The organism is Nonomuraea solani, assembly GCF_900108335.1.
GTDB classification, from domain to species: Bacteria; Actinomycetota; Actinomycetes; order Streptosporangiales; family Streptosporangiaceae; genus Nonomuraea; species Nonomuraea solani.
Map to the genome: position 1 here is coordinate 1 of NZ_FNVT01000012.1, position 113,484 is coordinate 113,484.

Annotated in this window: 108 protein-coding genes (1 of these 108 only partly in view); 57 read left to right on the forward strand and 51 right to left on the reverse strand. The window is 70.1% G+C overall.

From position 1 onward, the window contains the following. Positions 1 to 164 precede the first annotated feature (164 nt). Positions 165 to 476, reverse strand: coding sequence for a hypothetical protein (locus C4V41_RS62180; RefSeq protein ID WP_160150499.1), 312 nt, complete (start codon positions 474 to 476; stop codon positions 165 to 167). A 347-nt stretch (positions 477 to 823) separates the two neighbouring features. Next, a complete protein-coding gene (locus tag C4V41_RS35085; RefSeq protein WP_103960294.1) occupies positions 824 to 1,099 on the reverse strand; it encodes a hypothetical protein in 276 nt (91 codons plus the stop codon). 1,053 nt (positions 1,100 to 2,152) lie between these two features. On the opposite strand from C4V41_RS35085, the gene C4V41_RS35090 reads away from it, so the two are divergent. Beyond that, the gene (locus C4V41_RS35090; RefSeq protein WP_103960295.1) at positions 2,153 to 2,737 is read left to right on the forward strand and encodes a hypothetical protein; all 585 of its coding nucleotides are present in this window, start codon (positions 2,153 to 2,155) and stop codon (positions 2,735 to 2,737) included. Between the two features lie 198 nt (positions 2,738 to 2,935). Here C4V41_RS35090 and ku read toward each other — a convergent pair whose 3' ends face one another. Continuing rightward, positions 2,936 to 3,826, reverse strand: a complete 891-nt coding sequence (gene ku, locus C4V41_RS35095) for a non-homologous end joining protein Ku (protein ID WP_103960296.1) — start codon at positions 3,824 to 3,826, stop codon at positions 2,936 to 2,938. Positions 3,827 to 3,908: 82 nt separating this feature from the next. Here ku and ligD (C4V41_RS35100) point away from each other — a divergent pair, with 82 nt between their 5' ends. The 5 genes from ligD (C4V41_RS35100) (at position 3,909) to C4V41_RS35120 (ending at position 6,965) form a co-directional block, all read left to right on the forward strand. Beyond that, a complete protein-coding gene (gene ligD / locus C4V41_RS35100; RefSeq protein WP_200824442.1) occupies positions 3,909 to 4,790 on the forward strand; it encodes a non-homologous end-joining DNA ligase in 882 nt (293 codons plus the stop codon). After that, the gene (gene ligD, locus C4V41_RS35105; RefSeq protein WP_103960298.1) at positions 4,787 to 5,659 is read left to right on the forward strand and encodes a non-homologous end-joining DNA ligase; all 873 of its coding nucleotides are present in this window, start codon (positions 4,787 to 4,789) and stop codon (positions 5,657 to 5,659) included. Before ligD (C4V41_RS35100) ends, ligD (C4V41_RS35105) begins: the two co-directional genes overlap by 4 nt. Positions 5,660 to 5,691: 32 nt before the next feature. Next, the gene (locus C4V41_RS35110; protein WP_235030562.1) at positions 5,692 to 5,961 is read left to right on the forward strand and encodes a hypothetical protein; all 270 of its coding nucleotides are present in this window, start codon (positions 5,692 to 5,694) and stop codon (positions 5,959 to 5,961) included. Between the two features lie 62 nt (positions 5,962 to 6,023). Next, positions 6,024 to 6,644: a TetR/AcrR family transcriptional regulator gene (locus C4V41_RS35115; protein ID WP_235030563.1), complete on the forward strand. Its 621-nt coding sequence runs from the start codon at positions 6,024 to 6,026 to the stop codon at positions 6,642 to 6,644. An 87-nt stretch (positions 6,645 to 6,731) separates the two neighbouring features. Next, on the forward strand, positions 6,732 to 6,965 hold the full coding sequence (locus C4V41_RS35120; RefSeq protein ID WP_103960300.1) for a DUF3107 domain-containing protein: 234 nt from the start codon (positions 6,732 to 6,734) through the stop codon (positions 6,963 to 6,965). Positions 6,966 to 7,349: 384 nt separating this feature from the next. On the opposite strand, the gene C4V41_RS35125 is transcribed toward C4V41_RS35120, so the two are convergent. After that, positions 7,350 to 7,994 (reverse strand): ferritin-like fold-containing protein, encoded by a 645-nt coding sequence (locus C4V41_RS35125; protein WP_103960301.1) that lies wholly within the window; start codon positions 7,992 to 7,994, stop codon positions 7,350 to 7,352. A 349-nt stretch (positions 7,995 to 8,343) separates the two neighbouring features. Here C4V41_RS35125 and C4V41_RS35130 point away from each other — a divergent pair, with 349 nt between their 5' ends. The 3 genes from C4V41_RS35130 to C4V41_RS35140 all read left to right on the forward strand — a co-directional run bounded on the left by C4V41_RS35130 (position 8,344) and on the right by C4V41_RS35140 (position 12,549). Further along, positions 8,344 to 10,245 (forward strand): DEAD/DEAH box helicase, encoded by a 1,902-nt coding sequence (locus tag C4V41_RS35130; RefSeq protein ID WP_235030564.1) that lies wholly within the window; start codon positions 8,344 to 8,346, stop codon positions 10,243 to 10,245. A gap of 494 nt (positions 10,246 to 10,739) precedes the next feature. Further along, entirely contained in the window at positions 10,740 to 11,630 is an 891-nt protein-coding gene (locus tag C4V41_RS35135) for an alpha/beta fold hydrolase (RefSeq protein WP_103960303.1), read from the forward strand. 13 nt (positions 11,631 to 11,643) lie between these two features. After that, positions 11,644 to 12,549, forward strand: a complete 906-nt coding sequence (locus C4V41_RS35140; RefSeq protein WP_103960304.1) for an oxygenase MpaB family protein — start codon at positions 11,644 to 11,646, stop codon at positions 12,547 to 12,549. Here the strand turns inward: C4V41_RS35140 and C4V41_RS35145 are convergent. Genes C4V41_RS35145 through C4V41_RS35160 form a run of 4 tightly spaced genes read right to left on the reverse strand, consistent with a single transcriptional unit; the run spans position 12,506 to position 16,018 of the window. Then, positions 12,506 to 13,687: an MFS transporter gene (locus C4V41_RS35145; protein WP_146103908.1), complete on the reverse strand. Its 1,182-nt coding sequence runs from the start codon at positions 13,685 to 13,687 to the stop codon at positions 12,506 to 12,508. The genes C4V41_RS35140 and C4V41_RS35145 overlap by 44 nt on opposite strands. Continuing rightward, positions 13,687 to 14,577, reverse strand: coding sequence for a RecB family exonuclease (locus C4V41_RS35150; RefSeq protein ID WP_327537488.1), 891 nt, complete (start codon positions 14,575 to 14,577; stop codon positions 13,687 to 13,689). Before C4V41_RS35150 ends, C4V41_RS35145 begins: the two co-directional genes overlap by 1 nt. A gap of 9 nt (positions 14,578 to 14,586) precedes the next feature. Further along, on the reverse strand, positions 14,587 to 15,306 hold the full coding sequence (locus C4V41_RS35155; protein ID WP_235030566.1) for an MBL fold metallo-hydrolase: 720 nt from the start codon (positions 15,304 to 15,306) through the stop codon (positions 14,587 to 14,589). Positions 15,307 to 15,358: 52 nt separating this feature from the next. After that, a complete protein-coding gene (locus C4V41_RS35160) occupies positions 15,359 to 16,018 on the reverse strand; it encodes a DUF6758 family protein (RefSeq protein ID WP_327537489.1) in 660 nt (219 codons plus the stop codon). Positions 16,019 to 16,059: 41 nt separating this feature from the next. Between C4V41_RS35160 and C4V41_RS35165 the strand changes: the two genes are divergently transcribed. Further along, entirely contained in the window at positions 16,060 to 16,455 is a 396-nt protein-coding gene (locus tag C4V41_RS35165; protein WP_103960307.1) for an NUDIX hydrolase, read from the forward strand. Here the strand turns inward: C4V41_RS35165 and C4V41_RS35170 are convergent, their stop codons facing one another. Then, the gene (locus tag C4V41_RS35170; RefSeq protein ID WP_103960308.1) at positions 16,456 to 19,182 is read right to left on the reverse strand and encodes a sialidase family protein; all 2,727 of its coding nucleotides are present in this window, start codon (positions 19,180 to 19,182) and stop codon (positions 16,456 to 16,458) included. A 402-nt stretch (positions 19,183 to 19,584) separates the two neighbouring features. Next, positions 19,585 to 20,568 (reverse strand): CPBP family intramembrane glutamic endopeptidase, encoded by a 984-nt coding sequence (locus C4V41_RS35175; RefSeq protein ID WP_103960309.1) that lies wholly within the window; start codon positions 20,566 to 20,568, stop codon positions 19,585 to 19,587. Positions 20,569 to 20,667: 99 nt separating this feature from the next. Between C4V41_RS35175 and C4V41_RS35180 the strand changes: the two genes are divergently transcribed. Continuing rightward, positions 20,668 to 21,366 carry a hypothetical protein gene (locus C4V41_RS35180; protein WP_146103909.1) on the forward strand — a complete coding sequence of 233 codons (699 nt, stop codon included), beginning with the start codon at positions 20,668 to 20,670 and terminating at the stop codon, positions 21,364 to 21,366. Continuing rightward, on the forward strand, positions 21,363 to 21,908 hold the full coding sequence (locus C4V41_RS35185; RefSeq protein WP_103960311.1) for a DUF6529 family protein: 546 nt from the start codon (positions 21,363 to 21,365) through the stop codon (positions 21,906 to 21,908). The genes C4V41_RS35180 and C4V41_RS35185 overlap by 4 nt, the downstream gene beginning before the upstream one ends. Here C4V41_RS35185 and C4V41_RS35190 read toward each other — a convergent pair. Then, a complete protein-coding gene (locus C4V41_RS35190; RefSeq protein WP_103960312.1) occupies positions 21,898 to 22,830 on the reverse strand; it encodes an HpcH/HpaI aldolase/citrate lyase family protein in 933 nt (310 codons plus the stop codon). The two genes, C4V41_RS35185 and C4V41_RS35190, sit on opposite strands and share 11 nt — an antisense overlap. A gap of 76 nt (positions 22,831 to 22,906) precedes the next feature. Here C4V41_RS35190 and C4V41_RS35195 point away from each other — a divergent pair, with 76 nt between their 5' ends. Next, positions 22,907 to 23,275: a hypothetical protein gene (locus C4V41_RS35195; RefSeq protein ID WP_103960313.1), complete on the forward strand. Its 369-nt coding sequence runs from the start codon at positions 22,907 to 22,909 to the stop codon at positions 23,273 to 23,275. Here the strand turns inward: C4V41_RS35195 and C4V41_RS35200 are convergent. Further along, positions 23,259 to 24,206, reverse strand: coding sequence for an EamA family transporter (locus C4V41_RS35200; RefSeq protein WP_103960314.1), 948 nt, complete (start codon positions 24,204 to 24,206; stop codon positions 23,259 to 23,261). The genes C4V41_RS35195 and C4V41_RS35200 overlap by 17 nt on opposite strands. Positions 24,207 to 24,302: 96 nt before the next feature. Here C4V41_RS35200 and C4V41_RS35205 point away from each other — a divergent pair, with 96 nt between their 5' ends. Both C4V41_RS35205 and C4V41_RS35210 read left to right on the forward strand, forming a co-directional pair. Next, complete coding sequence (locus C4V41_RS35205) at positions 24,303 to 25,514, forward strand: magnesium transporter MgtE N-terminal domain-containing protein (protein WP_235030567.1); 1,212 nt, start codon at positions 24,303 to 24,305, stop codon at positions 25,512 to 25,514. Continuing rightward, on the forward strand, positions 25,504 to 25,971 hold the full coding sequence (locus tag C4V41_RS35210) for a DUF1003 domain-containing protein (RefSeq protein WP_103960315.1): 468 nt from the start codon (positions 25,504 to 25,506) through the stop codon (positions 25,969 to 25,971). Before C4V41_RS35205 ends, C4V41_RS35210 begins: the two co-directional genes overlap by 11 nt. Here the strand turns inward: C4V41_RS35210 and C4V41_RS35215 are convergent. Further along, positions 25,955 to 26,416, reverse strand: a complete 462-nt coding sequence (locus C4V41_RS35215) for a MarR family winged helix-turn-helix transcriptional regulator (RefSeq protein ID WP_103960316.1) — start codon at positions 26,414 to 26,416, stop codon at positions 25,955 to 25,957. The genes C4V41_RS35210 and C4V41_RS35215 overlap by 17 nt on opposite strands. Before the next feature lie 158 nt (positions 26,417 to 26,574). Here C4V41_RS35215 and C4V41_RS35220 point away from each other — a divergent pair, with 158 nt between their 5' ends. Next, positions 26,575 to 27,711: an Mrp/NBP35 family ATP-binding protein gene (locus C4V41_RS35220; protein ID WP_103960317.1), complete on the forward strand. Its 1,137-nt coding sequence runs from the start codon at positions 26,575 to 26,577 to the stop codon at positions 27,709 to 27,711. A gap of 155 nt (positions 27,712 to 27,866) precedes the next feature. Further along, entirely contained in the window at positions 27,867 to 29,039 is a 1,173-nt protein-coding gene (locus C4V41_RS35225; RefSeq protein ID WP_103960584.1) for an alpha/beta hydrolase family protein, read from the forward strand. An 18-nt stretch (positions 29,040 to 29,057) separates the two neighbouring features. Here the strand turns inward: C4V41_RS35225 and C4V41_RS35230 are convergent, their stop codons facing one another. The 4 genes from C4V41_RS35230 to sigE all read right to left on the reverse strand — a co-directional run bounded on the left by C4V41_RS35230 (position 29,058) and on the right by sigE (position 32,865). Next, on the reverse strand, positions 29,058 to 29,426 hold the full coding sequence (locus C4V41_RS35230; RefSeq protein ID WP_103960318.1) for a sec-independent translocase: 369 nt from the start codon (positions 29,424 to 29,426) through the stop codon (positions 29,058 to 29,060). A 320-nt stretch (positions 29,427 to 29,746) separates the two neighbouring features. Continuing rightward, entirely contained in the window at positions 29,747 to 31,534 is a 1,788-nt protein-coding gene (locus C4V41_RS60980) for a S1C family serine protease (protein ID WP_146103910.1), read from the reverse strand. 166 nt (positions 31,535 to 31,700) lie between these two features. Continuing rightward, positions 31,701 to 32,231: an anti-sigma factor family protein gene (locus tag C4V41_RS35245; RefSeq protein ID WP_103960320.1), complete on the reverse strand. Its 531-nt coding sequence runs from the start codon at positions 32,229 to 32,231 to the stop codon at positions 31,701 to 31,703. 1 nt (position 32,232) lies between these two features. Then, entirely contained in the window at positions 32,233 to 32,865 is a 633-nt protein-coding gene (gene sigE / locus C4V41_RS35250; RefSeq protein WP_235030568.1) for an RNA polymerase sigma factor SigE, read from the reverse strand. Between the two features lie 203 nt (positions 32,866 to 33,068). On the opposite strand from sigE, the gene C4V41_RS35255 reads away from it, so the two are divergent. Beyond that, positions 33,069 to 33,707, forward strand: coding sequence for an O-methyltransferase (locus C4V41_RS35255; protein ID WP_103960321.1), 639 nt, complete (start codon positions 33,069 to 33,071; stop codon positions 33,705 to 33,707). Between the two features lie 105 nt (positions 33,708 to 33,812). Here the strand turns inward: C4V41_RS35255 and C4V41_RS35260 are convergent, their stop codons facing one another. Both C4V41_RS35260 and C4V41_RS35265 read right to left on the reverse strand, forming a co-directional pair. Further along, entirely contained in the window at positions 33,813 to 35,225 is a 1,413-nt protein-coding gene (locus C4V41_RS35260; protein WP_103960322.1) for a leucyl aminopeptidase, read from the reverse strand. Between the two features lie 78 nt (positions 35,226 to 35,303). Beyond that, the gene (locus C4V41_RS35265; RefSeq protein ID WP_020545024.1) at positions 35,304 to 35,471 is read right to left on the reverse strand and encodes a DUF3117 domain-containing protein; all 168 of its coding nucleotides are present in this window, start codon (positions 35,469 to 35,471) and stop codon (positions 35,304 to 35,306) included. A gap of 160 nt (positions 35,472 to 35,631) precedes the next feature. Here C4V41_RS35265 and C4V41_RS35270 point away from each other — a divergent pair, with 160 nt between their 5' ends. The 3 genes from C4V41_RS35270 to C4V41_RS35280 are packed head-to-tail and all read left to right on the forward strand — an operon-like array spanning position 35,632 to position 39,497. Beyond that, a complete protein-coding gene (locus tag C4V41_RS35270) occupies positions 35,632 to 36,429 on the forward strand; it encodes a PaaX family transcriptional regulator (protein ID WP_235030569.1) in 798 nt (265 codons plus the stop codon). An 11-nt stretch (positions 36,430 to 36,440) separates the two neighbouring features. Next, positions 36,441 to 37,202 carry an enoyl-CoA hydratase-related protein gene (locus C4V41_RS35275; RefSeq protein ID WP_103960586.1) on the forward strand — a complete coding sequence of 254 codons (762 nt, stop codon included), beginning with the start codon at positions 36,441 to 36,443 and terminating at the stop codon, positions 37,200 to 37,202. An 18-nt stretch (positions 37,203 to 37,220) separates the two neighbouring features. Beyond that, positions 37,221 to 39,497: a polysaccharide lyase 8 family protein gene (locus tag C4V41_RS35280; protein ID WP_103960323.1), complete on the forward strand. Its 2,277-nt coding sequence runs from the start codon at positions 37,221 to 37,223 to the stop codon at positions 39,495 to 39,497. Here the strand turns inward: C4V41_RS35280 and C4V41_RS35285 are convergent. The 6 genes from C4V41_RS35285 to C4V41_RS35310 all read right to left on the reverse strand — a co-directional run bounded on the left by C4V41_RS35285 (position 39,457) and on the right by C4V41_RS35310 (position 44,467). Beyond that, positions 39,457 to 39,975 carry a DNA-3-methyladenine glycosylase I gene (locus tag C4V41_RS35285; protein ID WP_235030602.1) on the reverse strand — a complete coding sequence of 173 codons (519 nt, stop codon included), beginning with the start codon at positions 39,973 to 39,975 and terminating at the stop codon, positions 39,457 to 39,459. The two genes, C4V41_RS35280 and C4V41_RS35285, sit on opposite strands and share 41 nt — an antisense overlap. 29 nt (positions 39,976 to 40,004) lie before the next feature. Next, entirely contained in the window at positions 40,005 to 40,856 is an 852-nt protein-coding gene (locus C4V41_RS35290) for a hypothetical protein (protein ID WP_103960325.1), read from the reverse strand. A gap of 101 nt (positions 40,857 to 40,957) precedes the next feature. Then, a complete protein-coding gene (locus tag C4V41_RS35295) occupies positions 40,958 to 41,542 on the reverse strand; it encodes an LOG family protein (RefSeq protein ID WP_103960326.1) in 585 nt (194 codons plus the stop codon). 11 nt (positions 41,543 to 41,553) lie between these two features. Next, positions 41,554 to 42,351 (reverse strand): LOG family protein, encoded by a 798-nt coding sequence (locus tag C4V41_RS35300; protein ID WP_103960588.1) that lies wholly within the window; start codon positions 42,349 to 42,351, stop codon positions 41,554 to 41,556. A gap of 227 nt (positions 42,352 to 42,578) precedes the next feature. Continuing rightward, the gene (gene dapE / locus C4V41_RS35305) at positions 42,579 to 43,634 is read right to left on the reverse strand and encodes a succinyl-diaminopimelate desuccinylase (RefSeq protein WP_103960327.1); all 1,056 of its coding nucleotides are present in this window, start codon (positions 43,632 to 43,634) and stop codon (positions 42,579 to 42,581) included. Then, positions 43,634 to 44,467, reverse strand: a complete 834-nt coding sequence (locus C4V41_RS35310) for a 2,3,4,5-tetrahydropyridine-2,6-dicarboxylate N-succinyltransferase (protein WP_103960589.1) — start codon at positions 44,465 to 44,467, stop codon at positions 43,634 to 43,636. The genes dapE and C4V41_RS35310 overlap by 1 nt, the downstream gene beginning before the upstream one ends. A gap of 37 nt (positions 44,468 to 44,504) precedes the next feature. Between C4V41_RS35310 and C4V41_RS35315 the strand changes: the two genes are divergently transcribed. Next, on the forward strand, positions 44,505 to 45,320 hold the full coding sequence (locus C4V41_RS35315; RefSeq protein ID WP_235030570.1) for a hypothetical protein: 816 nt from the start codon (positions 44,505 to 44,507) through the stop codon (positions 45,318 to 45,320). 25 nt (positions 45,321 to 45,345) lie between these two features. Here the strand turns inward: C4V41_RS35315 and C4V41_RS35320 are convergent, their stop codons facing one another. From C4V41_RS35320 to fdxA, 3 genes are all read right to left on the reverse strand, one after another. Continuing rightward, positions 45,346 to 46,002: a DUF4178 domain-containing protein gene (locus C4V41_RS35320; RefSeq protein ID WP_235030571.1), complete on the reverse strand. Its 657-nt coding sequence runs from the start codon at positions 46,000 to 46,002 to the stop codon at positions 45,346 to 45,348. Positions 46,003 to 46,095: 93 nt separating this feature from the next. Next, complete coding sequence (gene dapC, locus C4V41_RS35325; protein ID WP_103960330.1) at positions 46,096 to 47,166, reverse strand: succinyldiaminopimelate transaminase; 1,071 nt, start codon at positions 47,164 to 47,166, stop codon at positions 46,096 to 46,098. Positions 47,167 to 47,273: 107 nt separating this feature from the next. Beyond that, complete coding sequence (gene fdxA / locus C4V41_RS35330; protein ID WP_103960331.1) at positions 47,274 to 47,600, reverse strand: ferredoxin; 327 nt, start codon at positions 47,598 to 47,600, stop codon at positions 47,274 to 47,276. A gap of 105 nt (positions 47,601 to 47,705) precedes the next feature. On the opposite strand from fdxA, the gene C4V41_RS35335 reads away from it, so the two are divergent. The 9 genes from C4V41_RS35335 to C4V41_RS35375 all read left to right on the forward strand — a co-directional run bounded on the left by C4V41_RS35335 (position 47,706) and on the right by C4V41_RS35375 (position 61,238). Further along, a complete protein-coding gene (locus C4V41_RS35335) occupies positions 47,706 to 47,936 on the forward strand; it encodes a putative acetyltransferase (protein ID WP_103960332.1) in 231 nt (76 codons plus the stop codon). A 17-nt stretch (positions 47,937 to 47,953) separates the two neighbouring features. Further along, on the forward strand, positions 47,954 to 49,024 hold the full coding sequence (locus tag C4V41_RS35340; RefSeq protein WP_235030572.1) for an ABC transporter substrate-binding protein: 1,071 nt from the start codon (positions 47,954 to 47,956) through the stop codon (positions 49,022 to 49,024). Between the two features lie 101 nt (positions 49,025 to 49,125). After that, complete coding sequence (locus C4V41_RS35345; protein ID WP_103960333.1) at positions 49,126 to 49,902, forward strand: class I SAM-dependent methyltransferase; 777 nt, start codon at positions 49,126 to 49,128, stop codon at positions 49,900 to 49,902. 226 nt (positions 49,903 to 50,128) lie between these two features. Beyond that, entirely contained in the window at positions 50,129 to 52,408 is a 2,280-nt protein-coding gene (locus C4V41_RS35350; protein ID WP_146103911.1) for a hypothetical protein, read from the forward strand. A gap of 4 nt (positions 52,409 to 52,412) precedes the next feature. Beyond that, entirely contained in the window at positions 52,413 to 54,233 is a 1,821-nt protein-coding gene (locus tag C4V41_RS35355) for a UvrD-helicase domain-containing protein (protein WP_103960335.1), read from the forward strand. 48 nt (positions 54,234 to 54,281) lie between these two features. Further along, the gene (locus C4V41_RS35360) at positions 54,282 to 56,126 is read left to right on the forward strand and encodes a sigma factor-like helix-turn-helix DNA-binding protein (protein WP_103960336.1); all 1,845 of its coding nucleotides are present in this window, start codon (positions 54,282 to 54,284) and stop codon (positions 56,124 to 56,126) included. Positions 56,127 to 56,143: 17 nt separating this feature from the next. Beyond that, positions 56,144 to 57,514, forward strand: coding sequence for a cysteine--tRNA ligase (gene cysS / locus C4V41_RS35365; RefSeq protein WP_103960337.1), 1,371 nt, complete (start codon positions 56,144 to 56,146; stop codon positions 57,512 to 57,514). A 178-nt stretch (positions 57,515 to 57,692) separates the two neighbouring features. Further along, positions 57,693 to 60,179, forward strand: a complete 2,487-nt coding sequence (locus C4V41_RS35370; protein WP_103960591.1) for a penicillin acylase family protein — start codon at positions 57,693 to 57,695, stop codon at positions 60,177 to 60,179. A 120-nt stretch (positions 60,180 to 60,299) separates the two neighbouring features. Further along, complete coding sequence (locus C4V41_RS35375; protein WP_103960338.1) at positions 60,300 to 61,238, forward strand: hypothetical protein; 939 nt, start codon at positions 60,300 to 60,302, stop codon at positions 61,236 to 61,238. A 115-nt stretch (positions 61,239 to 61,353) separates the two neighbouring features. Here the strand turns inward: C4V41_RS35375 and C4V41_RS35380 are convergent, their stop codons facing one another. Further along, positions 61,354 to 61,776 carry a hypothetical protein gene (locus tag C4V41_RS35380; RefSeq protein ID WP_103960339.1) on the reverse strand — a complete coding sequence of 141 codons (423 nt, stop codon included), beginning with the start codon at positions 61,774 to 61,776 and terminating at the stop codon, positions 61,354 to 61,356. Positions 61,777 to 62,097: 321 nt separating this feature from the next. On the opposite strand from C4V41_RS35380, the gene C4V41_RS60985 reads away from it, so the two are divergent. Beyond that, on the forward strand, positions 62,098 to 62,775 hold the full coding sequence (locus C4V41_RS60985) for a hypothetical protein (protein ID WP_146103912.1): 678 nt from the start codon (positions 62,098 to 62,100) through the stop codon (positions 62,773 to 62,775). A gap of 70 nt (positions 62,776 to 62,845) precedes the next feature. Here the strand turns inward: C4V41_RS60985 and C4V41_RS35395 are convergent, their stop codons facing one another. From C4V41_RS35395 to mshB, 3 genes are read right to left on the reverse strand one after another with little or no spacing between them, the layout of a single operon-like run. Continuing rightward, positions 62,846 to 63,340 (reverse strand): flavin reductase family protein, encoded by a 495-nt coding sequence (locus C4V41_RS35395; RefSeq protein ID WP_235030573.1) that lies wholly within the window; start codon positions 63,338 to 63,340, stop codon positions 62,846 to 62,848. An 18-nt stretch (positions 63,341 to 63,358) separates the two neighbouring features. Next, positions 63,359 to 63,772 carry a DUF6113 family protein gene (locus C4V41_RS35400; RefSeq protein WP_103960343.1) on the reverse strand — a complete coding sequence of 138 codons (414 nt, stop codon included), beginning with the start codon at positions 63,770 to 63,772 and terminating at the stop codon, positions 63,359 to 63,361. Between the two features lie 11 nt (positions 63,773 to 63,783). Continuing rightward, complete coding sequence (gene mshB, locus C4V41_RS35405) at positions 63,784 to 64,689, reverse strand: N-acetyl-1-D-myo-inositol-2-amino-2-deoxy-alpha-D-glucopyranoside deacetylase (RefSeq protein ID WP_103960344.1); 906 nt, start codon at positions 64,687 to 64,689, stop codon at positions 63,784 to 63,786. 44 nt (positions 64,690 to 64,733) lie between these two features. On the opposite strand from mshB, the gene C4V41_RS35410 reads away from it, so the two are divergent. Beyond that, positions 64,734 to 66,800 carry a S9 family peptidase gene (locus C4V41_RS35410; RefSeq protein WP_103960345.1) on the forward strand — a complete coding sequence of 689 codons (2,067 nt, stop codon included), beginning with the start codon at positions 64,734 to 64,736 and terminating at the stop codon, positions 66,798 to 66,800. Between the two features lie 210 nt (positions 66,801 to 67,010). Next, positions 67,011 to 68,402: an alpha/beta fold hydrolase gene (locus C4V41_RS35415; protein WP_103960346.1), complete on the forward strand. Its 1,392-nt coding sequence runs from the start codon at positions 67,011 to 67,013 to the stop codon at positions 68,400 to 68,402. 290 nt (positions 68,403 to 68,692) lie between these two features. Here the strand turns inward: C4V41_RS35415 and C4V41_RS35420 are convergent, their stop codons facing one another. The 3 genes from C4V41_RS35420 to C4V41_RS35430 form a co-directional block, all read right to left on the reverse strand. After that, positions 68,693 to 70,444, reverse strand: a complete 1,752-nt coding sequence (locus C4V41_RS35420; RefSeq protein WP_103960347.1) for an ABC transporter ATP-binding protein — start codon at positions 70,442 to 70,444, stop codon at positions 68,693 to 68,695. A 231-nt stretch (positions 70,445 to 70,675) separates the two neighbouring features. After that, positions 70,676 to 72,364, reverse strand: a complete 1,689-nt coding sequence (locus C4V41_RS35425) for an ABC transporter ATP-binding protein (RefSeq protein WP_103960348.1) — start codon at positions 72,362 to 72,364, stop codon at positions 70,676 to 70,678. Positions 72,365 to 72,418: 54 nt separating this feature from the next. Next, positions 72,419 to 73,669: an MFS transporter gene (locus tag C4V41_RS35430; RefSeq protein ID WP_103960349.1), complete on the reverse strand. Its 1,251-nt coding sequence runs from the start codon at positions 73,667 to 73,669 to the stop codon at positions 72,419 to 72,421. 46 nt (positions 73,670 to 73,715) lie between these two features. Here C4V41_RS35430 and C4V41_RS35435 point away from each other — a divergent pair, with 46 nt between their 5' ends. From C4V41_RS35435 to C4V41_RS35465, 7 genes are read left to right on the forward strand one after another with little or no spacing between them, the layout of a single operon-like run. Beyond that, a complete protein-coding gene (locus C4V41_RS35435) occupies positions 73,716 to 77,252 on the forward strand; it encodes a nitrate reductase subunit alpha (protein ID WP_103960350.1) in 3,537 nt (1,178 codons plus the stop codon). Positions 77,253 to 77,257: 5 nt separating this feature from the next. Beyond that, positions 77,258 to 78,841 (forward strand): nitrate reductase subunit beta, encoded by a 1,584-nt coding sequence (narH, locus tag C4V41_RS35440; protein ID WP_103960592.1) that lies wholly within the window; start codon positions 77,258 to 77,260, stop codon positions 78,839 to 78,841. Then, entirely contained in the window at positions 78,838 to 79,395 is a 558-nt protein-coding gene (narJ, locus tag C4V41_RS35445; RefSeq protein WP_235030574.1) for a nitrate reductase molybdenum cofactor assembly chaperone, read from the forward strand. Before narH ends, narJ begins: the two co-directional genes overlap by 4 nt. After that, positions 79,392 to 80,123 carry a respiratory nitrate reductase subunit gamma gene (gene narI, locus C4V41_RS35450; RefSeq protein ID WP_103960352.1) on the forward strand — a complete coding sequence of 244 codons (732 nt, stop codon included), beginning with the start codon at positions 79,392 to 79,394 and terminating at the stop codon, positions 80,121 to 80,123. Before narJ ends, narI begins: the two co-directional genes overlap by 4 nt. Beyond that, the gene (locus tag C4V41_RS35455) at positions 80,120 to 80,740 is read left to right on the forward strand and encodes a phosphotransferase (protein WP_103960353.1); all 621 of its coding nucleotides are present in this window, start codon (positions 80,120 to 80,122) and stop codon (positions 80,738 to 80,740) included. The genes narI and C4V41_RS35455 overlap by 4 nt, the downstream gene beginning before the upstream one ends. A 22-nt stretch (positions 80,741 to 80,762) precedes the next feature. Further along, positions 80,763 to 81,680 carry a hypothetical protein gene (locus tag C4V41_RS35460; protein WP_103960354.1) on the forward strand — a complete coding sequence of 306 codons (918 nt, stop codon included), beginning with the start codon at positions 80,763 to 80,765 and terminating at the stop codon, positions 81,678 to 81,680. 34 nt (positions 81,681 to 81,714) lie between these two features. Further along, positions 81,715 to 82,521: an SDR family oxidoreductase gene (locus C4V41_RS35465; RefSeq protein ID WP_103960355.1), complete on the forward strand. Its 807-nt coding sequence runs from the start codon at positions 81,715 to 81,717 to the stop codon at positions 82,519 to 82,521. On the opposite strand, the gene C4V41_RS62185 is transcribed toward C4V41_RS35465, so the two are convergent. Then, the gene (locus C4V41_RS62185; protein WP_160150501.1) at positions 82,479 to 82,649 is read right to left on the reverse strand and encodes a hypothetical protein; all 171 of its coding nucleotides are present in this window, start codon (positions 82,647 to 82,649) and stop codon (positions 82,479 to 82,481) included. The two genes, C4V41_RS35465 and C4V41_RS62185, sit on opposite strands and share 43 nt — an antisense overlap. Next, positions 82,646 to 83,317 (reverse strand): phosphotransferase, encoded by a 672-nt coding sequence (locus C4V41_RS35470; protein ID WP_103960356.1) that lies wholly within the window; start codon positions 83,315 to 83,317, stop codon positions 82,646 to 82,648. The genes C4V41_RS62185 and C4V41_RS35470 overlap by 4 nt, the downstream gene beginning before the upstream one ends. A gap of 204 nt (positions 83,318 to 83,521) precedes the next feature. Here C4V41_RS35470 and C4V41_RS35475 point away from each other — a divergent pair, with 204 nt between their 5' ends. The 4 genes from C4V41_RS35475 (at position 83,522) to C4V41_RS35490 (ending at position 89,725) form a co-directional block, all read left to right on the forward strand. After that, on the forward strand, positions 83,522 to 83,986 hold the full coding sequence (locus C4V41_RS35475) for a hypothetical protein (RefSeq protein ID WP_103960357.1): 465 nt from the start codon (positions 83,522 to 83,524) through the stop codon (positions 83,984 to 83,986). 50 nt (positions 83,987 to 84,036) lie between these two features. Next, complete coding sequence (locus C4V41_RS35480) at positions 84,037 to 87,180, forward strand: BTAD domain-containing putative transcriptional regulator (RefSeq protein WP_103960358.1); 3,144 nt, start codon at positions 84,037 to 84,039, stop codon at positions 87,178 to 87,180. Between the two features lie 98 nt (positions 87,181 to 87,278). Next, complete coding sequence (locus tag C4V41_RS35485; protein ID WP_103960359.1) at positions 87,279 to 88,433, forward strand: serine hydrolase domain-containing protein; 1,155 nt, start codon at positions 87,279 to 87,281, stop codon at positions 88,431 to 88,433. 8 nt (positions 88,434 to 88,441) lie between these two features. Next, a complete protein-coding gene (locus C4V41_RS35490; RefSeq protein WP_103960593.1) occupies positions 88,442 to 89,725 on the forward strand; it encodes a serine hydrolase domain-containing protein in 1,284 nt (427 codons plus the stop codon). On the opposite strand, the gene C4V41_RS35495 is transcribed toward C4V41_RS35490, so the two are convergent. Genes C4V41_RS35495 through C4V41_RS35505 form a run of 3 tightly spaced genes read right to left on the reverse strand, consistent with a single transcriptional unit; the run spans position 89,701 to position 93,088 of the window. Continuing rightward, on the reverse strand, positions 89,701 to 90,888 hold the full coding sequence (locus tag C4V41_RS35495; protein WP_103960360.1) for an RtcB family protein: 1,188 nt from the start codon (positions 90,886 to 90,888) through the stop codon (positions 89,701 to 89,703). The genes C4V41_RS35490 and C4V41_RS35495 overlap by 25 nt on opposite strands. Positions 90,889 to 90,929: 41 nt before the next feature. Further along, positions 90,930 to 91,718 carry an SDR family NAD(P)-dependent oxidoreductase gene (locus C4V41_RS35500; protein WP_103960361.1) on the reverse strand — a complete coding sequence of 263 codons (789 nt, stop codon included), beginning with the start codon at positions 91,716 to 91,718 and terminating at the stop codon, positions 90,930 to 90,932. After that, positions 91,715 to 93,088 carry a DHA2 family efflux MFS transporter permease subunit gene (locus C4V41_RS35505; protein ID WP_103960362.1) on the reverse strand — a complete coding sequence of 458 codons (1,374 nt, stop codon included), beginning with the start codon at positions 93,086 to 93,088 and terminating at the stop codon, positions 91,715 to 91,717. The genes C4V41_RS35500 and C4V41_RS35505 overlap by 4 nt, the downstream gene beginning before the upstream one ends. A 79-nt stretch (positions 93,089 to 93,167) precedes the next feature. Here C4V41_RS35505 and C4V41_RS35510 point away from each other — a divergent pair, with 79 nt between their 5' ends. From C4V41_RS35510 to C4V41_RS35520, 3 genes are all read left to right on the forward strand, one after another. Then, on the forward strand, positions 93,168 to 93,788 hold the full coding sequence (locus C4V41_RS35510; protein ID WP_103960363.1) for a TetR/AcrR family transcriptional regulator: 621 nt from the start codon (positions 93,168 to 93,170) through the stop codon (positions 93,786 to 93,788). Between the two features lie 72 nt (positions 93,789 to 93,860). After that, on the forward strand, positions 93,861 to 94,106 hold the full coding sequence (locus C4V41_RS35515) for a hypothetical protein (protein ID WP_103960364.1): 246 nt from the start codon (positions 93,861 to 93,863) through the stop codon (positions 94,104 to 94,106). A gap of 12 nt (positions 94,107 to 94,118) precedes the next feature. Then, on the forward strand, positions 94,119 to 94,526 hold the full coding sequence (locus C4V41_RS35520; protein ID WP_103960365.1) for a hypothetical protein: 408 nt from the start codon (positions 94,119 to 94,121) through the stop codon (positions 94,524 to 94,526). 2 nt (positions 94,527 to 94,528) lie between these two features. Here the strand turns inward: C4V41_RS35520 and C4V41_RS35525 are convergent, their stop codons facing one another. The 5 genes from C4V41_RS35525 to C4V41_RS35545 form a co-directional block, all read right to left on the reverse strand. Beyond that, complete coding sequence (locus tag C4V41_RS35525) at positions 94,529 to 95,686, reverse strand: CU044_5270 family protein (protein WP_103960366.1); 1,158 nt, start codon at positions 95,684 to 95,686, stop codon at positions 94,529 to 94,531. Further along, positions 95,683 to 96,261, reverse strand: a complete 579-nt coding sequence (locus tag C4V41_RS35530; RefSeq protein WP_235030575.1) for an RNA polymerase sigma factor — start codon at positions 96,259 to 96,261, stop codon at positions 95,683 to 95,685. Before C4V41_RS35530 ends, C4V41_RS35525 begins: the two co-directional genes overlap by 4 nt. Before the next feature lie 235 nt (positions 96,262 to 96,496). Continuing rightward, complete coding sequence (locus C4V41_RS35535; RefSeq protein ID WP_103960367.1) at positions 96,497 to 97,441, reverse strand: hypothetical protein; 945 nt, start codon at positions 97,439 to 97,441, stop codon at positions 96,497 to 96,499. A gap of 9 nt (positions 97,442 to 97,450) precedes the next feature. Beyond that, on the reverse strand, positions 97,451 to 97,987 hold the full coding sequence (locus tag C4V41_RS35540) for a GNAT family N-acetyltransferase (protein WP_235030576.1): 537 nt from the start codon (positions 97,985 to 97,987) through the stop codon (positions 97,451 to 97,453). A 69-nt stretch (positions 97,988 to 98,056) separates the two neighbouring features. Continuing rightward, positions 98,057 to 98,578, reverse strand: a complete 522-nt coding sequence (locus tag C4V41_RS35545) for a hypothetical protein (RefSeq protein ID WP_103960369.1) — start codon at positions 98,576 to 98,578, stop codon at positions 98,057 to 98,059. A gap of 228 nt (positions 98,579 to 98,806) precedes the next feature. Here C4V41_RS35545 and C4V41_RS35550 point away from each other — a divergent pair, with 228 nt between their 5' ends. Next, complete coding sequence (locus C4V41_RS35550) at positions 98,807 to 99,370, forward strand: dihydrofolate reductase family protein (RefSeq protein ID WP_103960370.1); 564 nt, start codon at positions 98,807 to 98,809, stop codon at positions 99,368 to 99,370. Here C4V41_RS35550 and C4V41_RS35555 read toward each other — a convergent pair whose 3' ends face one another. Further along, a complete protein-coding gene (locus tag C4V41_RS35555) occupies positions 99,371 to 99,757 on the reverse strand; it encodes a tautomerase family protein (RefSeq protein ID WP_103960371.1) in 387 nt (128 codons plus the stop codon). 62 nt (positions 99,758 to 99,819) lie between these two features. Here C4V41_RS35555 and C4V41_RS35560 point away from each other — a divergent pair, with 62 nt between their 5' ends. Further along, complete coding sequence (locus C4V41_RS35560) at positions 99,820 to 100,287, forward strand: MarR family winged helix-turn-helix transcriptional regulator (protein WP_200824447.1); 468 nt, start codon at positions 99,820 to 99,822, stop codon at positions 100,285 to 100,287. Positions 100,288 to 100,388: 101 nt separating this feature from the next. On the opposite strand, the gene C4V41_RS35565 is transcribed toward C4V41_RS35560, so the two are convergent. From C4V41_RS35565 to C4V41_RS35580, 4 genes are all read right to left on the reverse strand, one after another. After that, positions 100,389 to 101,231, reverse strand: coding sequence for a glycosyltransferase family 2 protein (locus C4V41_RS35565; RefSeq protein WP_200824448.1), 843 nt, complete (start codon positions 101,229 to 101,231; stop codon positions 100,389 to 100,391). Positions 101,232 to 101,687: 456 nt separating this feature from the next. Then, positions 101,688 to 102,428, reverse strand: coding sequence for a succinate dehydrogenase/fumarate reductase iron-sulfur subunit (locus tag C4V41_RS35570; protein ID WP_103960372.1), 741 nt, complete (start codon positions 102,426 to 102,428; stop codon positions 101,688 to 101,690). Next, positions 102,425 to 104,347 (reverse strand): fumarate reductase/succinate dehydrogenase flavoprotein subunit, encoded by a 1,923-nt coding sequence (locus tag C4V41_RS35575; protein ID WP_103960373.1) that lies wholly within the window; start codon positions 104,345 to 104,347, stop codon positions 102,425 to 102,427. Before C4V41_RS35575 ends, C4V41_RS35570 begins: the two co-directional genes overlap by 4 nt. Then, positions 104,344 to 105,108: a succinate dehydrogenase cytochrome b subunit gene (locus C4V41_RS35580; RefSeq protein ID WP_103960374.1), complete on the reverse strand. Its 765-nt coding sequence runs from the start codon at positions 105,106 to 105,108 to the stop codon at positions 104,344 to 104,346. The genes C4V41_RS35575 and C4V41_RS35580 overlap by 4 nt, the downstream gene beginning before the upstream one ends. Positions 105,109 to 105,241: 133 nt before the next feature. Here C4V41_RS35580 and C4V41_RS35585 point away from each other — a divergent pair, with 133 nt between their 5' ends. The 7 genes from C4V41_RS35585 to C4V41_RS35615 all read left to right on the forward strand — a co-directional run bounded on the left by C4V41_RS35585 (position 105,242) and on the right by C4V41_RS35615 (position 112,566). Further along, positions 105,242 to 106,171, forward strand: a complete 930-nt coding sequence (locus tag C4V41_RS35585) for a LysR family transcriptional regulator (RefSeq protein ID WP_103960375.1) — start codon at positions 105,242 to 105,244, stop codon at positions 106,169 to 106,171. A 34-nt stretch (positions 106,172 to 106,205) separates the two neighbouring features. Beyond that, on the forward strand, positions 106,206 to 107,339 hold the full coding sequence (locus tag C4V41_RS35590) for a PP2C family protein-serine/threonine phosphatase (RefSeq protein WP_103960376.1): 1,134 nt from the start codon (positions 106,206 to 106,208) through the stop codon (positions 107,337 to 107,339). Continuing rightward, entirely contained in the window at positions 107,336 to 108,478 is a 1,143-nt protein-coding gene (locus tag C4V41_RS35595) for a sensor histidine kinase (RefSeq protein ID WP_103960377.1), read from the forward strand. The genes C4V41_RS35590 and C4V41_RS35595 overlap by 4 nt, the downstream gene beginning before the upstream one ends. Beyond that, positions 108,475 to 108,936, forward strand: a complete 462-nt coding sequence (locus C4V41_RS35600) for a response regulator (protein ID WP_103960378.1) — start codon at positions 108,475 to 108,477, stop codon at positions 108,934 to 108,936. The genes C4V41_RS35595 and C4V41_RS35600 overlap by 4 nt, the downstream gene beginning before the upstream one ends. Positions 108,937 to 109,114: 178 nt before the next feature. Continuing rightward, entirely contained in the window at positions 109,115 to 109,900 is a 786-nt protein-coding gene (locus tag C4V41_RS35605; protein ID WP_103960379.1) for a hypothetical protein, read from the forward strand. Positions 109,901 to 109,912: 12 nt separating this feature from the next. Beyond that, entirely contained in the window at positions 109,913 to 111,814 is a 1,902-nt protein-coding gene (locus C4V41_RS35610; RefSeq protein ID WP_103960380.1) for a fumarate reductase/succinate dehydrogenase flavoprotein subunit, read from the forward strand. Next, positions 111,811 to 112,566: a succinate dehydrogenase/fumarate reductase iron-sulfur subunit gene (locus C4V41_RS35615; protein WP_103960381.1), complete on the forward strand. Its 756-nt coding sequence runs from the start codon at positions 111,811 to 111,813 to the stop codon at positions 112,564 to 112,566. Before C4V41_RS35610 ends, C4V41_RS35615 begins: the two co-directional genes overlap by 4 nt. Positions 112,567 to 112,614: 48 nt before the next feature. On the opposite strand, the gene C4V41_RS35620 is transcribed toward C4V41_RS35615, so the two are convergent. Then, a protein-coding gene (locus tag C4V41_RS35620) for a hypothetical protein (RefSeq protein ID WP_103960382.1) crosses the window boundary here: on the reverse strand, positions 112,615 to 113,484 show its 3' portion. It continues 426 nt past the right edge of the window; 870 of the gene's 1,296 nt are visible here — the last part of the coding sequence; its start codon lies off the right edge, out of view — the gene reads right to left on this strand; its stop codon occupies positions 112,615 to 112,617.

Sequence of the window (113,484 nt, forward strand, 5' to 3'; positions counted from 1 at the left end):
CAGGCGTAGTGCCCGTATTCGGTGGGTGGACGTCGTGCCGTGTGGTCGAGGTCGCTTCCGGTGAATACGGGCACTGATGGGCGTGTCGGAGTTCATCGTGTGGGGGGACTCCTGCGGCGTTGGTTAGTGCGCCGTGGGTTCAGCCCGTGTCTGCCTGGGGTCGCTCACTTGCCCCAGCCGTGGTGGTTGTGGTTGCGGTTGACGATGACGATGCGGATCCGGCCCACGCCGTGGTGACGGCGCCAGCCGCCCCAGCCGTGGTTGCGGCGCCAGCCGCCCCAGCCGCGGCCCCAGCCCCAGCCGCAGCGGCGCCGGGCCTGGCAGCCCCATCCGGTCAGGACCGAGGTCTGCGTGCCGGCCTGCGTACCGCTCTGGACCGCGCTGGCCGAGGCGGTGGTCGCACCCGCGGCCACCACACCCCCGCTCAACGCCGTGCCGATGGCCAGACCCGCGAGAACACTCTTGAACTTGGGCATTTGAGATTCCCCCCTAAAGGTTCGATTGCCCTGTTGCCCGCAGCCGCCACCGAAACCCTGCCAAGCGAAACGCGAGGACGGCGGACCCGGTAGCGGATGCCGCGGACACCCGGAAGAAAAACCGGGATCCGCACTCCTGCATATAACCGGGCGAAACACCAACAAACCGGCATTGTCTTCTTTTGCCCGATAACAGAAGAAACCACAACCACCCCCCTGCCCGGCAACACGAAGAGGGCCCCCCGGCAGATGCCAGTGGAGCCCTCAATAAGAATTGCCGTGAAGACGAGGAGAAGAGGCCCGCGAGCAACGGGCATTCATCCCGCCACGACCATCACGAAAACACGTCAGCTCGTGGTCTCGTGACGGTCCCTGTGGTGGTTACGGTTGTAGTTGTAGTTGTGGATCTTGATGCGGAGGCGCAGCTTGGGGTGGTGGTTGCGGCGCCAGCCGCAGCGGTTCCAGCGGTAGCAGCTGTTCCCGGCCACAATGGACGTCCCCGTGCTGATCTGGGTGGCAGCATTGGCGCTGACCGCGGAGGTGGCGGCACCCGTGACCACCGCTCCACCGGCCAACGCCGTACTGATGGCGAGGCCCGCGAGAACACTCTTGAGCTTGGGCATTGCATTTCCCCCTAAAAGGTTCGATTGCCCCGTAGTCGACTCTTCCGAATTTCCCGGAAAGAAGTACTGGAAGGCCATCAAACTGGCCATCCGGTAAATGTCATTTCCGGAGCTAGGGGCGGACAAACGGGGATCTCCCTACTTTGCTATGCATTAACAGTCTTATTGCTTGGATTGCACAGTTATAAGATGAGATAGTGCGAATTGCCCGAAATGTCCTTTTGGGATGCATATCGGCAACTTGCCAGTGCTGCGCTGCCGCGTCGATTTGTTGAGAGGCCGCCTGCGGAAAATGGCGCAGGCATCCCTTTCACCGACGTGGTCGCCATGACGCGGTACCCGGGCTGGGTGAGGATCCGGCTACCTCTGGCAACGTCGAGTGCGGCGGCGACCTAAAGGCGGTGACGTGCCGGGCTCACTCGAACTTCAGGCGTGGAGCGGTGTGGTGAGCGGGGTGTTCACGTGAGCGGGCGGCGATGGTGAACGTCCCGACGAGCGATTAGCACCGCGCCGGGGGGCTCAGGTACAGGCGGCACATGCCGGGACGGCGCGTTCCCAGAAGCCGGGCCAGAAGCCGGGGATGTCGCGGCTGGTCAGGCTGCCGCTTCCCCGCTGTGGTCCGAGCGCGGTCGGTCAGGATATGACCGGCCGTGGGGGCGGGATCGGTCAGGATGTGACCGGCCGTGCGGGCGGGATCGGCGGAGCATCGGGCAGGGGCGGGGCCGGTGCTTCCGGATCGCTTCGGGGTAAGGCGAGAGGTCTGTCGTTTCGGGGAAGACGGGGCTTGGTGGTGGCCATAATGCTCGCCCCTCGCCCTCGCCCCTCGCCCCTCGTGCAGAGTTGGTCACCGCGAGGGCTCCGGATACTCCGGAGCCCTCGCTCCCCAGTGTCGCTCCCCAGTGCTGTGTCGGGCCGCCGTGTCGGGCCGCCGTGTCGGGCCTTGTTCCGCTAAGCCGTGTCCCCGCATTCGGTCAGAGCACTGAGCGGCGTGTCTCTGTTTCCGGCCAGAAATGCGATGCAAAGGAGTAGTTCACGGACAAGGAGCTGCTTCTCATGGCATTCACCCGCCTCGCCGCCCTGCTGGTGGCGACCTCGATCTCCGGGACCGTCCTGACGGTCTCTCCCGTCTCCGCCGACCCCGGCCCCGACTCCGCGCACCGGTCCGATCACCGGTCCGATCACCGATTCAACCAGCGGTTCGATCACCGGTTCGACCAGCGGTTCGACCAGCGGCTGGACAATCGGCCCGGCCAGCGCCACGACGAGCGGTCCGATCGGCTGGCGGGCGTGCGCGAACCGGCCGGGCACGAGCCGCGGCGCGCGGATCGTCCCCGCGACGGGCGGAAGGCGCGCGACCGCGACGCGATGGGGCCCCGCCGCGACAACCAGCGGGACCGGGTCCAGACGAAGTCGACCTGCGCCTACCGGGTGACCGCGGCGATCGAGATCCTGGAGCAGCCGCGGCGGGCCGCGATGCTGGTGGGCCGGTTGAAGGAGCGGGCGCGCACGCTGGGCGCCTGCCGGCCGACGCAGAACAAACAATGGACCAAGGTCCTGGCGCCCAGGGAACGCCGGATCGGCTTCGCCCAAACCAAAGACCTGAAGAACCTCGGCCCGGCCAAGTACCTCAGCCTCTGACGGAGACATGCGGAAGGGCCTCCATGCCGATGGAGGCCCTTCCGATCACTACGCGGGGCTCACCGCCCTACGCGGGGCTCACCGCCCTACGCGGGGCTCACCGCCCTACGCGGGGCTCACCGCCCTTCGCTGGCTCACCGCCATGCTCGGAACTCGCCGCCCTGCTCGGGGCTCGCCGCCCTGGACGGCGCTGGATGCCTACGCGGATTTACGCGCCTTGCGTTTGGGTGGAGCCTTCTCGGCGTCCTTGTCGTTCTTCTCCTTGGCCTTGCCCGACGCGGCGGCCTTCCTGGACTTGGCCGGCTCGCCGCCCTCGCGCTCGCGCTTGGCCGCCTCCACGCTCGCCCGCAGCGCCGCCATGAGGTCCACCGCCGGGCCCGCTTCCTCCTCCTCGCGGGCGGGGATGACCTCCTTGCCGGCCACCTTCGCCTCGATCACCTGCTGCAACGCCTCGCGGTAGGTGTCGTGGTATTCGCTCGGGTCGAAGTCCGCCTCCATCGTGGTGATGAGGGACTCGGCCATCTTGAGCTCCTGGGCGCGTACTTCGATGTCCTCCTCCAGGAAGCCGAACTCAGGCGCGCGGATCTCGTCCGGCCAGAGCATCGTCTCCAGGACGAACACGCCGTCCCTGACCCTCAGCGTGGCCAGCGACTCGCGCTGGCGCAGGGCCACCTTGACCACCGCGACCTGCCCCGAGCTCTCCAGGGCGTTGCGCAGCAGCACGTACGACTTCGCCCCCTGGGCGTCGGGCTCCAGGTAGTACGACTTGGCGAAGTAGATGGGGTCGATCTGCTCGGACGGCGTGAACTGCAGGACGTCGATCCTGCGTGACGTGGTCAGCGGCAGGTCCTCGAAGTCCTCGTCCGTGAGCACCACCATCTCGCCCGTCGCCAGCTCGTAGCCCTTGGCGATGTCGGCGTACGGCACCTCTTCGCCGTCCTGCGTGCACACGCGCTTGTAGCGGATCCTGCCGCCGTCCTCGCGATGGACCTGGTGGAACGTGACGTCCTTCTGCTCGGTCGCGGAGTAGAGCTTGACCGGGATCGTCACCAGACCAAAGGAGATCGCACCCTTCCAGATGCTGCGCATAGGCACACTCCTCAGCTCTCAATGGCCCATCAATGGGCACATACCCGTCATGGGGCAACCAATGCCATTCCCAATCGAACCAATGCTGGCCGTACCTGGGGAACTACCCTCCGATCGTGACCTGTTCGGGCTGGAGGTCAAGTGGGACGGCATCCGGGCCCTGCTCCATCTCAACGGCGGGCTGCGGGTGATGGGGCGGCACGGGGTGGAGTACACACACCGGTATCCCGAAATATCGGGGTTCGGGGTTAAGAATGCGATCATCGACGGCGAGCTCGTGGCGCTCGACCCCCACGGGCGGCCCAGTTTCGCGCGGCTGCAGCGGCGGATGCACCTGACCGATCCCGAGCCGGTCATGCTGGAGCTGTACCCGATCACGTACATACCCTTCGACCTGCTCTACCTCGACGGCCTGCCGCTGTTCGACCTGTCCTACCGCGACCGCCGCGCCCTGCTCGACGAGCTGGACATCGGCGCGCCCCCGTACTTTCCGGGCGCCTCCGACCTGCTCGACGCCACGTACCAGCAGGGCCTGGAGGGCGTCGTCGCCAAGCGGCTGGACTCTCCCTACCGGGCCGGCACGCGGTCGCCCTGGTGGATCAAGGTGAAGAACCTGACCACGCGCGAGGTCGTCATCGGCGGCTGGAAACCCGGCAAGGGCCGACGATCCGGCGGGGTGGGCTCGCTGGTCATGGGGGTGTTCACGGACGCGGGGCTGACGTACGCCGGGCACGTCGGCACGGGGTTCACCGACGCCGTACTCGACGACCTGTTCCAGGCGCTGCGGCCGCTGGAGATCGCGCGCAGCCCGTTCAGCAACGACGTGCCCTGGCGAAATCGGTGGGTTAGGCCTGATCTCGTCGGGGAGGTGGCCTACACGATGTGGACCGACGAACAGCGGCTGCGGCACCCCGTGTGGCGCGGGCTGCGCCCCGACAAGCTCCCCGCGGAGGTGACGCGATGAAGGTGCCGGTCAAGGTGGACGGGCGCGAGCTGACGCTCACCAACCTGGACAAGGTCCTCTATCCGGACTACGGCTTCACGAAGTCCGAGATCATCGACTACTACAGCCGCGTCGCTCCCGTCCTGCTGCCGCACCTCGCCGGGCGGCCCCTGACCGTCAAGCGCTACCCGAACGGCGTCACCGGCCCGTTCTTCTTCGAGAAGAACGCCCCCGAGCACACGCACTCCTGGGTCAGGCGGGTCACCCTGCCGGTCCCCGGCAGCACCAAGGACCGCGAGAGCATCGACTTCGCCGTCGTGGACGACCTGCCCACGCTCGTCTACTACGCCAATCTGGCGGCGCTGGAGCTGCACGTGCCGCAGTGGCGGGTGGACGAGGAGGGCGCCGCGCTGCCGCCGGACACGCTGGTGTTCGACCTCGACCCGGGGGCGCCCGCGACGATCGTGGAGTGCTGCCGGGTGGCGCTCATGCTGCGCGAGGTGCTGAAGGCCGAGGGGCTCGCCGCGCGGCCGAAGACCAGCGGCAACAAGGGCATGCAGCTGTACGCGGACTGGGACTGCCGCGAGGAGCCCTCCGCGTACGCCAAGAGGCTGGCCCAGCTTTTGGAGAAGGAGCACCCTGACCAGGTCGTCAGTGTGATGACGAAGAAGGCGCGGCCTGGCAAGGTGTTCATCGACTGGAGCCAGAACAACCCGGCCAAGACCACCGTGGCGCCCTATTCGCTGCGGGCCAGGGAGCGGCCGACAGTGTCGACGCCGCTGATGTGGAAAGAGGTCGAGGGCTGCGAACACCCTGATGAGCTGGTGTTCACCGCTCCCGACGTACTCACCAGAGTGGACGAGCACGGCGACCTTTTCGGCCGGGCGTAGGCTGGTTCCGTCCACACCGAGAGGGGGACGAAATGTCGGAGATGGACATTCGCGGGGATGAGTCGCCGATCGAGGCGGCGGAGGCGGACGCCGCCGAGCGGCACACGGAGACGCGGCGGCGCGGCGACGGGCACCGCGGCGAGCTGCCACTGGAGGTGGACGCGGGCGACGCCGTCGAGCAGGAGCTCGACGCGCGCCAGAACGACGACTACATCCGCCGCGAGCTGCCGCTCGAAGTCGACCCGGCCGACGCGGCCGAGCAGGACCGCGTGGTCGAGCTGGATGACGACGACTATCGCTGAGACGGTGGCGGCGCGCACGTAGGATGTCCGCACTGCCCGCTGAGAGACCTATGGAGAAGCGCGTGACAGCAACCCCGGACGCAAAACCCCGGGGCACCCGGCTGCCCCGACTCGCCCGCCGCCGGCAGTTGCTGAGCGCCGCGCAGGAAGTGTTCGTCGAGAACGGCTATCACGCGGCCGCCATGGACGAGATCGCCGAGCGGGCGGGCGTCAGCAAGCCGGTGCTCTACCAGCACTTCCCCGGCAAGCTGGAGCTCTACCTGGCGCTGCTCGACCTGCACGTCGACGACATGGTCAACCGGTGCAGGGAGGCGCTGGCCTCCACGCACGAGAACAAGCTGCGGGTGCAGGCCACGTTCAGCGCGTTCTTCGACTTCGTCTCCTCGCAGGGCGAGGCGTTCCGGCTCGTCTTCGAATCCGACCTGCGCAACGTGGCGCCCGTGCGGCAGCGGGTCGAACGTTCGCTGCAGGAGTGCGCGGAGATGGTCAGCGAGCTCATCCAGGAGGACACCGGGTGCACCAGTGACGAGGCGCACCTCCTCGGCGTCGGCCTGGTGGGCATGGCCGAGGTGAGCGCCCGTTACTGGGTCACCACGCACGGCTCCATCCCGAAGGACGCGGCCGAGCAGTTGATGGCGCGGCTGGCCTGGCGGGGCATCAGCGGTTTTCCGCGTACGGCATAACTCGTTCGCTGGGCGCGATCATTCATGTTTTCGCGGGTGCCAGCGGCCACGATGGGATGGAGCCAGCCCAACGACTAGGGAGCCACCATGGAAGTCAAGATCGGCGTACGCTCCGTACACCGCGAACTCGTCGTTGAGACCGACCTCTCCTCCGAACAGGTCGAACAAGAGATCAGAAACGCCCTGTCCGCCGATCGCGGCGGGGTGTTCGCCATCACCGACACCAAGGGGCGGAGGGTCGTGGTGCCGGTGGCCTCGCTCGGGTTCGTCGAGATCGGCGAGGACGAGTCCAGGCCGGTCGGCTTCGGCGGCACGCTCTAGGAAGCTCGAACCGGAGGGTACGGCTCACGTGTGCCGTACCCTCCCGTGTCTGTCCGGGGCAGGGGTGTGGTGTGCCCGCCCATGCCGCGCGGGCACTGGTCGGGACGCCGGGGTTCAGCCCCGGGCGGGTGGCTTGCCGAGCTGGCAGCCGCGGGGCCGCCGCTGCCGGGGGGTGCACTCCCGCCCCGGCTCGGCGGTCGGACAGTCCGCGCTCTCCCTTCGCAACACGGCGCGTGGAGTCCAGCGATTCGGCCTACATCTCGTCGTCAAGGAACTGCCGTAGCGGTGCGAGGCCCTCATGTCCGCACGGTACAACCCTTTCGTGCCCGCGCGCCGCCCGATGCGCACACCCGGCCGTATCGTCGCAGGTGAGAGGGCCTGACATCAGATTCCCATGGCCGCCATGCGCTTGTTGTGCGCCTCCGTCAGTTTCGCAAAAAGTCGTGAAATATCAGTCTGGCCCTCGCCGAGCGACTCCATCAGCAGCAACGCCAGCTCAGGCCGCGCCGAGGCCACCTGCTGCCCCTGGCTGAGCGCCTCCCCGACCAGCCGCCGCGCCCACAGCGCCAGCCGCCCGCTCGCCGCCGGCTCCGCCTCGATCCCGGCCCTGACCCGCTCGACCGCGAACTCCGACCGCCCTCCGTCCACCAGGACCTCGTCGACCAGCCCGGTGATCGAGGGATCGAGGTGCCTGGCCGCCTCGCGGTAGAAGTCGAGAGCGATCCCGTCCCCCACGTACGTCTTGACGAGCGCCTGCAGCCAGTCGGCCGGCCTGGTCTGGGCGTGCCAGGCGTCCAGCGCGCCCACGAACGGTGACATCGACGCGTCGGGATCGGCCCCGAGCTCGGACAGCCGGTCGCGCAGAAGACGGAAGTGGGCGTATTCGGTCACGGCCAGCTCGCTCAGCGCCGCCCGGTCGGCCAGGGAGGGCGCCAGCGTGGCCGCGTCCTCGGTCATCCGCGCGTACGCGCTGAGCTCCGCATAGGCCAGCACACCGAGCAGATCGACGACTCCAGGAGACTCCTTCATGAAAGGCAGCGTACTTCGGCGAATCTACGGGAACATACGCAAGCTCGGTCAGCGTTGTGGTATCGAGTACACTGCTCTGTGAAAGTGCGACCGCACTGTGTTAATTCGGGGGAATCCCCCGATTACCCCCCGATTCCCCGGGTGCGCGGTCGCGATGACGCGAGAGGGCTGGCTCTACCGCGAGGACCCACATACGAGGGCGTTTACCGCCCGTCGGTCCCGGCAGGCCCGCCTTCATTTGAGACTGAGGCAGGCCACGCTGACGACTTTCCGAGACCTCGGAGTCACACCAGAGATCGCCGATGCCCTCGAGACCGAGGGCATCGTCACACCGTTCCCCATCCAGGAGATGGCGCTCCCGCTCGCCCTGAGCGGCCAGGACCTCATCGGCCAGGCGCGCACCGGCACGGGAAAGACCCTAGCGTTCGGCATCGCCATGCTGCAGAGCATCGGCAAGCCGCGCAAGAACCGCAAGAAGCCCCGCGGGCTGGTCGTCGTACCGACCCGTGAGCTGGCCACACAGGTCAGCGAAGACCTCGTGACCGCCGCCGGCAAGCTCGGATCCCGAGTCTTGACCGTCTACGGCGGCCGGGCCTACGAGCCGCAGATCGAGGCGCTCAAGGCCGGGGTCGACGTCATCGTCGGCACCCCGGGCCGTCTGCTCGACCTGGTCAAGCAGAAGCACCTCGACCTGAGCCAGGTCACCACCCTCGTGCTCGACGAGGCCGACCGGATGCTCGACCTGGGCTTCCTGCCCGACATCGAGCGGATCTTCAAACTGATCCCCGAGCAGCGTCAGACGATGCTGTTCTCGGCGACCATGCCCGGCGAGATCGTCGGGTTGTCGCGGAAATACCTCAACCGTCCGACGCACGTACGCGCCGAGCACGAGAGCGGCGAGGGCGAGACCACCCCGCAGGTGCGTCAGCTCGTGTGGCGTGCCCACCGGATGGACAAGATCGAGATCGTCGGCCGGCTGCTGCAGGCCGACGGTCGCGGGCTCACCATGGTCTTCTGTGAGACCAAGCGGGCCTGCGACATGGTCGCCGAGCAGCTCGACACGCGAGGCTTCGCGGTCGCGGCCGTCCACGGCGACCTTGGGCAGGGCCAGCGCGAGCAGGCGCTGCGCGCGTTCCGCAACGGCAAGATCGACGTGCTGGTGGCCACCGACGTGGCGGCCCGCGGCATCGACATCGACGACGTCACCCACGTGGTCAACTACGACTGCCCCACCGACGACAAGACTTACGTGCACCGCATCGGCCGTACCGGCCGGGCCGGGCGCACGGGCATCTCGGTCACGTTCGTGGAGTGGGAGGAGCTGACCCGCTGGAAGATGATCAACCAGATGCTCGGGCTCGACTTCGCCGAACCGGAGGAGACCTACTCCACCTCGCCGCACGTCTACTCGGAACTGAACATCCCCGAGGGCACCAAGGGCGTCCTGCCGCACGCGAGCCGTTCGCGTGCGGGGCTGTCCGCGGAGCGCATCGAGGACCTCGGGGAGACCGGCAGGATTCGCGGTCGCGGCGCACGCCGCCGTGACGAACGCGAGGAGCGCGAGGAGCGCCCTGCCCGCACCACACAGCGCCAGCGCCGCCGCACCCGCGGCGGCAGGGAGCTGGCGGACACCGCACCCGTCGAGACGCCGGAGGTCGAGCTCGTGGATGCCAGGACTGAGGAGACTCCAGCGATCTTCACTACGGATGAGATCCAGACGGCGGGCGAGCAGAAGCGCGCCCGCACCCGGCGTGGGGCGGCTTCGTCCGCCATCGAGCAGGCGCTCGCCGAGGCCCCCGAGGCCCCGGTGAAGAGCACCAGCTCACGCCGGACCGAGGCTCCCCTTGAGGAGACCGAGGAGGCTCCGGTCAAGCGCACCCGTTCGCGCCGGGCCGAGGCTCCCGTCGCGGAGGCCGAGGAGGCTCCGGTGAAGCGCACGCGCACCCGCCGGGCCCCCGCCGCCGAGCAGGAGGTCGTCGCTCAGCCCGAGCCGGCCGTCCAGCCCGAGCCGGTCTTCGAGCCGGAGCCCGTCTCCGAGCCGAGCTTCCTGAGCACGCCGCCTCCGCCGGTGCGCCAGGAGCCGGAGCGGATCATCCCGCCGAGCCCGTTCGCGGTGATCTTCCAGTCACCCGACCTGGCCACGGACGACGACGACATCGCGCCGTCGGCCGCGACCGAGCGCAAGCAGCAGCGCCGCCAGCCCCGTGGCGGCGGGAGCGGTGGCGGCGGCAACCGCCGCCGCGCCGGCTAGAACACAACGAAGGCGCGCACCCTGGTCGGGTGCGCGCCTTTGGCATGTCCAGGGGGTGCGGTTTGCGAGAGAGCGACACGGCCCCCCTCCAGCAGCACCGCGAGTGACGTGGAAGCACGTCCCCGGCCGGGCGATCCGGGAGCGGACGAGCCGTGTCCGCTCCTCACGCGGCCACACGGCGCACCATGCCACCGGCATGCCACCGACGCCCCTTCGAGGCACGCCGGCACCCCAGGCGCCCGCTCAGAGCCTTCTACGAGGGTCTGGAGAGCGCCGCGGCGCCCATAGCGCCGAAATTCGGCCCCGGAGACCCGGACCACATGTGCCAGCTCCCAGAAGCGGCCCCGTCGGGCCCGAAGACCGTCTGGGCGTCGTCCCACGACGTGGCGGGCCGAATCTCGAGATCGCGCATACGTCACAACTCCTCAGAACTCGCACCAGCGTAACGGCCATGCCGGTGTCGAGGCGCTGACCTCTGGGTATTGTTGCCCCACGTGAGTACGCCGCGTTTCCTCGACCTGCCTCCTGGCGTCACACCACAGAAGATCGAAACGCCACAGGGCACGTTCGCGGTCCTGGAGGCCCTGCCGGTCAGTGGTGTGGTGGAGCGCTGGCCCGCGCTCCTGACCCCCGGCCTGACGGGGAGCAAGGAGGACTTCATCGCGGTCCTCATGACCCTGGCCCAGTCGGGCCGCCGCGTGGTGGCCATCGACCTGCGCGGGCAATACGAGACGCCGGGCCCCGACGACCCCGGCGCCTACACCTGCGCCGCCCTGGGCGCCGACGTCGACCTGCTGGCCCAGGGCATCGGCGAGGGCGATCCGGTCCACCTGGTGGGCCACTCGTTCGGCGGGCTGGTGGCCAGGGAGGCGGTCATCGACGGGCGCACGAGGTTCGCCTCGTTCACGCTGATGGGCTCGGGCCCCGGGGCCATCGAGGGCCGGCGCGCCCGCAACGGCAGGAAGATCATGGAGGAGATCCCCGCGCTGGGTCTCGAACACGTGTGGCACAGCAGGTTCGAGCCCGAGGCGCTGGCCGGCGACGTGTCCGACGAGATCCTCGCGTTCCTGCACAAGCGCCTGCTCACCAACTCACCGACCGGCCTGTCCTGCATGGCCGAGCAGGTGCTCACCATGCACGACCGCACCGACGAGCTGCGCCAGATCGAGGTGCCGACGCTGGTCCTGTACGGCGAGCACGACGACGGCTGGCCGCCCGAGGCGCAGTCGGAGATGGCGGCCAGGCTCGGCGCCGAGTGCGTCGTCGTGCCGGGCGCCGCCCACTCCCCCGCCGTCGAGGCCCCGGAGACCACCGCGGCGGCCCTCGTCAGGTTCTGGAACGCGGCCGAAACGCATTACTTGGACACTCGGTCCAATACCATGTAATCATCTACTTACTATGACGGGCATCGAAGACATCGTCGTCCAGCCGCCGCAGAGCGCGACCTGGCAGGTGCACCTCGACCGGTCGATGTGGGTGGGCGGCGTGCGCGGCCTCATGCTGCAGGCGCTGCACCCGCTGGCCATGCGCGGCGTCTGGCAGAACTCCAACTTCCAGGACGACCCGTTCGGGCGGCTGCGCCGTACCGCGGACTTCGTGGGGCGGGTGACGTTCGGCAGCCCCGAGGAGGCCGACGAGATCGGCCGGCGGGTGCGCGGCATCCACAAGGCGCTGCGCGTCCACGATCCCGACACCGGGCGGACCCACCGGGTGGACGACCCCGAGCTGCTGCTGTGGGTGCACTGCGCGGAGGTGTCGTCGTACCTGGAGGTGGCCAGGCGCGGCGGGCTCGGGCTCAGCGAGCGCCAGGCCGACCGCTACCTGCGCGAGCAGCGCAAGAGCGCCACCTACGTCGGCCTGCACCTCGACGACGTGCCCGGCTCGTGCGCGGAGATGGCCGCCTACTTCAAGCGGGCCCGCCCCGCCCTGCGGGTGACGCCGGAGGCGGCCTCGACCGTGCGGTTCCTGCTGTGGCCGCGGCTGCCGCGCGAGCTGCGGCTGCTGTCGCCGGGCAAACCGGCCTACTTCCCGTTCGGCGCGCTGTGCTACTACACGCTGCCGGGCTGGGCCAGGCGCATGTACGGCGCGCTGCCGGAGGTGCCGGAGCAGGCGGTGACGGCGGCGCTGAAGGCGTTCAGACTGGGCCTCAACTCGCTGCCCGAGCCGGTGCACGATCGCGCCTTCATGCCGGCCACGAGGCGGATGCTGCACGCCTCCAGGGATCGGCTGGGCGCGCTGGGCTACGACGTACGCAAGGGGCTCAAGGGCCTGACCGATCCCCGTCGCTGGCCGGCGGCCGCCTGACCGGCAGGAACACGCCCGCCACCAGCACCACCACGGCCACACCCGTCATCAGCCGGCCGCCGCCCGCCAGGCCGGTGCCCTCGAAGAGCACGCCGAGCAGGGAGGACGCGGCGCCGGCGCCGACATACCTGGACGCCTGGAAGAACCCCACCGCGACCCCGGTGTCGCGCCGGTCGGCGTGCACGAACACCAGCGAGTTGAGCGCGAACTGGCTCAGCGCCGCCGACACCCCCAGCAGCGCCGCGGCCAGCAGCACCATCCCGACCGACCGCGCCACGAGCATCGCGCAGGAGCCGCCGAGCAGCAGCGCCGCACCCGACATCAGCACCGTACGCATCCCGAACCTGGCCGCCAGCGCGACCGCGACGGGCGTCATGACGAACCCCAGCCCGGCCATCGGCAGCACGAGCAGCCCCGCGACGTGCGCGGGCACGCCCGCCGAGCGCTGTGCCCACAGCGGCACCGCGAAGAAGGCCACGTAGAACACCACGTTGACGAGCGCGAAATGACCGCAGGTGGCCAGCAGTCCGGGCCTCAGACGGGGCGGCAGCGCGTGCCGGGCCCGTTCCACGCGCACCTTGGGCAGCCAGCGCAGCGCCACGGTCAGAGCGACCGCGGCGAGCGGCACGTTGACCAGGAAGATCGCCCGCCAGCCCCACAACGAGATCAGGAACCCGCCGAGCACGGGACCGGCGGCCGCGCTGGCGGTGAGCACCATCGAGATCGTCGCGATCACGCGCGGCGGCGGCCTGCCGTCTTCGCCCGGCATCACCGCCTGCACGATCGCCATGCCCGCCGGCATCGTCGCGCAGCTCCCGAACGCCTGCAGCAGCCGCACCCCCACCAGCACCGGGTACGTCGGCGCGAGCGCGGCCAGCACCCCGGTGACCGCCATCGTCACCAGCCCGGCGCAGAACACCAGGCGCGGCCCGAACCTGTCGGCCAGCGTGCCCATCACCGGCGGCGCGAGGATCCCGGTCAGGTAGAACCCGGCGGCCAGCCACGTGACCGCCGCGATCCCGACGTCGAACTCGGCCTCGACGTCGGCCAGCGCGACAGCGATCATGGACGAGTTGAGCGGGTTGAACACCGAGCCCAGCGCCACCGCCGCCGGTAATCGCCCCGCTCCCCTGACCACTATTCGGCCAAGCCGTCCCAAGGTCGCCGCTCGGGCCCCGCCGCCAGGCCCTGGGGACAGTGCCGGCGGAAGTCGCACCAGGAGCAGATGGGCCCCGGGGTGGGCGCGAACAGCTCGTCGATCTCGGCGGGCACGTCGGGCGGCGGCTCGCCGGAGCCCCTGCGGGTGCCACGCGGCGCCGCCACGAGCTCCTTATAACGATCGTCGGCCGCCCCCGCCTCCGTGGCGACCTCCTCGGCGCGCCGCAGGTGGCGGGCCAGGGACTCGTCGGTGTGCCGCCACTCGACGATCTCGCCGGTGGGCAGGTGGTGCAGCTCGACGGTGCGGCACGGGGTGCGCATCACCGTGGAGGCCGCGATGGCGTAGACGGCCAGGGCGAGCGAGGAGCGGGCGTCGTCCTGGGTGAGCGGGCGGCGGCCGGTCTTGTAGTCGACCACGACCAGCTCGTCGCCGCGCCGGTCGAGCCGGTCGATGCGGCCGGACAGGGCGATCACCTTGGTACGGGTGGCGACCGTACGCTCGACGCCGACCGGCTCGTCCGACGGATCTAAAGTCGCGACATATCCGGACACGAGGTCGCGGGCACGGGCCAGCCAGCGCTCCGACTGCTCCTCGTCCTTGAACCCCTCGGTGATCCACCCGTTCGTCACCAGGATGGCGGCGGTCAGCGGTGTCCTGCGCTCATAGGGCTCCCGCCACCAGCCCGCCAGCGCGTTGTGCACGCTCGCGCCGACGCTGTTGTGCGCCCAGGCGGGCCCCTTGGCCGGCTGCGGCCGGTCCAGATAGCTGAACCGGTAGCGGCGACGGCAGTCGAGCCAGGCGTTCAACCGCGACGGCGTACCCGAATAGAGCCGCCGCGGCATCCCTTCCAGCGGAAGCTGGCCCTGCACCGCGCTCACCTAGTCGTCGCCGGGGCTCAGCTTGATCCCGGAAACCTTGGTGCCGTCGGTCAGCGGGCCGCTCTCCTCCTCGTCACCGGTGTCGACGCGGGTCAGCGAACCCGACACCCAGTCGTCGAAGTGCGGCTCCAGGTCGCCGACCGTGACCTCGTCACCGTGGGCGGCCAGCACCCGCGTGTCGCCGGGCAGCGTGAACAGCCGCCCGCCGATGGAGGTGAGCTGGTCGGCCAGGGCGGGATATTCGCCGCCCAGCTTGCCGGGACCGTCGGCCAGCAGGGCCTTGCCGGTGAACACGGCCGAGAGCCCCTCGCAGTAGAGGGACACGCCGCCGGGCGAGACGCCGGGCGTCTCCATGACATCGAGCTGGACGTCGGCGACACCGAAGATGCCGTCGTCCTCCATGTCGATGTCGGGCCAGGTCTCACGCCAGGTCTCACGCCACAGGGGCTTGTCCTTGGGGTGCAGGGCGACCACGGCCTCGTCTCTGCTGGCCACCTCGATGGCCGCGGAGACGTGGTCGGGCAGGCCCGCCGTGCAGATGACGGCCAGCACCTCCCGCTCGCCCACCTGCTCCAGGATCTTTTCGGCGTCACGCGCCGGGTCGATGACGATCACCTCGTCGTCGTCACCCACGATCCAGGTGTTGTTCTCGACCTTGTGCTCGGTGCCGTCGATGTCGACGACGCCCTCGGTCACCACTCGCTCGATACGCGCTGTCACGCCTCCGAACTCTAGCCCGTCTGCATGAGAGCGCGAATCGCGTTCGCGCGTCCTAATCTTCGAGTCTGGGAGAGAACGCCCCGAACGGCACGTCCAGCTCGTGGTCACGGGCGTCGATGAGGGACAGCTCGGCCAGCGCGATCATGCATCCGGCGTCGGCCGGCCAGGCGATGGCCCACAGCCAGTTGCCCATGGCCTCACCCGCGTAGACCGCCCGGTCGTCCTGCCCGTCCACGCACCACATCGCGGTGGGATGGCCGAGCACGGCGAGCTTGGTGTTGGGCGGGCCGGTGTCGAACCCTTCCCCGGGGTCGGGCCCGTCGAGCCCCGCGAAGGCGGCGCCGATGCCGATGCCCGGTTCTTCCGAGATGACCAGCAGGTCGGCGGGGCCCTCCATCAGCGAAGGACCGGTCAGCGCCACCACACTGGCGCGGCCGCCGGTGCGCTGGTCGCCCACCTCGGCGAAGCCGGTGACCAGCCATCCGACCGGCAACGGCCACGGCAGCCACACGGGCACGACGGAGCTCTTGCGTATCGCCTCTAGCGCGGTGCTGGTCGGCGGCCACGGCGGCTGATACGGCAGGACGTCACCGTGCGTGCCGCATCGGAACGCACTCGACCAGGCGCTCGGCCCGTGAAGCGGGCCAAAACACCGCGGGCAGGTTGGTGCCGCTCTCACAACTACCCACGGTGCTTTCTCCGGCACGGCCACGTCAAGGCCGCTGCTCGTTGTCCCGTCGTAATCTTGGTCATGTGCGCGTAAATTGTGTCGGCGCGATCATTTTCGATGCCTCCGACCGGCTCCTTCTCATCAAGCGCGGCCGCCCGCCTGGCCTGGGTCTGTGGTCCATTCCCGGGGGCCGGCTGGAGCCCGGCGAGACGGACGCCGACGGACTACGCCGCGAGGTGCTGGAGGAGACCGCGCTGCGGGTCGAGATCGGCCGGCTGGCCGGGACGGTGGAGCGTCCCGGGCTCGGCGGTGACACGTACGTGATCCACGACTATCTCGCCACGGTGGTGGCGGGCGTGCCGGTGGCCGGGGACGACGCCGCCGACGTGCGCTGGTGCGACGCCGGCGACCTGGTACGGCTCCCGCTGTCCGAGGGCCTGCTGGAGTCCCTCAAGGACTGGAACGTCCTGCCACACTGATCACCTGTTCGACGTCAGGCTGGACGTCCACAGGATCAGATGATCGGCGTTGTACGTCGTGGACCGGCCGAGCGCCACCACCTCCGACCCTTCCACGGCCACCGCCGTCAGCCACTGTGTCCCCTGCCCCGCCAGGCGGTCCTTGGTGAGGGCCATGCGGTTCCACGAGAGCCCGTCCTGAGAGGTCCAGGCCGCGCTGTCACCCTCGCCAGGCACGCCGTGCCAGCCGACCGCCACCAGGCCCTCCTCGGCCGCCGCCAGGTCGTACACCGCCGCCGCCTGGTCCGCCGGCAGCCAGGCCGTCTGCCAGGTCTCGCCGTCGTCGTCGGAGACGGCCGCGAACGCGCGCCGGGCGCCCGCCGTCATGGCCGTGCCGATCGCCACCAGCTTGTCCTGATAAATCGTGACCCGTCGCAGACCCGCCGACGTGGCGTCCGCCGGGACGACCCGCTTGCGCGCGCTCCAGTTCACGCCGTCCTCCGAGAACCACACCACGCTGTTCTCCTGGTCGGCGTTGCCCGAGCCGCCCACCGCCACGTAGCCGCCCGGCACCGCGACCGCGTCGTGGATCCGCACGCCGGAGCCGCCCTGCGGCAGCTTCTCCGACCGGGTGAACTTGCGCATGTCGGGCGTGAACCACACGGCGGCGCCGGTCGCGCCCGACTGGTCCTTGGACTCGCCCGCCACGACGTAGCCGTCCTTGCCCGCCGTGACCACGCGCGGCCGCAGGGAGAGCAGGTCCGGCCCGCGGGCCAGGTCGCCGGTGACGTTCACCCGTTTCCAGCTCTCGCCGTCGTCGGAGGTGACGAGGAGGGGGTCGGTGCTGGCGATGTTCGTCTCGGTGCTGCCGACGGCCAGCCAGCCGCGAGCGCCGTGCGTCACGTCCTCCAGGGTCTGCCGGCCGGCTCCGCCGAGGCTCATGGACTTCCAGCTCTGCCAGTTCTTGATCGTCCACAGGCCGGCGTCGCCCGAGGCCGAGCCGACGGCGACGTACCGGCCGGCGAAGCTCGTCAGGGCGTTCGTCTCGCGGGCGATCCTGCTCAGGCCCTCGACCCGGCCGAGCTGCACGCGCGAGGCGGCGCCGCGCGGGGGCGAGGACATGAGCACGAGCTGGTTGTCGACGTCGGAGGCGGCCTGGTCGCCGCCGGCGAACAGGGTGCCGCCGTCGGAGATCGCGAACCCGCGCAGCGTCGCCCCCGGCAGGTCGCCGAGGTCGGCCCGCTTGCTCCAGCCCTGCCCGTCGGTGCTGGTCAGCACCGAGTAGCGGCCGAGGCCGGCCTGCGTGATCGCCGCGACGCCCGACGGGTAGGAGATCAGTGACTCCACGCCGGCGCTCGCGCCGCTGAGCCCGCCGATCGAGCCGCAGTGCGTCCACTTCGCCCCGGTCGGTGAGCAGTAGACGCGCACATCGCCGTCGATCGTGCGCCTGCGCGTCGGCACCAGCACGAACTGCTTGGGCAGGACGGCCAGCGTCCCCGCCCTCGGGTCGGCGGCCTCGGGGAGCTGGAAGCCGGTCGCCTGCCACGTGCGGCCGCCGTCGGCCGAGCGCAGCACCCGCGATCCCTCGCCGTCCGCGGGTACTCCGATGGCCACGACCGTGTCACCCTTGGCGACCACGGCCCGCAGCTCCCGTACTTCCAGTCCCCTGCTCTCGGCGCGCTCCCAGCTCGTGCCGTCGGCCGAATGCCAGGCCGCCGGTCCTGAACCGCCGTCCACGCCCGTCGTCAGGCCCACCGCGACGAACCCGGAGGCCGTCCTGGCGATGTCGCGGATGTCGTCGCCGGCCCTGAAGGCGGCCAGCCCAGACGCCGGCACCGCGGTCCAGCTGAACCCGTCGGTGCTGGTCCACAGGCCCCGCTGGGACCCTCCGTCACCACCGCTGGCCAGCCAGCGGCCCTTCCCGCCGACCACCCGCCGGACCATGGGCGCGGAGGCACCGTTCACCTGGCCGAGCTGCCAGTTCTTGCCGCCGTCCGGGGAGAACAGGAACAGCGGGCGCGGGGTCGGGCTGGTGGTGTCGCTGCCGACCGCCACCACGGCGCGGCCCACCGAGGTCATGTCGTTGAGGTTCTGCTCGGTGCCGTCGCCCGCGGCCGGGACGGTGAACAGGTCATCTCCTGAACGTCCGGTGCCCGCCTCCAGGCGCAGCCCTGGGGCCTCGTTCTCGTTCCACTGCCACACCAGCACGCCGGTGGCCACGAGGACCGCGGCGGCCACGGTGAGCACGACGGGGACGGCCCTGCCGCCCCGGTGGATCGGGCCGGACCTGCGGACGGCGGCCGGGGCCGGGCCCCTGTGATGCCGCCCCGCCGGGCCCTGCTGGCGCTGGGCGCCGGTGGCGACCAGCAGGTCGGGCCTGGTGGGCCGCCCCTCGGGCGGCCGCCCGACCCGCCGCACGTCGGTGTCCTCGTCGTCCTCGGGCACGTCGGCGGCGCGCTCCTCGACGGGATAGACCAGCCGGTACGGAGCCACGTCCTTCGGGTTCTCCCTCGGCGCATCCTCTGCCAGGGCTTCCTCTGCCGCCGGAGCCGGGGTCACCTCCGTCTCCGGCTGGGAGTCCCACGCCCGCGGCCGCCCGGCGACCAGCTTGTCCGGCCGGTTGACGATGCGGCGGGGACGGCGGCGCGGCTCGATCTCGGGCTCCGCCGTCGGCGAGCTGTACGGCCTGCGCCCCTTGGGCGGCTCCAGCGGCTCCTCGTCCGGGATGGGAGCGGCGAAGGGCGGCATGCCCCAAGGAGAGGTCAGAGGGAGACCCCTGGCCCGGTCGTCCGTGGGACCGGGCGGTGAATGGCTGATCCTGGGCTCTTGCGAAGAATGTGGTTCCGACGTGCCCTCGGAATGCGGGTCGTCGTCACCCTGCGGTCGCCGTGGCGTTTCGCTGGGGCCGGAGGCCACGCGCCGTACCTCCTAGTCGAACTAGTCGTACCGGTACATCTCGGTCGCACTTTACGGACCGTTCCAGGAAATGTCGTCCACTTCTCCAGTGAACACGGACATTCTCGTACCCAGCCTGACCGAAACGATCACCTCCGGGGGAAACCCTCGCCGTTCCCACAGCATCCAGAGCAGCATGCTTGAGCCGGAATAGCGAGACCTCTCTAGTCAGATTCCCGGCACCCAGCGCCGGTTTTATCCAGAAATATTGCTTATCGACCGCTTTTTGGCTAGATAGATCACACCAAACGCATACACCCCGAGCTGCACCACGGTCCCCGACAACGCCTGCCAGGGCACCGAGACATTGGCCTGATCCATCGACTCCTCCAGGGTGCCGGCGGCGGCGCTCACCCCGAAGGCCAGCAGGTTGTTCATGACGTGCAGCCCGATGGCCGCCTCCAGGCCCCCGGTCTTGATCGTCAGCCAGGCCATGACCGCCCCGAACGCGAACACGTCCATCAGCCCCGCCCACTGGTAGCCGTGCAGCGACGCGAACAGCGCGGAGCCGATGAGGATGCTCCAGATGGGGTTGTTCACGTGCGCCCCCACGGCCTGTGTGAACCAGCCACGGAAGACGTACTCCTCGGCCGCCGCCTGGAACGGCACCAGCAGCACGATCACGATGAGCAGGGGCAGGAAGGTCTCCCACCCGGCCCAGCCGAACATGTCGGAGTCCAGGCCCGACACGGTGAGGGCGATCCACTGGACGGTCTGCCCGAGCGCGAGCGCCAGCACGGCCAGCCCGGCGCAGGACACCATCCACCGCCACCGCAGTCTGCCGGCCACCGACGAGACCGTGCCCGGCCGGCGCCGCTGGACGAGCGCCACCGTGCCGAGCACGACCAGCAGCAGGGGCGCCAGGGACAGCAGCGTCATGGCCAGCCCCATGGGAGTGGGCTCGGGCAGGCCCGCGGGGGTCACCGGCGAGTCGAGGCCCAGGAGCCACGCCAGCGTCAGGAACGTGATGACCGCTCCGAACCCGATCGCGAAGAAGCCGGCGGCGACGGCGAGCGTCCCGACGATCGCCCGCCACGGCCGGGCGGCGGCGTTTCTCGCGAGATGGTCGAAGCGGGCGCCCCGGGGCGCCGGCAGGAACCAGGACCGCTGTTGTGGCTGGTACGGATATCCGGGCGCCTGCGGGCCGTGCGGAAGTTGGGGCCCTGGATTCTCCTGCATCTCTCTATTCTGTCCGTCTGATGCGCATTAGTTCACAGACGGTCCCTCCATTTTGGCGGATGCTCTGAGGCGTAGGCATTTCAACCCTGGGAGTAGTCCATGTCTAGGCTGGGACCTGTCATCACCCTCGCGGCGGGAGCAGTGCTCGCCGTGGGGCTGGGTGTCGCCAGCATCACCGCGACACCGGCGGCCGAGAACACGGCTGCCAACACCGCTGCCGAAGCCCCTCCCGCCGAGGAGAACAGCGCCGCTCCGTCGCCCTCACCATCGAAGGCGTCGCAGACGGAGCCGCAGAAGATCACCAAGGCCGACTACGGCGGCCGGGTGCAGGGCAACGGAGCGCTCATCGCCATCTCGATCAGGAACGGCAAGGCCGTCGGCTACTTCTGCGACGGGCGTACCGAAGCCTGGTTCAAGGGCAGCGAGACGGCCGGTGAGCTGGATCTGAAGGGCGTGGCCAACGCCGGCTCCAAGGTCACCGCCGACCTCGGTGGCGGCCGGGCCAAGGGCTGGGTGTCCGTCGGCGGGAAGCGATGGAGCTTCGTCGCGCCGACGGTGGTCAAGCCGTCGGGCCTCTACCGGGCCACCGCGATCGTCAGAGGCGCCAAGTTCCGCGCCGGCTGGATCATGATCAAGGACGAGAACGGCCGCTACTACCAGGTCGGCGCCGCTTTCGCCGGAGCGGAGCCGGTCGACATCCCGCAGCTCGACAGCGAGCGGCCCACCGACCCCCTGACCCTCGACCAGACCACGATCTACCCGAAGGACGTCGACGGCTTCATCGAGGAGATGCAATGACCGCCATCAACCAGCGGCCCTCCCGCAGCCTGACCTCGTTATTGGTGCCGCTGGTGGTCGGCGGCCTGGTGGTGCTCGCGCTCGGCGTCTATGGGCGGGCGCACACGCCGACCGGCTTCGCGGTCGGCGTGGCCGGCTTCTCCGCCGCGCTGCCGATGAAGGTGTGGCTGACGACGGGCGCGTTCGTGCTGGCGATCGTGCAGGTGGTCTCGGCCCTGTCGATGTGGGGCAAGCTCGGGATCACCATCCCGGCCGGCGTGCACCGCTGGTCGGGACGGCTGGCGTTCATCCTCACGATCCCGGTCGCCTTCCACTGCCTGTACGCCCTGGGCCTGCAGTACGACGTGCCCCGGGTGCTCGCCCACTCGCTGCTCGGCTGCTTCTTCTACGGGATTTTCACCGCGAAGATGCTGGCGCTGCCGAAGAAGGACACGCCCGGCTGGACGTTGCCCGTGTTCGGCGGGCTGGCCTTCACGGCGCTCATCGGGCTCTGGCTGACGTCGTCGTTCTGGTTCTTCACCGCCATCGGATTCAAGGTGTGAAGCTCTTCGTCCTGGTGAGCCCGGCCGCCCGCCCCTTGGCGGCCACGACGAGCGCCATCTTCCTGGAGGCCTCGTCGATCATCTCGTCGCCCAGCATGACCGCGCCGCGCCGCTCGACGGAGGTGTAGTAGTCGTACGCCTCCAAGATCAGCTCGGCGTGGTCATAATCCTCCTGGGCCGGCGAGAACACCTCGTTGGCCGCGTCGACCTGCCCGGGATGGAGCACCCACTTGCCGTCGAACCCGAGCGCGGCCGCCCGCCTGGCGACCCGCGTGAAGCCTTCGACGTCCTTGATCTGCAGGTAGGGCCCGTCGATCACCTGGAGGTCGTGCGTCCTGGCCGCCATGAGCAGCCGCATGAGGATGTAGTGGTAGGCGTCGCCCTCGACGTAGCCGGGCGGCTGCTCGCCGACGACGAGGGTGCGCATGTTGATCGAGGCCATGAAGTCCGCCGGGCCGAACACCAGCGTCTCCAGCCGGGGGGACGACCCGGCGATGGCGTCGGCGTTCACCAGGCCGCGGGCGTTCTCGATCTGCGCCTCGATGCCGATGCGGCCGACCTCGTAGCCCATGGTCTTCTCGATCTGGGTGAGCAGGATGTCGAGCCAGACGACTTCGTTGGGGTCCTGCACCTTGGGCAGCATCAGGCAGTCGACGAACTCCCCCGCCCCCTCGACGACCTCGATCACGTCCCGGTACGTCCATTGCGTCGTCAGATCGTTGACCCTGACCACCCGCGTCTTGCCCGACCAGTCGCCCTCGCGCAGCGCGCCGACGACGTTGGCCCGCGCCTGCTCCTTGGCCAGCGGCGCGACGGAGTCCTCCAGGTCGAGGAAGACCTCGTCGACGGGCAGGGTCTGGGCCTTCTCCAGGAACCGGGGGTTGCTGCCGGGGACGGCGAGGACGGAACGACGTGAGCGCATGCGGACACTTTAGATACCCTTCACCGCCGGGCGGGCGACGAGATCGGGAAGCGCGGTTCGGCGTACAGTCGGTGTTGTGAGCGACAAAACCGCGGCCATCGAGGAGGGCGCGAAGAAGTCGGGCATCCTCTGGCTCACCCTCGACCGCCCCCGCCTGGCCTGGCACGCCTGGCACGACGGCGCGATCTACCTGGTGACCGGGGGCGAGGAGCAGCGGCTTCCCGGGCTCGACGCCCTCGATCGGGTGCGCGTCACGCTGCGCAGCAAGGACAACGGCGCCATGCTGGTGCACTTCGACGCGGCGGTCTCGGTCGTCGACCAGGCCGCGGCGTCCGACGCCGTGGCGGTGCTGGCCAAGGAGCGGCTCAACGCGCGCGACAGCGAGCACCTCACCGAGCGCTGGGCCCGCGACTCCACCGTCCTGCGCCTCACCCCCGAACGGTGACCGGCTCCAGGTCGGGCAGGACCTCCGACTGAGGGGCGCGCGTGGCCGTCTGGGCGAGCAGCGCGCCGGTCAGCACGATCAGGCCGCCCACGATCTGGAACATGCCCAGCGTCTCCCCGACGAACGCCCAGGCCACGAGCGCGCCGGCGATGACCTCCAGCGACGCGACCGTGGCGCCCACCGCGGCCGACAGCCGCCGCACGGCGTTGATGCCCAGGCTGTAGCCGAGCACGGTGGCGATCAGCACCAGGCACAGGTACGCGGCCCACACCGGCATCGTCTGCCCGTCGCCCGGCGTGGCGGTGGCCGTGAAGGCTTCCCACTTGATGTTCCACGGCCGGGAGAACGGGAGCAGCACGATGGCCGCCCCCGCCATGCCCCAGGCGATCAGACCGAGCGGGTCCACGTCGTCGCCGAAGCTATCGCTCATCAGGAAATATCCGGCGCAGCACGCCCCGGCCAGCAGCCCGAGCAGCAGGCCCAGCGCGTCCAGCCGCATCCCCTGCCACGCCTCGACGACGATCGCGAGGCCCACGACGGCGACCACCGCTCCGACGTAGGCGGCCCGCGCGAGGCGCACCTTGCGGACGAGCCGTACCCAGGCCACCACCATCACCGGCGCCATGAACTCCAGCAGCAGCGCGACCCCCACCGGCAGCCGCGTGATCGCCAGGAAGAAGAGCGCCTGCACCCCGGCCACCGCCATCACGGCGTACAGCCCGAAGAACGGCAGCCTGGACCTCGGGATCCGCAGCGCCCGCGGCCGCACCACGGCGAGCACCGCCAGGAGCAGCAGCCCCGCGCCCGCCATCCGCGTCCAGACCGCCTCGATGGGCGCCAGCCCGGCCGCGTTGAGGTATTTGGCCATCGGTCCCGAGAACGCGAAACACCACGAGGACACGAACGCGAGTGCCAGCCCCGCATACCTCATCGCACACCACCTGCCGAGTAATTACCGTTTAGCGTGTTTGATACTGACATGTCGCCCGTCTCAGGCGCAATGGGGCGGCACTGTTAGCCTGGCCACGTGAAGATCTTCCTGGCCCGGCTGCCGGGGACTCCCGTCTTCGACCCGGCCGGCGACCAGATCGGCCGCGTCCGCGACGTCGTGGTCGGGCTGCGCCTCAACCGGCCGCCCGTCGTCCACGGCCTCGTGGTGGAGGTCCAGCCGCGCCGCAAGGTGTTCCTGCCCATCACCCGCGTACGCGGCATCGAGGCCGGATCCGTCGTCTTCACCGGCCGCCTCAACATGCGCAGGTTCGAGCAGCGCGCCACCGAGACCCTGGTCGTCGGCGAGATCCTCGACCTCGCCGTCCACCTCGGCGACCAGCCCATGACCGTCTACGACGTCGCCATGGAGGAGACCAGGCCGTCCACCTGGGAGATCACCAAGGTCGCCCTCTACAAGGGCCGCCGGCGCGAGCCCCGCACGGTGGGCTGGGGCGAGGTGTCCGGGTTCGACACGCTGCAGAAGGACCAGGGGGCCGCGGGGCTGATCGCCGCGTTCGAGTCGCTGCGGGCCGCCGACATGGCCAGCGCGCTCCACGACCTGCCGAGCAAGCGCCGCATCGAGATCGCCCGCGCCCTCAACGACGACCGCCTGGCCGACGTGCTGGAGGAGCTGCCGCCCGACGACCAGATCGGCATCCTGGGCACGCTGGAGCCGGAACGCGCGGCCGACGTGCTGGAGGAGATGGGGCCCGACGACGCCGCCGACCTGCTGCACGACCTGCCCGAGGAGCAGGCGGCCAAGCTGCTGGCGCTGATGGAGCCCGGGGAGGCGGCGCCGGTGCGGCGGCTGCTCACCTACCCGGAGGACAGCGCGGGCGGGGTGATGACCAGCGAGCCGGTGATCCTGCCGCCCAGCGCCACGGTCGCCGAGGCTCTCGCGCACATCAGGCAGCAGGACCTGACGCCCGCCGTGGCCGCCCAGGTCTATGTGACCAGGCCGCCGTCCGAGACGCCGACGGGGACCTACCTGGGGGTCTCGCACTTCCAGCGGCTGCTGCGCGAGCCGCCGTCCACGCTGCTCGGCGGGGTTCTCGACCCCTCCATCGACCCCATCAGGCCGGACTTCACGCTCCGCGAGGTCACCTACTACCTGGCCAACTACAACCTCCTCGCCGCCCCGGTCGTCGACGAGCTGGGCCGGCTCGTCGGCGCGGTGACCGTGGACGACGTACTGGATCATCTGTTGCCGGAGGACTGGCGCGAGAGGGCCGACGACCGTGACGACTGAACGACTCGACCAGCCACGGGCTCTGCGCAGGTCGCTGCGCCCGCACTACGACCCTGAGGCGTTCGGCCGCCTCTCCGAGCAGATCGCCCGCTTCCTCGGCACCGCCCGGTTCATCGTCTACATGAGCATTTTCGTGGCGGTCTGGGTGATCTGGAACGTGGTCGCGCCGGCCGGCCTCAAGTTCGACCCCTACCCGTTCATCTTCCTCACCCTGATGCTGTCGCTGCAGGCCAGCTATGCCGCCCCGCTGATCCTGCTGGCCCAGAACCGGCAGGACGACCGGGACCGCGTCCAGTATGAGCATGACCGCGAGGCCGCCGACCGCACCCAGGCCGAGATCGAATATCTGACGCGCGAGATCGCGGGCCTGCGCCTGGCGCTCAACGACGTGGCCACCCGCGACTATCTGCGCTCTGAACTCGGCAAACTCCTGGAGGAGCTCAGGGAGCGCCGGTGAGGTCGAGTCTGCCGAGCATCGCCCGGATCTGACCGATCTCCCCGGCGTTCAGCACGTCGAGAAACTGGGCCCTGATGCCGCGCAGGTAGGTCGGCGTGGCCTCGGCCAGCCTCGTCTCACCGGCCTCGGTCAACACCGCGAACAGCCCGCGCGCGTCGTCGGCGCACGCCTCCCGCGCGACCAGGCCGTCGCGCTGCAGCCGGTCGATCAGCCTGGTCAGCCCGCTGCGCGAGAGCAGGACGCGGCCGGCCAGGTCGTTCATCCGCAGCCGCCGCCCGGGGCTCTCCGCCAACTGCAGCAGCACCTCGTACGAGGCCAGCGGCAGATCGTGGGCGACGAGCAGCTCCGCCTCCAGATGGCGGGTGATGCGCACCTGGGCGCGCCGCAACATGCGCCAGACCGTCAGCTCCTCGACGGTCAGGCCCTCGTCGCGCAGAACAGTCACGGAGTAACCTTAGGACGTTGTTGCACAGACATCTAACAGCTCGGATTAACTGAGCGATGCCTCTGGTTCATACCATGGAGAGGCATCCTCACCGGCGTCCAGCGCCTGTCACACATATACCGACAAAGGAGGGACGGCACTCCCTCGTGCCGACTTCGATGGCACCTACCCAGGAACAGGTGACTGCGGCGCTCGCCACCGTCATCGACCCCGAGATCCGCCGCCCGATCACGGACCTCGACATGGTCAAGAGCATCGAGATCGCTCCCGACGGGGCGGTGCGCGTCGGCGTCTACCTCACCGTGGCCGGCTGTCCGATGAAGGACACCATCACCCGCGACGTCAAGACCGCCGTCGGCAAGATCGAGGGTGTGACGGACGTCGGGATCGAACTCGACGTCATGAGCACCGAACAGCGCAAGGTCCTGCAGACCAAGCTGCGCGGCGACCGTGGCCCCGAGAAGGAGATCCCGTTCAACCAGCCGGGCTCGCTGACCCGGGTGTTCGCGGTGGCCAGCGGAAAGGGCGGGGTCGGCAAGTCCTCCGTGACGGTCAACCTGGCGGCGGCCATGGCCGCCAGCGGCCTCAAGGTCGGCATCGTCGACGCCGACATCTACGGCCACAGCATCCCTCGCATGCTGGGCGCCGCCGAGCGGCCCACCAAGGTCGAAGACATGATCATGCCGCCGGTGGCGCATGACATCAAGGTCATCTCGGTCGGCATGTTCAAGCCCGAGGGCAACACGCCGGTGGTGTGGCGTGGCCCGATGCTCGACCGGGCGCTCCACCAGTTCCTGGCCGACGTCTACTGGGGCGACCTCGACGTCCTGCTGCTCGACCTGCCGCCCGGCACCGGCGACATCGCCATCTCGGTGGCGCAGCGCCTGCCGTCGGCCGAGCTCCTCGTCGTGACGACCCCGCAGATGGCCGCCGCCGAGGTCGCCGAGCGGGCCGGCTCGATCGCGGCCCAGACCCATCAGCAGATCGCCGGGGTCATCGAGAACATGGCGTGGCTGCCGTGCCCGCACTGCGACGAGCGCATCGCGGTGTTCGGCGAGGGCGGCGGCCAGACGGTCGCCGACGCCCTGACCCGGACGCTGGGCTCGCGGGTGCCGCTGCTGGGCCAGGTGCCGATCGACATGCGGCTGCGCGAGGGCGGTGACGAGGGCAAGCCCCTCGTCCTCACGGAGCCGAACGCTCCCGCGGCGGCCGAGCTGCGCAACATCGCGGGCGTGCTGAGCAAGCGCTCCTCCAGCCTGAAGGGCCTCCAGCTCGGCCTCGCGCCCCGCCGCTAGCCTCATATTCCGCACGTCCTTCCCCTCTCCACCGCATCGAAGGGGAGGGACGTGCGGATGCCGGGCCGGCCTTCTCCAGGCCCTACGAAAGTAAGGGTGGGAGCTGGTCTTTCGGGAATGTCGGGCCTGGTAGGGCGCTTCCTAGAGTGCTGCGCATGATCAGAACTCGCCGCAACGCCGCTGTCGTCCTCACCCTGGCTCTGACCCTCCCCGTGGCGGCCGCCACGGCCGCGACGGCGGCCTCCGACACCCGCTTCGCGATCCCGCACCCCACCGGGCGGTACGAAGTCGGCCGCGACACCCTCCACCTCGTGGACGGCGGCCGCCGCGACCCGTGGGTCCCCAAGGCGGGCGCACGCGAGCTGATGGTGTCGATGTACTACCCGGCCGCCGCCGGCGGGACCGCCGCGCCGTACATGACCGTCGACGAGGCCCGGCTCCTGCTCAAGGGGCAGAAGCTCGACACCCTCTTCAAGGCAGAGCAGCTCGCCGGCGTCCAGACGAACGCCCGCGCCGACGCCGGCCCCATCGGCGGCAGGCACCCCCTCGTGGTGCTCTCTCCTGGTTTCACCCTCAACCGCGCCACCCTGACCACGCTCGCCGAGGACCTCGCCTCGAAGGGCAACGTCGTCGCGCTCGTGGACCACGCCTACGAGTCGTTCGGCACCACGTTCCCGAAGGGCCGCACCCTGACCTGTGTCGCCTGCGAGACGGTGGAGAGCGCCCCCTCCGACGAGGCCGAGAAGAAGGTGATGGCCAAGGCCGCCGTCAACCGGGCGGCCGACGTCTCCTTCGTCATCGACCGGCTGACCCACGCCGCCGGGTCCGCGCCCGCCTGGAAGCACGGGAAGATGATCGACCAGCGCCGGATCGGCGCCGCCGGCCACTCGCTCGGCGGCAACGCGGCGGCGAGCGTCATGGCCACCGACCGCCGGGTGCGGGCCGGGCTCAACATGGACGGCTCGTTCTTCGCGCCGGTGCCGGCCTCGGGGCTCGGCAAGCGGCCGTTCCTCATGCTCGGTACCAAGGCCCAGCACTCGCCCGGCTCCAGCGACACGACCTGGCTACGGGACTGGCGGCGCCTGGACGGCTGGAAGCGCTGGCTGACCGTGGCCGACGCCGGCCACTTCACCTTCATCGACCTGCCCATCCTGGGCGCTCAGGCCGGGATCACCGACCCCGGCGCGCCGCTGCCCGGGAAGCGGTCGGGCGAGATCACCACGTCGTATGTGGGCGCCTTCTTCGACCGGCACCTCCAGGGCAAGGACCAGCCGCTCCTGGACGGGCCGTCCGCCGCCAACCCCGAGGTCACCTTCCAGAGCCCCTGAGCAGGGCCTGAGGGCCTCTCAGGTGGCTTCTGAGTCGTAGGGGGGCAGCTCGCCGTAGGAGAGCTCGTCCACCGGCTCAGGGACGTAGGGGGCCGTGGTGGCCGGTTCGAGCTCGCGTGGCTTGTCGCCGTTGTTCCAGTCGTCCTCGATGTCGTCGAGGAGGTGCTTGCGAACGAAGTTGCGCGGGTTGAGGTCGGCGGGGTCGAAGTTGGAGAACTCCGGGCCCAGGCCCGCGCGCAGGTCGTCGCGCGCGTTGTTGGCCATCCGGCGCAGGTTGCGCAGCGTCTTGCCCGCCTGTGAAGCAGCCTGAGGCAGCTTGTCGGGACCGAAGACGAGCAGCGCGATCACGATCAGCGCCCCGATCTCCAACCACCCGAGTCCGAACACCGTGAGCTCCTACCGCAGTCCGACCTCTCCGAGGACAACCCCGGCCTATCCACAGACTAAGGGCTCTCACGGGTAGGTCGGTCGTCCCCCCTGGGTCATATCAACCGCACTAACGTCGTGGCCGTGGCCGGGCGCGCGCGACCTCGGCCGACGGTTCACCACCCAGGGGGTGAACCCGGTCGTTACGGCGGTGCGGCGGGGAGGCGGTGCGGCGGGGAGGCGGGGAGGCGGGGAGGCGGGGAGGCGGAGGAGCGTTCCCCTGGAAGGCCGGTCACCGGCGACGGTGGCCGGTGCCGGCCTGGGCGGAGCCGTAAAGGCTCCTAAGAGGGAGACGGCGACGGCTGCTCGGCGTCCGCCGTGACGGTCAGGGTCGCGGTGCGTTCCTGACCGGAGCGTTCGTACTTGACGGTGATCTTGGAGCCCGGCGCCTTGCTGCGGATCAGGGCGATCAGTTCGTTCCCGTCCTGCAGGGTCAGGCCGTCGATCTCCAGGATCACGTCGCCCGCCTTCAGGCCCGCCTTGCCCGCCGGCCCGTTGGCGTCCACCGGCTGCTGGCCGCCCGCCGGCTCGTTCGCAATCTTGACACCCTGCCCCCGGTAGTCCTTGTCCAGGACGATGCCGATCTTGGGGCGCTTGGCCTTGCCGGTGGTGATCAGCTCTTCGGCCACCCGCCGCGTCTGGTTCACCGGGATCGCGAAGCCCAGCCCGATGCTGCCGCTCTGGCTGCTCATCGAGCGGCCCAGCGTGGCGATCGCCGAGTTCACCCCGACGACCTCGCCCCGGCCGTTCACCAGCGGCCCGCCCGAGTTGCCCGGGTTGATGGCGGCGTCGGTCTGGATCGCGCTGATGTACGCGGGCTCCTCCGCGCTGGCGCCGGTGTCGTCACCGGCGATGACCGGGCGGTTGAGCGAGCTGACGATGCCCGTCGTCACCGTGCCGGTCAGACCCAGCGGGGAGCCGATCGCGATGACCGGATCACCGACCACGACCTGGTCGGAGTTGCCGAGCGTGATCTCCGGCGTGCCGAACGTCTCCTCCGGCTTGACCACGGCCAGGTCGGAGCCCGGGTCACGGCCGACGATGCGGGCCGGGGTGGTCTTGCGGTTGTTGAACATGATCCGGATCTCGCCGCCCTTGGCGGCCATGGCGACGACGTGGTTGTTGGTCACCACGTAGCCGTTCTTGATCAGGAAGCCGGACCCCGACGCGCCCTCGGTGTTGTTGCCGTTGCCGACCTCCAGGGAGACCACGCTGGGCAGGACGCGCGCGGCCACCCCCGCCACCGAGTCGGGCGCCCGGTTGGTGGCGCCGGACGGCAGCGGGCCGAGGCTGTAGGAGGGGTCGTTGGCGGTGCTGCTGGGCTTGGTGAGCAGGTAGGTGCCCACGCTGCCGAGCAGTGAGGCCACCAGCGCGATGACCACGGCCATCACGACCAGGAGGCCCGTCCCAGGGCCGCGTCGCGCCGTGGCCTGCGCACCCGGCGGTGGCGGCGCCCAGCCGGCGCCCATGCCGAGCGCCTGGCGCGGCGGTGGCGGCGGCGTGGGTCCGCTGGGGCCGCCGCCGTAGGAGGACGGGCCGCCGCCGTAAGAGGGCCCGTCATACGCCCGCGCGCCCCCGTCAGGAGAGCCGAAGAACGGGCTGTCGTACGAACGCGTGCCCCCGTCGGGCGAGCCGAACGAGGGACTCTCGTACGAGCGCGTACTCGAATCGGGCGAACCGAACGACGCGCTCTCGTAGGAGCGGGCGCCCGAACCGTAGGACGAGTCCGGAGCCCCGAACGAAGGACCGTCAAAAGTACGTGTGCCCCCGTCCGGCGGACCGAACGAGGGGCTGTCGTGGGAGCGGGGACCCGAATCGCCCTCATAAGAGCGCTGGCCAGGATCGGGAGCGCCGAACGAGCCATATGAGGATGATCTGTCCTGGGACCCGCCGTCATACGGCGGGCGGCCCGACGGGTCGCCCCAGGAACCGCCGAACGAGGCAGGCGGCTCGGGCCGCCTGCCCTGCTGATCGGCCACGTCGTCCGCGGGCAGGAAGTCCGGCCGCCCCTGTGGCTCGGGGGAGTCCGACGTTGTGCGTCCATCGGTGGGGCGCGTCTCGTCGGTCATCTAAGTCTCACCACTCCTTGGCTCGGCCACCGCAATCCTCGCTCTTGCGGCATACGCGGGCTATAAAGCTTTTGTCAGGACTTGCTTGTGACAATTCCCGAACCCAGATCGTATGCCCAGCGCACCGTCAACTACGCCAACCGATGTTCCCCGGCCTATCGGGGCGTCAGGGCGTGGCGGTCGAAGGAGCGTTCGTAGCCGAGGTACGAGCCGGCTGCTGGAACAGTTCAACCGGCGGCGCGGGGTTGTTCTGCCCGACGCCCGTGGTGGCGAAGAAGGTGCCGAGCGCGACGGCCGCGGAGACCACCCCGACCGCGACGTACGCGGAGCGTCTCCTGCTACCACCGCGTCCAGGGCCCGAGGCCCCACCGATGGCGTCCCTGCGCGGGCGGTTGTCCAGCGGTGCGATGGTGTGCGGCCCAGGGATGGGCACTCCCCCGAACGTGCGGGAGGGAAAAGGGCGCTCCCTCGGCGGCAGCGGGCCGCCCGGCTCCGACATCCGGAGCAGGGACATCGTCAGGTCGGCCGGCATCGCGGGCGTGTCGAGCGAGCGCAGGCGCGACTTCAGCGCCCGTGTCGACTCAACCTCTCGCCTGCAGTCAGCACAGAAGGTCAGATGGGCGAGCGCGCGATCACGCTCGGTGTGGTTGAGCTCACCGTCGACGAGCGCGGAAACGCGTTCTCCAAGATGGGCCATATCAGACTTCCTCCCCACGGATCACGGTCGGGGGGAGTTGTGAATTACGGGGGGCCCGATGGTCGAGCGCCTCCCGCAACTGCGCCCGGCCACGGTGAATACGGCTTCGGACCGTACCCAGCTTGACGCCGAGCGTGGCCGCGATCTCCTCATAAGACAGGCCCTCGATGTCACACAGCACGATCGCGGCCCGGAACTCGGGTGCGAGCGCGTCGAGGGCGGCCTGGATGTCGGGCTCCAAGTGGGCGTCGTCGAACGCCTGCGCCGGCGACGGCTCACGACCGCGCAGCCGCTCCGCGGCGTCGTCGGCCAGCCCCTCGAACCTGATGCGCTGCTTGCGCCGCGCCATGTCGAGGAACAGGTTCGTCGTGATCCGGTGCAGCCAACCCTCGAACGTGCCGGGGGTGTAGCTCGACAGCGACCTGAAGACCCGGACGAAGACCTCCTGTGTCAGGTCTTCGGCATCGTGGACGTTGCCGGTCAGCCGGTATGCCAGCCGATACACGCGTGCGGAGTGAGTCCGCACCACTTCCTCCCACGAAGGGGGAGTCCAGTCAGACGACACGGGAGTATCAGTCTGGTGGTCGCTTTCGTCCACCAGAACTCCTCTCTTTGGGACCACCGCTACCGCCATAGTGCCTGGTTTCGTCCCTTCGTGCGCACTGCCTGCCCTCCGGACCGGCAAAGCCCGTTTAAACCTGCAACGCCTCAGGACCGTCTTGAGTTCCCGTCCCGGCGCGTCTCCCCTAGGCTGCGATCGGTGCCGATCGCGCGTATACCCTGTGCGACCGTGCCAGCATCGCGAAACGAGCGCACGAAAGCGGGGGGAGGAGGCCGATGACCAGTCCGGTGGAGGCCACTCTGGCCTATGCGGAGCAGTTCCATCAGGAGGACGAGGTGCTGCGCGTGGCGCGGCATCGCGGGCTCGAAATGGGGGCCACGCCCATCCTTCCCGGCGGTGGGGCGGCGCTGTGCTTCCTCGCCACCGCCGTCAACGCCAAGTCGGTCGTCGAGATCGGCACGGGGTGCGGGGTCTCGGGGTTGTGGTTGCTGCGCGGCATGCGTACGGACGGCACTCTGACGAGCGTCGACGTCGAGCCCGAGCACCAGCGGCTGGCCAGACAGGCGTTCGCGGAGGCGGGCTTCTCCGGCGGCCGGGTGCGGCTCATCTCAGGGCGCGCCCTCGACGTGCTGCCGCGGTTGTCGGACGGCGGCTACGACATGGTGTTCGCCGACGGTGCCAAGCGGGAATACGCCGACTACCTCGACGAGGCCGTCCGGTTGCTGCGGGTGGGCGGGATCGTGGCCTTCGACAACATGTTGTGGCACAACCGCGTCGCCGACCCCGCGCAACGCGACACCGACACGGTGGCGCTGCGCGAGGTGGGCAAGCTGGTGCAGTCGGACGAGCGCCTGCGCTCGGTGCTCATGCCCCTGGGCGACGGCCTGCTGGCCGCCGTCAAAATCGCCGACTGACCGCCACCCGAGCCGGCCGCCCTCCTCTTCCCCGCCGCACTTCGGCGGGGTCCCTTGACGAGCGGGGAGAGGGTGGTTCGCCTGCGGTGGTTCGGGGCGTGCGGGCTAGTAGCCGCGGGTGAGCCACTCCAGGAGGGCGCGTACGCCGAAGCCCGTGGCGCCCTTGGAGAGGGTGCCGTCGTCGACGGTGCTGCGCCCGACCCCGGCGATGTCGAGGTGCGCCCACGGCCGCTCCCCCGCGAACTCCCGCAGGAACAGCGCCGCCGTGATCGACCCCGCCCCGAACCTCGACCCGGACTCCACGTTGGCCAGGTCGGCGATCGACGACTCCAGCGCGGGCGTGTAGTCCTCGATCAGCGGCATCCGCCAGAGCCGGTCGTCGCTGGCCTGCCCGGCCTCCACGAGCTGCTTGGCCAGCAGGTCATCCGAGGCGTAGACGGCGCCGACGTTGCGGCCGAGCGCCACGGTGATCGCCCCGGTCAGGGTGGCGATGTCCACGACCACGTCGGGGTCGAGGACGGCGTCGGCGTAGGCGAGCGCGTCGGCCAGCACGAGCCGGCCCTCGGCGTCGGTGTTGAGCACCTCGACCGTGCGGCCGCCGTAGTGCTTGATGACGTCGCTGGGCCGCTGGGCGGTGCCCGACGGCATGTTCTCGGCGGAGGCGACCAGCCCGGTGACGCGTACGGGCACGCGCAGCGCGGCCAGCGCGCCGAGCACGGCGATGACCACCGCGCCGCCGGCCATGTCGGTCTTCTGGGTCTTCATGTTGTCGGTCGACTTGAGCGACAGCCCGCCCGAGTCGAACGTGATGCCCTTGCCCACCAGCACCACGTGCCGCTCGGCGGGCTCCTCCGGGGTGTAGGAGAGCTGGATGAGACGCGGCGGGCTGACCGAGCCCTGCCCGACGGCGAGGATGCCGCCGAACCCGTCGGCCTGGAGCTGCTCCTCGTCCCACACCCGGACGGCCACCCCGGCCTCGGCGGCCCGCTCGGCGAGCCAGGCGGGGTTCTTGACGGAGGCGGGCGTGTTGGACAGGTCGCGGGCGAGCGCCACCGCCTGAGCCACCGTCCGCGCCCGCGAGACCTCCGCCTCGCCGGCCCCGGCGAACGCGAGCGCCCGCACGGGCTTCTTGCCGCCATTACCGATCTTGAACGAGTACGCCGCCAGCAGCGCCGCCTCGGCGAACGCCGCCGCGTCGCCTTCGGGCACCACCACGGTCAGCGTGTCCTTGCCCTTGACCCTCCTGGTGAGAGTCGCGGCGGCCTTGCGCAGGGCCCGGGGCGAGCCGTCGCCCACCCCGTAGAGGAGCACCCGCCCCACTCCGCCGCCCCGTGCCACGGGGACCTCGACGATCTCCCCCGCCTCCCCCTTGGCCTCGTAGTGCGCCAGCAGGTCGCGCACCGGCAGGTGCAGCTCCACAGCGTGCGCGGGGCTGAGATCGGAGGCATAGGGTACGGCCAGCAACTCGGCATCGTCGGAAACCTCGGTGACCACCGACGCAGTGGTCTCAATCGGCACGGAATCTCTCCTCGAACGTCAGCGACCCTGGCGCCGGACCACGCCAGGGTCGTAAATCAAGTTGTCTCTCGGGAGCGCTCAGCCGACGACGTTCTTCAACGCCTCGCCGAGCGCCTTTGCCTCGTCGGCGGAGATCTCCACGACGAGCCGGCCGCCACCCTCCAGGGGGACCCGCATGACAATGCCGCGCCCTTCCTTGGTGACCTCGAGCGGACCATCGCCGGTCCGCGGCTTCATCGCCGCCATGCGTGCATCCCTTCCTGCCTTGGGCTCCCGCGGCCCGCGATTTCCGACCGCCCGTGAGGGGTGGTCGGCGCATTCACGTCTTCTGTGATGTCCTATTCTCCCGCATCGAGAGCGCTCATGGGTAACGATCTCCTCCCAGAATGCGTTGTCGAGGCGTGCGATGACGTCCAAACTGGACTTCGTGCACGCTCGCGCCGCTCTGTTCGATCTCTATGGAGACCACCTGCGCTCGCGCGGTGGACAGGCGTCCGTCGCGGCCCTCGTCAGGCTCATGAAACCCCTGGAAATAGCCGCTCCTGCCGTGCGTACGGCGGTTTCGCGCATGGTGCGGCAAGGATGGCTGCGGCCGCTCAGGCTGCCCCAGGGAGCCGGTTACGGGCTGACGCCGAAGTGCGTCAGGCGCCTGGATGAGGCCGCACTGAGAATTTACCGAGCCGGAACGCCGACCTGGCATGGCCGCTGGCATCTGATCGTTTTCGAGCCGGTCAAGGAGCGTCCGCGCAGGGAGCGGCTGCGGGCCGACCTGACGTTCCTGGGGTACGCGTCGCTGTCCGAGACCACCTGGATCGGGCCCCGCTCCTCGATCGAGCTGGACAACCTGCTGGAGGGCGAGGGGGTGCTGGCCGACAGGTTCGACGCGGCGCTCGAAGGCGACCCGCGTGAGCTGGTGGCCAGGGCCTGGGATCTGGCCGCCATCGGCGAGGCGTACGAACACTGGCACACCGAGGCTGTCACGCTGATCAGCACGCTGCCCGAAGGGGCGCCGGCCGATCAGGTGTTCGCCACGCGGAGCAGGCTCGTGCACGGCTGGCGCAACTTCCTGTTCCGCGATCCTGGCCTGCCGCCCGAGCTGCTGCCCGCGGGCTGGCCAGGCGAGAAGGCCAGGGCGTACTTCGAGCAGGAGGCCACCCGGTTGCTGCCCGCGGCCGCCGCGTTCGTCGACAGGGAGTTGCTTTGATCCGCTATGACATGGCCGACGCCGTCGCCACCATCACACTCGACCGTCCCGACGCGATGAACTCGCTGACCGCCGAGCTCAAGGAGGCCCTGATCGGCGCGCTGCGGCGGGCCTCCGGCGACGCCGCGGTCAGGGCCGTCCTGCTCACCGGCTCGGGCCGGGCCTTCTGCGCGGGCCAGGACCTGCGTGAGCACGCCGGCAACCTGGAGGCGGGGCGCGGCCTGGCCGGCACCGTCCGCGAGCACTACAACCCGATCGTGGAGCTGATCACCACCATGGCCAAGCCGGTGGTCGCCGCGGTCAACGGCGTGGCGGCGGGCGCGGGCGCCTCCCTGGCGTTCGCCTGTGACCTGCGGGTGGCCTCGGAGAAGGCGAAGTTCGCGCTGGCGTTCTCCGGCATCGGCCTGGCGCCCGACTCGGGCGCGTCCTGGACGTTGCAGCGCCTGGTGGGCCAGGGCAGGGCCGCCGAGCTGATGCTGCTCGGCGAGCCGCTCGACGCCGCCCGCGCGCTGGAGCTGGGCCTGGTCACCCGGGTCGTGCCCGCCGACGACGTGCTGAAGACCGCGCGGGAGCTGGCCATGCGTCTCGCGCAGGGACCGACCCTGGCCTACGCCGCCACCAAGCGGGCGCTGACCTACGCCGCGACGCACTCGCTGACGGACGCGCTGGCCATGGAGGCCGACATCCAGGACGTATGCGTCGCTACCCGTGACCACCAGAACGCGACGCGAGCCTTCCTCGCGAAAGAACGTCCAACATTCAACGCAGAGTGACTGATCCAACACGCTCCCATGAGTAAAGCTAGCGCCATGCGCCTCTCCGACGCTTCGCGTTCGCCCGCCCCTCACGACTTCGACGCCCTGCGCGCCACGGCCGTGGATCTGCTCACCGGCGGCGACTTCGACGCATCCGACCCCGTGTACGGCAGGCCGCTGGCCACGCTGAGCGAGACGGCCGCGACCTGGCTGGCCCAGATGGTCCCCGGCCTGATCTGGCCCGACCTGTCCCTGGAGGGCCGCCCTGGCAACGTCACCGGCAGTTACGGCCGCCTGCGCCTGATCACCACCGCCTGGGCCACGCCGGGCACGGCCCAGCACGGTGACGACGCCGTGGCCGAGAAGGTGGTTCAGGCCCTCGACCTGCTCTACGAGAGCCACTACAACGAGCGGCTGCCCGAGACCGGCAACTGGTGGTTCTGGGAGATCGGCACCCCTGCCGAGCTGGCCCGCGTGTGCGTGCTGCTCGGTGACCGGCTCGACGCCGGGCGGCTGGGGTCGTATGTGGCGGCGATCGACCGGTTCTGCCCGGACGCCGACCGCCGGGCGGGGTGGCCGGAGGCGAGCGAGAGCGGCGCCAACCGGGCCGACAAGGCGTCCATCGTGGCCCTCCGCGGCGTGGCCGGGCGCAGCGCCGGCAAGCTGGCCCTGGCCCGCGACGGGCTGTCCGACGTGCGCGACGGCGGGCGCAACAGCGTGTTCGGCTACACCGACTCCGGCGACGGCTTCTATCGCGACGGCTCCTTCATCCAGCACGGCGACGTGGCCTACACGGGCTCCTACGGCCTGTCCCTGCTCACCGCCGTCGCCGGGGTCCTGGCGCTGCTGCACGGGTCGCTGTGGGAGGTGGACGATCCCGGGCGGCGGGTCGTGCTGGACGCCGTCGAGCGGTCGTTCGCGCCGTTCATGCACGACGGGCTGCTGATGGACACCGTCAGAGGGCGGGCGGCCACCCGGCAGACGTTCTCCGACAGCGTGGCGGGGCACGGCGCGATCGGGGCCGTGCTGCTGCTCGCCCGCACCGCGCCCGAACCGTATCGCGGCCGGTTCCGCGAGCTGGCCAAGGGATGGATCGAGCGCGGCCGGGCGCGGCCCTACCTGGAGCATGCGGACGTTCCCGAGACGCGGCGGGCCGTCGCGGTGCTGGACGACAAGACGGTCGAGGCGGCGCCCGGGGCGGTCGGGCACTTCGTGTTCCCCGCGATGGACCGGGTGGTGCACCGGCGTCCCGGCTGGTCGCTGGCGATCAGCCTGTCGTCGCGGCGGATCGCCGCGTACGAGGCGATCAACGGGGAGAACCTGCACGGCTGGTACACCGGTGACGGCATGACCTACCTGTACACCGGCGACCTGGAGCAGTTCGGGCGCGACTTCTGGCCGACCGTGGACCCGTACCGGCTGCCGGGGGTGACGGTGGACACGCGGGAGCGCGCGAACCTGTCCTTCAGCGCCCACCGGCCCGGCAACGCGTGGGCGGGCGGGGTCTCGCTCGAAGGCCGCTACGGCGCCACCGCGATGGAGCTGGCCGGCGACGGGGTGAGCCTGACGGCGCGCAAGTCGTGGTTCTGCATGGACACGGTCGTGGTGGCGGTCGGCAGCGGCATCACGAGCCTCGACGGCCGCACGATCGAGACCGTGGTGGAGAACCGCGCCACGGACGAGGAGCCGTACCTGGGGGACGGCTGGGCGCATCTGCCCAGCGTGGGCGGCTACGTGTTCGAGGGGGCGCTGCGCCTCGTGGAGACGCGTACGGGCCGGTGGCGCGACATCAACGAGGGCGACGACACCCGGGGCGCCTTCGACCCCGTCTCGCGGCGTTACGTCACGTTCTGGTTCGACCACGGCGTCAATCCCGTGGAGGCCGCCTACTCCTACGTGCTGCTGCCGAACGCGACCCGCGACCGCACCAGGAAGTTCCGCGCGACGGGCCCCGCGAAGGTGCTGTTCAACACGGCGCGGTTGCACGCCGTCCAGGTGCGCTCGGTGTTCGGGGCCACGTTCTGGACGGCGGGCGACGCCGGGGTCGTCCGGGCGGACGCGCCGTGCATGGTGCTGCTGCGCCGGGCCAGCGGGCGCGTCGTCGTGTCCGTGGCCGACCCGAGCAGGACCGTGGACGTCGTACGGCTCACGCTCAACCGCCCGGCGCACGGCGTGGTGCGGGCCGACGACACGGTCACGGTGCAGCCCGGGCAGCGGCCCGTCATCACCGTCAAGCTCGGCGGGTCACTCGGGCGCAGCCACAGTGCCGAGCTCAGCGCGTACGTGCCACGCAGCCCTCGATATGATCGTTGACCAGCCCGATGGCCTGCATCAACGCGTAGGCCGTGGTCGGGCCGACGAACGCGAAACCGTGCCGCTTCAACTCCTTGGCCAGCGCCTTCGAGCCGGGGGTGATGGCGGGCACGTCGGCCATCGTGCGCGGCATCGGCGAGTCGGGGTCGGCGTGCCGCCACACCAGCTCCGACAGCCCCTCGGGCAGGTCGAGCGCGGCCCTGGCGTTCTGGATCGCGGCCAGGATCTTGGCCCGGTTGCGGACGATGCCCGTGTCGCCGAGCAGGCGCTCCACGTCCTGCTCGGTGTAGGCGGCGACCTTCGGGATCGAGAAGCGGTCGAAGGCGGCGCGGAAGTTCTCTCGCTTGCGCAGGATCGTCAGCCAGGACAGGCCCGACTGGAACGCCTCCAGCGCCACCCGCTCGAAGACCTCGTCGTCGCCTCTGAGCGGGCGGCCCCATTCCTCGTCGTGGTAGGTGATGTAGATGGGGTCGGCCATACCCGTCCAGGTGCAGCGGATCGGCTCGGTCACGCGCGCTCTTCCCCATCCTTGCCCGACACGGCCCGCACGGGCTCGTCCTCGTCACGCCCGTCCGCAGCGACTTCCCCGTTCCGGGTCTCGCCAACGACCTCACCGCCGGGCACCTCGTCATCAGGAACGGCGTCGGACGCCGTGACGTCCCGCGTCTCGTCGGCGAGCGTCTCCCCGTCCCGCGTCTCCCCGTCGCCCGTCCCGTCGTCGCCCGTCCCGTCGTCGCGCGGCTTCTCGTCCCGCGACTCGTCGTCGCGCGGCTTCTCGTCGTGCGCTTCTTCGTCTCGTGTTTCCCCGGCGGCCGCTTCGGGCTCGGCGGCGTCGGATTCCTCCGCCGGCTTGCCGGACCGCTGCGGCTCGGGGACCCGCCACTCCGGGTCGTCCGGCGGGTGGCGGAGCTCCGTGCCCGTGTCCCAGGCCACCGTGGCGCCGCTGGCCGACACCGGGTCGCCCGACTCGGGCAGCTCGCGGTCGGTGGCCGGCGCCTCGGGCTCGTGGTCGGTACGCAGCCCGGCCCCCGGCGCGGCATAGACCTCCTGCCGCGCGTGCAACCGGCTGGACAGCAGCTCGGAGACCCGCTGCTCCAGCACCGCGATCCGCGTGTCGCGCGCGCTGATCGCGCTGGCGGCACGGCGCAGCGTCTCATCGACGCTCTGCGTGTGATAGCCGACCAGATTGACCGGCAGTTGGAGCGCCATGAAGTCGACCGCCGTGAGCCGGCCCGCCTCGGGCAGGTCGAGCGGCGGCACGTCCGGCGGGAACTCGGTCAGCTCACCGCCCCTGCCGAGGGAGACCAAGACCACGCAGGCCAGGATGGCGATGGCGGCGATGGCGAGTATGACCAGCACATTGGCATCGTACTCACACCATCGGGGCACGAGGTCCCGCACTTGCCGCGGCCGGTACGTTCCAGGGCCCGGAAAGCACGGCGGGCCCGCAGGTCAGACCGTCAGCCGGTGGCCTCGCCGAGTTCGGCGATGCTGGGCCTGACCGGCTGCGCGCGTGCCTCCAGGCGGGCGAACGCCTCCTCCACGGTGGAGGTGAAGGAGATCGCGTCGAAGACGTCGGGCCGGGTGAAGCCCTCGTCGTACATGTTGCCGATGAGCTGCTTGAGCGGGTCGTACAGGCCCCAGGGGTCGAGGACGACCAGGGGACGGTCGTGGATGCCGAGCACCCGAGCGGTCCAGATCTCGAACAGCTCCTCCAGCGTGCCGATGCCGCCGGGCAGCACGAGGAACGCGTCGGAGCGGGCGTCCATGATGCCCTTCCGCTCCCGCATGCCCTCGGTGACGATCAGCTCGTGGGACTCCTCGTCCGCCACCTCGATGTCCACCAGCACCTGCGGGATCACGCCGACCGTGTGGCCACCGGCGGCACGGGTGGCCGCGGTGACGGCTCCCATGCACGAGACCGTGGCGCCGCCGCTCACCAGGGTGTGTCCCCGGCGGGCCAGCTCGGTGCCCACGTCGGTGGCGAGGTCGAGGTATTTGTGGTCGATGTTCAGGCTGGAGGCGCAGAAGACGCAGATGTTCACAACGGGGAAGCCTATTGGGGCTCCGCGATCTGGACGCCCGCGGCCTCCAGCTCCTGCCCGCGCTGATGGGAGCGGGCCCGGTCGGCGTCGGCGATGATGCGCACGGCCTCGTCGGGGTCGTCGGTGACGGTGATCAGGTCGAGGTCCTGGGCCGCGATCTTCCCGGTGCCGAGCAGGGTGTCCTTGATCCAGTCGAGCAGCCCGCCCCAGAACTGCGAGCCCATCAGCACCACGGGGAAGGAGGTCACCTTGTGCGTCTGGACCAGCGTGAGCGCCTCGAACAGCTCGTCGAGCGTGCCGAAGCCGCCGGGCAGGGCGATGAAGCCGCACGAGTACTTCACGAACATCGTCTTGCGGACGAAGAAGTAGCGGAACTCGATGCCGAGGTCGACGTAGTCGTTCATGCTCTGCTCGAAGGGCAGCTCGATGCCGAGCCCGACCGAGACCGCGCCGTCGACGTCGCGGGCGCCCCGGTTGGCGGCCTCCATGACGCCCGGCCCGCCGCCCGTGATCACGGCGTAGCCGGACTCGGCCAGCCGCCGGCCCAGCGCCTGGCCCATCTCGTAGTCGGCCGAGTTTTCCGGGGTGCGGGCCGAGCCGAAGACCGTGACCGCCTGCGGCAGCTCGGCCAGCTGGCCGAACCCCTCCACGAACTCGGCCTGGATGCGCAGCACCCGCCACGGGTCCATGTGCACCCAGTCGGAGGACCCCTGGCGGGCCAGCAGCCGCTGGTCGTGGGTGGAGCTGGGGACGAGGTTGCCCCGGACGACGGCCTGGCCCTGCCGGCGCTCCCGGCGGTTGTGTTCCATGTGGATCACGCTAGTCCTCTCGAACGCGGTCGATTCCGCTACCCGTACGGGAGCCTAGACTGTCCCCCGATGACGAAACCGCAGGTAACCCCGGCAAAACAGTGTCCTAAAAAATCTTGAAAAAAGCAGGGAACCGAATTTCGACTCCCCCGCGTCTAACTGCCGAGGGTGCTGCTCGGGACTGAAAGTGGTCTTCCCCGCCAAATGGCCGGCGAGGAAGGCCACTTTCATATTGTGAGCCAGTCCAGCATCGCCCGCTCGCTCGCGACGATCTTCGGCAGCGACACATACTCCCCCTGCTGGTGGGCCAGATTCGGGTCGCCGGGGCCGTAGTTCACGGCCGGGACCCCCAGCGCGGAGAAGCGGGCGACGTCCGTCCAGCCCAGCTTGGCGCGCGGCGTGCCCCCGACGGCCGCGGTGAAGGCCGCCGCCACCGGATGCGTCAGCCCGGGCCTGGCTCCGGGTGCCGCGTCCACGAACCGCACCTCGAAGCCGTCGAACACCTCCCGTACGTGCTCCTGCGCCTCCTCGATCGACAGGTCGGGCGCGAACCGGTAGTTGACGCTCACCACGCACAGGTCGGGAATGACGTTGCCCGCCACCCCGCCCCGCACGCCGACCGCGTTGAGGCCCTCGTGGTATTCGAGCCCGTCCACCACCGGCCGCCGCGCCTCATAGGCGTTCAGCCGCGCCAGCACCGGCTCGATCCCGTGAATGGCGTTGACCCCGAACCACGACCTGGCGCTGTGGGCCCGCTTGCCCGTCACCGTGATCTCGGCCCGCAGCGTGCCCTGGCAGCCGCCCTCGATCACGCCGTCGGTCGGCTCCATCAGCACCGCGAAGTCGGCCGCCAGCCAGTCGGCGTGGTCTCTGGCGACCCGGGTGAGGCCGTTGCGCTCGGCCTCGACCTCCTCGCAGTCGTAGAAGACGTAGGTCACGTCGCGGTTCGGGGCCGGCAGGAGGGCCGCCAGCTTGAGCGCGACCGCCACCCCGGCCTTCATGTCGGAGGTGCCGCAGCCGTAGAGCAGGTCGTTGCCGATGCGGCTGGGCAGGTTGCCGGCGACGGGGACGGTGTCGAGGTGCCCCGCGATCAGCACCCGCTCCGAGCGCCCCAGCTCGGTGCGGGCGACGACGGTGTGCCCGGACCGGTCGATCTTCAGGTGCGGCAGCGCGGACAGCGCGCGTTCGACCTCGTCGGCCAGCTCCTGCTCGTTTCCGCTCACGGACTCGATGTCCACGATCGCGGCGGTCAGGTCGCGTACGTCCTGGGTCAGGTCAAGCATCAGGTGTTCACCCCGTGTTCGCGCAGCACCTCGTTCAGCGCCGCCTTGTCATGCCGCTGCCCCGGCTCCAGGCGCTTGAGCACCAGCACGCACGGCAGGCCGAACGTACCGCCGGGGAACTCCTTCTGTCGCGTGCCGCTCACGGCCACGCACCACGCGGGGATCCGGCCGCGCGCCAGCTCCTCGCCCGTCTGGACGTCGATCACCGGGATCGAGGCGGAAAGGATCGTTCCAGCCCCGACGACCGCGCCTTCGCCGACCCGCGCGCCTTCGACGATCATGGCGCGGCTGCCGATCAGCGCGTCGTCCTCGACGACGACCGGCACCGCGTTCGGCGGCTCCAGCACGCCGCCGATGCCCACGCCGCCCGACAGGTGCACGTTCCTGCCGATCTGGGCGCAGGATCCGACCGTGGCCCAGGTGTCGACCATCGTGCCGGAGTCGACGTACGCGCCGATGTTCGTGAACGACGGCATGAGCACCACCCCGGGCGCCAGGTAGGAGCCCCAGCGGGCGATCGCGCCCGGCACGAGTCGCACGCCGTCGAAGGACGTCTTCAGCGGGATCCTGTCGTGGTGCTGGAAGTCGCCCACCTGGGAGCGGGCCATGCCGAGCACCTTGAAGGCGAGCAGGATGGCGCGTTTGGCGCGCTCGTCCACCACGACCTCGCCGCCCACCAGGTGGGCGGCCCTGGCCGCGCCCTTGTCGAGCAGGTCCACCGCGCCCACCACCAGGTGGCGCGCCTCGGCGTCGGCCGGCGACAACTCCGCGCGGCGCTCCCACAGCTCGTCCACCACGGGGGGTATCGGTGACGAGGTGCTCACGTGACTCATGGCCACGGAGCTTATCCGGCCGGGTAGGTTTTTCAGGGTGCGCGTGCGCTTCTCCCGTGGAGTCATCACCATCGCGATCATCGTCGTCGTGCTCGCCGTGGGCGTCTCCTTCGGGCTCTACCACCTGCTGAAGAGGGCGACACCGCTGGCCGTGCCCGAGGCCTACTGCACCGTGCGCGGCCCCGAGGGCACGCTCGACCTCTCCCCGCACCAGGCCCAGATCTCGGCCACCATCGCGGCCGTCGCGGCGCGGCGCAAGCTGCCCGAGCGGGCCGTGGTGATCGCGTACGCGACGGCGATCCAGGAGTCGAAGCTCGCCAACATCAACTACGGCGACCGCGACTCGGTGGGGGTGTTCCAGCAGCGGCCGTCGCAGGGCTGGGGCACCAGGAAGCAGCTCATGGATCCCGTCTACGCCACGAACAAGTTCTTCGCGGCGCTGGTGAAGGTCAAGAACTATCGCAAGCTCCCGCTGGCCGAGGCGGCTCAGGCGGTGCAGCGCTCGGCGGGCGGTTACGCGTACGCGCCGCACGAGACGGACGGCAAGATCCTGGCCGCCGGCTTCACCGGGCGTGTCCCGCAGGCCGTGCACTGCTGGTATCCCCCGGACAAGACGCCTGTGCCGCAGCCGAAGGCCGACCAGGCGCGCAAACAGCTCGCCAAGGCGCTCGGGAGCACGGCGATCACCACGAAGAAGCGCGGGTGGCTGGTGGCGGCCTGGTCGGTGGCCCATGCGGAGAAATACGCGCTCAACCGCGTCGGCTACGGCGGGGCCACCTGGGTCAACAACGTCGAGCTCGAAGGCTGGCAGACCGGCGGCAAATCAGGCACCACCGAGGTCGACCTGAGCTGAGCTGACCGGGCCGGGCCGGGCCGGGTCAGGAGGCGCGGCGGACTATGGAGATGGAGCCGGGCGGCAGGGGCTGGGCGTAGCTGGCGGTCCAGGAGTTGCCCTGGATGCGTTCGAAGGACAGCAGCCGCCCGTCCGAGGCGCGGTAGTCGGCGAAGTCGAGCAGGCCCCTGTCCGGGTTGCCGGTGTTGCCCTCGCTCCTGAAGGCCGCCGTGCCGCGCTCGATCGGGAAGAACTCCACGCCTTCCATGATCAGCATGCTCTTGGCCGGCACCATGCCCTGCGTGGGCACCTCGGTCCAGAGCTGCACCTCCAGGTGCGGCGGGTCGCCCGCCCGCACCTCGACGGAGAGCCACTGGAGGCGGCGCGAGCCGTCACGCAGCAGATATTCGGTCCACTGCTGCCCCTGCCAGGAGATGTACATGGCGCCGAGCACGCGCGCGGGTGACCCGTGCACCTCGATCCGGTCGCCGACCCGGATCGTGCGCGGGTCGGTGTAGTCGGTGCCGGCATGCCCTGGGGCACTCACCGGGGCCGCCAGCGGGGTCTCGCTGGGAGCGGCCTCAGCCGGCGGCGCGCTCGCGCGGCCCTTCCTGTCCTGCCGCAGGGTGGTCAGAAACGCCCCCAGCAACAGCAGGACGGTGGCGATGCTCAGCCCGAGAACGACCATGGAGGTCATGCTCATCGATCAGCTCGCTCCACTCGCGGTCTGCCTCGGCATAAGCCCTTATCAATTTATGCGTGTTCAAGCCCATTCCGCTGGCTATGACGCGCGATCCTACTGGAGGCGGCGCACTGCCGCATCGATCCGCTCATCAGAGGCTGTGAGCGCGATGCGGATGTGCTGTCCACCTGCTGATCCGTAGAACTCGCCCGGCGCGACCAAAATGCCGATTTCGGAGAGCTTGGCCACCTGGTCCCAGGCGTTCTGCCCGTTGGACGCCCAGAAGTACAGGCCCGCCGTCGAATGGTCGATGCTCCATCCCGCCTTCTCCAGCGCGGGGCGAAGGAGCGTGCGGCGGGCGGAGTAGAGCTCACGCTGGTGGTCGGCGTGCGCGTCGTCGCCGAGCGCCGCCGTCATCGCCGCCTGCGCGGGCTGGGGCATGATCATGCCGGCGTGCTTGCGCGTCTCCAGCAGCCGCTTGACCAGGACGGGGTCGCCCGTCACGAACCCGGCGCGGTATCCGGCCAGGTTGGAGCGCTTGGAGAGCGAGTGAACCGCGAGCAGCCCCTCGTGGGAGCCGCCGCAGACGTCGGGGTGCAGGATCGAGATCGGCCGCTCTTCCCAGCCCAGCTCGATGTAGCACTCGTCGGAGGCGACGATCGTGCCGCGCTCGCGAGCCCAGGACACGATCTTGCGCAGGTGCTCGGCCGGCAGCACGCGCCCCGTGGGGTTGCCAGGGGAGTTGACCCAGAGCAGGTCCACGCGCTCGGGGCCGAGCGCGACCGTGCTGTCGGAGGCCGTGCCCACCGCCCCCGCGAGCCGGGCGCCCACGTCGTAGGTGGGATAGGCCAGCTCGGGGAAGACCACCCGCCCGGCGCCCAGGTAGGTGGGCAGCCAGGCGACGAACTCCTTGGAGCCGATCAGCGGGAGCACGTCCTGCTGATCGACGGTGACGCCGTGCCTGCGCCGCAGCCAGCCGGCCGCGGCTTCGCGCAGGGCCTTGGTGCCGTGGGTCAGCGGGTAGCCGGGACTGTTGGCGGCCTGCGCGAGGGCGTCCTGGACGAGCCGCGGCACCGGGTCGACGGGCGTGCCGATCGAGAGGTCGACGATGCCGCCGGGATGTGCCAGTGCACGCTTCTTGTACGGCTCCAGCCGATCCCAGGGGAAGTCTGGCAGCTTGTTCACGATTCTCCAGGGTGTTGCGTTTGCCGTACCGAAGCGCGCGAACACGCCGCGCGGCCGGGCGCACCTCCGTGGATGCCCCCGCGCACGGCGTGTGTGAGAACGACCGGTTAGTGGTCCTCGGCCTGCGGCGGCAGAGCGGACACCACCGGGTGATCCTTCTCGATCTTGCCCACCTTCGAGGCACCTCCGGGCGAACCGAGGTCTTCGAAGAAGTCCACGTTCGCCTTGTAGAAGTCCTTCCACTGCTCGGGAAGGTCGTCTTCATAGAAAATCGCCTCGACGGGGCACACAGGCTCGCACGCGCCGCAGTCCACGCACTCGTCGGGGTGGATGTAAAGCATGCGCTCGCCCTCGTAGATGCAATCGACGGGGCATTCCTCGATGCACGCCTTGTCCAGGACGTCCACGCAAGGCTGCGCGATGACGTAGGTCACCTCGAGCTCCTTCTTCTCCGCACCATGGCATGACTTCGACCGCGGTTTGCTACGCCCTAGTATTGCCGTGCTTGGCAGCAGGCCGAAACGGAGGGTGGCAAACTCGTGCCCGCACGGCTCGTCATCGCCATCACAAGTCAGGACATCGGCGCCCGGATCACCACCCGAAGACGCGTGCCTGAAGGCTTTCGCGACGCGGTGGGAATCCTCGTGTCGTGGGAGAACGGGGTGCTCGAAATCCGCAAAAGGGACGGCACCGTGGTGGTGATTCCCGAAGAGACGCTGGTGGCGGCCAAGGTCGTTCCGGCCGCGCCTCCTCGACCTGGGCGAATGTAACAGCAAGTATTCGTTCTGTGACTGTACGTACCTGCGCCGCCGCAGCAGTGATCATCGCCAGCGCCGGATGCGGCGCGTCGTCCACGGACTCCGTCTCCACCAAGGCCGGGAACCAGCCGCCCATCAACGCGCGGGCGGCCTCGCTGAAGGCCGGCTTCGGCTCCATGGAACGGCTCGCCGAGACCGCCAAGCGCGAGGGCGAGCTCAACGTGATCGCGCTGCCCCGCGACTGGGTCAACTTCGGCGAGATCATCGACACCTTCGCCGACAAGTACGGGCTCAAGGTCGTCCAGCTCGAACCCGGCGCTAGCAGCCGGCGCGAACTGGACGCCGCCGCGCAACTGAAGCCCGACGTGTTCGATCTCACCATGGACGTGGCCGTCTACGGCGCCGACCGGTTCGCCCCGTACAAGGTCCAGGGCTGGCAGGACCTGCCCGACCACCTCAAGGACCCGTCCGGCGCCTGGTACGCCGCCTACGGCGGCTACATGTCCATCGGGTACGACCCGCGCGCCGTCAAGCCGCCCGCCTCCTTCGCCGACCTGCTCAAGCCCGGCTACAAGGTCGCGCTCGACGGCGACCCGCTGCGCTCGGCGGCGGCGTTCGACGGGGTGATGGCGGCCTCCATGCGCGCCGGGACGCCGTCGCCGCAGCAGGGCGTGGAGCTGTTCGCCAAGCTCAAGCAGGCCGGGCGGCTCACCGATCCGGCCAAGGCCAACACCATCGTCGCCTGGGACCACCTCAACGCCGCCCGCGGCGCCGCCCACTCCGACGCCTGGAAGGTGACCATCCCCGGGGACGCGCCACTCGGCGGCTACCACGTGCAGGCGATCAACGAGGCGGCGCCGCACCCGGCGGCGGCCAGGCTCTGGCAGGAGTTCCTGTTCTCGGACGAGGGCCAGAACCTGCTCCAGAAGGGGTTCGCCCGGCCCGCGCGCGGCGAGGCGATGCTCATGAAGGGCACGCTCGACGCCGAGCAGGCCGCCAAATTGCCCAAGGCGGCCGGGCCTCCCGTGCTCATGACGATCCCGCAGGCAGATGCCGCGAAGGCGTACCTGAAGAGGGAATGGGGGAAGAGTGTGGGATGAGTCCGAAGTGACTTGATATGTCGGAGGGACGATCAGGCTCTAAAGTGAACGGACAGCACGGCCACGGGGGCCCGATGTCTGATGAATGAGAGCTGATCGTCTTGCGATACGACACACCGAGTTTGGAGCGGTGGAACAGTCGCGCCTACGACAGCAGCTTCGGCTACGTCTCTACGCAGGGCGCGCCACTGGTCGACCTGCTCGACCCCCGGCCCGGCGAGCGCGTGCTCGATCTCGGATGCGGCACCGGGGTGCTGACCGCCCAGATCGCCTTCAGGGGCGCGGACGTCCTCGGCATCGACGGTTCCGCCGCGATGATCGAGAAGGCGATCGCGCAGTATCCGGGTATCAACTTCATCGTCGGCGACGGGCACGACTTCACGGTCGTGAACCCGTACGACGCCGCCTTCTCCAACGCGGCGCTGCACTGGATGAGCCGCGACCCGGTGGCGGTCATCGCGAGCGTGCGCGAGGCGCTCAAGCCCGGCGGGCGCTTCGTGGCCGAAATGGGCGGCGCGGGAAACTGCGCCGAACTGACCACGGCGATGCTGACCGCGTGGCGCGAATACGGCCTGCGCGAACCTGAGCTCCCGTGGTATTTTCCCTCGCCTGCCGAGTACGCCCGCCGCCTCGAGCAGGAGGGGTTCGTCGTCAGGTTGCTCGAATACTTCGACCGGCCGACCTCCCTTGACGAGTGCCCCGGCGGGGCTGCCGACTGGGTGCGCACGTTCGCCGCCTCGGTGCTCGAAGGGCTTCCGCCGGAGATCGTGGAGCCCCTGCTCCGTCGCGTCAACGAACTGGCCGCGCCCGCACTTCGCAGGGAGACTGGCTGGATGGCCGACTACGTGCGTCTACGCTTTGCCGCTGTTCGGCGTTGATGCGTCGTGCATGATGCGTAGGGCTGTTTTGCCGGACTATGGTCTGTTCCGTGGGCGGCGAGATATTGGCTGCACCGCTGCGGCGGCGTGAGGGGCTGGTGAACGGAACGGGATGAACTTCTGCCTGAGCGACCTCGTACCACCGTTGAGGTGGAGCGACGCGTCGACGATCACGCTACTCACCGGGCAGCCGGATCTGCCGGACGCATGGTGGCGCACTCTGCCGATGCCGCGTGTCCTGGCGGCGATCGGCCCCGAGTCGCTGGGTGAGCTGCTGACGGAGATCGCCCTGGAGCACTGGCCGGCGGCGGCGGTGGGCGACGTCCTGCCGGCGCTGCACGTGCTGGACCCGGACGAGGCCGACGAGCCCGCCGTCGCGATCGCGCTCGACCGGGCCGGCTCGTGGGCCGGGCTGCTGGCGCTGACCAGCAGGGACCTGGTGGACCAGCCGTTCATCCAGGCGCGGCCGGTGCTGAACACGCTGTTCGCGGCGGTTCTGGTACGGCTGGCGCACCCGCACCTGATCGGCGCCTCACCGGCGGCCCGCGAGGCGCACCGCCAGGCCGCCCACGCGGCCGCGGCCTCTGGCGTCGTGCCCGCTGAGCCGGTGGCTCCCGAGCCTGTGGCCCCTGAGCCCGTGGTTTCCGAGCCTGCCGGCTCTCAGCCCCTGGCGGCCGAGCCCGCGGGGTCCGAGTCCGTGGAGTCTGAGTCCGTGGAGTCTGAGTCCGTGGGGTCCGGGCCCGTGGCGGGTGAGCCCTTGGCGCATGAGCCTTTCGCGCATGAGCAGGAGGCGCGCGAGGAGGCGGCGTTCGAGCACGCCCGCCAGGAGCAGGCGGCCTCCTACGAGCAGGCCGGGCACGAGCCCATGACGGCCGAGCAGGCCGACCACGAGCAGCCGGCCGAGGCCGAACACGAGCACGGCGCGGACGAACATGCCGCGGACGAGCACGGCGCGGACGAGCACGGCGCGGACGAGCACGGCGCGGACGAGCCTGAGCCGGTCGCTGCCGCGCCGGAAGACGAGCCCGTGGCCGAGGAACCGGCCTCGGGACCGCTCGCCGCTCAGAACGCCGCTGAGGCTCCCGACGTGGAGCACGGCGAGCAGGCCGAGCATGGCGCGCCCGCCGAGGCCGAATCGGACGCCGAGGCTCAAGCCGAGGCCGGCGACCATGACCACGGGCGGGACTCGCATGATCCCTCCCCCTCGCTCGTCGCCCGGTTCCCCTCCGAGGGGCCGCGGCACGGCGAGAGCGCGGAAGTGGTGCATGAAGAGGCCGAGCCGGTCTCCGGCGAGGGCCACGAGCCCGAGAACGTGCTGGACGCCCCCGAGGAGCCCGCACCCGGCCCGGCCGCCGAAGAGGCCCTTGAGGCCGCCGAGCACGCCGAGCCGGACGCCGGAGAACCGGTCTCCGAGCACGAGGATGCCGGGGAGCCGGTCTCCGCACAGCCGGCCGACCCGGAGGATCAGGAGCTGCCCGAGCTCATCGAGGCCGCGTTCGCCGGGCTCGACGACAAGACCTGGGCCGTCGCGCAGAACCGGGTCTTCACCGACGAGCCGTCGGCGGTCGACCAGCTCGCCAAGCTGTTCGCCGTCCCCCCGGCCGAGATCTCCGCCACCGAGGACCGCCTGCGCATCCGCCTCGGTAACTGGCTGGCCAGCGAGGAGGCGGCCCCGTACCGGGCGCATCTGGACGAGCTGGTCAGAACGCTGGGCCCGGCCGTCCCCAAGGAGCAGCTCATCGGCGCGGCCTCCTGGCACAACGTGGAGATCCGCGCCCTGGAGGTCCCGGCCTGGCAGTTCGTGCTGGCGACCCTGGCCCCGTCACCTCCGGCCGAGGTCGAGGTCGTACCGCAGTCGGCGTTCGGGCCGCTGCAGGTGGCCCCGCCCCCTGGCCCACCGCAGTTCCAGGCGTTCACGCCGGTCGCTCCGCCCCAGAGCGAGTCCAACGGCGGTCCGCCCGAGGAGGAGCACGAGCAGGAGCAGGAGTACCAGCCGCTCAAGGACGTCTCCCAGACCAGGCGCTGCTTCCGTCAGCCCGACGGCCGATGGTGGTTGCGCATCGACGTGACCGCCGAGCAGCTGGGCGGCGGCGAGTGCACGCTGCCGACGGGGTTCGCGTCGTACCTGGGGCTGTCGCCGGGTGAGAGCAGGACGGTCAGGAGCGCCGCCGGCGAGCTGACCATGACCTGGCACGGCGGGCCGGTGCTCGAAACCATCGAACGCCTCCTCATCGACGTGGGCGCCAGGGAGGGCGGTCACCTGTTCCTGACGCTGTCGGACGAGGGGGTGCTGCGGGCCAGGCACCTGCCGGTCGCCGCCCAGGGCGCGGAGAAGATCACCAAGGCGCTGCGCCTGGTGGGCTACACCGCCCCGGGAGGCACCCGCGACCAGGCGGCCAGGGTGATCGCGACCCGGATCGGGATGACGGGCCCCGTCGCCCTGCCCGAGCTGCTCAACAGGCTCCGCGAACGCGGAGACCGCGATCTGCTCGAACTTCTGGACTGAGCCGGTGCCGCGGCTCGCGATCGGCCCTGAGTTTCCCAGGGAGCTCAGCGCACTGGCCCAGCCGGTGCGCAGGGACGCCGTGGTCGCGCTGCGCCGGTTCCTGCTGAACGTGTCCGGCGCCCCGCACCCCGAGCGGGTCAGGGGCGCCAGGGACCACCGGGTCGCCACCCTGCGCCTGGCCGCCGGCCATCGCGGGGTGGTGGTGCGGGAGCGTGACGTCTACTGGCTGCACTCGGTGCTGCCCGACCCCGAGGCCTGGTCGTACGCCCGCCGCCACCGCTACGGTGTCAACCCCGTGATCGGCGTCCTGGAGGAGTGGGACGCCGAGGCCCTCGAACGGGTCGAGCCGGCATTACGCAGGTCCGCGGGCCCGTCCCGGCTGTTCGATCCCATCTGTGATGGCGACCTGCTCGCGCTCGGCCTCGACGTGCACGCGCTGCCGCTGTTCCGGCTGATCACGACCGAGGCGGACGTCGCGGCGCTGGAGCCGCTGCTGCCGCCCACCCAGTACGTCCCGCTCGCCGTGCTGGCCCGGGGCGGCACGCTGGCCGAGGCGTGGCGGGAGCTGGACGCCTGGCGTGCCTCCGACGAGGCGGGCGGGCCTGTCGACCCCGAGGACCTCTACACGGCGCTGCGGCGCAGCCCCGACCGGGCGGCGTTCGTCCCCGACAAGGTGGCGCTCGACCGCGTCCTGCAGGCGCCCGCCTGGTGCGTGTTCCTGCACCCTCCCCAGCACCGGCTCGCCAGGGCCGCCAGGTTCGAGCACCCGGTGCTGGTCGTGGGCGGCGCGGGCACCGGCAAGACCGTCATCGCGCTGCACAGGGCCGCCCATCTGGCCGCGCGCGGCGCGGGGCCCGTGCTGCTGGTGACCTTCTCCCAGAGCCTGGCCGAGGAGCTGTCGGCGAAGCTGGACCTGCTGATCGAGGACGAGGTGGTCCGCAAGCGGGTCGAGGTGGACAACCCCGAGCGGCTGGCCCTGCGGATCGTGACCGACTCGGAGGGCCGCCGTCCTGCGCTGGTCGGGGCGGGGGCTCGCTCGCTGGCCGAGCTGACGGACGAAGCGCTCAGGTTGCTGTCGATCACCACGGGTGATCTGCTCGACGATGTGGACCCGGGGCACAAGCCGTACCGTCACATCGTGGTGGACGAGGCGCAGGACATCAGCACGGCGCAGTGGCGGCTGCTGCGCGCGGCGGCGCCGCACGCGCGCGACGACCTGTTCATCGTCGGCGACCCGCACCAGCGGATCACCGACACGCGGGTGGCGCTCGGCGCGCTCGGCATCCCCGCCGTCCAGCACGCGCTCAGGCTCTCCCACCGCCTGCCCCAGGAACTGCTGTCCTTCGTGGTACGGCTGCGCGGCGGCGGCCCCTCCCCCGGCCTGGTCAAGGGCGTCACCGAAATGTACGGCTTCGCCGCCACGCGCATCGGTGAGCGGCCGGTCGTCAGGATGTACGACACGCCGGAGGCCGAGCTGACCGGGCTGCGCGCCACGGTCGAGTCCTGGCTGGCCGACGGCGTGCCGGCCACGGAGATCGCCGTCGGCGCGCGTACCCCCAGGCTCGTGCGGGCGGCAAAGGGCGCGCTCGCCGGCCTGGACGTGCGGGCGCTGACCTTCCAGCAGCTCAAAGGGCTCGAGTTCGAGCGGGTGGCGCTCATCGGCGTGGCGGAGGGCGTGGTGCCCGAACCGCCGCCGGATGACCCCTATGCCCGGGCTCGTGCCCTGCAGCGCGAACGGAGCATACTGTTCGTCGCCTGCACCCGGGCCCGCTCGATGCTCTATATCTCCCATTCCGGAAGAGGCAGCCCGTTTCTACCCCTCTGATCACATAGTCTGAACTGCGGATATCTTCCCTTTGCCGGTTGGACCTCAATGAACCTCAGCCTGAGCGACCTCGCGCCACCCCTGCGCTGGACCTCCCCTGGTCAGATCGCGCCGATCGTGGAGGAGCCCCAGCTGCCCGAGGCCTGGTGGCAGGCGATTCCCCTGGACCGCGCGTGCGCCATCATCGGAACGCAGACCGTGGCGGGTCACCTGGCCGACCTGGCCGTGGCCTACTGGGGTCATCTGATGCTCGGCGACATCCTGCCGCTGCTGCGCTTCTCCGACCCGCCCGAGGCCGAGCGGACTCCGGAGACGCTGGGCAAGGACGTGGTGCAGAAGCTGTTCAGCGGCGTGTTCGAACGGCTGCTCGAGCCCGCGCCCGAGGCCGTGCCCGCGCCGTCCAGGCCGGACCGGCCGCTGCCCGAGTTGATCGACGAGTTGTTCGCGGCCATGGACGACCGGCAGCGGGCCATCGCCCGCGACCGGCTGTACGCGGCGCAGCGGGCCACCCTCGACGAGCTGGCGCAGCGTTTCTCCGTGACCCGGGAGCGGATCAGGCAGATCGAGCGCGACCTGCGCGACCACGTGGAGACCTGGCTCGGCAAGCCCGACTCGGCCGCGCTGGTGGCGCACGTGTCCTGGCTGCGCGGCCGGCTGGGCTCGGCGGTGCCGGCCGACGACCTGCAGGCCGCCGTGCCGTGGCACCGGACCGAGCTGCGCTCGCTGGGGATCCCGGCGTGGCGGTTCGTCCGTACGCTGCTGACCGGCTACGAGCAGTCGGACGGCTGGCTCGTGGCCGGCGGGGCCGACGACCTGAGGGAGAAGACCCGCCAGTTGTTCACCGACGGGCCGCGCCCGCTCGGCGAGGCCGTGTCCATGGTGGCCCAGCTCGGCGTGCGCGAGGACGTGGCCGAGCGGTGGATCCTGGCCGTGCCGCAGCTCCGCGTGCTGGGCCAGCACGTGGTGCCGTGGCCGCGCAGCATCAACGAGAAGGCCGAGGCGGTGCTGGCGGTGGCGGGCTCGCCGCTGACGCCCGAGGAGATCCAGGAACGCATCGGCGAGGACTACAGCCTGGTCGGCATCCGTAACCAGCTCACCGCCGACGAGCGTTTCCGCCGGGTCGACCGGAACAAGTACGGCCTGACCCGGTGGGGTGGCGACGAATACCTGGGGATCAGGGAGATGATCGCCAGGGAGATCGAGCGGGCCGGCGGCGAGGCGTCGGTGAGCACGATCGTGACGAACCTGACCGGCCGCTATGACGTGAGCGAGAGCTCGGTCCGCGCCTACTCGGGCGGGCCCGGGTTCGAACGCACCCAGCGGGGCTGGATCCGGGTGGCGGGCACCGCGCCCGGTGGGGAGGCGGAGCCGTACCAGCCGCGCCGGGACGTCTCCGAGACGCGGCGGAGTTTCCGCTCGCGCGACGGCCGCTGGTGGCACCGGGTGGACGTCAACGCCGAGCACCTGCGGGGCTCGGGGTCGCCGCTGCCGACGGGGTTCGCGGCCTACCTCGGGATGGCGCCGGGCGGGCAGCTCACCGCCTCCGCGCCGTCCGGCGACGTGGTGATCAGCTGGCACAACCAGCCCACCATGGGGTCGATCAGGAACGTGCTGGCCGAGTACAAGGCGAGCGAGGGCGACCACGTCTTCCTGACCGTGTCGGACGGGGGCGAGCTGCTGACCCGCTACCTGCCCGCCGCGCCCGTCGGGATGCCGCCCATCAACCGGGCTCTCTACCTGTTCGGCTACACCGCTCCCGTCAGCTCCGAGATGGAGGGGTTGCGGCTGATCGGGGCCAGGATCGGGCTGCCCGACACGGCCGGTCGCGACGAGGTCCTGACCCGGCTGCGCGAGCGGGGTGACAGGGACATCCTCGGTTTCCTGGGGGGCTGACGGGCTAAGCTCGGGAGATGTTGCGGATCTACGACACGCGCGCCCGGCAGGTCGAGGAGATCGCCGCCGGGCGGGCGCTGCGGATGTACACGTGCGGGCCGACGGTCTATCGCTACGCGCACGTGGGCAACCTGCGCACTTATGTGCTGTCCGACCTGATCAGGCGAACCCTGGAGCGGCGGCGGGTGCGGGTCGTGGCCTGTCAGAACATCACCGACGTCGGGCATCTCGTCGATGACACCGCCGACGAGGGCGAGGACAAGATCCTCGCGCAGGCGCGGGCCGAGCGGCGCTCGCCGCTGGAGGTGGCGCGCTTCTACGAGGACGCGTTCAAGAGTGACACGAACGCGCTCAACGTCCGGCCGCCCGAGCACACGCCCCGGGCGAGCGAGACGATCGACCTGATGATCGAGCTGATCGCCGGGCTGATCGAGAAGGGGCACGCGTACGCGGTGCCGGACGGGTCGGTGTTCTTCGACGTACGAACCTTCCCGGCGTACGGCGAAATTTCGGGAAATCGTCTCGACGCGCTCAAGCCCGCCCACCGCATCGACACCGTCGACCCCCGCAAGCGCTTCCACGCCGACTGGGCCCTCTGGAAGCCCGCCGCCGAGGGCGAGCTGACCTGGGACACGCCGTGGGGCCGAGGCTTTCCCGGCTGGCACGTGGAGTGCTCGGCCATGTCGCTGCGCTTTCTCGGGTCGTCCTTCGACCTGCACACCGGCGGGATCGACCTGCGGTTCCCGCACCACGAGGACGAGCGGGCCCAGTCCAACGCGGCGGCCGGGCACGAGGTCGTACGGCACTGGGTACACGGGGAGCACCTGCTCTTCGACGGGCGCAAGATGGCCAAGTCCACGGGGAACGTGGTGCTGCTGTCCGACGTGGTGGCGGCCGGGCTCGATCCGCTCGCGGTGCGCATGGCGTTCCTGGAGCACCGTTACCGGCAGCAGATGAACCTGACGTGGGAGACATTGCGGGCCGCCGACCGTACGGTGCGGCGGTGGCGTACGCGGGTGGCCGAGTGGTCGGAGTCGGTCAGCGCGCCCATGGCCACCGGTTACGCCGAGCGCGTGGAGTCGGCCTTCGACGACGATCTGGACACGCCGGCGGCGCTGCGGATCCTGCGGGAGCTCGAACGGGACGACGCGGTGGCGCCCGGGGCCAAGTTCGAGACGTTCCTGCATCTGGACCAGTTGCTGGGGCTGGACCTGTCGACGGAGATCGGCAAGGCGCGGGTGCTGCCCGCGGGCGCCGGTGAGCTGCTGGAGGCCCGGTCGAGGGCTCGGGAGGCGCGCGACTGGGCGGCGTCCGATCGGCTGCGGGACGAGCTGGCCGAGATGGGGGTGCGGGTCGCGGACACCCCGGAGGGCCAGACCTGGACCTGACGACATTTGGCTTTAAGGACACTCTTCCCGGCTTCTCACGACGAGTCGTGAGCCCTTTGCTCTTCACCGTTACCGCTGCGTCGAATGTCCTTTTCGGGGCGGACGGAGGAGTGATCGCGAACTGCCAGACTTGATGCGAGTTCGCCAAGAGGAGGTGTCGGTGAGGCCCTACGCGTGGATGCCATGGCCGTTGAGGTGGTTCGCCCGCGTGCTGACCGTGCTTCTCGCGCTGGCCCTGGTGCTGGCAGGGGTTCTCGTCTACACGGTGCGCAAGTCGTTCCCTCAATTGGAGGGTTCGCTGCGGTTACCCGGACTAACCGGAAGTGTGGAGATTTATCGCGATAAATCAGGAATTCCGCACATCTACGCTGACACTTCCGCGGACCTCTTCATGGCACAGGGTTTCGTCCACGCCCAGGACCGTTTCTACGAGATGGACTTCCGCCGCCGCCTGACCTCCGGCCGCCTGTCCGAGCTCTACGGCAAGGCCACGCTCGACCAGGACAAGGCGCTGCGGACGATGGGCTGGCGCAAGGTGGCCGAGCAGGAGCTGCCCGAGCTGGCCCAGCAGACCCAGGACTACCTGGGCGCGTACGCCAAGGGCGTCAACGCCTGGCTCAGCGCCAACCCGAACGCCTCCGACCGCAGCCTCGAATACTCCGTGCTGAAGCTCCAGAACGGCGGCCACGAGCCGGAGAAGTGGGGCCCCGTCGACTCCGTGGCCTGGCTGAAGGCCATGGCGTGGGACCTGCGGTCCAACATGGAGGACGAGATCGACCGCGCGCTCGCGCTGACCAAGCTGCCCAGGGAGCGGGTCGAGCAGCTCTACCCCGGCTACCCGTTCGACCGCCACGCCCCGATCGTCGGCGAGGGCGCCATCGAGCAGGACCGCTTCGACCAGCGGGCCCAGCCGCGGCCGCGGGCCGGTCAGGCGTTCGCGCAGGCCGCGAGGACGCTGGACGCCGTGCCGAGCACGATGAGCTCCGCCGACCGCGAGGGCATCGGGTCGAACTCCTGGGTGATCTCCGGCGAGCACACCGCGAGCGGCAAGCCCCTCCTGGCCAACGACCCGCATCTGGCGCCGCAGATGCCGTCCGTCTGGTATCAGGCGGGGCTGCACTGCCGCAAGATCACCGAAGACTGCTCGTACGACGTGACCGGGTTCACCTTCTCCGGGGTGCCCGGTGTGATCATCGGGCAGACGGACAAGATCTCGTGGGGGTTCACGAACCTGGGGCCCGACGTGGCCGACCTCTTCCTGGAGCAGGTGGAGGGGGACACGTACCTGTACAAGGGTGAGCGGGTCAAGCTGGAGACCCGGCAGGAGCAGATCAAGGTGGCCGGGGGCGCGCCGGTCACGATCACGGTCAGGAGCACGCGGCACGGGCCGTTGATCAACGAGGTGATGGACGACGCCAAGCCGAGCGGCGAGGCCAACGCCGTGGCGCTGCAGTGGACGGCGCTGACGCCCGGCCGGACGGTCGACGCCATCTTCGCGCTGAACCGGGCGGGCGACTGGGAGGAGTTCAAGGCGGCCGCGGCACTGTTCGATGTGCCGGCCCAGAACCTCATTTATGCCGACACGTCGGGCAAGATCGGCTACCAGGCGCCCGGGCGGGTTCCCGTACGGCCGAAGGGCGACGGCACCTGGCCGGTGCCGGGGTGGACGGGCGAATACGACTGGAAGACCGCCCCCATCCCGTACGACCAGCTCCCGTCCGTGCAGGACCCGGCCGAGGGCTTCATCGTCACGGCCAACAACGCCGTCATCGACCCCAGGCGCTACCGGCCCCTGCTGACCAAGGACTGGGCTTACGGCTACCGCTCCGAGCGCATCCGCGACCTCATCAAAGAGGCGATCAAGAAGGGCCCGATCGACGCGGCCGCCATGGGGAAGATTCAGCAGGACACCTACAACGGCTTCGCGGAGACGCTGATCCCGGCCCTGATGGAGGTCGACCTGGCCGGGCCCGCCGGGAAGGCCAGGGAGTCACTGAAGACGTGGGATCGCGCGCAGGGGCTCGGCTCGGCGCCGGCCGCGTACTTCAACGCGGTCTGGCGGCACGTTCTCACGCTGACGTTCAACGACGACCTGCCGGCGGCGGCCAGGCCGACCGGCGGGGACCGCTGGTACGAGGTCGTCAGGCGGCTCCTCGCCGCCCCGGACGACCTCTTCTGGGACGACGTCACGACGGGGAACCTCAAGGAGACCCGCGACGACATCCTGCGCCAGGCGATGGCCTCGGCCTATCAGGAGCTGGCCGACCGGCTCGGCGAGGACGTCAAAGGGTGGCGCTGGGGGGATCTGCACCGGCTGGAGCTGGTCAACGGCACGCTGGGGACCTCGGGCATCGGGCCGATCGAGGCGCTGTTCAACCGGGGGCCGCTGAGCGTGGCCGGTGGCAAGGACGCGGTGAACGCCACGGGGTGGAACGTGCAGAAGGGGTACGAGATCACCGCCGTGCCGTCGATGCGGATGATCGTCGACCTGTCCGACCTGGACAAGTCCCGATGGATCAACCTGACGGGGGCCTCCGGGCACGCCTTCCACGATCACTACTGGGATCAGGCGGAGGTCTGGGCCAGGGGGGAACTGCTGCCGATGTACTCCAAGGCGGGGTCGGTCAAGAAGGCGGCGGTGCACGTACTCAAGCTGAACCCCTGACCTCCCGCCTCGGCCGTGCGGTCCGGCCGTCGAAGCCCTGAGCGTACGACCCCGGTTGTAGTCGCGATCCAACCCCTGGTCCGACGCGCCCGGGGCTGCCGGGCTGCCAGCATGGCGTCCATGAATCGCCTCTGGTACGTCATCGGGGCCCTGCTGGTGCTCGCCGGGCTCGTTCACCTGGGCGTGTTCGTCGTGGACGGCGGGCCGTGGGAGGGCGCGGTGTCGTGGCGCAAGCCGTTCACGTTCGGGGTGTCGTTCGGGCTGAGCGTGCTGACTTTGACCTGGGTCTCGGGGTTCATACGGCTGCGCGGCCGCTCCTGGCTGGTGGGCGCGTTCACGGCGGCGTCCACCCTGGAGGTCGCCCTGATCACCGTACAGGCGTGGCGGGGTGTGCCGTCGCACTTCAACATGGAGACCTCGTTCGACACGGCCGTCGCGAGGACTTTGGCGGCTGGCGGCGGCGTCCTCATCGCCATCGCCGTCATCATGACCATCGCTGCCTTCCGCCCCCTTCCCGAAACAACCCCGGCACCCACCACACCCGACGCCCCACCCCCATCCCCGCCTCAGCCGCCTTCGCCCCCATATTCACCCCCGCCCCTGACCCCATCACCGCCCTCGCCCTCGCCCTCGCCCTCGCCCTCGCCGAGTATGCGGCTGGCCGTACAAGCCGGGCTCGGGACGTTCCTGGTCGCCATGGCCTTCGGCGCGGTCATGATCGCGCGTGGCGTGGTGGAGGTGGTGTCGGGCGACCAGCAACTCGCGTACACGGTCGCCACGGCGCTGAAGCCGGCCCACGCCGTGTTCATGCACGGCGTCCTGCTGTTACCGGCGCTGTCATGGCTGCTCTCGCGCACCTCGTTCCCCGAGGTGACCCGCCTCAAGCTGGTGCGCCTGGCAACCTGGATCTACGTGGCCGTGGCCGCCGCCGTCTCGGCCTTCGCCGCGGCAGGCGTCACGCTGGTCGCCCCCTCCACGGCCTCAGTCCTCTGCGCGGGCGCGATCTCCGGCCTGGCGATCGCCGCTCTCGTCCTCGGCCGCCTCAAGGAAGGGCGATGACCCCGTACCCGATCTGCCCCCTCAGCCGCCTCAAGACCCTCGCCGTCGGACGCTCAGGGACCCGCGATGACGCCCGTAAAGCTGGTCTCGGGGCGGTGAAATTTACACGGGCGTGTCAACCCGTGCCCTTGGACCTTCGCCACCACAGCGGCTTCCGGGGGTAGCCGCCGTCGTCCAGATCGGCGAGACGTTCAAAAATATTGTACGAAGCCTGATGCCCGCAGATGATCATGGATAGGAGCATGGACACCAGATAGAGCGGCAGCATGGGCAGCCCCACGCACCAGGCCCACTGCGTGGCGTGCCTGCCCTCGTGCAGGATGAGCCGCTCCCCCAACGAGTCTTGCCTGGTCAGGACGACGTTCCCGACGGTGAACGCCCCCGCGATCGGGAAGCGGTAGCGGTAGCCGAAGGCCAGGATGAGCCCGTCGGGACCGGGCCGTCTGACCGCGCCACCGATGATCGAGATCAGCAGTCCGAGCGGCGTGGAGAGGTTGATGTAGTTGGCCACGCGCCGGAACCGGAAGCGCCTGTTCATGCGTCTCGGTCTTGACCAATCTTGACAAGTCGGAATAATGATCCACGTCCTGAAATCTCCCACAAGAGCAGGATTATGAGATTCTCCATCCTGGGCGCGCTGCTCGGCACCGTCGCACTGGCAGGAGCCGGCGGAGTTGCGATCACCCAGACGTCAGCGACCGAATCCCTACAACTCAATGGCACTCCTCTCAACGCTCAGGTGGCTTTAGCCGCCGCCCCGAGCACGTCGCCACCGGCGGAGTCGCCACCACCGCAAACGTCACCCAGCCCAACGGCGACGGCGCCCCCTACGAACGGGGAGTACACCGCCAAGACGCAGGTGGTCAAGAGAAGAGGGGTCTCCTATCTGAACGTCTCCGTCACCTACGACGGAGCGGCCCTCTTCAACGTCAAGCAGAGAGTCTGCAAGAAGAGGACGTGCAAGACCGCGGACACCGAAATCACGGTCATCAACGGCGAAGCGGACTCCCGGACGAGGCTGGGCTTCGGCACGTACAAGAAGAGAGGGCAGGCGGCCGTCGCCATGGCGCCCCTGCCGACCGTCACCGTGCGGGAGACGGTCACCATCACCGAACCAGGTCCCACGACCACGGTGACCGAGCCAGGCCCCACGGTCACCGAGACGTTCACCTGTCAGCCGTACGTCGAGCCGACGGACACCGCACCGCCGTCCGAGCTGCCCACGGCCACTCCGACGGACTCCGTGTCCCCCACGGTGTCGCCCACCGTCACCCCGACGGATGACACGACACCGACCGTCACTCCGACGACCACCGTGACGCCCACGCCGACGGTGAGCCCGACCGGAAACCCCACGGAAACTCCCACTGCGACCCCGACGGTAACTCCGACGGACACGGTGTCTCCCACGGTGTCTCCCACGGAGATCCCCACCTGCCCGCCGCCGTCGGAGCCCCCGGCGGAAACCCCGACCCCGACCGAGACACCTACCGTGACCCCCACGACGTCGGAAACGGTCACCCCGCCCGCCCAGTAACACCGAACATGATCCGGGCCAGGCCACGCGCCTGGCCCGCTTCATGACCAGACGACCTTGGAACCCCCTGCTAGAGGGTCTTGTAACGCCCATCGTGGTACAGGAGCGGCGGCCCGTCGGAGGGCGTGTCCAGCGCCGTCACCTCACCCACCACGATCGAATGGTCACCGCCATCATGCACGGCCGTGGTGGCGGCCTCCACGGTGGCGATCGCCTCGTCGAACAGCGCCACCCCCGACTCCCCGCGATGATGCGGCCACCGCGCGAGCTGCCCGTTCAGCGGCCGCCCCCGATGCGCGAAAAAGCGCGAGGCGTCCTCCATCGAGGCGGGCAGCACCGACACACCCCACACCCCGGCCTCCAGCACCGCGTCATGAAACCTGGCCACCTTCTCGGCGCAGAACAGCACAAGGAGGGGGTCGAGGGAGACGGAGGTGAAGGAGTTGACCGTCATCGCGTGATCGACACCGTCGAACCTGGTGGTCACGATCGCGACTCCGGTGGCGAAGCGGCCGACGACTCTGCGGTAGGTTCCCGGGTCCACGTGCCGCTCAATGGAATGCACGAACGTTACTTTATGCCTCTAAGTGGGACTCTTTGGAGGGTACCCATGCATGAGCCATGACCCCCCTCCCGACGAGGGCGACAGCAGATAAGCCGCCACAAGTGCCGCCAAACCCCCGTACAGGTACGTGTAGCCAGGCACACCACTCGCGATCACCAGATCGCCCGACCCCAGCTCCAGCGTGAACGGCATCGTCACCAGCAGCCAGCCGATCCCCGGCGCCATCACCCCGAGCCGGGCACGCATCAGCTTGGCCGCACCCAGGCACACCCCGAACAACCCCAGCACCCAGGCGACCGCCCCGGCCGGGACCGGGCCGACCTCCGCGGGATGCGTGAAGCCGCCCACGACCGCCATGACGACGCCGAGCACGAACAGCATGCCGTACGCGGCCCCGCCCAGCGCCGACTCGGCCTGGCTGCGATGTTCCATGTCGAATGAGGTTAGTGGATGCCCGAGAAGAGATCGTTCTCGCGGTTGTGCGGCTCGCCGAGCCCCCCGGCCTCGACGCCCGGCCCTGGGACCGGAGGCCCGGGCACGCCGATGGCCAGCGTGTAGTGCTCGACACCGAGCACTTCCTGGCCGACGTCGTTCGAGAGGGCGAACCAGGGGGGCGCCACGCTGATCTGCGTGGCGTGCGCGCGCATGGCCTCCGTCTTGTGGCCGAGCCAGGGGCGCGCGTCGATCTCGGTGGTGATCTCCTCGTCCTCGCTGCCGAACCCCAGGTCGTCGACGTTCACGGCGACGAAGCCCACGTCGGACGCGCGCAGCGCCTCGTCGGCGCGCCGCAGGACGGACTTGGCGACGGCCGTGTGGTAGAACTTCGCGATCTGCCAGGGCTCACCCTCGCCGAAGTCGGGCTTCGCGGCCAGCTCGTACGCCCTGAGCGAGACCCGGTGCGCCTGGATGTGGTCGGGGTGACCATAGAAGCCGTTGTCGTCGTACGTGACGAGCACCTGGGGGCGTACCTCACGAATGACCTTGACCAGCTCGCCCGCCGCCTCGTCGAGGTCGGCGCGCCAGAACGCCGACGGGTGGTCGTTCGACGCGACGCCCATCATGCCGGAGTCCCGCCAGCGCCCGGGCCCGCCCAGGAAGCGGTGGTCCTCGACGCCGAGCGCCTGGCAGGCGGCGGCGAGCTCGCCGATCCGGTACGCGCCCAGCGCGTCGTCCCGGTCGGCGGCCAGGTGGGCGAGGTCCGGGGGGATGACCTCCCCCTCGTCGCCGAGCGTGCAGGTCACCAGCGTGACGTGGGCACCTTCGGCCACGTATTTGGCCATGGTGGCGCCGGTGCCGATCGACTCGTCGTCCGGATGGGCGTGTACGAGCAGAAGCCGTCGATCAGTCATGGCCACGAGCGTAACAATGGCTCGTTCCTGGCAGGATTGGCCCCATGAGTGAGAGCTTCCCGCGTCTGTCTGCCAGGACCCGCCGGTTCACCTTGGGGGTGCCCAGAGGCTTCACGATCTCCCCGGACGGCGGCCGGGTGGTCTTCCTGCGGACGAGGTCCGGCACCGATCCGGTGACCTGCCTGTGGGAGCTCGACACGGAGACCCACGTCGAACGCCTGGTCGTCGACCCGCGCCGGCTCCACGGCGACGAGGAGGAGAATCTGCCGCCGGAGGAGCGCGCCCGGCGCGAGCGCAGCCGCGAGGCGGCGGGCGGCGTGGTGGCCTACGCCGCCGACGCCTCCGTGACCAGGGCGTGCTTCGCGCTGTCCGGCGCGCTCTACGTGGTGGAGCTGGGGAGCGGCGAGGCCCGCAGGCTGGAGACGCCGGGCGCGGTCATCGACCCGCGTGTCTCGCCCGATGGGCGGCATGTCGCCTATGTCACCGGCGGTGCCCTGCGCGTCCAGGACCTGGTCTCGGGCGACGACCGCGCGCTGGCGACGCCGGAGTCGGAGACGGTGACGTACGGGCTGGCGGAGTTCATCGCGGCGGAGGAGATGGACCGGATGCGCGGCCACTGGTGGGCGCCGTCGAGCGACGCGCTGCTGGTGGAGCGGGCGGACGAGGCTCCCGTGCACACGTGGCACATCGCCGACCCGGCCAACCCCGACCGCCCCGCCGTGACCCAGCGCTATCCGGCCGCCGGGACGCCCAACGCGGTCACCGGGCTGTTCGTGCTGGGGCTGGACGGGTCGCGGGTGGCGGTGCCGTACGACGAGGAATACCTCACGACGGCCGCCTGGGACTCCCACGCGCTGTCGATCGTGACGATGACCCGCGACCAGCGGACGATGCGGCTGTTCACGGTCGATCCGGCGACGGGCGCGTCCACGCTCGTGCGCGAGGACACCGATCCGGCCTGGGTCGACATCGTCACCGGCGTGCCCGCGCACCTCGACGACGGGTCGCTGGTCTGGGTGGCCGGCTCCGAGGGCGGGCACCGGCTGTTCGTCGGCGACCGCGCCGTCACCCCGCCGACGCTGCAGGTGCGGGCCGTGCTCGACGTCGATCATGACAGCGTGCTGTTCAGCGCGAGCGGCGATCCGACCGAGATCCACCTGTGGACGTGGGACGGGCACTCGCTGCTGCCCGTCTCGACCCGGTCCGGGGTGTTCTCGGGGCGGATGTCGGGCGGGGTCGGCGTGCTGAGCGAGCAGAGCCTCGACGCCGAGGGCGTGTCGACCACGGTCGTACGTCGTGACGGCATGGCGGTGCCGATCCCGTCGTACGCCGAGCGTCCCGGCCTCGACCTGCGCGTCTCGCTCGGCCGCTCGGGCCGCCGCGAACTGGCCACCGCCGTGGTGCTGCCCTCCTGGCACGAGCAGGGGTCGGGCCGGTTGCCCGTGCTCATGGACCCGTACGGGGGGCCGCACGCGCAGCGGGTGCTCAACCGGCGCGGCTCCTACCTGGAGAGCCAGTGGTTCGCCGAGCAGGGCTTCGCCGTCATCGTGGCCGACGGGCGCGGCACCCCAGGGAGGGGCACCGACTGGGAACGGGCCGTGCGCAACGACCTGGCGACCCCCGCGCTCGACGACCAGATCGACGCGCTGCAGGGCGTGGCCGAGCAATATCCCGACGACCTCGACCTGACGCGCGTCGCCATTCGCGGCTGGTCGTTCGGCGGCTTCCTGGCCGCGCTCGCGGTCCTCCGGCGCCCCGACGTCTTCCACGCGGCCGTGGCGGGCGCGCCGGTGACGGACTGGCGCCTGTACGACACGTGCTACACCGAGCGCTACCTGGGCGATCCGGGCAAGCAGCCTGAGGTGTACGAGAAGTCATCACTGTTCGCGGACGCCGCCAAACTCGAACGCCCGCTCCTGCTGATCCACGGGCTGGCGGACGACAATGTGGTGGCCGCGCACACCCTCCGCCTCTCCTCGGCCCTGCTCGCCGCCGGCCGCCAGCACAACGTGCTGCCGCTGTCGGGCGTGACCCACATGACGCCTCAGGAGGTCGTGGCCGAGAACCTGCTCCTCCTCCAGATCGACTTCCTGAAGAAGTCCCTGGGCTGACCACCCGCCTTCCCGGGAAGGAGCGCCCCTGCTCACAAGGACGGGCGCTCCTTCTCATAGGGACGGGCGCTCCTTCTCATAGGGACGGGCGCTCCTTGAAAACCCATCGGCCATGCCCTGGTCTGACAACCCCAGGTATGACTTCCCGCCCCCGAAAACCAAACCCTGGTCCGACGCGATCCCACCGCCCACTCCGCCATCCTGATCGCCATGTTCAAACCCCTCGCGATCACTCTGACCCTGCTCGGAGCGGGCCTCCAGGCCACCCCGGCCACGGCGGCGGCCACCACTCTGGACTGGCAGACCTGCCCCAATGACAAGATCGGCCTGCAGTGCGCCGACCTCCAGGTCCCGGCCGACTGGCAGAAACCCGACGGCCGCAAGATCACTCTGAAACTGGGCAGGCTGAAGGCCACCGGCACCACCTCCGAGGGCTCGGTCCTGGTGGCCTACGGCGGCCCCGGCGGCCCCGGCATCGCCATGACCCAGTCCCTGCCCACCTGGTGGGCCAAACTGCGCGAGCGCATGGACGTGGTCACCTGGGACACCCGCGGCTACGGCGAACAGTTCAAGGGCCTCAGCACGGGCCTGCAGTGCGCCTGGACCCGCGTCCCCATCGCCGACACCCCGGGAAACGACGCCGACCTCGGCCGCCTGTCCGACACCAACCGCGGCTACGCCGAAGCCTGCCGCCTCAAGGACCCCGAGCTGTTCGCCAACATGAGCTCGGCCGACCACGCCAGAGACATGGAGGCGATCAGGAAGGCCCTGGGCGACGACAAGCTCAACTACTACGGCGCCTCCTACGCGGGCTTCTACGGCCAGTCCTACGCCCGCCTGTTCCCCGGCCAGGTCCGCACGATGGTCCTCGACGGCACCTGGAACCACAGCACCACCGACTGGCAGGGCGAGCTGGAGGAGATGGCCAAGAGCAACGAGCAGTTCATGCGGCGCTTCTTCACCTGGTGCGACGACAACGACTGCGGAGACGTACGCGGCCTCTGGCGCACCCTGATCGCTCGAGCCGACCGCCGGCCGATCCCCACGACCACGGCCAACGTCGCCTACAAAGCCCGTGACCTCCAGTCCTTCGCCCTGGCCCTCGCCCGTCAGGGCGACACCACCTGGCCCAAGCTGGCCCAGGCGATCCGCAAGGCGAGCAAGGGCGACGCCTCCGACTTCGTGCCTTCCCGCGGCGCCCGCTACCCCGACCAGAGCACCGGCGTCACCGAATGCGTCGACTGGCCCCGCTTCGCCGGCCGCAAGGAGATGACGACCACCCTCAACCGCCTGCGAGCCGTCGCCCCCAGCACCGGCTCCGCCAACACCCTCGCCTCGGCGACCCTCAACTGCATCGGCTGGCCCGTCCCCGTGACCAACCCACCGGCCGCTCTTCCGAAGGGCCTCCCGCCGATGCTGGGCGCGGGCGCCTGGGGCGAGTCCGACGCGGTCGAACGCGTCCTCTCAGCGGTCCCCGGCAGCGCCACCATCCACCACGCGGGCCCCGGCCACACCCTCTACGGCAACAACCCCTGCGCCCGCGACCACATTAACCGCTACTTCACCACCCGCACGCTGCCCGCCAAGAAAACGGCATGCTGACCCCCGGCCTCCTGAGCAACAGCAACACACCGCCCCCTTGAGACGGGTGGCGGACACCGGCCCAACGCCTCACCGGCCAAGACAGGCCGAGCTGAGGCACCACGGCTCCAGGCGGGCATAGGGGCCGGCCCAGCCCCAAGGCAGGCGAAGGAGCGGGCCCGGCCACCCGCCCCGCAAGACGGGCGAAGGGCCGACCCCACAAGACGGGCGGAAGAGGCGGCCCGATGGCACACCCCCACAAGGCAGACGAAGGAGGCGGTCCAATGCCCTACCCCCGCAAAACCATCACCTCACCGCTTGACCGGGGTGCCGTGCCAACTGGTCCAGAGAGCCGCGTACGAGCCGCCCTCCGCCACGAGCTCGTCATGGGAGCCCAGCTCGCTGATCTGCCCATCCTCCACCACGGCCACTCGGTCGGCGTCATGAGCCGTGTACAGCCGGTGGGCGATGGCGATCACCGTCCGGCCCTCCAGGACCGCCGCCAGGGAGCGCTCCAGGTGCCGGGCCGCCCGAGGGTCGATGAGGGAGGTGGCCTCGTCCAGCACCAGGGTGTGCGGGTCGGCCAGGACCAGCCGGGCCAGGGCGAGCTGCTGCGCCTGGGCGGCCGAGATCGCGAGGCCGCCGGAGCCCACCTCGGTGTCCAGCCCGGCGGGCAGGCCCAGCACCCAGTCCACGGCGTCCACCGCTTCCAGCGCCTTGAGGACGGCCGGGTCGGCGGCGTCGGGGCGGGCGATCAGCAGGTTGTCCCGCAGCGAGCCCTTGAACACGTGGTGTTCCTGGGTGACGAGCGCGACGTGCCCGCGCAGGTCGTCCAGCGGCAGGTCCACCAGCGGCACCCCGCCCACGGTCACCGCCCCGGTGCGCGGCCCGTGGATCCCGGCCAGCAACCGCCCCAGCGTCGACTTGCCGGCCCCGGACGGCCCCACCATGGCCAGCCGTTCCCCGGGTCGCACGGTCAGCGACACCCCGTGCAGCACGTCCCGGCCCTCGCGGTAGGCGTAGCGCACCTCGGAGGCCTCCAAGGACTCCCCGGCGGGCTCGGCGGCGGAGGCCACCCGGTCGTCGGGGACGTTGGCCACCCCGAGCAGCCGGGCCATCGAGGCCCCGCCCACCTGCAGCTCGTCGATCCACATGAGAAACCGGTCCAGCGGATCGATGAGCTGCTGCGCGTAGAGCGCGGCGGTGGCCACCTGGGCGAGCGTCACGAGATCGTTGGTGTAGAAGAGCCCGCCGACCAGCAGCGCCGCCACCACGGGGATGACGTAGCCGAGCTCGACGGCGGGATACCACCGGGTGCGCAGCCCCAGCGTGTACCGCTCGGCGGCGAACGACCCCGCGATGTCGCCATCGGTCCGCTCCCGCCGCCGCTCCTGCAGCCCGAGCGCCTCCACGGCCCGGGCGCCTTCGACGGTCTCGGCGAGGCCCTCGGTCATGTCGGCGTAGGCGGCGTTCTCGCGGAGGTAGCCGTCGCGCGCCCGCCGGAGATACCACCGGGTGGAGGCGTAGATCAGAGGGCCCGCGATCAGCATCGGCAGCATGAGAAGCGGGCTGACCAGCAGCAACGCCCCAATGGTGATGACGAACGTGACCAGCGCGATCAGCGTCTCCGGCACGGCGTGCCGCACGGTGCGCGACAGGGCGTCCACGTCACGGGAGGTCCTGGTGATCAGGTCACCGGCGCCGGCCCGCTCGACGGTGGACAGAGGCAGCCCCAGCACCCGGTCCACGAACTCCTCGCGCAACTCGGCGAGCACCTTCTCACCGAGCCGGGCGGAGGCCAGCACCGCATACCGCATGAGGAAGCCCTGCAGCACCAGAAAGACCCCGATGAGGACGGCCACCAGGGTGACGTTCACCTCGGCGCCATACTGAACGTCCTGCACCAGCGCGCCCAACTGCCACGGGACGACCAGTCCGGAAACGGCGGCCAGCCCGTGCAGGAGCAGGGTGAACGCCAGCCGGCGCGGATACTTCAGAGTCAGCCGCCGAGCATAGGCGCGCACCTGTTTACGATCGGCCACCGGCAGAATCTCGCGGGCCATACGTCAGTCCTCCCCACGAGTCGTCACGGTCACAGCACACTTGGGCGAGCCATCCAGAAGGACCTCGCGAATCATCCCCCGGCCCTCCCCACAAGCCACAGACACAACGCGTCCAGGCGAGCCGCCCAGAAGGACCTCGCGGACCATGCGTCGGCCCTCCCCGCGAGCCACAGTCGCAACGTGTCCGGACGAGCCGTTCAGAAGGATCTGGCGGGCCATTCCCATTCCCCCTCAGTCCTCCCCACGGGTCACGGTCGCGGCGTATTCGGGCGAGCCGTCCAGCAGTTGCCGGTGGGTGCCCTCGGCCAGGACCCTGCCGTCCTCGATGTAGATCACGTGGTCGGTCCGGTCGAGGACGAGAGGGCTCGTCGTGCAGATCAGGGTGGTGCGTCCGGCGCGCGCCTTGGCCAGGCGCTCGGCGATGCGGGCCTCGCTGTGGGCGTCCACCGCGCTGGTGGGCTCGACCAGGATGAGCACCTCGGGGTCGGCCAGCAGCGCCCGGACCAGCCGCAGCCGCTGCTGCTGCCCGCCGGAGAACTCCCGGCCGGCCTCGGCCACCTGGGAGTCGAGCCCGTCGGGCAGGGCCTCCACGATGTCGGTGGCGCAGGCCGCGTGCAGGGCCTGGCCCAGTTGCTCATGGGAAGCGGTGCCGCGCACGTCCAGCTCGTCGCGGAGCCTGCCGGTGAACAGCCGGGCGGCGTTGTCGGCGACCAGAATCCGGGAGCGGACCTCGCCGATGGGCAGGTCCCGCAGGTCGGTCTCGCCGAAGGTGACGTCTCCGTCGGCGTAGCGGCCGAGCCGGTCGGCGATGGCGATGGCGTCCTCGGGGGTGTTCGCGGCCACGGCGGTGAGCGAGCCGGGCTGGAGGGTGACGCCGCTGTACGTGTCGCGCAACACGCCGCCCTCGCTGGCGCCGGTGCCTCCGGCGACCTCGGGGTCGATGGACAGGATCCGGATCACCCGCCCGGCCGCGACGTGGCCCTTGGTGAGCTTGTCGGCGGCCTCGGTGAGCGTGCGCATGGGCCCGATGAGGAACACCGCGTACAGGTAGAAGGCGACGAGCTGGCCGGTCGGGATCTGCCCGGCGACGGCGAAGGTGGCGCCGATGCCGGTGACGATCGCGATGAGCAGGCCGGGCAGGATGATCTGGGCGCCTTCGAGCACCGACTCGACCCCGGCGACGCGCACGCCGGCCTGCCGCACCCGCTGCGACTCTTCGCGGTAGCGCTCGGCGAACACCTGCTCGCCGCCGATGCCGCGCAACACCCGCAGCCCGGCCACGATGTCGGCCGCCCGGGTGGACAGGTCGCCGGTCAGCTCGCGCTGGCTGCGCTGCCGCTTGTGCAGCGGGCGCAGCAGCGGCCCGACGGCCACGGCCATGAGCGGCACGCCGAACAGCACGAGCAGCCCGAGCGGCAGCGAGGTCGAGATGAGAATCACGGTGACGGTCACGATGGCGACGACCGCGCCGGTGCCCCGGAGCAGGATGTCCATGGAGCTGCCGATGTGGGCGATGTCGGAGTTACCAACGCTGACGACCTCACCGGTCGAGAGCCGCTTCGGCAGCGTGGCGCCGAGCCGGGCGGCCTGGCGGGCGGTGACCTGCACGGTGCGGTACGCGGCCGCCAGCCAGTTGTAGACGGCCATCCGGTGCCGCATGACCCCGGTGAACGCCTGCACCAGCCCGAGCGCGAGCAGGATCGCCGACCACAGCAGCAGCGAGCGGGTGTCCTTGGCCGTGACCGCCTCGATGCCCTTCCCGAGCACGGCCGGCATGAGCGCCTGCACCAGCCACCACAGGGTCGCGAAGCCGATGCCCGCGAGCAGCGACGACGCCTGCCGCCGCGCGTTCCACCACAGGTAACGCAGCGGGCTGCGGATGTCGGGCACGCCGGGATCGGCCTCAGGAAGGGAGCGCATAGCCTGACAACATTGACAAGGCGCCCCCTGCTCCGGCAAACCATTTTCGTCGAGCTAGAGCGTCCGAAATGCCCTTATTGTGTAGGCCAATGCGACCAGGGCGGTGGCCGCGAGCAGGACGTATCCGATCAGGTACGCCCCTGTGGCCGCATAGACGGTGCCCATCACGAGCGGCGGAAAATATCCGCCGAGCCCGCCCGCCGCCCCGACCAGCCCGGTCACCGTCCCCACCTTGGGCGCCTCGACCAACCGTGCCACCAGCGCGAACACCCCGCCGGTGCCCAGCCCGAGAAAGAACGCCATGAGCACGAAGCTCACCCCGGCGGGCACCTCGACCGGCGGCCGCAGGGCCAGCACGAGTGCCATCAACGCGGTGCCGCCGAACGAGATCTCCAGCACCTTGACGGCCCCGATCCGGTCGGAGAGCGCGCCACCGAGCGGCCTGGAGAGCACGGCGGCGATCGAGAACCCGGCCGTACGCAGCCCGGCGTCGGTCTGGAGGAAGTGGTAGGCGTTCTGCAGCAGCGTCGGCAGGTAGGTGGAGAAGGCCACGAACCCACCGAACGCCACCGCGTACAGGAAGGCGCACTGCCAGGTCGCCTTGACCTTCATCGCCTCCCGCATCCCCGCCAACGCGGACACAGAACCGGAACCGGACGCGGGAGGGGAACCAGCCTCGGCGCCGAGGCCAGGCACGGAACCGGAAACGGACGCGGGACCGGGTGCGGGGTTGGGGGACCAGTTAGGGGAGTCGCGGCTGGCGGTCAGCATGATCAGTCCCGTCAGGGCGAGGCCGGCGGCCACGAGCAGGTGGGCGCCGGGGCGGCCGAAGGCCTCGACCAGGCGGGGTGTGCAGAATGCCGACAGTGCCGTCCCGCCCATCCCCGCGCCGAACACGCCGGTGGCGAAACCTCGGCGGGCCGGCTCGTACCAGGCGTTCACGAAGGGGATGCCGATTGCGAACGACGTGCCGGGGATGCCCAGCAGGAACCCCCAGAACAGCAACCACCCGTACGAATCGGACCAGCCGACGAACAGGACCGGCACGATCGAGACGAAGCAGATGATCGCGAACATCCGCCGCCCGCCGAGCCGATCCGCCAGCATCCCGGCCGGGATCCGCCCCAGCGCGCCGACCAGCACAGGGATCGCCACCAGCAGCGAGGTCTGCGTCGGCGACAGCCGCAAACGCCCGCTGTAGCTCCCGGACAGCGGCCCGATGAGGTTCCACGCCCAGAACGTCACCGCGAACGCCGCCGTGGCCAGCGCGAGGTTCCGCACCTGACCTTTACGAAGCTCAGACATATACCCTGTGTAACAGAGGGTCACTTTCTGTGATGAAGTGGGGGGCATGAGCGCCGAAGATCTCCTCCTGCGCACCGGCCGTTTCCTGCGCAGGTCAGCCGTCAGCGACGACCTGCACACTCTTCACCTCAAAGGCGGCACGGAGGGCGACGCCTTTTACCGCGACCGCTGGAGCCACGACAAGGTGGTCAGGTCGACCCATGGCGTCAACTGCACGGGCTCGTGCTCATGGAAGGTGTTCGTCAAGGACGGCATCATCACGTGGGAGACGCAGGAGACCGACTATCCGAGCGTGGGCCCCGACCGGCCCGAATACGAGCCGCGCGGCTGCCCACGCGGCGCCGCCTTCTCCTGGTACACCTACTCGCCGACCCGCATCCGCTACCCGTACGCGCGGCGTGTCCTGGTCGAGCTGTACACCGAGGCGAGGACCCGCCTCGGCGATCCGGTGGCGGCTTGGGCGGATGTCACGACAAATCCGGATAAGAGGCGGCAGTACCAGCGCGCCCGAGGTCACGGCGGCCTCATCCGCGTCACCTGGGACCTGGCCACCGAGATGATCGCCGCCGCCCACGTCCACACCATCCAGACCTACGGCCCCGACCGCGTCGCCGGCTTCTCCCCCATCCCCGCCATGTCGATGGTCTCCCACGCCGTCGGCGCCCGCTTCGTGTCGCTCATCGGCGGCACCATGCTCTCCTTCTACGACTGGTACGCCGACCTCCCCGTCGCCTCCCCCCAGGTCTTCGGCGACCAGACCGACGTGCCGGAGTCGGCCGACTGGTGGGACGCGGCATACCTGATCATGTGGGGCGCCAACGTCCCCGTCACCCGCACCCCCGACGCCCACTGGATGACCGAGGCCCGCTACCGGGGCCAGAAGGTCGTGGTGGTCTCCCCCGACTACAGCGACGCCGCCAAGTTCGCCGACGAGTTCCTCGCCGTCCGCCCCGGCACGGACGGCGCCCTGGCCATGGCGATGGGCCACGTCCTGCTCAAGGAGTTCTTCGTCGACCGCGACACCCCTTACTTCACCGACTACGTCAAACGCTTCACCGACCTGCCCTTCCTCGTCACGCTCGAAGCGCGCGACGGCGCCTACGTCCCCGGCCGGTTCCTCACCGCCCGCGACCTCGGCTCCCAGGAGGAGGCCGCCGAGTGGAAGACCGTCCTCATGTCGCGATCGGGCACCCCGGTGGTCCCGAACGGCTCGGCCGGCTTCCGCTGGACCCCCTCGGGCGAGGGCCGCTGGAACCTCGACTTGGGCGACATCGACCCCATGCTCACCCTGTACGGCGGCGAGGCGGCGGAAGTCCTGCTCCCCCGCTTCGACGACGGCCACACGACCCGTGGAGGTGCCCCGGTCGAGCACGATGGCCACACGATCCGCCGAGGCGTGCCCGTCCAGCGCGTCGGCGGACGGCTCGTCACCACGGCCTTCGACCTGCTCCTGGCCCAATACGGCGTGCACCGTCCCCGCCTCCCCGGCATCTGGCCCACCGGCTACGACGCGACGGAGCCCTACACCCCCGCCTGGCAGGAGCCCATCACCGGCGTACCGGCCGCGAGAGCCGTGAAGATCGCCCGAGAGTTCGCGACCACGGCGGAGAAGACCCAGGGCAGGTGCATGATCATCCTGGGCGCCGGCACCACCCAGTGGTTCCACGGCGACACCATCTACCGCGCCTTCCTGTCGCTCCTGCTGCTGACCGGCTGCCAGGGCCGCAACGGCGGCGGCTGGGCGCACTACGTGGGCCAGGAGAAGTGCCGCCCGCAGGCCGGCCAGGCCCTGCTGGCGGGCGCCCTCGACTGGTCCAGGCCGCCGCGCCAGGTCCCCGGCACCCCGTTCTGGTACCTGCACACCGACCAGTGGCGCTACGACCGCTTCGACGCCGGCGAGCTGACCAGCCCGCTCGCCAAGGGCGCGTTCCAGGGCAGGCACACGGCCGACCTGGTGGCCGAGGCGGTACGCAACGGCTGGATGCCGATGTCCCCGGCCTTCGACCGCAACCCTCTGGAGCTGGGCGACGCCGACGACCCGATCGCGTACACCCGCGAAGAACTCAAAACGGGCAGGCTCCGGCACGCGGCGGAGGAGCCCGACGACCCCCGCAACTGGCCGCGCGTCCTCACCCTCTGGCGCTCCAACCTGCTCGGTTCCTCCGCCAAGGGCAACGAATACTTCCTGCACCACCTGCTCGGCGCCACCTCGAACCTGGAGCACCCCGACCCGAGGGCGCCGGTGGGCAAGCTGGACCTCCTGCTCACCCTCGACTTCCGGATGACCTCCTCGACCGTCTTCTCCGACATCGTGCTGCCCGCCGCCACCTGGTACGAGAAGCACGACCTGTCCTCCACCGACATGCACCCGTTCGTGCACGCGTTCAACCCGGCGATCAACCCGCCCTGGGAGACGAAGACCGACTTCGCCGCCTTCCACGCCATCGCCCGCGCCTTCAGTGAGCTGGCCAAGAGCCGTCTGGGTGTACGCAAGGACGTGGTGGCGGTGGCGTACCAGCACGACACCCCCGGCGAACTCGCCGGCCGGCCCGGCCACCCCGACCTCAAGGTGGTGGAGCGCGACTACGGCGCCATCGCCGAGAAACTCGCCGCGCTCGGCCCGCTCACCGAGCAGCTCGGCCTGCCCGTCAAGGGCGTGACCTTCTGGCCCCGCGAGGAGGTCACCTGGCTGGGCCAGCGCTGCGGCCTGGTGCCGCGCGGCGTGGCCAAGGGCAGGCCCGAGCTCGACACCGACGCCAAGGCGTGCGAGACGATCCTCGCGCTGTCGGGCGTGAGCAACGGCAGGCTGGCCGCGCAGGGCTTCAGGCAGCTCGCCCGGCGTACGGGCATGAGCTTCGACGGGCTGGCGAACGAGAACCACCGCATCGTCTTCTCCGACACCCAGGCCCGGCCGGTCGCCGTCGCCCCGAGCCCCGAATGGTCGGGCAAGGAGTCGCACGACCGCCGCTACGCGCCCTTCACGATCAACGTCGAGAACGGCAAGCCCTGGCACACGCTGACCGGGCGCATGCACTTCTACCTCGACCACGACTGGATCCACGAGTACGGCGAGGCGCTGCCGATCTACCGCCCCCCGCTTGACCTGGCCACGCTCGACGGCGAGAGCGGCGCCCTGCGCTTCCTGACCCCGCACAGCAAGTGGTCGATCCACTCCGAATATCAGGACAACCTTCTCATGCTGTCCCTGTCGCGCGGCGGTCCGACGATCTGGATGGCCACCGGCGACGCCGCCAGGCTCGGGATCGCCGACAACGACTGGGTGGAGGCGGTCAACCGCAACGGCGTGGTGGTGGCCAGGGCGATCGTCTCGCACCGCATGCCGATCGGGACCGTCTACATGTACCACGCCCAGGACCGGCTGATCGACGTGCCGAAGTCGGAGGCGACGGGCCGCCGTGGTGGTGTCCACAACGCCCTGACCAGGGTGCTCATCAAGCCGACGCACCTGATCGGCGGGCACGCCCAGCTCTCGTACGGATTCAACTACCTGGGCCCGACCGGCAACCAGCGTGACGAGATCACCACCATCCGGCGCAGGTCACAGGAGGTGCGATACCAGTGAAGGTGATGGCCCAGATCGCCATGGTCATGAACCTGGACAAGTGCATCGGCTGCCATACGTGTTCGGTCACCTGCAAACAGACCTGGACCAACCGGCCGGGCGTCGAATACGTCTGGTTCAACAACGTCGAGACCCGCCCCGGCCAGGGCTATCCCCGCCGCTACGAGGACCAGGAGCGCTGGCGGGGCGGCTGGATACGCACCAAAAACGGCATCAAGCCCCGGGCCGGTGGCCGCCTGCGCAGGCTGCTGACCATCTTCGCCAGTCCGCTCATGCCCTCAATCCAGGACTACTACGAGCCCTGGACCTACGACTACGAGAACCTCACCGCGGCCCCGCTCTCCGACGACGTCCCCGTCGCGCCGCCCAGGTCCCTGATCAGCGGCGAGCCGATGAAGATCCGCTGGAGCGCCAACTGGGACGACGACCTCGGCGGCGACCCGTCGCCCGATCCGCTGCTGGGCAGGCTGGAGGAGCAGGTCAGGCTGGAGTTCGAGAAGGCGTTCATGTTCTACCTGCCGCGCATCTGCGAACACTGCCTCAACCCGTCGTGCGTGGCCGCGTGCCCGTCGGGGGCGATGTACAAGCGGGCCGAGGACGGCATCGTGCTGGTCGACCAGGACCGGTGCCGGGGCTGGCGCATGTGCGTGACGGGTTGCCCGTACAAGAAGGTGTATTTCAACCACAAGACCGGCAAGGCCGAGAAGTGCACGTTCTGCTATCCCCGCGTCGAGGTGGGGCTGCCGACGGTCTGCTCGGAGACCTGCGTGGGCCGCCTGCGCTACATCGGGGTCCTGCTGTACGACGCCGACCGCGTGACCGAGGCCGCCTCGGTGGCCGACGAGCACGACCTGTACGAAGCGCAGCTCGACCTCTTCATCGACCCCCACGGCCCGGAGGCCGCCGCCGCCGGGCTCCCGGCCGACTGGCTGGACGCCGCCCGCAGATCGCCCGTCTACGACCTGATCAAGAAATATCGCATAGCCCTCCCCCTGCACCCGGAATACCGCACCCTCCCCATGGTCTGGTACGTCCCGCCGCTCTCCCCCGTCGTCGACGCCCTGTCCACCACCGGCCACGACGGCGAGGACGCGGGCAACCTGTTCGCCGCCATCGAGGCGATGCGCATCCCGATCGGCTACCTGGCCGAGCTGTTCACCGCCGGCGACCCGGCCCCGGTGAACGCCGCGCTGCGCCGCCTGGCCGAGATGCGGGCGTACATGCGCGGGGTCAACCTGGGCGAGTGGGAGGCCACGCCCGGCGACGACCTGCACGCCATGTACCGGCTGCTCGCGGTGGCCAAATACGAGGATCGCTACGTCATCCCCACCGCGTACGGCAACGTGCCGGGCGTCGTGGAGGAGGGCGGCTGCAGCCTCGACTACGACGGGGGCCCCGGCATGCAGGGGCCGTTCGGCGAGGCGTCGGGCCGGCCCGTACCGGTGTCGATCGAGACCTTCCACGGCCTGAAGGAGCGCCAGACCAGCGACGAGGTCACCCGCGACCGGGTCAACCTCCTCAACTGGGACGGCCGAGGCACCCCGGCGGGACTGTTCCCCCTCAAAAGAGCGCCCAAGAGAGGAAAATGATGAACGAACCCGTCATCTGGCAGGCCGCCGCCCATCTCCTCGCCTACCCCGACGAGCGCTTCTGGCGCCGTCTCCCGCTCATCGAGGAGGCCGCTCAGCCCCATTTCGGGGGTTTCCTCACGCGCGCCACCGAGCTGGGCCCGGGCGAGCTGGCCGCGCACTACGTGGACACGTTCGACCTGAACCGCCGCTGCTGCCTCTATCTGACCTACTACGCCGACGGCGACACCCGCCGCCGCGGCGAGTCGCTGGCCGCGCTGAAGAGCCGCTACCGCGCGGCGGGCTGGGAGCCGATGGAGGACGAGCTGCCCGACTTCCTGCCGGTGCTGCTGGAGTTCGCCGCGCTCGATCCGTCGGGCGCCGATCTGCTGTCCGACCACCGGGCAGGGCTGGAGCTCCTGCTGGCCGCGCTGACCGAGCGCGACTCGCCGTACGCGGACGTGGTCGGCACGCTCTGCGCGACCCTGCCGCCGATCACCGCCGCGCAGCGCACCAGGGCCGCCCGCCTGGCCGCCGCCGGGCCGCCCGCCGAGTCCGTGGGCGTCTACCGATGACCTGGGCCGAGAGCATGCTCTGGGTGGTCGCGCCCTACGTCACCCTGGTGATCTTCGTGGGCGGGCTGATCTGGCGCCACACCTACGACAAGTTCGGCTGGACCACCCGCTCCTCCCAGCTCTACGAGAGCCCGCTACTGCGCGTGGCGAGCCCGCTGTTCCACTACGGCCTGCTGTTCGTGATCGTCGGGCACGTGGCCGGCCTGCTCGTACCGATCTCCTGGACCGACGCCATCGGCGTGTCCAACGACGCCTACCACGTCAACGCGCTGGTCTGGGGCGGCCTCGCGGGCCTGGCCACGCTGGCGGGGCTGGTCCTGCTCATCTACCGCAGGCGCGCCACCGGCCCGGTGTTCCTGGCGACCACGGTCAACGACAAAGTGATGTACGTGGTGCTGGCCGCCGCGATCGTCGCGGGCCTGCTGACGACGGTGGCGGGGTTCGTACCCAGTGAGGTGAGCTATCGGACGACGGTCGCGCCCTGGTTCCGCGGCATCTTCACGCTGCGTCCCGACGCCGAGGCGATGGGCCGGGCGAGCGATCTTTACAAGGTGCACACACTTATCGGGATGGCACTGATCGTCCTTTTCCCGTTCAGCCGCTTGGTGCACGCGCTTTCCGCGCCGTTGGGCTATTTGTTCCGTCCTTACATCGTGTATCGGAGCCGCTCGGATAGCGCGCCGCGGCGCCCGGCAGGGTCCCGGGTACGCCAGAATCGTCCCTTGTGAAGCACGGGTACACCAACAGCACGGTCGGCGACGGCGCCCTGGTCGTGAAGTGCTACCAGGGGCCCGAGGCGGCGTTCAGGTTGAGCACGGAGAGCCGATATCTGCGCCGCCTGCGCGGCCGCCTGCCGGTTCCCCGCGTCCACGAGATCACCTCGACGAGCCTGACCACCCGCTTCGTCGACGGCTCCCACGGCCAGGACCTGCTCGACGAGGGCCGCGTCGTGGAGGTGTTCACCGAGTGCGGCCGGATGCTGGCCCGCATCCACCGGCTGGGCATCGTGCACGGCGACTACGGCCCGCAGAACATGCTGTTCCACCCGGCCACGTTCGAGACGACCGCGATCCTCGACTGGGAGTGGGCCCATCCCGGCCGCCCCGTCGAGGACCTGGCCTGGTGCGAGTGGATCATCCGCAGCCACCACCCCGAGCACGTGCCGCTGCTGACGCACTTCTTCGCCGCGTACGGCGACCCCGTCCCGGCCTGGCCGGAACGTCAGGCCGCCATGGTGGCCCGCTGCCGCGACCTGCTCGACTTCTGCGTCCGGTGGGAGCCGGGCGGGGGCTCGGAGCAGCTCTGGCGCAAGCGTCTCGACGCCACGGCCGCCTGGACGGAGTGAGCCGCCGGGCGGATCATGGGTCATGGACCCACGCACGCGCGCGGCGGTGGATTGGCTCCTGACCGGCGAGGAGCCCGGGATTCGCGGGCAGACCCGGCGCGACCTGCTCGGTGAGCCTCCGGACGAGGACGTCATGAAGGGCAGGAAGGTCCAGGCCCTGCTGGCCCCTGGGCTGGGGCGCGACCCGTACCAGAAGTGGTCCGGCGCCCACTGGCGGCTCGTCTCGCTGGCCGAGCTGGGCGCGCCACCGGGTGAGCCGCACGTCGTGGCCATCGCCGACTACGTGCTGTCCTGGCTCACCAACGGCGGGCGCGGCGTGCGCGTGATCGGCGGGCTGCCCCGGCAGCACGCCTCCATCGAGGGCAACGCCCTGGCCGCCGTCTGCCGCCTCGGCCTGGCCGCCGACCCGCGCGCCGGGCTGCTGGCCGGATGGCTGGTCTCCTGGCAGTGGCCGGACGGCGGCTGGAACTGCGATGAGCGGGCGGGCGGTCACCGCTCGTCCTTCCACGAGACCCTGCCGCCCATGTGGGGCCTGCACGAATACGCGCGAGCCACCGGCGACGAGCCCGCCGCCACGGCCGCGGGCCGGGCCGCCGAGCTGCTCCTGGAGCACCGGCTCTTCCGCTCGCTCGCGACCGGCGAGGTCATCCACCGCGCCTGGCTCGCGCCGCACTATCCGCCCTACTGGCACTACGACATCCTGCAGGCGCTGCTCGTACTGTCGCGGATGGGCCGGGCCGCCGACCCGCGCGCCGCCGACGCGCTCGACGAGCTCGAACGCCGCCGGCTGCGTGACGGCCGATGGCGGAGCGGGGGCCACTGGTTCAACCCGCCGGACCGCCCGTACATGCACGATCCGGCTGATTGGGGCCGATCGGGTCCGAACGAGATGGTCACCCTGAACGCGCTGCGCGTGCTCCGGGCGGCCGGACGTCTTTGACGGTTCTGTCGGTGGCCTTTGCTTGACTCAGGGCATGACTCACCAGGTGATCCTCGTCCTTGGTGCCACGGGCTCCACCGGCCGCCGCGTGGCCGAGCTGCTGCGCGCCGGCGGCCATACCGTACGAGCCGCCTCGCGCGGCGGCCAGACCACGTTCGACTGGAACAGGGCGGAGACATGGGAGGCGGCGGTGACCGGCGCGTCGGCCCTCTACCTCATGGCGCCCGACGGCACGGCGGTCGATCCCGCGTTCGTGTCCCTGGCCGTGGGGCAGGGCGTCGAGCGCATCGTGCTGCTGTCGAGCGGGGGCATCGAGATCATGGGCGACGAGCGGCTGATGTCCGCCGAGCGCACGGTCCGCGACAGCGGCACCGCCTGGACGATCCTGCGGCCGACCTGGTTCGACCAGAACTTCGACGAGGGCTTCTTCCAGCCGGCCATCATGGCGGGCGAGGTGACGCTGCCGATGGGCGACGTGGGCCAGGCGTTCGTGGACGCGGGCGACATCGCGGCCGTCGCCGCCGCGGCTCTCACCGAGGAGGGCCACGCGGGGCGCGCCTACGAGATCACCGGGCCGAGCTCGCTGCCGTTCGGCGAGGCCGTCGGCATCATCGGGCGGACGATCGGGCGGGAGCTGCGCTATCTCGGGGGTGACGAGGACTACATCGCGGGGAACGGGTTCTCGGGCCAGGCGATCGCCGAGGCCAAGGCGTTCGCCGCCCTGCGCGACCTCGGTGACCAGCCCGTCCTGGAGACGGTGAGCGAGGTGACGGGCCGCCCACCGAAGTCGTTCGAGTCCTACGCGGAGGAGGCCGCGGCGGCGGGCGCCTGGCGGGCGTGAACGACCACGGCCAGGCCCACGGCGGTCAGCCCGCAAGCACCGCGCACGACGGTCAGACCGCACTCACCGCGCACGACGGTCAGACCGCACTCACCGCGCACGGCGCCCAGGCCATAGTCAATGCTCACCGCAGTCGGCGGATCAGTGTCACCGCGTCGTCCAGCAGGCCCACTTCCCGTTCGCTGAGCCCTCGGTCGGCGGCACGACGCGCCCTGGCTCGCTCCAGCGGCTCGGCCACGTCCAGCGCGTCGCCGAGCGCCGCGACCAGCGCTCCCAGCGACGACCGCCCCGCCTCCTGCCAATCCGGTAGTTCCGGATCCACGACCACCTGAGCGAGGATCACCGCCGACAGCGCACAGTCCAGCTCGGGCGGCCCCTCCGCCGTGTTGCACCAGTCGATCACCACGGGCCCGTCCGGCGTGAGGATCACGTTGTCCGGATGAAGATCCAGATGCAGCACCCGATCACCGGGATCGGCCGACTCCCTGGCCGGAATCTCGTGCAGCCGCCGCAGCAGCCCCGCCAGGGTCTCTCCCACCTGCTCGGGCGTGATCTCCCCGGCGATCAGGGAGTGCAACATCGTGGTCCCGGACAGCCGCCCCATCACCAGGTCGGTGGGCCGCCCCTCGCCGGGATGGACCTCGGGAACGGGGTAACCGTGCGCGGCCACGTACGCCATGACGGCCGCCTCACGCCGGGCATCGACGTCGAACCGGTAGCGGCGCAGCACCCGGTCGTCGCCGAGCGCGTACACGTCCGCACTACGCCCCGACCCCAGCAACTCCCCGATCTCCATGCGCCCAATTTACCGAGCGAATAACAGCGATGTAATTGGGACTAAGGCCCTGGAACAGCAACAATGCCTGAGGTATGCATACATGGTGGACAAGGAGGACTTGGCCTAGCCATCCGGGCGGACTCCATGGCGCGTCGCAGAACCCGCAAGAGCACCCGTCCACGCCGACCCAGACGACGCACCAGACGCCACAATGCGCTCACGGTGCTCATCACCGAGGTTCTCAGCCTCGTCATCATGGGCATGGCCGCCACATACCAGGAGTGGGCCACCTTCGGCTGGGCCGCCTGCGTCGCGGTGGCGATCCCCTGCTGGCTCATCGCCTGGCAGAAGCCCACGCGTTGCGGAGTCACCACCCTGAAAGGCCATCCTTGTCAGAACCCGACGAATGGCGTCCTGTTCGGCTGCTCGAAACACACGTGGGACAAGCTGCTCGCCCGATTCGGCCTCAAGCGGCGCCCCGCCTCACCTCCAAGGCAGCAGGCCACGCCTGAGAGCCGGCCAAGCATGGCCGGTGCGGCGGCGTTTCACGAACTCCCCGAAGAATCGACGGTCAAGGTCGCGGTGGTGGAGAGCCGGCGCGACACCGTGGCGTTCTGGCTGGCATTGGCGGCGACGGTCGCGGGCGCGATATCAGCGGCAAAGGACGTCACCGAACTGCTCGGCTGAAGCATGGAAACGACCCCTAGGCTGATACGGGTTTCGGGAAGGGGGCAGGGGTGCGGGTGGCCGTGCTTGGGCCGGTCCAGGCGTATGCCGACGACGGGGCCCCGGTCGAGGTCGGTGGTGCCCGGCTGCGGGGGTTGCTCGCCAGGCTGGCCCTTTCGGCGGGCCAGGTCGTGCAGGCGGAAGCGCTGATCGACGCCCTGTGGGGTGAGCGGCCGCCCGCGGGGGCCGTCAAGGCGCTGCACGCCCTGGTGTACCGGCTGCGCAGGGCCCTGGGCAGCGCCGCGATCGAGTCCGTGGCCACCGGCTATCGGTTGCGCGCCGCGCACGTGGACGCCGACCGGTTCGAGGATCTCGCCGATCGGGGCCACCGGGAGCTGGCCGCCGACCGCCCTGAGCAGGCCGCCGCGCTGCTCGGTGAGGCGCTCGCGCTCTGGCGGGGTCCGGCGCTGGCCGACGTGCTCGATGCCTCTTTCGCCGGTACGGCCGCCGCCCGGCTGGAGGAGCTGCGCGTCGCCGCGGCGGAAGACCGGTTCGAGGCCGGGCTGCGGCTGGGCCACCATGCCGGCATCCTCGCCGATCTGGAGGCGGCCGCCGCCGAGCACCCGCTGCGCGAACGGCTGGCCGGCCTGCGCATGCGTGCCCTGCATGCGGTGGGTCGCCAGTCCGATGCCCTGCGGGTGTTCGAGCAGGTTCGCGGCACTCTCGCCGACCAGCTCGGCATCGACCCCTCGGAGGAGCTGCGAGCCATCCGGCTGGCGGTGCTGCGCGGTGAGCGGGAGGCGCCGAAGGTACGGGCCGAGGCGGCGCCCGGCCAGCTGCCCGCGCCGCTGACCAGCTTCATCGGCCGTGACGAGGAGCTGAGACTGCTCGGCGAACTGCTGGAGACCTCCCGGCTGGTCACCGTCGTCGGCCCCGGCGGCGCCGGCAAGACCAGGCTCGCCCTCGAAGCCGCGGCCCGCCACCGCACCCACGGCCGCGGCCGCGTCTGGCTCGTGTCCCTGGCCGGAACCGGCGCCGGAACCGGCGTCGGAGCCGCCGTCGGAGCCAACGCCGGAACCGATGTCGGAGCCGATGTCGAAGCCAACGCCGGAAGCGATGTCGGAGCCAACGCCGGCGTCGTGGCGGAGGCTGTGCTGGGGGCGTTGAGTTCCCCGGGCGCGTGGCCGGTCAGTGGTGGACCGGGGGAGCCGGTGGATCGGGTGGCGGAGTTGCTCGGCGGCGCCGAGGCCCTGCTGGTGCTGGACAACTGCGAACATCTCGTGACGGCGGCGGCCGAGTTCGCCGGCCGGTTGCTGGAGCGCCGCCCGCACCTGACGATCCTGGCCACCAGCAGGGAGCCCCTCAACATCATCGGCGAGGCGATCTGCCGCCTCGGCCCGCTCCCGGAACCGGCCGCCATCCGCCTCTTCACCGACCGCGCGACGGCCGTCCGCCCCGGCATCACCCTCGGCGACGAGCCCCTCGTCGACATCGTGCGCCGCCTCGACGGCCTCCCGCTCGCCCTGGAGCTGGCCGCCGCCCGCCTCCGCACCATGGACGCCGACCAGCTCGCGCGGCGGCTGGACGACCGGTTCCGCCTGCTGACCTCGGGCAACCGGTCCGCCCAGCCCCGCCAGCAGACGCTGCACGCCGTCATCGACTGGAGCTGGGATCTCCTCACCACCGAAGAAAAGACCCTTGCCCGCCGTATCGCGATATTTCCGGCAATAACCGGTGGCAAAGCCATCGAAGCGACCTGCTCCGACCGGACGCTACCCCCCGGAGACGTCATCTACGTGCTGGGCTCCCTGGTCGACAAGTCCCTGGTGGAGCGCACCGCGAACGGCTACCGCATGCTGGAGACCATCCGCGCCTACGCCGCCGCGAAACTCGACGCCGCCGGCGAACGCGAGACGACACGGCACCGGTTCACCCGTCACTTCGCCGACCTCGCCGAGGAACACGAGCCGCTGCTGCGCTCCCACAAGCAGGAAGAGTCGCTGCGCCTGTTCGACGCCGAGTACGACAACCTCGTCCACGCACTGCGTACGGCCATCGACGATCACGACGCCACATCCGCCGCCCGCCTCCTCGCCACCCTGCACTGGCACTGGAAAATGGTGCGCTACGAACCACGGAGCGAGGCGTACGTGGCCAGGGTGCTGGAACTGGAGCTGCCCACCGGCACCCGAGCCGCCTTCACCATCCTGCGCGCGACGGGCGACGACGCGCCGGCCACCACGTACGACCAGGTGAGAACCCTCATCGAGCAAATCGCCCTGGAACGCCACCCCACCCTGCTGCCGGCGACACTCTTCATGGCCTACGCCGCCGGCCTGGACGAGCCGGCCGGACACGAGATCGCCCGAGTACGAAGCCGCCCCGACACCTGGGCCACCGCCTGCACCTTCTTCGTAGAGGTGATCATCGCCTCCCAGCGCGGCGACCTGGAAACCGCCGCGACGGCGCTGGAGCGTGCGTTCCACATGTTCGAGGAGACCGGCGACCGGCTGTGCACCGCGCTGGTGCTGACCATGGTGGCGCAGTCCTGCTCCCTCCGTGGCGACCACGACGGAGCGATCGCCGCCTACGAGCGCGCCCTCGCCCTGACCCCCCACCACGGGATCACCCACCGGCTCGCGCTCGCCGTCGAACGAATGCGGGCGGGAGACCTGCCCGGCGCCCGCCACGACATCGAGATCGCCGAACGGGCCGCCTGGGAGAGTGTGCGGCAGCTCGAGGTCATGGGCGCGTGGGTGGAGCTGTACCGTCGCGCCGGCGAGGTGGAACGGGCCGAGCTGGAACTCGATCGGGCCGAGCGGGTCGCCCGGGAGGGTTCCCTTCCGCCCATTGACGCGATCAAGGGCTTCGTTCTCCGCGCCCGGATGGCGAACCTGCTGACGGCCGGCGACGCGGAACGCGCACGAGCTCTCCTTCCCGGCCTCGCCCGGATCGCGGCTCCGCTGCGCGACCTGGCCCTTGAGGCTCAGCACCTGGCCAGGCTGCTCCATCTCGAAGGCGACCCCGCCGGCGCCGCCACCGCGCTCGGCATGAGCCAGGCGGTCCGTGGCACGTTCGATCACGGTGATCCCGAGCTTCGCGAGCTCGCCGCCGCCCTGGCCGAACGGCTCGGCCCAGCGTACGAAACGGCCTATCGAGAGGGCGCGCGCCTGCCCCGGCAGGACGTCATCGACCGCCTGACCGGCGACGACTGATATCACCGCGCTGTCACCCGCTTATCAGCGCCGCTCCCCATGGTGGAGGCCCTGACCGGCGTACCGGTCGGGCCGTTCCCATCTACCAGGAGTGCAGAATGACCAGTTCAAGACGCGAGCGGGTGCAGGAGGTGCTGGACCGGGCGGTGGCCGAGGGCAGCGCCCCCGGCATCGTCGCCGAGATCCAGGACCAGGACGGCGGCTGGTTCGGCTCGGCCGGAGTGGCCGACCTCGAAACCGGCCGTCGCCGCGAGCCCGGGGAGCAGTTCCACGCCGGCAGCAGCGGCAAGGCGTTCACCGCCGCCGCGATGCTGACGCTGGAGGCCGAAGGCCGGCTGAGCCTCGACGACACGGTGGACACCTGGCTGCCCGGCGTGATCACCGGCAACGGCAACGACGGCCGCGAGATCACCATCTGGCAGTTGCTCACCCACACCGGCGGCCTGGGGATCACCGGCCTGAGCGCCGAGATCGTCCGGAAATATCACACCAGGGCCGGGGCCGAAGAGCACCGCTACGACGTCCTGACCGTCGACGAACTGCTGAAGCGCCAGCTCGCCATTCCACCGCTGTACAAGCCGGGCGAGGACTTCGCCTACTCCAACGGCGGCTACCACATCGCCGGCGCGATCATCGAGAAGGCGACCGGCCGCAGCTACGAGGATGAGCTCGACCGGACGGTCATCCAGCCGCTCAAGCTGACCGGCACCTACGCGCGCACCTTCGCCGAACGGCGGTACCGGGGGCCGCACACCAAGGCGTACACGAGGATGTTCATCCGGGACGGCGTCGATCCGGACAGCCTCACCCCCGACAACTACGCCTCGCTCCTGCTGGGCCCTGAGTCCGATCCGGTCGACGTCACCGACAGGACCATTCCCACGTGGGCCGCCGGCGGCGTCGTCTCGACCACCGGCGACCTGATCCGCCTCCTGCGCGCGCTGACCACCGGCTCCCTGCTCCCGCCCGCGCAGCACCGCACGATGTGGCGCACCGTCCCGACCAGGGACTGGATCCCCAACGCCCGGTACGGCACCGGCGTGGCCCAATGGCCGCTGGCCGACGGCCGCGTGCTCCACGTGGTGGCCGGGGTGGAGGGCGGCACCGTCAGCGTGACCCTGGGCACCCCCGACGGCGGCCTGATCGTCTCCACACATCTCAACGGCGACTGGAACTGGTACATGACCTGCTACCAGATCGCCGAGGCCGCGTTCGGCTCCCCTTTCCTTCTCCCCAATGAGGCTTCCCAGTGAGGACGACCATGCTGGCTGACCTGATCGCCGAACACCGGGTGCCGGGGGCGGTGCTCGCCGTGTACGCGAACGGGGAATTCCAGGAGCACGCCGCGGGCGTGCTCAACACCCGCACCGGCGTCGAGGTGACCACCGATTCGCTGTTCCAGATCGGCTCCATCTCCAAGGTCTGGACCGCCACCCTGGCGCTGCAACTGGTCGAGGAGGGAAAGCTCGACCTCGACCGGCCCGTCCGCGCGTACCTGCCGGAATTCCGGCTGGCGGACGAGTCCGCGGCCGCGCTGATCACCACCCGCCACCTGCTGTGCCACATGGCGGGCTTCGAGGGAGACCTGGTCACCGACACCGGCCGCGGCGACGACGCCATCGCCCGGTACGTCGAATCACTCGCCGAGGCACCCCAGGTCTTCGCACCGGGCGAACTGTTCTCCTACAACAACGCCGGCTACTGCGTGATCGGCCGGATCATCGAAGTCCTGCGCGGCAAGCCGTACATCCAGTGCCTGCGCGACCACCTCATCCAGCCGCTGAAGCTCACGCACACGGCCACCGACGCGGACGAGGCCATCCTGCACCGGGCCGCCGTGGGCCATGCCCCCGAGCCGGTCGGGCTCTGGGCGCTGCCCCGCTCTCTCGCGCCCGCCGGCTCCGCGCTGACGATGACCGCCCGCGACCTGCTCACCTTCGCCCGCGGCCACCTGTCCGACGACGGCACCGCGGTCGCCATGCGGGCCGAACAGGTGCACATGTCCCCCATCACCGCGCACGGCGACGCGTGGGCACTCGGCTGGGAGGTCTTCCACGTCGGCGAGCACACGATCTACGGCCACAACGGCGACACCATCGGCCAGTCCGCGTTCCTGCGACTCGTCCCCGAACGGGACCTCGCGGTCGCGCTCCTCACCAACGGCGGCGAGGGCGTGCCCCTGCACCACGAACTCTTCAGCCACGTCCTGCGCGAACTCGCCGGCATCGACCTGCCCGCGCTGCCCACCCCGAGCCCCGGCCCCGCCATCGACGCGAGCCGCTACGTCGGCGGCTACGGCAACGCGATGCTGAACATCACCATCAGCCAGGACGAAAGCGGCACCATCTGGGCTGACCAGACCGGATCCCCACGTTTCCGGCTCCTGCCCCACGACGGCGACACCCTGATCAGCGCTGAGCCGGCCCAGGGCATCCACCGCATGCAGGTCTTCGTCGGCGACGACGGCCACGGCAGGGCACGTTTCCTGCACATCGGACGTGCCCTGCCCCGGCTACCCGATCAGCCCTTGACGCAGATGAGCTGACGAAGGTGCGCGACCACCTGCACGAGATCCGTCTGGGCGGCCATCACGGACTCCAGGTCCTTGTACGCCCCCGGAATCTCATCGATGACCCCGGGGTCCTTACGGCACTCCACCCCCGCGGTCTGCTCCTCCAGGTCCTTGACCGTGAACGTCTTCTTGGCCTTGTTCCTGCTCATCTTCCGCCCGGCCCCGTGTGAGGCCGAGTTGAAGGCCGCGCCGTTACCGAGGCCCTTGACGATGTAGGTGCCGGTGGCCATCGAGCCCGGGATGATCCCCAGCTCACCGCTGCCGGCCCGGATCGCGCCCTTCCTGGTCACGAGCACGTCGACCCCGTCGTACCGCTCCTCCGCCACGTAGTTGTGGTGGCAGGAGATGGGCTGGTCGAACGAGATCTCCGGCAGGTGGGTCCGCAGGACATCGCACACCAGGCCCATCATGAGCGACCGGTTGCGCCGCGCGTAGTCCTGGGCCCAGAACAGGTCACGCCGGTACGCGTCCATCTCCGGCGTGCTGCCGAGGAACACCGCCAGGTCCCGGTCCACGAGCCCCTGGTTGTGCGACAGGCCGCGGGCGACCCCGATGTGGTGCTCGGCCAGTTCCTTGCCGATGTTGCGCGACCCGGAGTGCAGGACCACCCAGACCCGGCCCTCGTCGTCGGCGCACACCTCCAGGAAGTGGTTGCCGCCGCCCAGCGTGCCCATCTGGACGTGGGCCCGCTCGCGCCGCGCGTGCACCTCGGGGGCCAGGTCGTCGAAGTCGTTCCAGAACTTCGCCCACCCGGCCGTGTTCAGCCCCCGCACCTGGCCGGGGTCGACGGCCTCCTTGTGGCTCCCGAACCCGACGGGCACGGCCTGCTCGAGCTTGCGCCGCAGGAAGGCGAGGTCGTCGGGCAGTTGCGAAGACCTGTACGACGTCTTCACCGCCGTCATCCCGCACCCGATGTCCACGCCGACGGCCGCCGGCGACACCGCGTCCTTCATCGCGATGACCGACCCCACCGTCGCGCCCTTGCCATGATGGACGTCCGGCATGACGGCGACACCGTGCACCCACTCCAGGTTCGCGACGTTGCGCAGTTGCTGCATCGCCTGCGGATCGACCTGCTCCGGCTCCGCCCACATCCTGATGGGCCGTCGGGTCCCGGTCACCTCGTTGTACGTCATCTCGTATCGCCTCCTCCCGATCGCCTTCCGAACGTGATCTATCAGGCCAGAGTCCCCATACCCCCCGCAACCGAATTAGCCCTGATCAGGTCCAGCGTGGTCGCGTGCAGCCGCTCCGCCTCCCCAGGATCGGCCGCCGGGTCGATGGGACGCTCTCGCATGAAAGCGCTGAGCGGCACGGCGGGCGGGTCGTCGATGCGCGCCATGATCGGCTTGATGCCCTCCTCGACCGGCATCCCGTGCCTCCGCAGCGCCTCGGCGTGCGGCGCGGTCACCGCGTCGTACTGCCCGGCCACGCTCGTCGCCACCCCGCCTGGATGAATGAGCACATATCCGGTACGGTCCCCATGCCGGGCCGCGAACCCCACCCCGAGCAGATCGTTGGCCTTCCCCGCCTGGAACTGGGCCGCGACACCGTCGTACCGGCGCTCGAACATGAGATCGTCCCACCGGAGCCGCGTCGGCTGCCCCGGCCCCGACACGTTGACGATCGTCCGCACCCCCGCCAGCCCGTAGCTGAGCAGGAACCGGCTCAGATAGTCCAGCGCGAACGTCCCCTCCACCCCCTCATCCGTCACGAACCGGCTCGTACGGAAGTACCGCGCGCACAACACCAGCGCGTCCACCTCGGGAAACCGGTCGTTGAGCGCCTCGATCACCCGCCGGTTCTCGCGGATCAGGCTCAGATCGGCCCGGACGAACTCGGCTCCCGGCACCACCTTGCCGGCGTCCCGCCCCACGACGACGACCCTGTCGCCCCGCCCGAGGTAGGCACGCGCGAGCGCCCTCCCCATGCCGTCGGTACCGCCGGTGATCACCAAGGTCTTCATGAGGTCCTCACAAGTTCTTCGTCCGTGACCGCCCGCGCGTTCGGGCGACCGGGCAGCAGCGGGACGGCGGCCAGGACGATCACGTTCATCGCCACGGCGATCCAGAAAACGCCCTGAAACCCGGCCGCCGTCTGCACGACGACCGCGACCAGGGCGACGCCGAGGGCCGCCCCGAGCTGGTTGAGCATGTACAGCACCGAACTCCCCTGCGCCACCATCGGCGGTGGCAGCGTCCGGTAGAGCGAGCCCATCGTCGGCGCGCTGAAGAACCCGCTGCCCAGCCCGTACGTGAGCGCCGCCAGCGCCGGCCACACCTCCGGCGTGTCAGGGCCGATCCGCGTGAGGGCGAACGCGCTCAGGATCGCCACGACCGCGCCCCCGCTGGCCAGCCCCCGCGCGCCGAGCCGATCGGAGAGCCGGCCCGCCAGCGGCATCGCGATCGAGCCGCCGATGCCGAGCGGGGCCATGAGCAGCCCCGCGGCCAGGACGCCGTGCCCGTGCGCCTGCTGGTAGTACAGCGGCAGCGCGAACAGGGCCGCGAACAGCCCCATGCCGCCGAGCCCCATGATCGCGACGCTGGCGCTGAACCCGCGGTTGGCGAACAGCCGCAGGTCGATCAGCGGCGACGGCTTCCTGGCGTGCGCCGCGTACCCGATCAGCAGCACGCCGCCCACCACCGCGGGCCAGAGCGGCTCGACCGACTGCGACAGCGCCAGCACCACGGCCGCGAACCCGGGCCCGAGCAGGGCCAGCCCCAGGACGTCCAGCCGCACCACACCGCCGTCCCCCGGCCGGTCGGCGGGGAGCACCCGCGCGGCGAGCACCAGGGCGACGAGCCCGACGGCCACGCTGACCAGGAACATCGCCCGCCACGTGAACCCACCCAGAATCGCCCCGCCCGCGATCGGCCCGAGCACCGGCCCGAGCGACAGGACCACTCCCATCAGCCCCATCACCCGCCCGGCCCGGCGTGGCCCGGCGGCGCGGGCGAGCAGGATCAGGACGAGCGGGTCGAGCAGCCCGGCCCCGACCCCCTGCACCACCCGGAACGCGATCAGGCTGCCGACGTTCCAGGCCAGCCCGGCGGCCAGCGACCCGGCCAGGAAGATCACCAGCCCGGCGAGCCAGAGCCGCTTGCCGCCGTACCGGTCGACGGCCCAGGTGGTGAAGGGGATGGTGGCGGTCACGGCGAGCAGGAACCCGGTGGACGCCCAGCCGATCGTGCCGAGCGAGGCGCCGAAGGCGACCGCCAGGGTGTCGGTGGCGACCGCCGCCATCGTGCTGTTGAGAATCCCCAGCAGCCCACCGAGCAGCACGACGGCGATCGTCCCGAGCAACCGCCCATCGAACCGATCATCATTTGAACTCATGAGTTCAAAGTAGCTACCTCCATAGTTCTGTCGCAACTCGAACGAACAGCAACTTGAACCAGTGAGTACAATTAACGGCATGACCACCACGCGCGGACGGATCGACAAGCGGCAGGCGATCCTGGAGGGCGCGTTCACCGTGTTCTCCCGGCTGGGTTACGCGCAGGCCGGCGTGCAGGACATCGCGGACGAGGCCGGGGTGGCCAAGCCGACGGTCTACAACCACATGACCGACAAGGCCACACTGTTCAGGCACGCCATCGAGACCGCCGCACGCACCATCCTCGACCAGCGGATCGCCGCCCTGGAGCCGCTCGCCACCCCCGGCGACGACCTCCGCGCCACGCTGGAGGAGGTCGCCCGCGCCCTGCTCCGCCTGCACACCGACGGCCGCTCGTGCGCGCTGCGCCGGCTGCTCTACTCGGAGATCACCCACTTCCCCGACATTCTCGACATCGTCGTTGAAAGTGGCCCTGACCGGCTCAACCAGGCCGTGGCGGACCGGATGGCCCGGCTTGCGCTCGCGGGCCGGCTCCGCACCACGGACCCCGACCTGACGGCCGAACAGTTCATGGCCCTGCTCCTCGGCCCTCTGGAGGCCCGCTCCCAGATGGGGACCCGCGTGCTCGAAGAGGCGGAACTGCAGGTCATGGCCCGTACGGCCGTGGACACGTTCGTACGGGCCTGGGGCACGCCCTAACCAACACGCATGGCGAAATAGTGCCGACAAGACCCCTTGTCGATGGTAGGCAAGGGATATAGTCTGCCGCGTGTGGTAGAACGAGACGACTACGCGGCCATCCGCGATCGGATCATCGGGCTCTCCCACCTCCACGGCCTGCGCTGCGACTGGACGGAGACGACCAGGCGGCGGCGCTTCCTCCTGCTGTGGGACCCCGAGGGCCGGGTCGCGGCCCGCGCGATCGTCCCGCTTTACCCGGGGGAGACACCGCATCTGGTGGACCTGCTCGAACGAGGGCTGACGCACCTGTTCGGCGACGACTGGCTGAAGGACTGACTGGAGCACCCGATGACCGCAGACCGCGTCGACGTCCACGTCACCATGGCCGGCACCCTGTGGCTCGCTCAAGTGGACGGCGTGGCCGGCGGCATGTCCGCCCGTACGCTGAAGGAGTTGCAGGGCGACGTCGCCGAGGCGCTCCCGTTCCTGTTCGCCGACCGCGCCCAGCCGCCGGCGCCGTTCTACCGCTACGCGCTGCCCGGCCTGTCCGAACAGGACCTCGACGACTTCGCCGCCCTCCAGCGCCAGGCCGCCGCGATCGCCGAGGACTACACGCGCACGCTGAAGAAACGCGTCAAGCACATGAACGAGCTCGGCCTGTCCGACGGCGACATCGGCGAACTGCTCGGGCTCACCAAGCAGCGCATCCAGCAGATCCGCACGAACGCCAACGACGAGTCCCGCCAGACGGCATAGCCTTACTTAACAGGCTTCTCGTCGGTCCAGCCCGCCTCCAGCAGAACGCTGGAACCCCGTACATCGCCCGGCTCGAAACCGGTCTCCCCCTTGCCCGCCCGCACCTCGACGGTCTCCAGGGCCAGCGGCCGCCCGGTCGCCTCGTCGAAGATCAGCCGGTTCTCGGTGATCCCGCCGCCCCGCCCGGGCTCCTCGACCGACACGGCCGTACCCTGCCGGCCTTCGGTGTCGGTCACGTCCGCGGCGACCTTGACGTCATCGAGCTCGGCCAGCATGCGGAACGCCGCCCCGCGCACCTCGGGCGTCACCGGCATGTCCATGATCAGGCCGACGCTGACCCTGAACAGCCACGCGTCCCCCGACATCTTCTCGCTCGTGGACTCGGTGCCATGCCCCTTGTACGAGGCCAGCAGCCACTTCTTCAGCTTGCCCGGGTCGCTCGGCAACTCGCGGAGATCCTTCATCGACACGTTCTTGCCCAGCCAGAACACCTTGTCGCCATCGACCAGCGGGCTGTGATCCGTCCTGACCTTGCCCGGGGAGGTGGACACCTTGATCCCGAAGCGCTTACCCGGCACCACGATCTCGATCTCGGACGGAGACCCCGCCTGCTCCCACGCCTTCCGGTCCGCGTCCGTGGCGGGCTCGGCACCGAGCGACTGGCTACGGAACCACTGCGCGCCACCGACGGCGCTGGGCGTCCACTGCTCGGACTTCTGCTTCTCCAGGACCAGGTAGCCGCCCTTCTCCGCGACGGACAGGTGCCGCAGCACCGATTCGCTGTGCCAGTAGTCGCCGCTGCCCTCGCTCTGCCGATCGGCGTTCTCGGCCGCGGCCAGCAGCACGTCCCGCGCCGACAACTTCACGGTGGTCTTCGGGCTCGTCCGCGCCACGGCGGGCCCCTTGCCGGGCGTCGTGGGCAGCGTCGTGGGCAGCGTCCCGCTCCCGGACATGCCCACCGCCACCGCGGTCACGGCGGCCGCCGCCGCCCCGGCCAGCCCCAGCCCCCACGCGGGCCGCACCACCCTGGACTTCCGCCTGGCCCGCTGCCGGGGCCCGGACATGGCCAGGGCCAGCTCCACGGACCTGGTGTGCTCGTCCACCGGCCGATCACCGAGATGCGCGGGCCGAGCGGCTCGAAGTTCGTCGATCGGGTTCATGACCACTCCTCGCTGAGATTGCTCGCGTGCTTCCGCTTCCGTACGGGGGCCGTTTCCGTGGCTTCCATCACCGTGGCTTCCATCACCGTGGCTTCCATAGCCGTGGCTTCCATCGCCTGCTTGAGCCGCTTGCGCGCCCGATGCAGCCGCACCCGGTACGCCGCCGACGAGCAACCGATCACCCGGGCGGCCTCCTTGGGCGACAACCCGTGCCAGGCGACGAGGATGAGAATCTCCCGGTCGTCCTCCTCCAACGAGGCCAGCGCCCGCAGCACCCCCATCCGCTCGGTCACCAGATCGGCCACGTCCCCCTCGGTCCAGGCCCGCAGCTCGGCCCGGATGGCCTCCCTGCGCACCTCCGCCCGTACGTTGTCCCGCAGCACGTTCCTGGCGACACCGAGCAACCAGGGAAGAGCCGGCTCTGGTACGTCGTCCAGCCGCCGCCAGGCGATCGCGAACGTCTCACTCACCACCTCGTCCGCCACCTGCCGACCCGCCCGGCTGACCACGTAGGCCCAGACCCGTTGTCGGCATTCGTCGTACATGCTGGTGAACCGGTGCGAATCATCCGTCACCCGCCCAGCCCCTTCGTTCGGAATGCGTTCTTCTGACACCAGGAAGTGGTCCGGGCCCACGCGTTGTTACACGCCCTCAGAGATAATCGGGCACGACCGACCGACCACTCCACTAAGATTCGTAGTGGCGATATCACGCCGGGTGATGGCGGCCAGGGCTTCGTTCAATGTGCCAGGACTTCCTCCACGGGCAGAACCCTGGCGTCTGGGTTGGGGAACGACGTCCTGGCCGCCTTTATCCAGTGCCTCGCTGCCACCAGTCGAGCACTCGGAGCGCGCGGAGAGTGTTCCAGCGGCTCGCCTTCCCCACACCCTCCTCCTCCAGGTCGAAGTGGACACGACCTGGATGGACACGGTCGAGCGGCCAGCGGCCGTCGGGCCGCCGCTTCGACCGGACGATCTCCACGGCCTCCGCCATCCGGGGATCCGGTTCCGCCCCCGACCGCCGGAAATAGTCGAGCGCGCGCAGCACGTCGTGATGCCAGTAGTACGGGAAGGCGAAGTCGAGATAGGCCGCATCGGCGACCTCACCGGTGCTCTTGCGGCGGAACAGACCGCGTTCGAGCAGATATTCCTCCCCGCCGCGCCGCGCCTGGCGCACCGCCGTGGACAGGCCGGTCGCGCGCTCGAATTCGAGCAGCCCGTCCAGCACGTTGATCGTCGTGTCGAACGAGGAGCGCACGGACCCGTTCTCGGCCTCGCAGTTCCATCCGCCGTCGGCGAGCCGCTCACCGACGACCCGCTCCACGACCGCCGAGACGTCCACCCCGAAGTACGCGCCGGTCTCGATCGTCCTGCCGTTGATGCACGGCTCGACCTCACCGTCGAAGTATCGCTGCCCGGCGTGCTCCCATCGCCCGTGCTCGGCGACGAGCCCGATCGCGCGCCGCGCCGCCTCCGACGCCGGGTCGAGCCCCAGGATCTGCAAGGTCTGCAGGGTGTGCATCGTCGCCGTCCAGGGCTGGCCGGGATCATCGCCGGCGTAGGACCCCGGGAAACAGGCACCGCCGTCCCACAACCCGTCGGCGCCCTGCAGCGCCAGGAGGCGAGCGCCCCAGCCCTCACGCTCCACGCGAGCCCGCTCGGCGGCGACCTCGTCGGGCGAGGCGTCCGTGAGATCGCGCAGCGCCTGCCAGCGGATGGCGGGGTCGGATTCGAGCAGCCAATCGATCGCGCTCATCGTCGCACCCTAAGCCTTCCGGCGGACGGGCTTCAACGAACCCGGCTGTCGCGCCATGAAGACGTCGACGGGGTCCTGAGCCTCCACGGTGAACCCGTGACGTTCGTACAGCCGCTGGGCGGCGCTGCCCCGCAGGACGTTCAGGCGGACGAGCACGCCGTCGGCGTCGGTCTCCCTCAGCACCGCCCGTAGGACGGCCGATCCGATCCCCCGGCCCTGGAGGCTCGGGTCGAGGAAGAAATGCTCCAGCCATCGCTCATCCTCGGCCGGGCGGACGGCGACACAACCCGCGAAGGCACCGGCGACCATGATGATCCGTGCGTGCTGCGGGGCGTAGGAATCCCGCAGCCGCTGCCGTACCCGATGCTCGTCGAACCGCCCCAACCGCTCCAGGTCCGGGCGCATCACCACCGCCCGCAGCTCCGCGATCGCCTCGACGTCCGCCGGCTCGGCGGCACGCAGCGACCATTTAACGGGATGGTCCGAGTCGCTCCCCGAGGGCTTCTGACCTGGTCGCATCTGGCCTGTGTTCGTGCTCGTGCTCATCGTCGGAGAAGCATAATGCGCCGTTGTGACCACGTATGCGCGAGGGCGAATCCCACTCGCGGACCGCTGTCAGCAACCGATGGCGGCGGTGGTCTGGGGACGTTCCGAGGCGGGGTCCAGGGTTATGGGGAATGTCCGCCCATCGGCCACCCGGATCTCCACCGAGCTCGGCCCCGTCCACGTGACCGAGTCGAAGGCGTCGTCGGGGTTGTCGTCGTTGAAGCAGGCGAGATCCCACTCCTTACTGAGCGGCCCGGCGTCCCTGCGGACGCTGAGCCACATCACCGCGTCCGGCCCGTCAACGAAGCCGGCCTCCTTGGTGGAGGTGAACGCAAGGGCGATCATTCCCACGAACAGCGCGCCGGCGGCGCCCAGCGCGGCAAGGACGACGATCAGGACGCGTAACCACCGCCGCCGCAGTCCGACGGCGGCGGCCCACGCCATCAAGAGGCAGGCCAGCGCGGCGAACGCGAACGGATGGTTCAGGTGCTCCCTCAAGAGCACCAGGTCGGAGTCATGGAAATACGCCAGAGCCGCGAGGCCCGCCGCGCAGAGCGAAGCGGGCAGCAGGACGAGTGGGCGAGCAGGCATCGCGGATCCCATCGGTGAGGTGCCATCGAGATCATGACAGCGGCGCGGTACCGTAACCGCGCAGTGCACACAATCTCCACGAAACCCGCACAGCTCCGGAGCGACGCCTCCAGGCCGTGATTCGAGCCGGCCGCCGGGGCGGCCGGACCCAGGAAGTCCCACGAGCCGCGATGAGTTCTGCGGCGCGCGGCGGTCGTACTGACGAACCCGTCACCGAGGAGGACTCCGATGCGCAACGTGATCTATTCGATGAGCGTCTCACTTGACGGCTACATCGTCGGGCCGGACGGCGGCTTCGACTGGACGATGCCCGACGAAGAGGTCTTCCGCCTGGCCGTCGACGAGACCCGAGGGATCGGCGTTCACCTGTTGGGACGACGGCTGTACGAGACGATGCTGTACTGGGAGAACGCCGACCAGAACCCATCGCTCGACGACGCGGAGCTCGAATGGGCCGCGCTCTGGAACCCGCTCCCCAAGGTGGTGTTCTCCACCACGCTGTCGGCGGTGCAGGGCCATGCCCGCCTGGCCTCCGGCAGTCTGGCGGAGGAGATCGAGCGGTTGCGCACCGAACCGGGGGAAGGTGACATCGGGATCGGCGGCGCGACTCTCGCCGCCGAGGCGGCCGCGCTGGGCCTGATCGACGAATACCGGGCGAGGGTCTATCCGGTGCTGGTCGGTGGTGGTATTCCGTTCTTCGCCCAGCGCGAGCGCCGGGTGGATCTCGAACTCGTCGAAACCCGTACCTTCAAGTCGAATGTCGTCTACCTCCGCCACCGCGTGGTGCGCTGATCAGCCGTCGACGATCACACCTCCGATCGCGGTGCGGCCGGCCGGGGTGGCGACGAGTTCGACCGAGGTGGTGTCGCGCAAGTGCGCCCCAAGGACGCCGGCGACGGCGTCGGTGACGGTTCGTACGAGTCTGGCGACGAGCTCGCCGCTGTCGGGACGGTCGAACGCCGCCGCCCGGATGCCGAACGTGATCGCGGGTGCGGCCTCGTCGACCGGCTTGCCTCGCACGCCCCACCGCCCGGCGGGTACGCCGTCGAGGTGGATGACCGCGACGTCGCGCGCCCACTCGCCGTACACGTCGGCCACCGCGTCGGTCAGCGCGGCGATGAGGGCCGATTCGTTGCCCTGGAGCTGCGGCTCCAGGGCTCGGACCGTCAGATGTGGCATTGTGGCTCTCCTGTTTGTTCTTAAATTAGCTTTGATGTCAAAGGTAATCGGCGAGGTGCCCGATGGTCAACAACACGGACGGCATGGCCACCGACCAGGCGGTGCGGGCCATGCTGCTGCTGATGCCCAGGCTCGTCGGGCGGGCCAAGCGGCTGCCCATGCCGGAGGCGCTGCGGACGCTCGATCTCGCGCCGCGCCATCTGTCGCTACTGGCCTACCTGCAGTACGACGGTTCGCTGACGGTGAGCCGGCTGGCGGAGCGGCTGGAGATCGCTCCGACGACCGTCAGTCTCATGGTGGGCGACCTGTCTCGCCGTGGTGTCCTGACGCGGGAGGAGGACGAGGCCGACCGGCGACGACGGGTGGTCGCGATCGCACCGCGGTACGTCGAGCCGATCCGCGAGTGGCTGGCGGGCAGCGCGGAGGCGTGGACCGAGGTACTGACCGACCTCACGCCGGCCGACCGCGCCACGATCGTACGGACGATGCGTGCCTACGAGACCGCCTTGGGCAAGCGGACGCACGACTGAGTCGGGTACGGACTGTTCGGACCGGCTCGCGCATCTCAGGTCTGGGAGCCCCCGAAGGGCCCTGAGCGGCTCGCGGCCGATCATCGCGGGGTGAGGTGCCGTCAGCAGACCGGGGGGCGTCCCGCCCGGGCCAGCCGGGCCACCGTGGACCAGCGCATCGGTGCGCGGGTGCCGTATCCTCCGCGCAGCCCCTCGGCGAGCCCGGCAAGGGAGGCGCGGAACGCCGCGAGGCCGCGCAGGCGCCACAGCGCCACCAGGACCCAGGTGGCGAGGTTGAGGGGGATCAGCGGGGCGGGCAGGTTGCGGCGTGCCAGCCAGACCCGGTTGCGGGCGTTGAGACGGTGGAAGTTGGCGTGACGGGCCGGGTTGGTGGCCGGGTGATGGACGATGACGTCCGGCGCGTAGTGGCCGACACAGCCGCGGTCCCACAGCCGCCAGGCCAGGTCGACTCCCTCATGGAAGAGGAAGAAGTGGCCGGGCCACCCGCCGACGGCCTCGAACATGTCGCGGCGGACCATGACGACGCCCTCGGCCATGACCGTCGCGATGCCGTCCCGGTCGGGGTGGGAGGCACGCAGGCGGGGCACCCAGCGGCGCAGGGTGAGGCCGGTGACCGGGTCGGCGATGCGCGGCTGGACGAAGGCGCGGCGCGGATCGCGGCTGAACTCCGCGGCGAGGCGGGACAGCGCGTCGGGGGCGGGCAGTACGGCGTCGTTGTCGAAGAAGAAGATCAGCTCGCCCTTGACGTTGGCGGCGCCGACGTTGCGCCCCTCGGGGATGCCCACGTTCGTCGGCAGCTCGACGGCCCGCACGCCGTCCGGCACGTGGTCCGGTGCACAGCCGTTGCCGACCACCACGATGTCCAGGTCAACGCCGTCCTGGGCCAGCAGGGAACGTATGGCGGCGGGGAACTCCTCGGGCCGGTCGTTCATGGTCAGGACCACGGCGCCGATCGTGGGGCGTGCGGTGACAGTGCTCAGCGGTCTTCCTTTGCTGCGATCAGGCGCGCTGGTGCCGATGACGGCGCGGTCAGGTGAGGTTCGTGAGCCGCTCACCGTGCTGCCATGCCGTCGTCACGCTGCGGACAGCCCAGCTTAATGGGCTGTGCAGGTCCGCCGGGGCTGATCAGGGGAGAGCGTCACGTCACCGGCTGTCAGCCTCCCTGCTGGGCGCGGATGGCTGGGGGTTTCGGGCGCAGCGGTGAAGGGCCCTCAAAAACGCGGCCCACGGGTGATCAGCTCGATGCCGGAGGGCCGTTTTGGCAGCGCTCCGGGGGCTGGGTGAGGCGCCGTCAGCCCACTTCACGGGTGGGTGCGCCAGACGCCGGAGGCGCCCAGGCAGGACAGCCTGAGCGCCTTGGCGCGCGAAGACCTTTTGGGGCGGGGCCCACCCGCCAAGGGCTACTTGGCGTTGGCCTTGAGGTAGTCGCTGTTCATCTGGGCGATCGTGTCCAGGGGGATGCCCTTCGGGCACACCGCCGTGCACTCCCCCGTGTTCGTGCAGCCGCCGAACCCTTCCGAGTCCATCTGGTCCACCATCGCCTTGGCCCGCGTCAGGCGCTCCGGCTGCCCCTGGGGGAGCAGGCTCAGGTGGGTGATCTTGGCGGCGGTGAAGAGGGAGGCGGAGCCGTTCGGGCAGGCCGCGACGCAGGCGCCGCACCCGATGCAGGTGGCCGCGTCGAACGCCGAGTCCGCGTCCTCCTTGCGTACCGGGACGCTGTGGGCGTCCGGGGCCGAGCCGGCCGGGACCGAGACGAAGCCGCCCGCCTGGATGATCCGGTCGAAGGCGCTGCGGTCCACGACCAGGTCCTTGACGACGGGGAACGGGGCCGCGCGCCACGGTTCGATGGTGATCGTGGCGCCGTCCTCGAAGTGGCGCATGTGGAGCTGGCACGTCGTCGTGGCGACCTGCTCGCCGTGTGCCACGCCGTTGATGACCATGCCGCACATGCCGCAGATGCCCTCGCGGCAGTCGTGGTCGAACGCGATCGGGTCGTCGCCCTCGATGATGAGCCGCTCGTTGAGGACGTCGAGCATCTCCAGGAAGGACATGTCCGGGGACACGTCCTCCACCCGGTACGTCACCATGCGTCCCGCGTCCGAGGGGCCGCTCTGCCGCCAAACGCGCAGGGTCAGGTTCACTTGTAGCTCCGCTGGGTCATCTTGACGTACTCGTACTCGAGCGCTTCCTTGTGCAGCACCGGCCCCTTGGAGGAGTGCTCCCAGGCCGACACGTGGGCGAAGTTCTCGTCGTCGCGCAGGGCCTCGCCGTCGGCGTCCTGGGACTCGGCCCGGAAGTGGCCGCCGCAGGACTCCGTACGGAGCAGGGCGTCCAGGCACATGAGCTCGGCCAGGTCGAAGAAGTCGGCGACGCGGCCGGCCTTCTCCAGGACCTGGTTGAGCTCCTCGGCCGTGCCGCTCACCTTGACGTTCTGCCAGAACTCCGCGCGCAGCTCCGGAATGCGCTCCAGCGCCTTGCGCAGCGACTCCTCGGTACGCTCCATGCCGCAGTAGTCCCACATGAGCTTGCCCAGCTCGCGGTGGAAGGAGTCAGGGGTACGGGTGCCGTTGACGGCCAGCAGCCGGTCGATCTTGCTCCGGACCCGGATCTCGGCCTCGGCCACGGCCTCCTCGTCGACGTCCCCGAACGGGCCGGCGGCCAGGTAGTCGCCGAGCGTGGTCGGCAGGACGAAGTACCCGTCGGCCAGCCCTTGCATCAGGGCCGACGCCCCGAGGCGGTTGGCGCCGTGGTCGGAGAAGTTGGCCTCACCGATGACGAACAGCCCGGGAACCGTGGACTGCAGGTCGTAGTCGACCCACAGCCCGCCCATCGTGTAGTGGACGGCCGGGTAGATGCGCATCGGCACGTCGTACGGGTTCTCACCCGTGATGCGCTCGTACATCTCGAAGAGGTTGCCGTACTTCTTCTCGACGGCGTCGCGCCCGAGCCGGTCGATCGCGTCCCGGAAGTCCAGGTAGACGCCAAGGCCACCGGGCCCGACGCCGCGGCCCTCGTCGCAGACGTTCTTGGCGGCCCGGGAGGCGATGTCCCGCGGCACCAGGTTTCCGAAAGCGGGATAAATCCGCTCCAGGTAGTAGTCGCGTTCCGTGTCCGGAATGTCGCCAGGGGCCCGCTTGTCGTCCTTCAGCAGCGGCACCCAGACCCGGCCGTCGTTACGCAGCGACTCCGACATCAGCGTCAGCTTCGACTGGTACTCGCCCGACACCGGAATACACGTCGGGTGGATCTGCGTGTAGCAGGGGTTGGCGAAGTACGCCCCCCGCTCGTGCGCCCGCCAGATGGCGGTCGTGTTGCAGCCCTTGGCGTTCGTGGACAGGAAGAACACGTTCCCGTACCCACCGGTGGCCAGCACCACGGCGTCGGCCAGGTGGCGCTCGATCTCGCCGGTCACCATGTCGCGCACGATGACGCCACGCGCGCGACCGTCGGAGACGATCACGTCCAGCATCTCGTGCCGCGTGTGCATGGTCACGGTCCCGGCCGCGATCTGCCGCTCCAGCGCCTGGTACGCCCCCAGCAGCAACTGCTGCCCCGTCTGACCCCTGGCGTAGAACGTACGGGAGACCTGGGCCCCGCCGAAGGACCGGGTGTCGAGCAGCCCGCCGTACTCACGCGCGAACGGCACCCCCTGCGCCACCGCCTGGTCGATGATGTTCACCGAGACCTGCGCGAGCCGGTAGACGTTCGACTCACGGGCGCGGAAGTCGCCACCCTTGACCGTGTCGTAGAAGAGCCGGTAAATGCTGTCACCGTCGCCGCGGTAGTTCTTCGCGGCGTTGATCCCGCCCTGCGCGGCTATGGAGTGGGCCCGCCGCGGCGAGTCCTGGTAGCAGAACGACTTGACGTTGTAGCCGAGCTCGCCCAGCGTCGCCGCGGCCGAGCCGCCCGCCAGGCCGGTGCCGACCACGATCACGTTGAGCTTGCGCTTGTTGGCCGGGTTGACCAGCTTGGCGGAGAACTTGCGCTTCTCCCAGCGCTCCTCGATGGGTCCCTCGGGCGCCTTGGCGTCCTTGATCTCGGGACCTTCGGTGTACTTCACTTCACAACTCCGAACGTGATCGCGAGGGGCGGGGCCAGGAAGCCGATCACCAGGACCGCGGAGACCAGCGCGGCCGAGGCGCGCAGGGCCTGGTTACGGGTCCGGTTGGCCCAGCCGAGCGTCTGGAAGGCGCTCCAGATGCCGTGCCGCAGGTGCAGGCCGACCATGACGACGGCCACGAAGTAGATCAGCGTCACCCACCACCGGGAGGGGTCGAAGCCGGCGATCATCCGGTCGGCGGGGGCCGAGTTGAAGCCCTTGGGGTTCACGACGCCGAAGGTCAGGTCGAGCAGGTGCCAGACGAGGAAGAGCACGATCGTCAGGCCGCCGAACCGCATGATGTGCGTGGCGTAGCCGTTGGCCTGCGACTTCTTCTTGGCGACGTACTTGACGGGCCGGGCCTTGCCCGCGCGGCGGGACAGCGAGATCGCGGCCCACATGTGCAGGACGACCGCGACCACGAGCCCGATCTCCAGGATCGTCAGGACCGTGCGGTACGGCGCGAACGGCTCCAGCAGCGTGCGCAGCCAGTGGGCGTAGTCGTTGAAGGAGTCACGGCCGAAGAAGATCTTCAGGTTGCCGAGCATGTGGAGGACGAGGAAGCCCACCATCGCGGCACCCGTGACCGCCATGACGACTTTCTTGCCGTTCGACGAGCCCAGGAACCCGCCCGGCTTCTTCCGCGTTGGAGCGTTCTTGGGAGAGTTCTGGGGAGCGGTAACAGGCGCGGTCGCAGCGCCGCGCTCTATCGTGGCAGTCACGATTTAGACGCTAGATATCCAGCAATGATCCGTCCAAGTCATCACAGGTCTGGTTTCGATAGCCAAAGGCTATGATGTCTGGAATATAGGTTGACAGGGCCCTGACCGGCGCGGTCGGTGCGAGGAAAATCACATGCAGTTTCAGCAGCTCGCGTACTTTGTCGCCGTGGCGGAGACCCGGCATTTCACTCAGGCCGCCGAGCGCATGAGAGTCGCCCAGCCGTCGCTCAGCAAGCAGATCAAGGCGCTGGAGGACGATCTGGGCGCGCGGCTGTTCTCGCGGGCGCGCGGCAACGTCACGCTCACGGGCGCCGGCGAGGCGCTGCTGCCCCTGGCCCGCCGCATCCTGGCCGACGCCGACACCGCCCGCCAGGAGGTCGCCCAGCTCGCGGGGCTGCGCAGGGGCCGCGTGCGCCTGGGCGCCACGCCCTCCCTCTGCGCCGGGCTGCTGGCCGACGCGCTGGCGCGCTTCCATCGCGAGTATCCCGGCATCGAGCTGCTGGTGGAGGAGGGCGGCTCACGCGACCTGATCAGGGCCCTGGCGCGCGGGCAGCTCGACCTCTCTCTGATCATCATGCCGCTGCAGAGCGACGACCCCTCGCTGGTGACCGAGGAGATCCTGCGCGAGAACCTCGTCGTCGTCTCGTCTTCCCACGCGCACGTGAAGGGCCCGTACCTGCGGATCGAGGACCTGCGCGGCCGGCCGATGGTGATGTTCAGGCGCGGCTACGACCTGCGGGAGGCTACGCTGGCGGCGTGTCGGCAGGCGGGGTTCGAACCCCGGCTGGCGGTGCAGGGCGGGGAGATGGACGCCGTGCTGCGGTTCGTCGAGGCGGGTCTCGGCGTGGCGGTGGTTCCCTCGATGGTGCTCGACGGCCGGCCCGGGCTCTCCGGGACACCGCTGGCGCCACCGGGGCTCAGCCGGACCATCGCCCTGGCCCACCGCAAGGACGTCGAACCGACCAGGGCGGCACAGGCTTTCAGGGAGACTTTGCTTTCCTTCGTTGTAGAAGCAGGGCATGAGGGCACGCTTCCGCAAGGGGTAGAACTCATCGCAGAATGAGCAGCAACTGCTCCCACAGCACGGAGAGGCGTCTGTGACGGCCAATCTCTCGGAAACGCTGACGCTGCTCCTCATCGAGGACGACGACGGCGACGCCTTCCTGGTCGAGGAGCTGCTCAACCAGGCCGTCGCGCCCCCGAAGATCTTCCGGGCGCGGAGCCTGCAGGAGGCCAAGGCGCAGCTCAGCCCCAAGATCCAGTGCGTGCTCGTGGACCTCTCGCTGCCCGACGCCAACCGGCTGGAGGCGCTGGAAGAGGTGCTGGCGATCGCCCCGCACGCGGCCGTGCTGGTCCTCACCGGGCTGCGCGACGTCCACGTCGGCGTCACCGCCGTACAGGCGGGAGCACAGGACTACCTCGTCAAGCAGGACGTGGACGCGCGGCTGCTGGCCAGGTCCATCAGATACTCGATGGAGCGCAAGCGGGCCGACCTGGCCCAGCTCAAGCTCGTGCAGGCGGAGCTGATCACCGCCGAGAACGCCAGGCTGGAGAGCGCCCTGCTGCCCGGCCCACTGCTGGGCAGCGCGGACATCGAGCACATGACCCGCTACCTGCCGGGCAGCGGCGGGACACTGGCCGGCGACTTCTTCGACACGGTGCAGACGCCCGACGGCGCGGTGCACCTGGTGATCGGCGACGTGTGCGGGCACGGCCCCGACGAGGCCGCGCTCGGGGTGGCGCTGCGCATCGCCTGGCGCACGCTGGTGCTGGCCGGGCAGACGAGCGACACGCTCCTGCGCACGCTCGACACGCTGCTGCGGGCCGAGCGCAAGGCCCCCGAGATCTTCACCACGCTGTGCACCGCCACCATCTCCCCCGACCTGCGCCGGGCCAGAATGCTCGTGGTCGGCCACCCGCCGCCGGTGCTGCTGCGCGGGGGCGTCGTCGCGCTGCCGGACGGCACCCCGTCAGGGCCGCCGCTCGGGATCTTCGCCGACGTGGAGTGGTCGGAGATCGACGTGCCGCTGGGCGACGACTGGTCGATGATGCTCTACACCGACGGCCTGATCGAGGCCGCGGTGGGCGAGCCCGACGGGCTCCTCGGGGTCGACGGCCTGGTCAATCTGGTACGCGAGCACGGCACCATCGACCTCGACAGGCTCATCACCCATGTGGGCACACTGAGCGACGACCTCGCCGTGGTCCTGGTGCGGAGGAGAAAAGCATGAGCATCCACCCGTTGCCCCCGCCCAGAGAACCCATCGGGCTGGGCAGGGTGCCGGTCGGCCGCTGGTTCCTCATCATCGGGGCGGCGGCCGGCGTCGCGTTCGTGGCCGGGGGCGCGATCGTCATGACGATGACCGCCGAAGCCGTCCGGCTCAACCCGAGACCGGACGTGGCCGCGCAGCTCGACCGGCTGATCGTGGCGCTGATCGTGCTGTTCGCGGTGCTGCTCGTCTGCGGCGTCGGCCTGTGGGTCATGGTCCGCTACGCCGTGCTGCGGCCCATCGACCAGCTCACCGAGCAGGTCCGTACGGTGGCCGCCGGCGACTTCGACCACGACCTGCACGTCGACCGCCCGGCGGAGCTGGCCGAGCTGTCCAGCCACATCGACTCCATGCGCGCCCGCATCGTCTCGGCCTGGCGGGTGGCCGCCGACCAGACCGAGGAGCTGCGCAGGTCGAATGGGGAGCTGGAGCAGTTCGCGTACGTCGCCAGCCACGACCTCCAGGAGCCGCTGCGCAAGGTCGCCAGCTTCACCCAGATGCTCGAACAGCGCTACGGCTCCCAGCTCGACGAGCGGGCCAAGCAGTACATCCACTACGCCGTCGACGGCGCCAAGCGCATGCAACTGCTGATCAACGACCTGCTCGACTTCTCCAGGGTCGGCCGCGTCACCGGCGAGAAGACCGCGATCGAGTCGGGCAAGGCGCTCGACACGGCACTGGAGAACCTCTCGGCCACGATCGACGACACCGGGGCCACCGTCACCAGAGACGAGCTGCCCCGGCTGTACGGCAACCCGCTGCAGCTCACCCAGCTCTTCCAGAACCTCATCGAGAACGCCGTCAAGTTCCGCTCGGAGGAGCCGCCGCGCATTCACATCGGCGTCGCGCGCTCGGGCGACATGTGGGAGTTCAGCTGCGCCGACAACGGCATCGGGGTCGAGCCCAAGTACGCCGACCGCATCTTCCTCATCTTCCAGCGCCTGCACGCCCGCGACGTCTACCCCGGCACCGGCATCGGGCTGGCGCTCTGCCGGAAGATCGTCGAGTATCACGGCGGGCAACTGTGGCTCGACGGCAACGCGGAGAGCCGTGGTGCGACGTTCCGCTGGACGATACCCGCGACGGGAGACGAGAGATGAACGGCTGGCGCCCCATCGAGGTGCTTCTGGTCGAGGACGACCAGGGAGACATCCTGCTCACCAAGGAGGCGTTCGACCTCAACAAGGTGCGCAACCGCCTGCACATCGTCAACGACGGCGAGCAGGCGATGGCGTTCCTGCAGCGGGAGGAGGGCTTCGCCGACGCGCCGCGGCCCGACCTGATCCTGCTCGACCTCAATCTGCCGCGGATGGGCGGCATGGAGGTGCTGCGGGAGGTGAAGGCCGACGCCACGCTGCGGACGATCCCGGTGGTGATCCTGACGACCTCGGAGGCGGAGGAGGACATCTTGCACAGCTACCGGCTGCACGCCAATGCATATGTCTCGAAGCCGGTGGATTTCGAGCAATTTATCCGTGTTGTCCGCCAAATAGATGATTTTTTCGTGACTGTGGTTAAGTTGCCGGTCCAAGGGCAGGCCCCTGACGGGCCTACGTGACAGGAATCACAGCCGGTCATCGAAAAAGTGAGTGACCCCGCTCACAAATCTCGATCCCGTCGTCGTAACGTATCCCCCACCAACGCGCGCCTGAGCGGATACCGCCGTCCGCGCGCCCAGCTAAACGAAACCACGGACCCCCTGCGCGACGGGTCCGCGGGAGGTGGAGAGGTCCGCGATGACCCAGACGACGCCCGAAGCCCCGGTCAGAAGGCAGCGTGCGCAGATCAAGGTGCGCACCCTGCGCACAGACAGATGGTGGCTGGTCCCGCTCCTGACGTTCCTCGGGCTCAGCTCGTTCCTCGTCTACGGCGTGTGGGCCATCTTCGACGGAAGTTACTTCCTCGATCCCTACATAGCGCCATTTTCCTCGCCCTGTCTGGCCACGTCCTGCCCTGAGGGCGCGCGGCTGTTCGGGCTGGCCCCCTTCGGCGACTGGTACACCCTGCCGCCGGGGCTGCTGATCCTCGGTCTGCCCGGTGGCTTCCGGCTGACCTGCTACTACTACCGCAAGTCGTACTACCGCTCGTTCTGGCTGTCGCCGCCCGCGTGCGCCGTTCAGGAGCCCCACGGCAAGTACACCGGCGAGCGCCGCTTCCCGCTCATCCTGCAGAACGTGCACCGCTACTTCTTCTACGCGGCCATCGTGATCGGCCTCGTCCTGGCCTACGACGCGGTCCTGGCGCTCATCCACAAGCCGCTGGGCCTGGGCACCTGGATCCTGATCCTCAACGCCGTCCTGATCAACGCCTACACGCTGTCGTGCCACTCCTGCAGGCACATCACCGCGGGCAGGCTCAACCACTTCTCCCGTCACCCGCTGCGCTACCGGGCCTGGACGTTCGTCTCCAAGCTCAACGCCAAGCACCAGCCCCTCGCGTGGGCCTCGATGTTCTCGGTCATGGGCGCCGACCTGTACGTCCGCCTGGTGGCCAAGGGCATCATCGTCTTCCCGTACGCGTAAGGACCGTCTTCAGTGGAAAACTCGCTAAACACAGAGCGTCACGAGTACGACGTCGTCGTCATCGGCGCGGGCGGCGCCGGCCTGCGGGCCGCGATCGAGGCCCGCCAGCAGGGTAAGAAGACGGCGATCGTCTGCAAGTCGCTGTTCGGCAAGGCGCACACGGTCATGGCCGAGGGCGGCGCCGCCGCCGCGATGGGCAACGTCAATTCCGACGACAACTGGATGGTGCACTTCCGTGACACCATGCGGGGCGGCAAGTTCCTCAACAACTGGCGGATGGCCGAGCTGCACGCCAAGGAGGCGCCCGACCGCGTCTGGGAGCTGGAGGCCTGGGGCGCGCTGTTCGACCGCACCAAGGACGGCAAGATCAGCCAGCGGAACTTCGGCGGGCACGAATACCCACGGCTCGCACACGTGGGCGACCGTACCGGGCTGGAGCTCATCCGTACGCTGCAGCAGCGCGTCGTAGCGCTCCAGCAGGAGGACTACGAGACGCACGGCGACCACGAGGCCTACATCAAGGTCTTCGCCGAGTGCACGATCACCCGCCTGCTCAAGGACGGCGACGCGATCTCCGGCGCGTTCGGCTACTGGCGCGAGACCGGCAACCTCATCCTGTTCGACGCCCCGGCCGTGGTCCTGGCCACCGGCGGCATCGGCAAGTCGTACGTCGTCACCTCCAACTCCTGGGAGTACACCGGCGACGGCCACGCCCTGGCCCTGCTCGCCGGCGCGAACCTCATCAACATGGAGTTCATCCAGTTCCACCCCACGGGGATGGTCTGGCCGCCGTCGGTGCGCGGCATCCTCGTCACCGAGTCGGTCCGCGGTGACGGCGGCGTGCTGCGCAACTCCGAGGGCAAGCGCTTCATGTTCGACTACATCCCCGACGTCTTCAAGGACAAATACGCCACCACGGAGGAGGAGGGCGACCGCTGGTACACCGACCAGGCCAACAACCGGCGCCCGCCGGAGCTGCTCCCGCGTGACGAGGTGGCCCGCGCGATCAACGCCGAGGTCAAGGCCGGTCGCGGCTCACCCCAGGGCGGCGTCTTCCTCGACGTCTCCACCCGGCTGCCCGCCGAGGAGATCAAGAAGCGGCTGCCGTCGATGCACCACCAGTTCAAGGAGCTGGCCGACGTCGACATCACCGCCGAACCCATGCAGGTGGGCCCGACCTGCCACTACATCATGGGCGGCGTCGAGGTGGACGCCGACAGCGGCGTGTCCGCGGTGCCGGGGCTGTTCGCGGCCGGTGAGGTCTCCGGCGGCATGCACGGCTCCAACCGGCTGGGCGGCAACTCGCTGTCCGACCTGCTGGTGTTCGGGCGCCGGGCGGGCGCGGGCGCGGCCTCGTACATCGACGGCCTGGCCACCCGCCCCAAGGTCGAGCCGGAGCAGGTCGAGTCCGCGCGCGAGGAGGCGCTGGCGCCTCTGGGCCGCAGCGGCGAGAACCCCTACGAGGTCCACAACGAGCTCCAGCGCACGATGAACGACCTCGTCGGCATCATCCGCAAGGCCGAGGAGGTCTCCGAGGCCCTGGGGGTCGTGGAGAAGCTCAGGGAGCGCGTGCAGCTCGTCGGCGCGGCCGGCTCACGCATCTACAACCCCGGCTGGCACCTCGCGATCGACCTGCGCAACATGGTGCTCGTCTCCGAGTGCGTGGCGCGCGCCGCGCTCCTGCGTGAGGAGAGCCGCGGCGGGCACACCCGCGACGACTTCCCCGGGATGAACCCGGAATGGCGCCGTAAGGTGCTCGTCTGCTCCACCGAGGACGGCTCCACGGTCAAGGTCGAGGAGCAGGTCCAGCCGTCCATGCGCGAGGACCTGATCACCCTCTTCGACCGGGACGAGCTGAAGAAGTACCTCACCGACGAAGAGATCGCCGAATTCGACGGGATGAAGAAGGCATGAGTTACAAGGCAAAGTTCAAGGTTTGGCGCGGTGAGGGCGGCGAGGGCAAGCTCGAGGACTTCACCGTCGAGGTGAACGAGGGTGAGGTCGTCCTCGACATCATCCACCGCCTCCAGGCCACGCAGGCGCCCGATCTGGCCGTGCGCTGGAACTGCAAGGCGGGCAAGTGCGGCTCCTGCAGCATGGAGATCAACGGCAAGCCGCGGCTGGGCTGTATGACCCGCATGTCCACCTTCGAGGAGGACGAGACCATCACGGTCACGCCGATGCGGACGTTCCCGGTCATCAAGGACCTGGTGACCGACGTGTCGTACAACTACCAGAAGGCGCGGGAGATCCCCTCCTTCACGCCTCCGGAGGGGGTGCGGCCCGGCGAATATCGGATGAAGCAGGTCGATGTCGAGCGGTCGCAGGAGTTCCGCAAGTGCATCGAGTGTTTCATGTGCAACAACGTCTGCCACGTGATCCGTGACCACGAGGAGAACAAGACCAACTTCTCCGGTCCCCGCTTCCTCATGCGGATCGCCGAGCTGGACATGCACCCCTATGACGTGGCCGACCGGCAGGACTCGGCCCAGGAGGAGCACGGGCTCGGCTACTGCAACATCACCAAGTGCTGCACCGAGGTCTGCCCCGAGCACATCAAGATCACTGACAACGCGCTGATCCCGATGAAGGAGCGCGTGGTCGATCGCAAGTACGACCCGCTGGTCTGGCTCGGCAACAAGATCTTCAAGCGTTCGAGCAAGTAGCTCCAACGCGAAAGGGGGGCCGGACGTCCGGCCCCCCTTTCGCGTTGGCTACTTCTTGCGGCCGAAGCGCCTGCGCTTCGGGTCCGGCATCTCCTTGGTGGGCTCCTGCGGCGGCTGAGGCTCCGGGAGCGGCGTGACCGCGGTCACGTCCTCGTCGGCCGGTACGTACGGCGGCGGGTCGTAGGACGGCTGGTCGTGCGACGGCTTGGACGCCGGCTCGAACAGCGACCCGGGCTGCTGCTGCCACGGCTCGGAGTCGCCAGGCTCGGCCGCCGAGGCCGCGCCGAGCTGCTGGTCGTGGACGCCGTCCTCGTAAGGGGTCGCACCGCCCGGCGGAATGTCGGAGGGCGGCGGCTCCGCCGGGACCAGCGGCTCGAACATGTCGCGCTCGCGGGACACGGGCGGCTCGTGGTTGTAGGAGTCGAAGTCGTCCGGGTGCAGCACCACGGGCTCCGGCGGCGGGGCCTGCGCTGTGGGCGGCTCCTGGACGTACGCCTGGGGCGGGTACGGGTGGTTCGGGTCCGCGTACTGGGGCGGGCCGCTCGGGTAGGTCTGCACGGGCACGAAGCTGATGATCGGCGCGTACGCCGTGCCGCCCGGATAGCCCGGAGCGGGGAAGCCCGCCGTGGCGTAGCCGGGACCCGCCGGGTAGCCGCCGCCCATGGGCGCCGCGTTCGGCTGGCCCGCGCCCGCGTGCGGCCCGGCCTTGCGCACCGCCGCCGCGTGGGCCATGCGGCGCAGCCGTCCCTCGAAGATGAGGACCGCGAAGAGCGCGAGCAGGACCAGCACCAGGGCCGGGATGCTCAGCCGCTGCGTCAGCGTGCGCTGGTCGAACTCCGGCGTGCCGGCCCGCAGTTCGAGCGGCACCTCTTCGGAGGAGGAGGCGACCTGCGACTCGGACGGCGCGGACGTCGTGGC

Bases quoted from the DNA above. Each gene is read 5' to 3' on its own strand.
- C4V41_RS35420 (WP_103960347.1), bottom strand. From the start codon at position 70,444: ATGGCCCGCGAGATTCTGCCGGTGGCCGATCGTAAACAGGTGCGCGCC.
- C4V41_RS35125 (WP_103960301.1), bottom strand. From the start codon at position 7,994: ATGAAGGAGTCTCCTGGAGTCGTCGATCTGCTCGGTGTGCTGGCCTAT.
- C4V41_RS35540 (WP_235030576.1), bottom strand. From the start codon at position 97,987: ATGAGCACGAGCACGAACACAGGCCAGATGCGACCAGGTCAGAAGCCC.
- C4V41_RS35185 (WP_103960311.1), top strand. From the start codon at position 21,363: ATGACCGCCATCAACCAGCGGCCCTCCCGCAGCCTGACCTCGTTATTG.
- C4V41_RS35600 (WP_103960378.1), top strand. From the start codon at position 108,475: ATGAACGGCTGGCGCCCCATCGAGGTGCTTCTGGTCGAGGACGACCAG.
- C4V41_RS35605 (WP_103960379.1), top strand. From the start codon at position 109,115: ATGACCCAGACGACGCCCGAAGCCCCGGTCAGAAGGCAGCGTGCGCAG.
- ligD (WP_200824442.1), top strand. From the start codon at position 3,909: ATGCTGGCCGTACCTGGGGAACTACCCTCCGATCGTGACCTGTTCGGG.
- C4V41_RS35170 (WP_103960308.1), bottom strand. From the start codon at position 19,182: ATGCCGCCCTTCGCCGCTCCCATCCCGGACGAGGAGCCGCTGGAGCCG.
- C4V41_RS35130 (WP_235030564.1), top strand. From the start codon at position 8,344: ATGGCGCTCCCGCTCGCCCTGAGCGGCCAGGACCTCATCGGCCAGGCG.
- ligD (WP_103960298.1), top strand. From the start codon at position 4,787: ATGAAGGTGCCGGTCAAGGTGGACGGGCGCGAGCTGACGCTCACCAAC.
- narI (WP_103960352.1), top strand. From the start codon at position 79,392: ATGACCTGGGCCGAGAGCATGCTCTGGGTGGTCGCGCCCTACGTCACC.
- C4V41_RS35485 (WP_103960359.1), top strand. From the start codon at position 87,279: ATGACCAGTTCAAGACGCGAGCGGGTGCAGGAGGTGCTGGACCGGGCG.
- dapE (WP_103960327.1), bottom strand. From the start codon at position 43,634: ATGCTTGACCTGACCCAGGACGTACGCGACCTGACCGCCGCGATCGTG.
- C4V41_RS35500 (WP_103960361.1), bottom strand. From the start codon at position 91,718: ATGAAGACCTTGGTGATCACCGGCGGTACCGACGGCATGGGGAGGGCG.
- C4V41_RS35175 (WP_103960309.1), bottom strand. From the start codon at position 20,568: ATGCAGGAGAATCCAGGGCCCCAACTTCCGCACGGCCCGCAGGCGCCC.
- C4V41_RS35435 (WP_103960350.1), top strand. From the start codon at position 73,716: ATGAGCGCCGAAGATCTCCTCCTGCGCACCGGCCGTTTCCTGCGCAGG.
- C4V41_RS35200 (WP_103960314.1), bottom strand. From the start codon at position 24,206: ATGAGGTATGCGGGGCTGGCACTCGCGTTCGTGTCCTCGTGGTGTTTC.
- C4V41_RS35120 (WP_103960300.1), top strand. From the start codon at position 6,732: ATGGAAGTCAAGATCGGCGTACGCTCCGTACACCGCGAACTCGTCGTT.
- C4V41_RS35425 (WP_103960348.1), bottom strand. From the start codon at position 72,364: ATGCGCTCCCTTCCTGAGGCCGATCCCGGCGTGCCCGACATCCGCAGC.
- C4V41_RS35595 (WP_103960377.1), top strand. From the start codon at position 107,336: ATGAGCATCCACCCGTTGCCCCCGCCCAGAGAACCCATCGGGCTGGGC.
- C4V41_RS35300 (WP_103960588.1), bottom strand. From the start codon at position 42,351: ATGGAACACAACCGCCGGGAGCGCCGGCAGGGCCAGGCCGTCGTCCGG.
- C4V41_RS35545 (WP_103960369.1), bottom strand. From the start codon at position 98,578: ATGCCTGCTCGCCCACTCGTCCTGCTGCCCGCTTCGCTCTGCGCGGCG.
- C4V41_RS35550 (WP_103960370.1), top strand. From the start codon at position 98,807: ATGCGCAACGTGATCTATTCGATGAGCGTCTCACTTGACGGCTACATC.
- C4V41_RS35520 (WP_103960365.1), top strand. From the start codon at position 94,119: ATGACCGCAGACCGCGTCGACGTCCACGTCACCATGGCCGGCACCCTG.
- mshB (WP_103960344.1), bottom strand. From the start codon at position 64,689: ATGACTGATCGACGGCTTCTGCTCGTACACGCCCATCCGGACGACGAG.
- ku (WP_103960296.1), bottom strand. From the start codon at position 3,826: ATGCGCAGCATCTGGAAGGGTGCGATCTCCTTTGGTCTGGTGACGATC.
- C4V41_RS35505 (WP_103960362.1), bottom strand. From the start codon at position 93,088: ATGAGTTCAAATGATGATCGGTTCGATGGGCGGTTGCTCGGGACGATC.
- C4V41_RS35560 (WP_200824447.1), top strand. From the start codon at position 99,820: ATGGTCAACAACACGGACGGCATGGCCACCGACCAGGCGGTGCGGGCC.
- C4V41_RS35525 (WP_103960366.1), bottom strand. From the start codon at position 95,686: ATGAACCCGATCGACGAACTTCGAGCCGCTCGGCCCGCGCATCTCGGT.
- C4V41_RS35090 (WP_103960295.1), top strand. From the start codon at position 2,153: ATGGCATTCACCCGCCTCGCCGCCCTGCTGGTGGCGACCTCGATCTCC.
- C4V41_RS35270 (WP_235030569.1), top strand. From the start codon at position 35,632: ATGACGTCCAAACTGGACTTCGTGCACGCTCGCGCCGCTCTGTTCGAT.
- C4V41_RS35535 (WP_103960367.1), bottom strand. From the start codon at position 97,441: ATGAGCGCGATCGATTGGCTGCTCGAATCCGACCCCGCCATCCGCTGG.
- C4V41_RS35470 (WP_103960356.1), bottom strand. From the start codon at position 83,317: ATGGAGATCGGGGAGTTGCTGGGGTCGGGGCGTAGTGCGGACGTGTAC.
- C4V41_RS35220 (WP_103960317.1), top strand. From the start codon at position 26,575: ATGGCACCTACCCAGGAACAGGTGACTGCGGCGCTCGCCACCGTCATC.
- C4V41_RS35310 (WP_103960589.1), bottom strand. From the start codon at position 44,467: ATGAGTCACGTGAGCACCTCGTCACCGATACCCCCCGTGGTGGACGAG.
- C4V41_RS62180 (WP_160150499.1), bottom strand. From the start codon at position 476: ATGCCCAAGTTCAAGAGTGTTCTCGCGGGTCTGGCCATCGGCACGGCG.
- C4V41_RS35375 (WP_103960338.1), top strand. From the start codon at position 60,300: ATGAATCGCCTCTGGTACGTCATCGGGGCCCTGCTGGTGCTCGCCGGG.
- C4V41_RS35380 (WP_103960339.1), bottom strand. From the start codon at position 61,776: ATGAACAGGCGCTTCCGGTTCCGGCGCGTGGCCAACTACATCAACCTC.
- C4V41_RS35410 (WP_103960345.1), top strand. From the start codon at position 64,734: ATGAGTGAGAGCTTCCCGCGTCTGTCTGCCAGGACCCGCCGGTTCACC.
- narJ (WP_235030574.1), top strand. From the start codon at position 78,838: ATGATGAACGAACCCGTCATCTGGCAGGCCGCCGCCCATCTCCTCGCC.
- C4V41_RS35585 (WP_103960375.1), top strand. From the start codon at position 105,242: ATGCAGTTTCAGCAGCTCGCGTACTTTGTCGCCGTGGCGGAGACCCGG.
- C4V41_RS35460 (WP_103960354.1), top strand. From the start codon at position 80,763: ATGGACCCACGCACGCGCGCGGCGGTGGATTGGCTCCTGACCGGCGAG.
- C4V41_RS35265 (WP_020545024.1), bottom strand. From the start codon at position 35,471: ATGGCGGCGATGAAGCCGCGGACCGGCGATGGTCCGCTCGAGGTCACC.
- C4V41_RS35190 (WP_103960312.1), bottom strand. From the start codon at position 22,830: ATGCGCTCACGTCGTTCCGTCCTCGCCGTCCCCGGCAGCAACCCCCGG.
- C4V41_RS60980 (WP_146103910.1), bottom strand. From the start codon at position 31,534: ATGACCGACGAGACGCGCCCCACCGATGGACGCACAACGTCGGACTCC.
- C4V41_RS35555 (WP_103960371.1), bottom strand. From the start codon at position 99,757: ATGCCACATCTGACGGTCCGAGCCCTGGAGCCGCAGCTCCAGGGCAAC.
- C4V41_RS35225 (WP_103960584.1), top strand. From the start codon at position 27,867: ATGATCAGAACTCGCCGCAACGCCGCTGTCGTCCTCACCCTGGCTCTG.
- C4V41_RS35110 (WP_235030562.1), top strand. From the start codon at position 5,692: ATGTCGGAGATGGACATTCGCGGGGATGAGTCGCCGATCGAGGCGGCG.
- cysS (WP_103960337.1), top strand. From the start codon at position 56,144: ATGTTGCGGATCTACGACACGCGCGCCCGGCAGGTCGAGGAGATCGCC.
- C4V41_RS35180 (WP_146103909.1), top strand. From the start codon at position 20,668: ATGTCTAGGCTGGGACCTGTCATCACCCTCGCGGCGGGAGCAGTGCTC.
- sigE (WP_235030568.1), bottom strand. From the start codon at position 32,865: ATGGCGGTAGCGGTGGTCCCAAAGAGAGGAGTTCTGGTGGACGAAAGC.
- C4V41_RS35350 (WP_146103911.1), top strand. From the start codon at position 50,129: ATGCCGCGTGTCCTGGCGGCGATCGGCCCCGAGTCGCTGGGTGAGCTG.
- C4V41_RS35490 (WP_103960593.1), top strand. From the start codon at position 88,442: ATGCTGGCTGACCTGATCGCCGAACACCGGGTGCCGGGGGCGGTGCTC.
- C4V41_RS35275 (WP_103960586.1), top strand. From the start codon at position 36,441: ATGGCCGACGCCGTCGCCACCATCACACTCGACCGTCCCGACGCGATG.
- C4V41_RS35245 (WP_103960320.1), bottom strand. From the start codon at position 32,231: ATGGCCCATCTTGGAGAACGCGTTTCCGCGCTCGTCGACGGTGAGCTC.
- C4V41_RS35085 (WP_103960294.1), bottom strand. From the start codon at position 1,099: ATGCCCAAGCTCAAGAGTGTTCTCGCGGGCCTCGCCATCAGTACGGCG.
- C4V41_RS35370 (WP_103960591.1), top strand. From the start codon at position 57,693: ATGCCATGGCCGTTGAGGTGGTTCGCCCGCGTGCTGACCGTGCTTCTC.
- C4V41_RS35495 (WP_103960360.1), bottom strand. From the start codon at position 90,888: ATGACGTACAACGAGGTGACCGGGACCCGACGGCCCATCAGGATGTGG.
- C4V41_RS35615 (WP_103960381.1), top strand. From the start codon at position 111,811: ATGAGTTACAAGGCAAAGTTCAAGGTTTGGCGCGGTGAGGGCGGCGAG.
- C4V41_RS35285 (WP_235030602.1), bottom strand. From the start codon at position 39,975: ATGGCCGACCCCATCTACATCACCTACCACGACGAGGAATGGGGCCGC.
- C4V41_RS35140 (WP_103960304.1), top strand. From the start codon at position 11,644: ATGACGGGCATCGAAGACATCGTCGTCCAGCCGCCGCAGAGCGCGACC.
- C4V41_RS35400 (WP_103960343.1), bottom strand. From the start codon at position 63,772: ATGGAACATCGCAGCCAGGCCGAGTCGGCGCTGGGCGGGGCCGCGTAC.
- narH (WP_103960592.1), top strand. From the start codon at position 77,258: ATGGCCCAGATCGCCATGGTCATGAACCTGGACAAGTGCATCGGCTGC.
- C4V41_RS35510 (WP_103960363.1), top strand. From the start codon at position 93,168: ATGACCACCACGCGCGGACGGATCGACAAGCGGCAGGCGATCCTGGAG.
- C4V41_RS35320 (WP_235030571.1), bottom strand. From the start codon at position 46,002: ATGAGCATGACCTCCATGGTCGTTCTCGGGCTGAGCATCGCCACCGTC.
- C4V41_RS35255 (WP_103960321.1), top strand. From the start codon at position 33,069: ATGACCAGTCCGGTGGAGGCCACTCTGGCCTATGCGGAGCAGTTCCAT.
- C4V41_RS35415 (WP_103960346.1), top strand. From the start codon at position 67,011: ATGTTCAAACCCCTCGCGATCACTCTGACCCTGCTCGGAGCGGGCCTC.
- C4V41_RS35430 (WP_103960349.1), bottom strand. From the start codon at position 73,669: ATGTCTGAGCTTCGTAAAGGTCAGGTGCGGAACCTCGCGCTGGCCACG.
- C4V41_RS35465 (WP_103960355.1), top strand. From the start codon at position 81,715: ATGACTCACCAGGTGATCCTCGTCCTTGGTGCCACGGGCTCCACCGGC.
- C4V41_RS35360 (WP_103960336.1), top strand. From the start codon at position 54,282: ATGAACCTCAGCCTGAGCGACCTCGCGCCACCCCTGCGCTGGACCTCC.
- C4V41_RS35280 (WP_103960323.1), top strand. From the start codon at position 37,221: ATGAGTAAAGCTAGCGCCATGCGCCTCTCCGACGCTTCGCGTTCGCCC.